This is a genomic window from Burkholderia sp. MS389 (genome assembly GCF_016899425.1).
GTDB classification, from domain to species: Bacteria; Pseudomonadota; Gammaproteobacteria; order Burkholderiales; family Burkholderiaceae; genus Burkholderia; species Burkholderia sola.
Genome location: NZ_CP045995.1, coordinates 1,090,349 through 1,203,666, shown reverse-complemented (window position 1 = coordinate 1,203,666; position 113,318 = coordinate 1,090,349). Strand labels below are relative to the sequence as shown.

107 protein-coding genes and 4 pseudogenes (2 of these 111 running past the window's edge) are annotated in these 113,318 nt (G+C 66.4%); 63 read left to right on the top strand and 48 right to left on the bottom strand.

The features are described 5' to 3' along the window. The 3 genes from GJG85_RS21800 to GJG85_RS21790 form a co-directional block, all read right to left on the bottom strand. Positions 1–250 carry the beginning of an MFS transporter gene (locus GJG85_RS21800; protein WP_204384404.1) on the bottom strand. 956 nt of this gene lie to the left of the window's left edge, so only the first 250 of its 1,206 coding nucleotides appear in the window; it begins with the start codon at positions 248–250; the stop codon falls past the left edge of the window. A 175-nt stretch (positions 251–425) separates the two neighbouring features. After that, the gene (locus tag GJG85_RS21795) at positions 426–1,286 is read right to left on the bottom strand and encodes an N-acyl homoserine lactonase family protein (protein WP_124631588.1); all 861 of its coding nucleotides are present in this window, start codon (positions 1,284–1,286) and stop codon (positions 426–428) included. Between the two features lie 138 nt (positions 1,287–1,424). Beyond that, on the bottom strand, positions 1,425–1,973 hold the full coding sequence (locus tag GJG85_RS21790; RefSeq protein WP_050012438.1) for a TetR/AcrR family transcriptional regulator: 549 nt from the start codon (positions 1,971–1,973) through the stop codon (positions 1,425–1,427). A gap of 133 nt (positions 1,974–2,106) precedes the next feature. On the opposite strand from GJG85_RS21790, the gene GJG85_RS21785 reads away from it, so the two are divergent. Together GJG85_RS21785 and GJG85_RS21780 are read left to right on the top strand one after the other, a co-directional pair. Further along, the gene (locus tag GJG85_RS21785) at positions 2,107–2,334 is read left to right on the top strand and encodes a zinc ribbon domain-containing protein (protein ID WP_235356167.1); all 228 of its coding nucleotides are present in this window, start codon (positions 2,107–2,109) and stop codon (positions 2,332–2,334) included. 110 nt (positions 2,335–2,444) lie between these two features. Further along, positions 2,445–2,909: a hypothetical protein gene (locus GJG85_RS21780; protein ID WP_179233177.1), complete on the top strand. Its 465-nt coding sequence runs from the start codon at positions 2,445–2,447 to the stop codon at positions 2,907–2,909. A gap of 61 nt (positions 2,910–2,970) precedes the next feature. Here the strand turns inward: GJG85_RS21780 and GJG85_RS21775 are convergent, their stop codons facing one another. Beyond that, on the bottom strand, positions 2,971–3,174 hold the full coding sequence (locus GJG85_RS21775; protein WP_050018297.1) for a hypothetical protein: 204 nt from the start codon (positions 3,172–3,174) through the stop codon (positions 2,971–2,973). A 680-nt stretch (positions 3,175–3,854) separates the two neighbouring features. On the opposite strand from GJG85_RS21775, the gene GJG85_RS21770 reads away from it, so the two are divergent. From GJG85_RS21770 to GJG85_RS21740, 7 genes and pseudogenes are all read left to right on the top strand, one after another. Next, on the top strand, positions 3,855–5,684 hold the full coding sequence (locus tag GJG85_RS21770) for a WD40 repeat domain-containing protein (protein WP_124631587.1): 1,830 nt from the start codon (positions 3,855–3,857) through the stop codon (positions 5,682–5,684). Between the two features lie 44 nt (positions 5,685–5,728). Continuing rightward, a complete protein-coding gene (locus GJG85_RS21765) occupies positions 5,729–7,042 on the top strand; it encodes an MFS transporter (RefSeq protein WP_143328909.1) in 1,314 nt (437 codons plus the stop codon). Beyond that, entirely contained in the window at positions 7,039–7,635 is a 597-nt protein-coding gene (locus GJG85_RS21760) for an NAD(P)H-dependent oxidoreductase (RefSeq protein ID WP_176016976.1), read from the top strand. Before GJG85_RS21765 ends, GJG85_RS21760 begins: the two co-directional genes overlap by 4 nt. Positions 7,636–7,785: 150 nt before the next feature. Then, entirely contained in the window at positions 7,786–8,385 is a 600-nt protein-coding gene (gene ribA / locus GJG85_RS21755; RefSeq protein ID WP_239468995.1) for a GTP cyclohydrolase II RibA, read from the top strand. Next, positions 8,382–10,108, top strand: a pseudogene (locus GJG85_RS35310) (WD40 repeat domain-containing protein). Before ribA ends, GJG85_RS35310 begins: the two are co-directional and overlap by 4 nt. Further along, positions 10,086–11,051, top strand: coding sequence for an SUMF1/EgtB/PvdO family nonheme iron enzyme (locus GJG85_RS21745; RefSeq protein WP_124631583.1), 966 nt, complete (start codon positions 10,086–10,088; stop codon positions 11,049–11,051). The pseudogene GJG85_RS35310 and the gene GJG85_RS21745 overlap by 23 nt, the downstream one beginning before the upstream one ends. A gap of 71 nt (positions 11,052–11,122) precedes the next feature. Next, positions 11,123–12,210, top strand: a protein-coding gene (locus GJG85_RS21740) for an IS3 family transposase (RefSeq protein ID WP_204384402.1) whose coding sequence is annotated in 2 segments (ribosomal slippage) — positions 11,123–11,384 and positions 11,384–12,210 — 1,089 coding nt in all. Because the reading frame shifts where the segments join, the coding sequence is not laid out codon by codon here. Between the two features lie 571 nt (positions 12,211–12,781). Here the strand turns inward: GJG85_RS21740 and GJG85_RS21735 are convergent. Further along, a pseudogene (locus tag GJG85_RS21735) lies at positions 12,782–13,075 on the bottom strand (glutaminase); the annotation flags it as partial. A gap of 221 nt (positions 13,076–13,296) precedes the next feature. Here GJG85_RS21735 and GJG85_RS21730 point away from each other — a divergent pair. Beyond that, entirely contained in the window at positions 13,297–14,007 is a 711-nt protein-coding gene (locus GJG85_RS21730; RefSeq protein ID WP_006498855.1) for a response regulator, read from the top strand. Positions 14,008–14,071: 64 nt separating this feature from the next. Next, entirely contained in the window at positions 14,072–15,202 is a 1,131-nt protein-coding gene (locus tag GJG85_RS21725; protein ID WP_050018221.1) for an ATP-binding protein, read from the top strand. Between the two features lie 111 nt (positions 15,203–15,313). Here GJG85_RS21725 and GJG85_RS21720 read toward each other — a convergent pair whose 3' ends face one another. Then, the gene (locus GJG85_RS21720) at positions 15,314–17,725 is read right to left on the bottom strand and encodes a patatin-like phospholipase family protein (protein WP_204384401.1); all 2,412 of its coding nucleotides are present in this window, start codon (positions 17,723–17,725) and stop codon (positions 15,314–15,316) included. Positions 17,726–17,996: 271 nt separating this feature from the next. Between GJG85_RS21720 and GJG85_RS21715 the strand changes: the two genes are divergently transcribed. Continuing rightward, positions 17,997–19,031 (top strand): rod shape-determining protein, encoded by a 1,035-nt coding sequence (locus GJG85_RS21715; protein ID WP_050018222.1) that lies wholly within the window; start codon positions 17,997–17,999, stop codon positions 19,029–19,031. Positions 19,032–19,218: 187 nt separating this feature from the next. After that, positions 19,219–19,878 (top strand): YdcF family protein, encoded by a 660-nt coding sequence (locus tag GJG85_RS21710; protein ID WP_050018223.1) that lies wholly within the window; start codon positions 19,219–19,221, stop codon positions 19,876–19,878. Between the two features lie 585 nt (positions 19,879–20,463). Here the strand turns inward: GJG85_RS21710 and GJG85_RS35250 are convergent. Further along, on the bottom strand, positions 20,464–20,592 hold the full coding sequence (locus GJG85_RS35250; protein ID WP_256975824.1) for a hypothetical protein: 129 nt from the start codon (positions 20,590–20,592) through the stop codon (positions 20,464–20,466). On the opposite strand from GJG85_RS35250, the gene GJG85_RS21705 reads away from it, so the two are divergent. The 3 genes from GJG85_RS21705 to GJG85_RS21695 all read left to right on the top strand — a co-directional run bounded on the left by GJG85_RS21705 (position 20,591) and on the right by GJG85_RS21695 (position 30,417). Next, positions 20,591–27,691, top strand: a complete 7,101-nt coding sequence (locus GJG85_RS21705; protein WP_239468987.1) for an autotransporter-associated beta strand repeat-containing protein — start codon at positions 20,591–20,593, stop codon at positions 27,689–27,691. The two genes, GJG85_RS35250 and GJG85_RS21705, sit on opposite strands and share 2 nt — an antisense overlap. A gap of 155 nt (positions 27,692–27,846) precedes the next feature. After that, entirely contained in the window at positions 27,847–30,069 is a 2,223-nt protein-coding gene (locus GJG85_RS21700; protein ID WP_089489574.1) for an amylo-alpha-1,6-glucosidase, read from the top strand. 96 nt (positions 30,070–30,165) lie between these two features. Beyond that, positions 30,166–30,417, top strand: a complete 252-nt coding sequence (locus GJG85_RS21695; RefSeq protein WP_006482135.1) for a hypothetical protein — start codon at positions 30,166–30,168, stop codon at positions 30,415–30,417. A gap of 483 nt (positions 30,418–30,900) precedes the next feature. Here GJG85_RS21695 and penR read toward each other — a convergent pair whose 3' ends face one another. Beyond that, the gene (penR, locus tag GJG85_RS21690; RefSeq protein ID WP_050018225.1) at positions 30,901–31,791 is read right to left on the bottom strand and encodes a beta-lactamase transcriptional regulator PenR; all 891 of its coding nucleotides are present in this window, start codon (positions 31,789–31,791) and stop codon (positions 30,901–30,903) included. 136 nt (positions 31,792–31,927) lie between these two features. Here penR and blaPEN-B point away from each other — a divergent pair, with 136 nt between their 5' ends. Further along, positions 31,928–32,866, top strand: a complete 939-nt coding sequence (gene blaPEN-B / locus GJG85_RS21685; RefSeq protein ID WP_089489573.1) for a PEN-B family class A beta-lactamase — start codon at positions 31,928–31,930, stop codon at positions 32,864–32,866. Between the two features lie 475 nt (positions 32,867–33,341). Here blaPEN-B and GJG85_RS21680 read toward each other — a convergent pair whose 3' ends face one another. Both GJG85_RS21680 and GJG85_RS21675 read right to left on the bottom strand, forming a co-directional pair. Beyond that, positions 33,342–33,542: a hypothetical protein gene (locus GJG85_RS21680; RefSeq protein ID WP_089489572.1), complete on the bottom strand. Its 201-nt coding sequence runs from the start codon at positions 33,540–33,542 to the stop codon at positions 33,342–33,344. 641 nt (positions 33,543–34,183) lie between these two features. Beyond that, positions 34,184–34,492 (bottom strand): annotated as a pseudogene (locus GJG85_RS21675) (integrase core domain-containing protein); the annotation flags it as partial. A gap of 416 nt (positions 34,493–34,908) precedes the next feature. Between GJG85_RS21675 and GJG85_RS21670 the strand changes: the two are divergent. The 7 genes from GJG85_RS21670 to GJG85_RS21640 all read left to right on the top strand — a co-directional run bounded on the left by GJG85_RS21670 (position 34,909) and on the right by GJG85_RS21640 (position 43,800). Then, complete coding sequence (locus GJG85_RS21670) at positions 34,909–35,592, top strand: TagK domain-containing protein (protein ID WP_050018228.1); 684 nt, start codon at positions 34,909–34,911, stop codon at positions 35,590–35,592. Between the two features lie 63 nt (positions 35,593–35,655). Next, on the top strand, positions 35,656–37,878 hold the full coding sequence (tssI, locus tag GJG85_RS21665) for a type VI secretion system tip protein TssI/VgrG (protein ID WP_239468986.1): 2,223 nt from the start codon (positions 35,656–35,658) through the stop codon (positions 37,876–37,878). Between the two features lie 35 nt (positions 37,879–37,913). Further along, positions 37,914–40,463, top strand: a complete 2,550-nt coding sequence (locus GJG85_RS21660; RefSeq protein ID WP_204384400.1) for a hypothetical protein — start codon at positions 37,914–37,916, stop codon at positions 40,461–40,463. A gap of 124 nt (positions 40,464–40,587) precedes the next feature. Continuing rightward, positions 40,588–41,421 carry a hypothetical protein gene (locus GJG85_RS21655; RefSeq protein ID WP_239468985.1) on the top strand — a complete coding sequence of 278 codons (834 nt, stop codon included), beginning with the start codon at positions 40,588–40,590 and terminating at the stop codon, positions 41,419–41,421. 79 nt (positions 41,422–41,500) lie between these two features. Then, complete coding sequence (locus GJG85_RS21650; RefSeq protein WP_239468984.1) at positions 41,501–42,469, top strand: hypothetical protein; 969 nt, start codon at positions 41,501–41,503, stop codon at positions 42,467–42,469. Between the two features lie 211 nt (positions 42,470–42,680). Next, positions 42,681–43,514, top strand: coding sequence for a hypothetical protein (locus tag GJG85_RS21645; protein ID WP_239468983.1), 834 nt, complete (start codon positions 42,681–42,683; stop codon positions 43,512–43,514). Between the two features lie 31 nt (positions 43,515–43,545). Beyond that, positions 43,546–43,800, top strand: coding sequence for a PAAR domain-containing protein (locus GJG85_RS21640; RefSeq protein WP_080334425.1), 255 nt, complete (start codon positions 43,546–43,548; stop codon positions 43,798–43,800). Positions 43,801–44,202: 402 nt separating this feature from the next. Here GJG85_RS21640 and GJG85_RS35030 read toward each other — a convergent pair whose 3' ends face one another. From GJG85_RS35030 to GJG85_RS21620, 3 genes are all read right to left on the bottom strand, one after another. Continuing rightward, on the bottom strand, positions 44,203–44,550 hold the full coding sequence (locus GJG85_RS35030; protein WP_239468994.1) for a MarR family winged helix-turn-helix transcriptional regulator: 348 nt from the start codon (positions 44,548–44,550) through the stop codon (positions 44,203–44,205). Between the two features lie 125 nt (positions 44,551–44,675). After that, the gene (locus GJG85_RS21625; protein ID WP_124630657.1) at positions 44,676–46,052 is read right to left on the bottom strand and encodes an ATP-binding protein; all 1,377 of its coding nucleotides are present in this window, start codon (positions 46,050–46,052) and stop codon (positions 44,676–44,678) included. Continuing rightward, positions 46,049–46,711, bottom strand: a complete 663-nt coding sequence (locus GJG85_RS21620) for a response regulator (protein WP_050018128.1) — start codon at positions 46,709–46,711, stop codon at positions 46,049–46,051. The genes GJG85_RS21625 and GJG85_RS21620 overlap by 4 nt, the downstream gene beginning before the upstream one ends. A gap of 233 nt (positions 46,712–46,944) precedes the next feature. Between GJG85_RS21620 and GJG85_RS21615 the strand changes: the two genes are divergently transcribed. From GJG85_RS21615 to GJG85_RS21585, 7 genes are all read left to right on the top strand, one after another. Then, positions 46,945–47,298: a NirD/YgiW/YdeI family stress tolerance protein gene (locus GJG85_RS21615; protein WP_050018129.1), complete on the top strand. Its 354-nt coding sequence runs from the start codon at positions 46,945–46,947 to the stop codon at positions 47,296–47,298. A 55-nt stretch (positions 47,299–47,353) separates the two neighbouring features. Next, entirely contained in the window at positions 47,354–48,214 is an 861-nt protein-coding gene (locus GJG85_RS21610; protein ID WP_050018130.1) for a MurR/RpiR family transcriptional regulator, read from the top strand. A gap of 57 nt (positions 48,215–48,271) precedes the next feature. Continuing rightward, positions 48,272–48,697 (top strand): GNAT family N-acetyltransferase, encoded by a 426-nt coding sequence (locus GJG85_RS21605; RefSeq protein WP_124595525.1) that lies wholly within the window; start codon positions 48,272–48,274, stop codon positions 48,695–48,697. 182 nt (positions 48,698–48,879) lie between these two features. Continuing rightward, on the top strand, positions 48,880–50,547 hold the full coding sequence (locus GJG85_RS21600; RefSeq protein WP_050018132.1) for an ankyrin repeat domain-containing protein: 1,668 nt from the start codon (positions 48,880–48,882) through the stop codon (positions 50,545–50,547). Between the two features lie 140 nt (positions 50,548–50,687). Continuing rightward, the gene (locus tag GJG85_RS21595; protein ID WP_050018133.1) at positions 50,688–51,548 is read left to right on the top strand and encodes an isocitrate lyase/phosphoenolpyruvate mutase family protein; all 861 of its coding nucleotides are present in this window, start codon (positions 50,688–50,690) and stop codon (positions 51,546–51,548) included. Positions 51,549–51,892: 344 nt separating this feature from the next. Beyond that, positions 51,893–52,159 carry a YodC family protein gene (locus GJG85_RS21590; RefSeq protein ID WP_050018134.1) on the top strand — a complete coding sequence of 89 codons (267 nt, stop codon included), beginning with the start codon at positions 51,893–51,895 and terminating at the stop codon, positions 52,157–52,159. A 104-nt stretch (positions 52,160–52,263) separates the two neighbouring features. Next, positions 52,264–53,424 (top strand): cytochrome P450, encoded by a 1,161-nt coding sequence (locus GJG85_RS21585; protein WP_050018135.1) that lies wholly within the window; start codon positions 52,264–52,266, stop codon positions 53,422–53,424. 15 nt (positions 53,425–53,439) lie between these two features. Here the strand turns inward: GJG85_RS21585 and GJG85_RS21580 are convergent, their stop codons facing one another. After that, positions 53,440–53,766: a superinfection immunity protein gene (locus GJG85_RS21580; RefSeq protein WP_050018136.1), complete on the bottom strand. Its 327-nt coding sequence runs from the start codon at positions 53,764–53,766 to the stop codon at positions 53,440–53,442. Positions 53,767–53,856: 90 nt separating this feature from the next. Beyond that, the gene (locus tag GJG85_RS21575) at positions 53,857–54,276 is read right to left on the bottom strand and encodes a rhodanese-like domain-containing protein (RefSeq protein ID WP_089489774.1); all 420 of its coding nucleotides are present in this window, start codon (positions 54,274–54,276) and stop codon (positions 53,857–53,859) included. 130 nt (positions 54,277–54,406) lie between these two features. Here GJG85_RS21575 and ftrA point away from each other — a divergent pair, with 130 nt between their 5' ends. The 6 genes from ftrA to GJG85_RS21545 all read left to right on the top strand — a co-directional run bounded on the left by ftrA (position 54,407) and on the right by GJG85_RS21545 (position 60,717). Continuing rightward, entirely contained in the window at positions 54,407–55,369 is a 963-nt protein-coding gene (gene ftrA, locus GJG85_RS21570) for a transcriptional regulator FtrA (RefSeq protein ID WP_011547242.1), read from the top strand. An 85-nt stretch (positions 55,370–55,454) separates the two neighbouring features. Beyond that, positions 55,455–56,525: a nitronate monooxygenase gene (locus GJG85_RS21565; protein WP_124630663.1), complete on the top strand. Its 1,071-nt coding sequence runs from the start codon at positions 55,455–55,457 to the stop codon at positions 56,523–56,525. A gap of 78 nt (positions 56,526–56,603) precedes the next feature. Beyond that, positions 56,604–58,058: a M20 family metallopeptidase gene (locus tag GJG85_RS21560; protein WP_006480804.1), complete on the top strand. Its 1,455-nt coding sequence runs from the start codon at positions 56,604–56,606 to the stop codon at positions 58,056–58,058. A 60-nt stretch (positions 58,059–58,118) separates the two neighbouring features. Beyond that, entirely contained in the window at positions 58,119–59,228 is a 1,110-nt protein-coding gene (locus GJG85_RS21555; RefSeq protein WP_124630665.1) for a malate/lactate/ureidoglycolate dehydrogenase, read from the top strand. After that, positions 59,225–59,836 (top strand): TfoX/Sxy family protein, encoded by a 612-nt coding sequence (locus GJG85_RS21550; protein WP_204384398.1) that lies wholly within the window; start codon positions 59,225–59,227, stop codon positions 59,834–59,836. The genes GJG85_RS21555 and GJG85_RS21550 overlap by 4 nt, the downstream gene beginning before the upstream one ends. A 302-nt stretch (positions 59,837–60,138) precedes the next feature. After that, on the top strand, positions 60,139–60,717 hold the full coding sequence (locus tag GJG85_RS21545) for an NnrU family protein (RefSeq protein WP_050018142.1): 579 nt from the start codon (positions 60,139–60,141) through the stop codon (positions 60,715–60,717). 48 nt (positions 60,718–60,765) lie between these two features. On the opposite strand, the gene GJG85_RS21540 is transcribed toward GJG85_RS21545, so the two are convergent. The 3 genes from GJG85_RS21540 to GJG85_RS21530 all read right to left on the bottom strand — a co-directional run bounded on the left by GJG85_RS21540 (position 60,766) and on the right by GJG85_RS21530 (position 62,432). Beyond that, positions 60,766–61,503, bottom strand: a complete 738-nt coding sequence (locus GJG85_RS21540; protein ID WP_050018143.1) for a sulfite exporter TauE/SafE family protein — start codon at positions 61,501–61,503, stop codon at positions 60,766–60,768. Between the two features lie 120 nt (positions 61,504–61,623). Beyond that, on the bottom strand, positions 61,624–62,208 hold the full coding sequence (locus GJG85_RS21535; RefSeq protein ID WP_204384397.1) for a DUF488 domain-containing protein: 585 nt from the start codon (positions 62,206–62,208) through the stop codon (positions 61,624–61,626). Beyond that, positions 62,205–62,432 (bottom strand): DUF2945 domain-containing protein, encoded by a 228-nt coding sequence (locus tag GJG85_RS21530; RefSeq protein ID WP_050018145.1) that lies wholly within the window; start codon positions 62,430–62,432, stop codon positions 62,205–62,207. Before GJG85_RS21530 ends, GJG85_RS21535 begins: the two co-directional genes overlap by 4 nt. An 890-nt stretch (positions 62,433–63,322) precedes the next feature. Here GJG85_RS21530 and GJG85_RS21525 point away from each other — a divergent pair. Together GJG85_RS21525 and GJG85_RS21520 are read left to right on the top strand one after the other, a co-directional pair. Next, positions 63,323–64,261, top strand: coding sequence for a LysR family transcriptional regulator (locus GJG85_RS21525; protein ID WP_050018146.1), 939 nt, complete (start codon positions 63,323–63,325; stop codon positions 64,259–64,261). A gap of 255 nt (positions 64,262–64,516) precedes the next feature. Further along, a complete protein-coding gene (locus GJG85_RS21520) occupies positions 64,517–64,768 on the top strand; it encodes a LuxR C-terminal-related transcriptional regulator (RefSeq protein WP_239468982.1) in 252 nt (83 codons plus the stop codon). Positions 64,769–64,808: 40 nt separating this feature from the next. Here the strand turns inward: GJG85_RS21520 and GJG85_RS21515 are convergent, their stop codons facing one another. Further along, the gene (locus GJG85_RS21515) at positions 64,809–65,249 is read right to left on the bottom strand and encodes a thioesterase family protein (protein ID WP_050018148.1); all 441 of its coding nucleotides are present in this window, start codon (positions 65,247–65,249) and stop codon (positions 64,809–64,811) included. A 206-nt stretch (positions 65,250–65,455) separates the two neighbouring features. On the opposite strand from GJG85_RS21515, the gene GJG85_RS21510 reads away from it, so the two are divergent. Genes GJG85_RS21510 through GJG85_RS21490 form a run of 5 tightly spaced genes read left to right on the top strand, consistent with a single transcriptional unit; the run spans position 65,456 to position 69,038 of the window. Next, positions 65,456–66,562 (top strand): 3-deoxy-7-phosphoheptulonate synthase, encoded by a 1,107-nt coding sequence (locus GJG85_RS21510; protein ID WP_204384396.1) that lies wholly within the window; start codon positions 65,456–65,458, stop codon positions 66,560–66,562. Between the two features lie 15 nt (positions 66,563–66,577). Next, complete coding sequence (locus GJG85_RS21505) at positions 66,578–67,837, top strand: Rieske 2Fe-2S domain-containing protein (RefSeq protein ID WP_050018149.1); 1,260 nt, start codon at positions 66,578–66,580, stop codon at positions 67,835–67,837. Beyond that, the gene (locus GJG85_RS21500) at positions 67,838–68,365 is read left to right on the top strand and encodes an aromatic-ring-hydroxylating dioxygenase subunit beta (protein WP_050018150.1); all 528 of its coding nucleotides are present in this window, start codon (positions 67,838–67,840) and stop codon (positions 68,363–68,365) included. Between the two features lie 14 nt (positions 68,366–68,379). Further along, positions 68,380–68,730 (top strand): non-heme iron oxygenase ferredoxin subunit, encoded by a 351-nt coding sequence (locus GJG85_RS21495; RefSeq protein ID WP_089489772.1) that lies wholly within the window; start codon positions 68,380–68,382, stop codon positions 68,728–68,730. Further along, positions 68,727–69,038: a DUF1330 domain-containing protein gene (locus GJG85_RS21490; protein WP_060011815.1), complete on the top strand. Its 312-nt coding sequence runs from the start codon at positions 68,727–68,729 to the stop codon at positions 69,036–69,038. Before GJG85_RS21495 ends, GJG85_RS21490 begins: the two co-directional genes overlap by 4 nt. On the opposite strand, the gene GJG85_RS21485 is transcribed toward GJG85_RS21490, so the two are convergent. The 11 genes from GJG85_RS21485 to GJG85_RS21435 all read right to left on the bottom strand — a co-directional run bounded on the left by GJG85_RS21485 (position 69,035) and on the right by GJG85_RS21435 (position 79,123). Further along, complete coding sequence (locus GJG85_RS21485; protein ID WP_204384394.1) at positions 69,035–69,175, bottom strand: hypothetical protein; 141 nt, start codon at positions 69,173–69,175, stop codon at positions 69,035–69,037. The genes GJG85_RS21490 and GJG85_RS21485 overlap by 4 nt on opposite strands. 151 nt (positions 69,176–69,326) lie before the next feature. After that, positions 69,327–70,865 carry a DHA2 family efflux MFS transporter permease subunit gene (locus GJG85_RS21480; protein WP_050014929.1) on the bottom strand — a complete coding sequence of 513 codons (1,539 nt, stop codon included), beginning with the start codon at positions 70,863–70,865 and terminating at the stop codon, positions 69,327–69,329. A 2-nt stretch (positions 70,866–70,867) separates the two neighbouring features. After that, positions 70,868–72,067, bottom strand: a complete 1,200-nt coding sequence (locus GJG85_RS21475; protein ID WP_050014931.1) for an efflux RND transporter periplasmic adaptor subunit — start codon at positions 72,065–72,067, stop codon at positions 70,868–70,870. Continuing rightward, the gene (locus GJG85_RS21470; RefSeq protein WP_050014933.1) at positions 72,064–73,509 is read right to left on the bottom strand and encodes an efflux transporter outer membrane subunit; all 1,446 of its coding nucleotides are present in this window, start codon (positions 73,507–73,509) and stop codon (positions 72,064–72,066) included. The genes GJG85_RS21475 and GJG85_RS21470 overlap by 4 nt, the downstream gene beginning before the upstream one ends. Positions 73,510–73,662: 153 nt before the next feature. After that, positions 73,663–74,187: a shikimate kinase gene (locus GJG85_RS21465; RefSeq protein ID WP_235356243.1), complete on the bottom strand. Its 525-nt coding sequence runs from the start codon at positions 74,185–74,187 to the stop codon at positions 73,663–73,665. Next, positions 74,184–74,855, bottom strand: coding sequence for a hypothetical protein (locus GJG85_RS21460; protein WP_050014935.1), 672 nt, complete (start codon positions 74,853–74,855; stop codon positions 74,184–74,186). Before GJG85_RS21460 ends, GJG85_RS21465 begins: the two co-directional genes overlap by 4 nt. Continuing rightward, entirely contained in the window at positions 74,852–75,994 is a 1,143-nt protein-coding gene (gene pheA, locus GJG85_RS21455; protein WP_050014937.1) for a prephenate dehydratase, read from the bottom strand. The genes GJG85_RS21460 and pheA overlap by 4 nt, the downstream gene beginning before the upstream one ends. Further along, positions 75,991–77,010 carry a nitronate monooxygenase family protein gene (locus GJG85_RS21450; protein WP_050014939.1) on the bottom strand — a complete coding sequence of 340 codons (1,020 nt, stop codon included), beginning with the start codon at positions 77,008–77,010 and terminating at the stop codon, positions 75,991–75,993. Before GJG85_RS21450 ends, pheA begins: the two co-directional genes overlap by 4 nt. 17 nt (positions 77,011–77,027) lie before the next feature. After that, on the bottom strand, positions 77,028–77,432 hold the full coding sequence (locus GJG85_RS21445) for a hotdog domain-containing protein (RefSeq protein ID WP_050014941.1): 405 nt from the start codon (positions 77,430–77,432) through the stop codon (positions 77,028–77,030). 36 nt (positions 77,433–77,468) lie between these two features. Then, positions 77,469–78,617, bottom strand: a complete 1,149-nt coding sequence (locus GJG85_RS21440; protein ID WP_204384393.1) for an acyl-CoA dehydrogenase family protein — start codon at positions 78,615–78,617, stop codon at positions 77,469–77,471. Between the two features lie 71 nt (positions 78,618–78,688). Further along, positions 78,689–79,123 carry a hypothetical protein gene (locus GJG85_RS21435; protein WP_176017009.1) on the bottom strand — a complete coding sequence of 145 codons (435 nt, stop codon included), beginning with the start codon at positions 79,121–79,123 and terminating at the stop codon, positions 78,689–78,691. A 76-nt stretch (positions 79,124–79,199) separates the two neighbouring features. Between GJG85_RS21435 and GJG85_RS21430 the strand changes: the two genes are divergently transcribed. The 3 genes from GJG85_RS21430 (at position 79,200) to GJG85_RS21420 (ending at position 82,568) form a co-directional block, all read left to right on the top strand. Beyond that, positions 79,200–80,489, top strand: coding sequence for an FAD-binding oxidoreductase (locus GJG85_RS21430; RefSeq protein WP_089489771.1), 1,290 nt, complete (start codon positions 79,200–79,202; stop codon positions 80,487–80,489). A 17-nt stretch (positions 80,490–80,506) separates the two neighbouring features. Beyond that, on the top strand, positions 80,507–81,064 hold the full coding sequence (locus GJG85_RS21425; RefSeq protein ID WP_050014949.1) for an XRE family transcriptional regulator: 558 nt from the start codon (positions 80,507–80,509) through the stop codon (positions 81,062–81,064). A gap of 157 nt (positions 81,065–81,221) precedes the next feature. Beyond that, on the top strand, positions 81,222–82,568 hold the full coding sequence (locus tag GJG85_RS21420; protein ID WP_050014950.1) for a glutamine synthetase family protein: 1,347 nt from the start codon (positions 81,222–81,224) through the stop codon (positions 82,566–82,568). A gap of 25 nt (positions 82,569–82,593) precedes the next feature. Here GJG85_RS21420 and GJG85_RS35305 read toward each other — a convergent pair. From GJG85_RS35305 to GJG85_RS21400, 5 genes and pseudogenes are all read right to left on the bottom strand, one after another. Beyond that, positions 82,594–82,692 (bottom strand): annotated as a pseudogene (locus GJG85_RS35305) (GNAT family N-acetyltransferase); the annotation flags it as partial. A gap of 114 nt (positions 82,693–82,806) precedes the next feature. Beyond that, positions 82,807–83,193 carry a lysozyme inhibitor LprI family protein gene (locus GJG85_RS21415; RefSeq protein WP_050014952.1) on the bottom strand — a complete coding sequence of 129 codons (387 nt, stop codon included), beginning with the start codon at positions 83,191–83,193 and terminating at the stop codon, positions 82,807–82,809. A gap of 54 nt (positions 83,194–83,247) precedes the next feature. Next, entirely contained in the window at positions 83,248–84,030 is a 783-nt protein-coding gene (locus GJG85_RS21410) for an N-acetylmuramoyl-L-alanine amidase (RefSeq protein WP_050014953.1), read from the bottom strand. Positions 84,031–84,154: 124 nt separating this feature from the next. Then, entirely contained in the window at positions 84,155–85,774 is a 1,620-nt protein-coding gene (locus GJG85_RS21405; RefSeq protein ID WP_204384392.1) for an NAD(P)/FAD-dependent oxidoreductase, read from the bottom strand. Further along, a complete protein-coding gene (locus GJG85_RS21400) occupies positions 85,774–87,288 on the bottom strand; it encodes a polyamine aminopropyltransferase (protein ID WP_204384391.1) in 1,515 nt (504 codons plus the stop codon). The genes GJG85_RS21405 and GJG85_RS21400 overlap by 1 nt, the downstream gene beginning before the upstream one ends. Positions 87,289–87,409: 121 nt before the next feature. Here GJG85_RS21400 and GJG85_RS21395 point away from each other — a divergent pair, with 121 nt between their 5' ends. From GJG85_RS21395 to speD, 5 genes are read left to right on the top strand one after another with little or no spacing between them, the layout of a single operon-like run. Then, positions 87,410–87,796: a DUF350 domain-containing protein gene (locus GJG85_RS21395; protein ID WP_006480820.1), complete on the top strand. Its 387-nt coding sequence runs from the start codon at positions 87,410–87,412 to the stop codon at positions 87,794–87,796. Positions 87,797–87,823: 27 nt separating this feature from the next. Further along, complete coding sequence (locus tag GJG85_RS21390) at positions 87,824–88,864, top strand: SPFH domain-containing protein (protein WP_050014959.1); 1,041 nt, start codon at positions 87,824–87,826, stop codon at positions 88,862–88,864. Between the two features lie 9 nt (positions 88,865–88,873). Then, entirely contained in the window at positions 88,874–90,388 is a 1,515-nt protein-coding gene (locus tag GJG85_RS21385; protein ID WP_204384390.1) for a DUF4178 domain-containing protein, read from the top strand. Continuing rightward, positions 90,385–90,534: a hypothetical protein gene (locus GJG85_RS21380; RefSeq protein ID WP_155291822.1), complete on the top strand. Its 150-nt coding sequence runs from the start codon at positions 90,385–90,387 to the stop codon at positions 90,532–90,534. The genes GJG85_RS21385 and GJG85_RS21380 overlap by 4 nt, the downstream gene beginning before the upstream one ends. Then, positions 90,531–90,947 (top strand): adenosylmethionine decarboxylase, encoded by a 417-nt coding sequence (gene speD, locus GJG85_RS21375; protein WP_204384389.1) that lies wholly within the window; start codon positions 90,531–90,533, stop codon positions 90,945–90,947. The genes GJG85_RS21380 and speD overlap by 4 nt, the downstream gene beginning before the upstream one ends. Here the strand turns inward: speD and GJG85_RS21370 are convergent. Next, positions 90,910–91,362: an SRPBCC family protein gene (locus GJG85_RS21370; RefSeq protein ID WP_089489557.1), complete on the bottom strand. Its 453-nt coding sequence runs from the start codon at positions 91,360–91,362 to the stop codon at positions 90,910–90,912. The genes speD and GJG85_RS21370 overlap by 38 nt on opposite strands. Positions 91,363–91,553: 191 nt before the next feature. Between GJG85_RS21370 and GJG85_RS21365 the strand changes: the two genes are divergently transcribed. After that, positions 91,554–92,594, top strand: coding sequence for a bifunctional nicotinamide-nucleotide adenylyltransferase/Nudix hydroxylase (locus tag GJG85_RS21365; protein ID WP_050014966.1), 1,041 nt, complete (start codon positions 91,554–91,556; stop codon positions 92,592–92,594). A 73-nt stretch (positions 92,595–92,667) separates the two neighbouring features. Then, complete coding sequence (locus GJG85_RS21360) at positions 92,668–94,101, top strand: nicotinate phosphoribosyltransferase (protein ID WP_050014968.1); 1,434 nt, start codon at positions 92,668–92,670, stop codon at positions 94,099–94,101. Between the two features lie 42 nt (positions 94,102–94,143). On the opposite strand, the gene GJG85_RS21355 is transcribed toward GJG85_RS21360, so the two are convergent. The 3 genes from GJG85_RS21355 to GJG85_RS21345 all read right to left on the bottom strand — a co-directional run bounded on the left by GJG85_RS21355 (position 94,144) and on the right by GJG85_RS21345 (position 96,958). Further along, positions 94,144–94,530 carry a hypothetical protein gene (locus tag GJG85_RS21355; protein WP_050014970.1) on the bottom strand — a complete coding sequence of 129 codons (387 nt, stop codon included), beginning with the start codon at positions 94,528–94,530 and terminating at the stop codon, positions 94,144–94,146. Between the two features lie 86 nt (positions 94,531–94,616). After that, positions 94,617–95,201, bottom strand: coding sequence for a M35 family metallo-endopeptidase (locus tag GJG85_RS21350; protein WP_239468981.1), 585 nt, complete (start codon positions 95,199–95,201; stop codon positions 94,617–94,619). A gap of 281 nt (positions 95,202–95,482) precedes the next feature. Further along, complete coding sequence (locus GJG85_RS21345; RefSeq protein WP_089489555.1) at positions 95,483–96,958, bottom strand: PLP-dependent aminotransferase family protein; 1,476 nt, start codon at positions 96,956–96,958, stop codon at positions 95,483–95,485. 124 nt (positions 96,959–97,082) lie between these two features. Between GJG85_RS21345 and GJG85_RS21340 the strand changes: the two genes are divergently transcribed. Further along, positions 97,083–97,970: a DMT family transporter gene (locus tag GJG85_RS21340; RefSeq protein ID WP_050014976.1), complete on the top strand. Its 888-nt coding sequence runs from the start codon at positions 97,083–97,085 to the stop codon at positions 97,968–97,970. Positions 97,971–98,114: 144 nt separating this feature from the next. Here the strand turns inward: GJG85_RS21340 and lysA are convergent, their stop codons facing one another. Next, positions 98,115–99,353, bottom strand: a complete 1,239-nt coding sequence (gene lysA, locus GJG85_RS21335; protein ID WP_050014978.1) for a diaminopimelate decarboxylase — start codon at positions 99,351–99,353, stop codon at positions 98,115–98,117. A gap of 108 nt (positions 99,354–99,461) precedes the next feature. Between lysA and GJG85_RS21330 the strand changes: the two genes are divergently transcribed. Beyond that, positions 99,462–100,376, top strand: coding sequence for a LysR family transcriptional regulator (locus GJG85_RS21330; RefSeq protein WP_050014980.1), 915 nt, complete (start codon positions 99,462–99,464; stop codon positions 100,374–100,376). Between the two features lie 59 nt (positions 100,377–100,435). After that, entirely contained in the window at positions 100,436–101,035 is a 600-nt protein-coding gene (locus GJG85_RS21325; protein ID WP_050014981.1) for a GNAT family protein, read from the top strand. A gap of 127 nt (positions 101,036–101,162) precedes the next feature. Here GJG85_RS21325 and GJG85_RS21320 read toward each other — a convergent pair whose 3' ends face one another. Beyond that, the gene (locus GJG85_RS21320) at positions 101,163–101,741 is read right to left on the bottom strand and encodes a DUF4142 domain-containing protein (RefSeq protein ID WP_089489553.1); all 579 of its coding nucleotides are present in this window, start codon (positions 101,739–101,741) and stop codon (positions 101,163–101,165) included. 404 nt (positions 101,742–102,145) lie between these two features. Continuing rightward, positions 102,146–102,769 carry an HAD hydrolase-like protein gene (locus GJG85_RS21315; RefSeq protein ID WP_050014984.1) on the bottom strand — a complete coding sequence of 208 codons (624 nt, stop codon included), beginning with the start codon at positions 102,767–102,769 and terminating at the stop codon, positions 102,146–102,148. Between the two features lie 161 nt (positions 102,770–102,930). Here GJG85_RS21315 and GJG85_RS21310 point away from each other — a divergent pair, with 161 nt between their 5' ends. Together GJG85_RS21310 and GJG85_RS21305 are read left to right on the top strand one after the other, a co-directional pair. Further along, positions 102,931–103,374 carry a GNAT family N-acetyltransferase gene (locus tag GJG85_RS21310; protein ID WP_050014986.1) on the top strand — a complete coding sequence of 148 codons (444 nt, stop codon included), beginning with the start codon at positions 102,931–102,933 and terminating at the stop codon, positions 103,372–103,374. A gap of 57 nt (positions 103,375–103,431) precedes the next feature. Next, positions 103,432–103,650, top strand: a complete 219-nt coding sequence (locus GJG85_RS21305) for a DUF1653 domain-containing protein (RefSeq protein WP_006480837.1) — start codon at positions 103,432–103,434, stop codon at positions 103,648–103,650. Positions 103,651–103,679: 29 nt separating this feature from the next. Here the strand turns inward: GJG85_RS21305 and atpC are convergent, their stop codons facing one another. Continuing rightward, complete coding sequence (atpC, locus tag GJG85_RS21300) at positions 103,680–104,138, bottom strand: ATP synthase F1 subunit epsilon (RefSeq protein ID WP_050014989.1); 459 nt, start codon at positions 104,136–104,138, stop codon at positions 103,680–103,682. A 10-nt stretch (positions 104,139–104,148) separates the two neighbouring features. After that, a complete protein-coding gene (atpG, locus tag GJG85_RS21295) occupies positions 104,149–105,030 on the bottom strand; it encodes an ATP synthase F1 subunit gamma (protein ID WP_089489552.1) in 882 nt (293 codons plus the stop codon). On the opposite strand from atpG, the gene GJG85_RS21290 reads away from it, so the two are divergent. The 4 genes from GJG85_RS21290 to fabI are packed head-to-tail and all read left to right on the top strand — an operon-like array spanning position 105,023 to position 109,283. After that, positions 105,023–106,147, top strand: a complete 1,125-nt coding sequence (locus GJG85_RS21290; protein ID WP_306427014.1) for a phosphate acetyltransferase — start codon at positions 105,023–105,025, stop codon at positions 106,145–106,147. The genes atpG and GJG85_RS21290 overlap by 8 nt on opposite strands. A 10-nt stretch (positions 106,148–106,157) precedes the next feature. Then, positions 106,158–107,366: an acetate/propionate family kinase gene (locus GJG85_RS21285; RefSeq protein ID WP_050014993.1), complete on the top strand. Its 1,209-nt coding sequence runs from the start codon at positions 106,158–106,160 to the stop codon at positions 107,364–107,366. Between the two features lie 8 nt (positions 107,367–107,374). Further along, positions 107,375–108,496, top strand: coding sequence for an alpha/beta fold hydrolase (locus tag GJG85_RS21280; protein WP_204384387.1), 1,122 nt, complete (start codon positions 107,375–107,377; stop codon positions 108,494–108,496). Positions 108,497–108,524: 28 nt separating this feature from the next. Continuing rightward, the gene (gene fabI / locus GJG85_RS21275; RefSeq protein WP_050014998.1) at positions 108,525–109,283 is read left to right on the top strand and encodes an enoyl-ACP reductase FabI; all 759 of its coding nucleotides are present in this window, start codon (positions 108,525–108,527) and stop codon (positions 109,281–109,283) included. Positions 109,284–109,304: 21 nt separating this feature from the next. Here fabI and GJG85_RS21270 read toward each other — a convergent pair whose 3' ends face one another. The 4 genes from GJG85_RS21270 to GJG85_RS21255 all read right to left on the bottom strand — a co-directional run. Next, positions 109,305–110,516 (bottom strand): crosslink repair DNA glycosylase YcaQ family protein, encoded by a 1,212-nt coding sequence (locus GJG85_RS21270; protein ID WP_050015000.1) that lies wholly within the window; start codon positions 110,514–110,516, stop codon positions 109,305–109,307. A gap of 335 nt (positions 110,517–110,851) precedes the next feature. Further along, positions 110,852–111,931 (bottom strand): terpene synthase, encoded by a 1,080-nt coding sequence (locus GJG85_RS21265; RefSeq protein WP_204384386.1) that lies wholly within the window; start codon positions 111,929–111,931, stop codon positions 110,852–110,854. 53 nt (positions 111,932–111,984) lie between these two features. After that, positions 111,985–112,755, bottom strand: coding sequence for a polyprenyl diphosphate synthase (uppS, locus tag GJG85_RS21260; protein WP_089489551.1), 771 nt, complete (start codon positions 112,753–112,755; stop codon positions 111,985–111,987). A gap of 392 nt (positions 112,756–113,147) precedes the next feature. Beyond that, a protein-coding gene (locus GJG85_RS21255) for an MFS transporter (RefSeq protein WP_204384385.1) crosses the window boundary here: on the bottom strand, positions 113,148–113,318 show its end. Its footprint extends 1,218 nt past the window's final position; the window shows 171 of its 1,389 coding nt (coding positions 1,219–1,389); its start codon lies beyond the right edge, outside the window; it ends in the stop codon at positions 113,148–113,150.

The window sequence follows — 113,318 nt, the reverse complement described above, 5'->3', positions numbered from 1 at the left end:
CCAGGCCGAGCAGTACCTGGCGCCGGCGCCGCAGATGGCCGAAACCGACTTGCAGCAGCGGAGCGGCGAAGGCGAACGTCACGCCGAACACGGTAACGAGGTAGACGCTTTGCGAATCCGCGAGTCCCCATTGACGGGATATCGCATCGAGGCTGCCGACGACGGACAGCGCGCCCGTCGCCTGGACGAAGTACGCGAGACTGAGGATGCGGAGCGCGCGCGCCGTGCGCGCGGAAAAGGGCGTAGCCATCAGGGTTCCTTTCGAGGCTCGAGAAGTACGCGCCCCGTTACGCTGCGACGGGCACGCACCGGGTCGCCAACTAAGTGCCGAGCGCGTGCCGAACCAGACCGGACATCGCGTGCAATGCGCCCGCGGCGATAATCAGAAGTCCGACGCTTCGACGCAGAAGGGCGCGCATGGCGGGTCAATGCTGCGTCAAGGGCGTGTAATTCGCCGCCTTCGTGACATCGGCGTGCGGATTCGAGATGGCGTTTTCCATCACGCCGACCACTTTGCCGCCGCTTACCAGCGCTGGCACGTCGTGACTGGGCAGCAGGAAGCGGCTCGTCGCGAGCGCGCGCTTGATCGCGCGCTTCTCGTCGAGCGTTGACATCGCGCGATTGGCGGTGATCGTCGGCTCGTGCGCAGCCTGATCGAGGATCGGATCGATCAACTGATCCTGCAGGTTGTAAGCGATGTCGCCGCTGATGTTCGCGATTCCCTCGTCGGTTTCAACGAGCACCGACAGCGACCCCGGCGTATGGCCGCCCGACAGGCGAACCGCGACGCCCGGAATGACTTCCTCTTCGAACGTGCCGTCGACGTCGAACAGCCGGATTGCTCCGCGCGTGTGCAGGCGGTCGATCAGATGCTTCGTGTCGGCCGCGGTATACATCAACGGGCCCATGATTCCGGAGGCCGCGAATTCCAGCTCGCGGCGCGAGATGCCGACCGTGGTCGTCATCGGAAACCGATCGGTCATGCCGACGTGATCGATATGCGCATGCGTATGCACGATGTGACGGATGTCGGCCATCTTCAGGCCATGTTGCGCAAGGTGATGCTCGATCGTCATTTCCGGGGTGACTTCGTACGGCAGGCCGAACGCCGCGTACTGCTCGACGCTGCGCGACCCCGTATCGACGAGCACGGGCTCGGTGCCGCCCGTGATCAGAAACCCGAGCACCGGTATCGTCACCTGCTTGCCCGGTTCGCGAAACAGGACGAGGCCGCTCGAATCCAGCGACATGTTGCCGAAGTTGATCGGGTGAATCTTCAAGCTCATGGCTGCTCTCCGCTGTGGATCGGCACGTTATTGAACCGATCGGTTCATTATGTGCGGATAAGTGATGTGGCGCCAATTAAAAAAACCAATCGGTTCAAAATGGTCGGCCTATCGATGGGCGGCCGCCCGGCCCGCGCGTCAGAGCAGCCGTAACGCCTGCATGAATGCGCCGACCGCGTCCTGTTCAGCGGCGGCGGGGAGGTTGCGTTCGATGCAGTAACCGGTAAAGAACACCGTCACGAGGGTGGCGATGGCCGCGGCGGGCAGTCGGTGTGCCTCCGCCTCGATGTTCTCGACGATGTGCGGCATCAGCCGGTGGTGATACGCGCCGACCACGTTGCGCACGCGTTCGGACAGCGACGGAAATTCGCGGATCGAATTGACGGAGAAGCAGCCTACGCAGCCGTCCTCTTGCGGATCGCCCAGCCGTAGAAAGCGCTCGATGTTGCCGTAGCCCTTCGGTTCCGCGGTGAGAATTTGCAGAGCACCGCGATGTTCGTAGTAGTAGACGAGGGTATGCAGGAACAGGTCTTCCTTGTCCTCGAACTCCGAATAGAGGCCGGACTTATTGACGCCGGTCGCTTGTTCCAGTTGCTGGAGCGACGTGCCGGCGAAGCCGTACTTCCAAAAGAGCGGGAGGGTCTTTTGCAGCACGCCTTCGCGACTGAATTTCTTGGGTCTGCCCATGTCCGTCACACCGTGTGATGATATCAACCATTTTAAACCGAACGGTTCTTTTGGGTGTTTTCGGTAGTACCGAGGACCGGGTAATCGTCCTTTTCGTGCACGTCTTTAAGACGGGTTCTGTTCAGGAGGCATCATGTCCGTGCTGTACGTGTATCGCTGCCGAGCCTGCGGCCAACGCGGCGAGGTTCATCACCCGGACGACAGCGACGACGGCGCGGCCGCTACCTGCGCGAAGTGCTACGAGCCGGTCACGCTGGAGTGGGACGGCGGTGTGACGCTCGAAGTCGCGCCGTACGACGGCGGGCCGACACCCGACGAGATCAAGGCGATGCGGCAGCGTGGCCGGCGCGCCCGGGCGTAGGCCGCCGCGCTGCTCGGCGTGAAGGAGCGCCAGGTCCAGCGCTGGGAGGCCGGCCATGACGTACTGTTTTGTTATGCTCTGGTGTGATCGCATGGAATCAGAGACGAACGATGCTCATTCGAGAACAAGGGCGCCTCATCAAGTTGCTTCGGGCCGCGCCGCCGAAGCGGCCTTCCATCAGGGCGCGGGCGCGCGAATGCGTCATCGGTACGTTTCGTGTCGATGAACCTGTCCCGACTGGGCTGCTTGACACTCTGTCCCGCGACGAGCGCAAGCTGCTCGAGCGATGGCTCGAAGCATATCGGGAAAGCAAGGCGCGCGATCAAGTGCGCCCCGTGCTGGCCGGCGCACCCGAACAGCTCGAGAGGCTCGTTGGTGCGCTCGAAGTGGCGGCCGACACTTTGTCGAGCGCCGAAGCAGATCAGATTTGGGTGCAGCTTCATGCGATTGCGCGCACGTTGAAGAGAGCGGGGCATCCGCGGCCGCGAGCAGCACGTCGGTCGCCGGCGGCACTGCCAGGGCAGCAGGACTTCTTTGGTGAATTCGACGAGCTCGAGCGGCTGGCCGAACAATGAACATGCGCCGCTTGATCTTCTCTATGCGAGGCGGACGGGCAGAGGTTGGCGCACCGGTCGTCTACAACAACGACATCTGGCTCGATGTGCTTTCGTCGATCGCCTGATCGGTTTCCTTCGCGGGCCGGTTCCGCCGAGCTGCGGATTGCGCATGCCCGTTTGGCACTTCAATTTCAGTGATCTGCTGATACTTACGTGCCCAGTCGGCCCCGAGTACATCGGCGGAGAACACGACACCCGGCGCAATCTGAACAAGCTGGCTCATCGGCAGGTCTTCCTAAGCGGACTGAACGTCGAAGTGCGCAGCGGCGTAGCGCGCGCTGCAGTTTCACACTTCGACGCCGTTACGGGTGGGGGTCAAGATTCGATGGAAATCAACACTGAACGCATTGCGGGGTTTATCTCTGGTTATTTCAGCATTCAAGCGAGACACTTACAAATCAATAACTTACTTATTATTAAACGATATATTACATTTCTCATAATGAGGGATCTGGCGTGCATCAAAACTTTTTTGATGCGGTCAAAAAATGTTGACGCGACGTTTTTTGTCTGGAAATATCGTGCGAACATTCGAAGCGAACCTAATGACAGAGACGGCTCTCCATTGATTCGCTTCGCGCAATAGGCAGAAGATTTTCAGTTTTTCAGGAATCGCCGTTCGATCAAGGTGACCCCACCTTTTCGATCCGGCAGTGGGTCACCTCGCCTCGGCGACGTGAAGGGCCATTTCGGCCAATAGTGCGCATGTGGTTTTTGCGTTCTTAAATTTACATTTAGGAATGCGAAAATGGAAAAGACGAGCACAACCCGCCCGGATCGTGCGGTTAAGATCTTCACGCAAAAGTAACGGCATCATCTGTAGGTCGTTCCGCATGGTTTGGCGTTACGCCATGCGGAACGACTCGTTCGGAGTCGATTGGAACGAATGCGCGACCATAAACCATGCACCATATCAATTCCCTGGCCTATTTCAGAGAGGATGGTCTTTTTGTTCTAGGTGACAAGAAAGGAAGTGTAGAACTGGTTAAGTCGGAGGACCTGAAAACTGTCTCTCTGACGAGCGTTGGCAGCACAACGATTCAGGCCATCTCGGTTTGCGACGCGCGTCATCTCGTGGCCACACTGAACAAGAATTTCACGATCACGATATTGAAGGTTTCATATGAAAATCTTGAAATCGTCACGTCGATCAACAGTCTCGAGTACATGGTTGAAGACGGTTATCAGATTGCCTTTTCGGAAAGTCAGGAAATAGCGTTCAGTCCTGGTGGTCATCGGATTGCGGTGAACGGTCCGACCGGGCAGACGCTGATCTTCGATCTGAACGATGCGATGCAGATCGTCGCGTGGCGCTCGTTGCGGCATGAAAGCCCGGCGGCACCGACCACCGCAGCATGGGCGTCCGATACCGTTCTGCTGGTTGGCCTGATTGATGGCAGCATTGTGCGTTATGACTATCAGAGCGAGCACCAGACGCTGACCCGCATCGAGGGCATCAACGAAACGATACACTGGTTCGAGCGCGAGCCGTCCGGCACATGGCTTGTCGCGACAGACGCACGGCGTCTAGTTCGGTTCGACGACCGGACGCTCGAATATGAGATCGGCCCTCCATTCGCGAACGACGATTTCGAGCACGTGACGCGCGAGCCGTCGACGGGCAAGATCTTCGCGTCGTCGTTCGATCGCAACGTGTACGAGATCGACCCGTTGTCGCTAGCACCGACGCGCGTCGCATTCAAGGCGCCGTTCAAGCTGCGCTGGATCCGGGCCGGCACGGAAGCGGGTGCGGTGAAGCTGTACCTGCAAGTCCGGAACGGCAGCTTCCTGAAAGTGGATTACGACACCGGGCACGTGGAGGCGGCGATTCATACGGCGCTTCCAGCTCTATGGAGCGCCGCCTATTTCGGCAACGATTTGGTGATCGGTGGCGAGGGGGGGCTGTTCCGCGCAGTAGGCGACACCGTCGCCGGCTGGCCCTCGCCGGGCGACGACGACATCGTCCCGGGCGGTCACTACATCAAGCGTCTGGTGTCGCATGGCAACAAGCTGGCTTGCGGGACGTCTGCGAAGACGATGGTCCTCGTCGATCCGGACGGTATCCGCCGCCGCGAAGTTGGCGCGGCAGTCCGCGATCTGGCCTTCGTCGACGCCGAGACGGTGCTGGCATGCTTGGAGGATGGCAGTCTGGTCGAGATCCCATGGCGACATTCCGACGCCTGCCGGACGGTCTTCAAGAGTGCCAGCGAGCCGCTCTGGTCGCTGGCGATCCACCCGGACAACCGAACAGTCGCGGTCGGCGAGCGGATGGGCCGAATCGTCATTCTGACGCGCGACGACGCAGGCGAGATGCAGGAAGTGATCGACACATCGTCGCGCATCCCCAAGCGGATGAAATGGCTGAATCAGGACGTCTTGCTCGCGGTGCACAGCTCCGCGATCGACAGGATTACGTGCGTCGCCGGCAAGTGGCGCCATGACGAGAATTTTTACAACGGCCAATCGAACACCGTCGAGGATTTCCTCGCGCTCGAGAACGGCAAGTTTCTGGTCGGCATCACATATAACAAACTGATCATGGTGTGGGACGTTGCTACGGGCGAACTTCTGAGTTCGAGCTACTGGGACTTCGACTACGCGAAGGGGATGATTCGAGTCCAAGACTCGGAGAGTGAATTCCTAGTCTACGGCCGCGACATGATCATGAAGCAGTTTTGCCTGCACGATGCGCAGGTGATCTGCATGAAGATATTCGAGAAGACGAAGCACTGAATCTTTCACGCAGCGTGACGCGGATGCCCGTTCCGGATGACACCATGATCAAGAATCCTATCTATTTTTCGTTGCCGCGGCAGTTCTATCTCTTCCAAGGCGGGATCATATTTGGGTATTTTGCATTGCGCCTGATGGTCCTGGGCACGTCGTGGTGGTGTCTTGCAAAAACGCACAGCACCGTGGCGCTCGGCTCGGTCATTTCCGCGTCCGTGCTACTCGAACTGCTCGCGGTTCCGCTCGCGGCGCCGCTCGGCGATCGCTTCGGCGCAAAGCTGATCAAAGTCACGTTCGCGATCCAAGCGCTGTGCCTGTTCATGCTCGCGTCGGCCGCGCTGTTTCTGAAGACGTTCAGCCTCGTCGCCGTCGTGCCTCTATTGGTGATCTCGCAACTCGCCGACGCCGCGCGGGATCCTCTCGCGGACTCATTGCTTCCGCAACTAATCGGTAACGACGCACTGGTCGACGGTGAGCGCGTGCGTCGGGCGCTTGGCACGCTGTCTCGAATCCTCGGGCCGGTTGTCGGGGGGGCGGTTACTGCGATGATGGGGCCGTCCATCACGCTGTATCTCGCCGCAGCGGCGCTGGTCGTCGGCGGTTACATGTGCATGGCATCCGACGCGGGACGCCCGCGCGCTCGTGCCCAAGTGGGTGCTACGTCGCGCAAGTCCAGCGGATGGGTCCGAGAATTGGCGCATGGTTTCCTCAGCGTGATCGCGATTCGGACCGAGCTGGCGATCGCGTTCGGCAACTCGTTCCTGACGGTCGCCGTAAGCACGTTCATGTTGATCGCGCTGCCCCAGCTCGCGCAGGAGACGCTCGGCGCATGGGTAATGGGCGCGGTCGACGGTGCGTTTGGATGCGGCGTCTTCGTGGCCGCGACCCTCGTCGTGAAACCGTTGAACGGACGATTCGGCCGTTACGGCACGGTGGTCCTCGGCTTGCTAATGCACGTTGCGGCGTTCGTCGTGCTGTTCGCGTGTGCGAGGGTCGTGCCCTTGGTGGTGGCCGGCGGCTTCGCGCTCGGCTTCGCGTCGGTGCTCGTCGCGACCAATCTCACCGCGCTGCGTCTTCAAGCGACGCCGCCCGACTATCGGACACGCGTGATCGCCAACACCATGTTCATCTCGTCTATCTTTCTGCCGGGCGCCTTGTACGTCGCCGGCTGGGTCGCTCGCGGGTGGGGAAGCGGTGCGCTGCTGGGCAGCCTCTTCACTTGTGCGCTAGTCGCGACGCTTATCATCCCGTTCGCGCCGCATCTGAGGAACCTGCTAGGAAAGGACAAGCAGGAAGGCGCATCCGATTATGCTGCATTGTTTCCGAAAGCCTTCGGCAATCGCTCGTGGAGTGAATCTTGAAAGCATTGATCGTCAGCGGTAGCCATCGAGCACAGTCGCAAAGCGGCCGGGTGGCGAAAACCCTGTGTCAGCATTTCCTGCCTGCACATTTCTCCAGCATCACCATCCACGATCTAAGCGAAATGGATCTTCCGTTCTGGGACGAGGCGGTATGGGACGACGCATCGCCGTGGGATGCGAAGCTCGAGCGGGTACGCCGCGACCAGCGCGAAGCCGACGCGCTGATCTTTGTTTGTCCCGAGTGGAACGGGATGGCTCCGCCGCGCTTGAAGAACTATTTCTTGTTCGGCGATACCGGCAGCCTTGAGGACAAGCCAGCCCTTATCGTGGCCATTAGCGCAGGGGTCGGCGGTGCGTACGTCGTATCGGAACTGCGGTCGAGCGGCTACAAGAACACGAAACTCTGCTACATCCCTGAGCACGTGATTATTCGGGACGTCGAGAACTCACTCACAACGGCGCCGCAGTTCGCCGGCGATCCGATCGCTGAGCGTTGCCGTTACGCGATCCGGAAGCTCGCGCGCTATGCGGACGCGTTGTCCGAGGTCAGGTCCCAAGGAAGCGAGCCCGGCGCTTACCCGTACGGCATGTAGTGAACTACGCGCAAGCGCTCCGGCCGCGCGGCATGCGCGAAGTACGACGGTAGCCAGCATGCCACGCGACGTGGCCATCGATTGTCGGCCGATTCTTGCCGACCTTGGAATGCACGGTGTCCTATGAAGAAATCCGCAACCATTAGGTCGATGGTGACGCTGCCGCTCGAGTTGCCGGGCGGCGGCGTCTCGTCCGGCAAGATCGTGAGCTTTTCGGGGCTCCACGATAGGCTCGAACATTTCGCATTGGTGCTGGGTTCGCCCGATCCGCTGTGCCCGCTGGTTCGCGTGCATTCAGAATGCGTGACCGGTGACGTGCTCCGATCGATCCGGTGCGACTGCGGCCCTCAACTGAATGAGGCGATCCAGTGTCTGCACGACGCGGGCGGCTACCTGTTGTATCTGAGGCAGGAAGGGCGGGGAATCGGCCTGTACCAGAAACTTGCCGCGTATCGTCTTCAGGACGACGGGCATGACACGTTCGAAGCGAACCGACTGCTCGGCTTTCGCGACGACGAACGCGAGTACGGGAGTGCGGCGGCGATGCTCGTGGCCCTGTCCGTGTCACGGATCCGCTTGTTGAGCAACAACCCCGACAAGCAGGCGCAGCTCGAGGCGGCGGGCATCATCGTCGCTGAGCGGATACCGACGGGTGTATTCGTCGCCGAGCACAATCGGCGCTATCTGGAAGCGAAGGTGCGGGTCGCGCACCACACAATAAGCATGGACAATCCGGAGGTGATCAGATGATCGCGCATCGCTCTCCCATCAGCGGCGTAGCCGCATTCGGCGGACGCTTCGTCGCGACGGCCGGCTACGACAACCAGGTGATCCTATGGGACGCGCTTACCCAGCGCGCGCTGGGCCGCGGGTTGCACGACCATTTGGCGAACCAGGTCGAGTTCAGTCCGGACGGCCGATATCTCGTTAGCGCGTCGAGCGACCACACCGCACGGGTATGGATGCTTCCCGATATGAAACTGCACGCGGTGCTGTCCGATCACGTCGACGACGTGGAGATGGCAGTGTTCCACCCGGATCGCGAACTAATCGCGACCGCATCGCGCGATCAGCGGATCATGGTCTACAACCTAACCGGCAATCTGGTGCGCTGCTTCAATGGCCATCGCGCCGACGTAATCTCGGTCGTGTGGTCGTCGTGCGGCGACTACCTGATTTCGTCGAGCGACGACGGCACCGTCAAACGCTGGTCGCTCGACACCGGCGAACTAGTGACCGACGTCGACGTGGGCGGCGTCGAAACAGACACGATCGCGATCGACGCAGCGGGCGGTATTTACGCGGGCAACGACGAGGGCAATATCGTAGTAATCCGCAGCGTCGCGTCGAGACGATCCGCGCACATGCGGCGGGTATCAAGCGTCTAGTGTACAACTCGCGTGCGAAGCTGCTCGTCAGTCTCAGCTATGACCGCACACTGTGTGTATGGCACGTCGGCGAGACGCTCGACAAGATCGCCACGGCGTTACTGCCCGCAGAGATCTGGGCCCGCTCGTGCGCGTTCATCGACCGCGCCACACTGGCATTCGCGACGTTTGGCAACTCCTATGCGGTGTATCACATCGACACCGGTAGCTGGGACCTAACCCGCGTCGGACCGACGGCTGGCGTTAACGCGGTCGCGCTGCACGACGGGCACCGGCTGACGGTCGGCGACAGCGGTGTGTTCGCGATCGATGGCCAACCGGTTACGCATCTCGGCAGCCTGTGCAACTTCATCACGCCAACCGATGGACACATCCTCACCGGCGGCCAATTGGGGCAGGTGATGAACGCGCTGACAGGCAGAGTGCTCTATCAGCATCATTCGCCACTCAATTGCGGCGTCGCGTTCACGCGCGACGGGCATGCGCATGCACTAATCGGGACCTATACCGGTGAAGGCCTCGTATTCAGGATGGCGCAGGACAGCGGGGCCGTGCTGGTCGGGATCCTGCGGCTCCATACGAACGCCGTCAAGTCTGTCGCGGTATCCGACGGTGTCATTTTCTCAGTGTGCGCCGACCGGGGCGCCGCGTGGTTCTCGGTCGATACCCTTGATGAGATTGGCCGGGTTGACGACGCACACGACCGGATCGCGAACGGCGCCGCGCCGTTGCCGGACCGTCGCTTCGTGAGTGTAAGCCGGGACCGAAAGATGCGCATCTGGCGGGAGCAGCACATGGAAACGCTTGATACGCCACATGAACATTCGATCAAGTGCGTGGCTACGTCGCGCGACGGGCGCTACATCGCGAGTGGTTCCTATTCCGGCGTCGTTGCGGTGTTCGATGTGATCGACGCGCGCTGGGTCGCGACGGTACGCCCGACGACATCTGGCATTTCGTCGATCTGCAACGGACCAGCGACCGGCACGTTCCTGATGAGTTCGTACGACGGACACGTATACGAATTGGATGTTGCTGCTGAAATTGTGCAGGGCGAGTCGCATGCGCAATCCGAACTTGCTTGATCCGCGGACCGCGATGGGTTTGCCCGGCCGATTCCACGACCGACTCGGCCGTAACCTGCTGTCTGCGCATGAGGATCTGGTCGAATGCGATGCGGTGCAACTGATCGAAGTGCTGGAGTCGATCTCGGCGGATCGCCAACGCCGCTTCGCAGCGGGGCTGATGCTCGGGCTGCGCGGCGATCCGCGCATATCGGTCGAACGACCACAGATGATCCGGCTGGCCGGCGGGCGGGTGACGCTCGGGTTGAGCCGGCACGAGGTCGAGCGGGTGGTGGCGCAATGGGCGCATCACGGCGTGCAGCGGGAATGGATCCTGAAGGAGTGTCCTGAGTATGAGTGCGACGTCGCGCCGTTTGCGCTGGCGCGGTTTCCGGTGACAAACGCCGAATATCGCGCGTTTCTCGAGGCGACGCACAGCGACCTTCTGCCGACTTCATGGCAGTTTGGCATGTATCCGGCGTGGTTCGCCAATCATCCCGTCTGGACTGTTCCGCCGGCCGCCGCCGACGCGTATGCGGCGTGGCTGAACGAGCGGACCGGGCGGCGGTTTCGGCTGCCAACCGAAGCTGAATGGGAGTACGCCGCGTCGGACGGCGGACGGCGCGAGTATCCGTGGGGCGACGAGTTTGATCCGGCGTGCGCGAATACTGCCGAGGACGGGCCGTTGTTCACAAGCCCGGTCGGCATGTATCCGCGAGGACGAAGCGCCGCTGGGATCGACGACATGGGCGGCAACGTAGAGGAATACACGGCCGACGACTACGCTGTCTATCCGGGTGGCGAAACGATTGATGACGATCTTCTGCGCATCTGCGGCACCTATCGCGTTGCGAGGGGCGGAAGCTTCACGCGGTTCGGCGACCTCGCGCGATGCCGGCGCCGGCACGGATGGTATCCGGGCGCGATCTATGCGATGGGATTTCGCTTGGCGGAAACGCTCTAGTAGGGTGGTAATCCCCCCGCAGAACCGGCGGGATCAGAAGTAGAATTTTCTCGTTGAGGGAGTTCTACAGAATGAAGAAGTCGAGATTCACGGACAGCCAGATCATGGATGCGCTCAAGCGCGTGGAGGCGGGGCTGGCGGTACCGGACCTGTGCCGGGAACTGGGCATCAGCACGGCGACGTTCTACAAATGGCGCTCGAAATATGGTGGCATGGATGTGTCGCTGATCGCACGGATGAAGGAACTGGAGGCTGAGAATGCCCGGCTGCGCAAGATGTACGTCGAGGAGAAGATCAAGGCAGAGATCGTCGCGGAGGCACTCGCAAAAAAGGGCTGAGGCCATCTCGCCGGCGCGAGATGGCCAAGCATGCGGTGTCCAGTCGAGGCGTGTCGATCCGGCTGGCATGTGAGGCGTTCGGGAACAGCCAGACTTGCTATCGGTACGCCAACGTGCGCGATGCCGAGAACGACGAGATTGCGAACTGGCTGCTGCGTCTGACCGACAACCACCGGAACTGGGGCTTCGGGTTGTGCTTCCTGTACCTGCGCAACGTGAAGAGCTTCGGCTGGAATCACAAGCGGGTGTACCGGATCTATCGCGAGGTGGAGTTGAACCTGCGGATCAAGCCGCGCAAGCGGCTGGTCAGACAGGTACCTGAGCCGCTGGCGGTACCGTCTGCCGTCAACCAGGTCTGGTCGATGGACTTCATGCACGACCAACTGGCCGATGGGCGCAGCATCCGGCTGTTCAACGTGATCGACGACTTCAACCGCGAAGCGCTCGGAATTGAGATCGACTTCTCCTTGCCGTCGGAGCGGGTGATCCGTGCGCTACGGCAGATCATCGGTTGGCGTGGCAGACCGAAAGCGATTCGGTGTGACAACGGCCCCGAGTACCTAAGTGCAGCGATCACCGAATGGGCCCGGCAGTACGACATCAAGCTCGACTACATCCAGCCGGGGAAGCCTCAGCAGAATGCGTATGTCGAGCGATTCAACCGGACCGTGCGATACGAATGGCTGTCGCAGTACCACTGGGAAGACTCGGACCATGTGCAGCGCTTCGCGACCGACTGGATGTGGACTTACAATCACGACCGCCCGAACATGGCCCTGGGCGGATTTACGCCGAAGCAGCGGCTGGCCATGGCCGCTTAGTTTCTACTTCTGAACCCCGTGGAAAACGGGGGGATTACCGGGGGACCTCATTTGGCTCGACGCTCATTGATTGCGTCTAGGCAAACCTTGACGGCATTAACGAAATTGCAACCTGTCAAGTGACGAACGAAGTCAATCGATCCGCCGCCACCTCGATCTACGGCGCCTTCAGGCAATAGCTGATTAACGAACTTTGGGCCGGTGAAAATGAAGATGAAATCTACCCCACCTGTACACGTTTACTTCGACGTCTCGGATCTAGCGGTGCATAAAGGTGATCGAGTTTATGGAACGCGCCGAGGTGTTCGAGGACTATTGAGAAAGGAACGGCGCGGGCTTCGTCGATTTGCTCTGGACTCCACGGACGATCAACCATGAAAGCACTCCCTGGGCGGCACTACTGCATTGAGATAGACAGCTTAGCCTTGGGGGTACTTATTGACACATTGCATCTGGTGCCCAATATGTCAACGATCCTAGTACGCTCGAAAAACATTGACAACAGTCGGTCTTGCCTGTTAGTTGGAGATCAGTCGCTTGTTATTTACAGTGATGATGCCGGTCATCTTAAGACCAGCGAATTGAACGCGGTGCCGGACGGCTCGCGGCCGACACGTTCCCACAGCTCGTCGCCCAGCAGTTGAAACGCGAGCGTGCACGCGAACAGCTTCGAGATGCTCTGGATCGAGAAGCGCTCGTGCGCATCGCCGACCGTGTAAACGTTTCCGTCGAGCGTCACGACGGCCATCCCGAACTTGTCGGCGGGCACTTTCGCGAGTTCGGGAATGTAGTCGGCGACCCGGCCCTGGCCGATCCAGGGGGCGAGTTCGGTGTGGATGCGTTCAAGAATCGTCTGGTAATTCATCACGTCAGGCAGGGTAGAAGCAGAGCCGGGATTCCGGCGAGCCCGTATGGAACCGTCCCGGCGTCGATTCGTCAAGCGCGGCCGGAATCCCGCCCTTATTTTCAAGACCGCCAAACAGGTGAGCGGCGGGCGCAGTATCATGCGGTACGTTTCGGCCGAGGGCCGGCGTCCGGCACCCGCCGGCGCCCCCCGCGGCTTCCTCGATGATCCGACCGCCGCCCATGTCTTTTCGCATCCTGCTCGTCGAAGACGACACCCGCTTGTCCACGCTGATCGCCGGCTACCTGCGCAAGAACGACTATGAAGTCGACACCGTGCTGCATGGTGACGCCGCGGTGCCGGCGATCCTGTCCATTCGTCCCGATCTCGTCATCCTCGACGTGAACCTGCCGGGCAAGGACGGTTTCGAAATCTGCCGCGAGGCGCGCAAGCAGTACGACGGCGTGATCATCATGGTGACGGCGCGCGACGAGCCCTTCGACGAGCTGCTCGGCCTCGAATTCGGCGCGGACGACTACGTGCACAAGCCGGTCGAGCCGCGCATCCTGCTCGCGCGGATCAAGGCACAACTGCGCCGCGCGCCCGCGCGCGCGGCCGAGAGCACCGCGCCGCAGCCGGAGCGCTACGCGTTCGGCAAGTTCTCGATCGACCGCACCGACCGCACCGTCGTGCTGCCCGACGGCAGCACGCCCGATCTGACGTCGGCCGAATTCGACCTGCTGTGGGCGCTCGTGTGTCATGCGGGCGAAGTCGTCAGCCGCGACGATCTGATGCTGCAGTTGCGCGGCGTCGAATTCGACGGCCTCGACCGCACGATCGACGGGCGCATCTCGAAGCTGCGCCGCAAGCTGCGCGACGACGCGAGCAACCCGCAGCGGATCAAGACGATCCGCAGCAAGGGTTATCAATTCAGCAAGCACGCGTGGGAATGACGCCGCGCTCGCGCGACGCCGTCACGTTCCGCGCGGGCATTCCGCCCGCCGGCCGGGAGCCGCGATGATTCGACGAACCCGTTCGCACCCCGATGCACCGCCGTTGCCGACGCTGCGCTACGTCAAATGGCGCTGGCTGCATTTCCGCCGCGCGTGGACCGACACGCGCGCCGACCGCATTCCGAGCTGGTCGCGCCTGTACGTGCGCACTTACCTGCATCTGCTCGGCCTCGTATTGCTCACCGCGCTGGTGCCCGCGCTCGCGCTGTGCGTCGTGTTGTCGCCGCAGGTCGTGTGGCACGCGTTCGACGCGTTGCCGGGCGACATCTGGATCGTGCTGGCGTTCGTGTTCACCGCGCCCGCGCTCGCCGCGTACCGGTGGATGCGGCCGGTCTGGTCGGATCTCGTGATGGTGCGCGAGCGTGCGATCGACTTCACCGGCGGGCGTTTCAACACGCGCGCCCGCGAATCGCACAGCGTGATCATCGGCCCGCTCGCGCGCACGCTGAATGCGCTCGCGATGCGCATGGAGCGGCTGATCGCCGCGCAGCGCGATCTGACGAACGGGATCTCGCATGAACTGCGCACGCCGCTCGCGCGCGTGCGCTTTGCACTCGAAATGCTGCGCGAACCCGGTTCGGCGGCCGAATACCAGGGTGCGCTCGAGAGCATCGCGCAGGACGTGACCGAGCTCGAGGAGCTGATCGACATGAGCTTGACGTACGCGCGGCTCGAATACAGCTCGCTGCAGTCGAACCTCGAGATGACCGCGCCGGTCGCGTGGTTCGAGCACCAGGTGAACGACGCGCAACTGCTGTATCCGGACCGTACGATCGAGGCCCGCGTCGCGATCGGATCGGATCTGCGCGTGAAGATGGACCGGCGGCTGATGTCGTATGCGATGCGCAACCTGCTGCGCAACGCGAGCAAGTACGCGAACGCGCGGATCGTCGTCGGGATCGCGCTCGTGCACGGCAACATCGGGATCTTCGTCGAGGACGACGGCCCGGGCGTGCCCGAAAGCGAGCGCGAACGGATCTTCGACGCGTTCGTGCGTCTCGACCGTCGCACCGGCGGCTACGGGCTCGGCCTGTCGATCACGCGGCAGGTGCTCCACGCGCACAACGGCCGGATCGCGGTCGTCGATCCGGTCGAGCTCGGCGGCGCGCGGTTCGAGATCAGCTGGCCGGTCTAGCGCGACGTCGCGCGATGCTCGGCACGCGGTAATCGTGAAGGCGCAGGCTGCCGGCGAGCGCGCAGGGCGCGACGCCGCCACGGACGCCGCCGAAGCGGCATCCGCGCAGGCTCAGTAGGTGCGGCCGAGCTGCAGGTAGAAGTTGCGTCGGCCGCCCGGCGCGAGCGCCACGCCGATATAGACGGGCCCGAACGCGGTCGACAGGCTCGTGAAGAACGTATAGCTCTGCTTGAGCGCGCCGCCGCCGATCTGCTGGCCGCTCGACCACACGTTGCCGACTTCCGCGCTGGCGCCCACCGACAGCGCCTTGATCGGCGACGCGTTGAACGTCATCAACTGGTTCATGTACGTGATCTGTCCGTACGCGAGCTCGTTGCCGTTGAGCTGATCGGCCGCATAGGCGGACAGATGCTGGAAGCCGCCGAGCGTGAAGTTGAACGCGTTGATCAGGTTGGTGCCGCCGATGCTCTTGCCGCCTTCGATCGTCGCGCTGACGCTGTGCCGGCCGAACTGCTGCGCGATCATCGCCTTGCCGTAGATCTCGGTATAGGGCGCGTTGCTGATCCCGTCGGCGAATTCCTGCGCCGAGCCGCCGTTGCGCGACACCAGCGAGCGGTCGACCCGCAGTTCGCCGAAATAACCCTTGCGCGGGAACATCGGATCGTCGAGCTGATCGATGACGAGCCGCGCCCGCGCGATCAGCGCCTGCGACGTGAAGCTCGGCCACAGCAGGCTCTGGCCGCTGCCGTCGTCGAACGGCAGGTTGTAGGTCGGCGAGCCGTGCCCGGTCACGTAACCGAGGCCGACGCGGAAATCGCCGAGCCGCGCGATCGGCAGGCCGAGGTCGATCCCGGCGCGCGCCGTCTGCATCAGGTACTGCGTGATCTTCACGTCGCCGGAGTCGTCGTACAGGTTCGCGTAGCGACGCTGGTATTCCGCGTACGGCGACAGGTACACGCCGTACGCGGTCGACAGCGGCTGGCGCAATTCGACGCGCGCCGACTGCAGGTCGCTGCCGATCGTCGTGTCCGCGCGGAATTCCAGCCCCGACTCCGTGAGCCACGGCCGCCGGTAGCCGACGTGCAGGCGGAAGCCGCCCTCGTCGGTCGAACTGCTCGACATGCCGAGCCCGAACAGCAGGAAGTTGGGCCCCCAGTACTTCTCGCGCGCGTCGATCTCGAGCACGTTGTCGTCGCCGCGGCTCACGATCTGCTGCGTGACGCTCTCGAAGTTGCCGCCCGTCGTGAGTCCGAGCAGATCCTGGCTGACGGTCTTCGGATCGTAGATGTCGCCGGGTTTCACGTGCAGCGCGTTGCTGACGACGCGCTTCGGCACGCCGCCGCTGGTCTTGATGTCGATGCGCGTGATGCGGATCGGCGGCGGCAGCGGCTGCGCGTGCGCGGACCGGTAGGCCGCGTACTGTTCCGGCGTGAGCGCGAAGCGCCGCAGCTTCGGCAGCGCCGCGGTCGCGGCGATCTCGCCGGCGGCGATCGCCTGCTTCGCGTTCTGGAAATCGGTGAACGCGAGCGCGCCGAGGTCCGGCGTGAGCAGCACGTCCTGCGCGTCGAGCTGCTTGCGCTGCGCGGTCACGTTCTGGCGGATCAGGATGCCGACCATCTGCTGCATCACGTCGGCCGGCGACGCGAGCGCGTCGAGCGGGCGCAGTTGCGAGCCGATGTCGACGGCGATCACGACGCTTGCGCCCATCTGCCGCGCGGTGTCGACGGGCAGGTTGCTGACGAGCCCGCCGTCCACGAGCGCGCGCCCGTTGATCTCGGCCGGCGCGAACAGGCCCGGCATCGCCATGCTCGCGCGAATCGCGAGCGGCAGCGAGCCGTGGTCGAGCACGACCATCTGGCCCGTCTGCAGGTCGGTCGCGACCGCGCGGTACGGGATCGGCAGCTGGTCGAACGGCTGGTTGGTCGGCACGGCGGCCGTCCAGTTCGCGAGCAGCGCCTGCAGCCGGTTGCCCTGTACGAGGCCGACCGGCGCCTTGACGCCTTTCTTGCCGAAGCCGAGCGTCAGCCCGTTGATGTACAGGCGTTCGTCTTCGCGGCTGGTTTGCGGCAGGTCCGCGCGGTCCGTCACGTCGAACGCGATATCCGCCAGGTTGACCTCCGACAGCCGCTTCTGCATCTCGTGGGCCGCCATCCCGCTCGCGTACAGGCCGCCGACCACGGCGCCCATGCTGGTGCCCGCGATGCAGTCGATCGGAATCCGGTTGTCCTCCAGTACTTTCAGGACACCGAGGTGTGCGTAGCCGCGCGCGCCCCCGCCGGACAGCACGAGGCCGATCGACGGCCGGCCGGCCGGGCCGCCGTCGGCCGCGCAGGTGTGCGCCGCCGCAGCGGGTGCGGCGGGCGCGGGCGCAGCCGGTGCGTTGACGGCAGCGGCAGCGGTCTGGGCGGCGGCGGGTTCGGCGGCCGGCAGCGGTTGCGCGGCGACCGTGCAGCACCAGAAGGCAACGAGCGTCGTGCAGAGCGGGCGCACCGGCGCCCAGCGGAAGGAAACGGTCGCTGTCATGGTGAACATACCTGGCGTGATCGTGCGTCTGAGGCCTGCCGGGAGCAGGCAAGACCGAGAGATTACCGTGTTTTACAGGCCCGACGCGAGCGGCCGTTGCGTGGCCGGACGTGCCCGAAACGCCCCATCCGGTCATTCCGTCGCGAAAAAATCATCGGAATTGCCTAAAGTATCGGAACGATTTGCCGCTAAGCTCGTGATGGGGCGGCATGGACGCGCGGCAAAATGTGCGGCGCGGCTGTCCCGGCCCGTTCCCTCACAAAGGTTTGATATGTCGACACCGCTGTTCGGAAAGTTGTTTGCGCAACCCGTTGCGATCGACCCGGGAACGGCGAGTACGCGAATCTATACGCACGAACGCGGCGTGGTGCTGAACCAGCCGTCGGTCGTCTGCTTCCGCAAGGGCGGCGCGAGCGACGCGCGGCCGACGCTCGAGGCCGTCGGCGAGCTCGCGAAGGCGCTGCTCGGCCGCGAACCGGGGCATCTCGAAGCCGTGCGGCCGATGCGGCACGGCGTGATCGCGGACGCGCACGCCGCCGAGCAGATGATCCGCAGCTTCATCGACATGTCGCGCACCCGCTCGCGCTTCAGCCGCCGGGTCGAGGTCACGTTGTGCGTGCCGTCCGACGCGACGGCCGTCGAGCGCCGCGCGATCCGCGAGGCCGCGTTCGCGGCCGGCGTATCGGAGGTCGAACTGATCGAGGAATCGCTGGCGGCCGCGCTCGGCGCGGGTTTGCCGGTGACCGAGCCGGTCGGCTCGATGGTCATCGACATCGGCGGCGGCACGACCGAAGTCGCGGTCGTCGCGCTCGGCGGCATCGTTTACCGCGAGGCGATCCGCGTCGGCGGCAGCCAGTTCGACGCGGCGATCGTCAACCACGTCCGCAACCTGTACGGCGTGCTGCTCGGCGAACAGACGGCCGAGCACGTGAAGAAGACGATCGGCTCGGCCACCAGCGCGGTGCCGCGCACGTCGACCCGCGCCGTCGGCCGCAGCATCGGCGACGGCCTGCCGCGCTCGGTCGAGCTGTCCAATCACGACGTCGCGGACGCGCTGGCCGCGCCGCTCAAGCAGGTGATCGGCGCGGTGAAGTCGGTGCTGGAAAACGCGCCGGCCGAACTCGTGACCGACATCGCGAATCGCGGCGTGGTGCTGACCGGCGGCGGCGCTTTGCTCGCCGATCTCGAACGCCTGCTGTACGACGAGACCGGGCTGGTCGCGCGGATCGCCGACGAGCCGGCCACCTGCGCGGTGCGCGGCGCCGGCGAGGCGATGGGGCGGCTCGCGATGTGCCCGGCCGATTGAGCCGGGCGGTGCTGCCGGCCGCGGCCCGGCGCACGCCTTCACATTCTTTCGATCTCCCAATGGCCGGCCTGCTCGGCCGGCATCGGTCCATCGCATGGACAGGCGCGGGCGCGCCGTGCTAGCGTGACGCGCCCGTTCGGGGCCGGGCCGGCCGACGCGCCCGACGACACCTGAGAGACCGAATACCTTGAAATATCGAACCAAACGGGGCTTCGCGGCCCGGGCCGGCCGCGTGCTGGCCGTCGTCGCGTGCGTCTGGGGCGCTGCGGCGGCCGCGATCGTCGTCCATGGCATGCGGATGCCGAGCGACCCGGCGGACGTCGCCGTGATCTTCGGCAACGCGCTCGACGCAACCGGCGCGCCGAAGCCCGTGCTCGCGGCCCGGCTCGATGTCGGCGTGCGTTGTTACCGCGCGGGGCAGTGCCCGGCGTTTCTGGTCAGCGGCGCGATCGACGGCCCCGGGCTGAACGAGGCGACGGCCATGCGCGACTACCTCGTCGCGCGCGGCGTGCCGGCGGACCGGATCGCCGTCGACGACCAGGGCGACAACACGCTCGCGACCGCGCAGCACACGCTGGCCTACCTGCGCGCACATCGCCTGTCGCGCGTGCTGATCGTCAGCCAGTATTACCACCTCGCGCGGGCGCGCCTCGCGTTCGAGCGCGTCGGCATTGCGCGGTCGAACATCTCCGCCGCGTATCCGCGCCGCTTCCAGTGGCGCGACGTCTATTCGAGCTGGCGCGAGGTGCCGGCCTACGCGGTGTATGCGGTGCGGTTGTGGATCAATCCCGATGCGCGGCCGGTGTCGTTTCGACCGATGCTTTATCTGATGAGCCTGTTTTCGTGACGGGGCGGCCCGGAAGCGCGCGCTCCCGGTGCGGGCGGTTTCGTCGTTACTCCGGTTTCCTGTCGTCTCGCGCCGGCCGCGCGAGTGTCACAGGCACCGAATAAATAATAACGATTCGCGTTTCAGATGCCTTGCGAGGCTGAAAATCAAAACAATTTCGCCGACAGTTCCATAATCCAGCTCCGATCGATTTATTAAGCGGATGTTGGTTATCTAAATGGATCATTCGTCGCGGTGAAAATATTGCACTGCAAAAATCCACGTGTATTGAATCAGGGCGATATATCGGTGTTTCCACCGATGCGGCACAACCGTTGTCTTTGCGAAAAATCAAGGAAAGTCGGTGAAGAGTGTGTCGCGTGTTATTCCTGCTCGTCTGTCAGAAAGTAAAAAAACTACATAATCGTCGGCCGTTGATCCGATGGGAAAATATCGACTGGAAAACGGTTTGACTTTGATATAGCCTAGTCTGACGAAAGCGCGTAGTAATCAAATCAAACAGAAAGTCGCTTCAGAAACCAGGGGCCGCCATCATGTCATTCGACTAGTTCCGCAGCTGCATTCCCGGGCCGATCAAAAAACTCATCACGAATAAACCGACAGCGCATCGCGATTGCCGGGGAGGACGCTTTTATCCGCGATTTTCTGCTGCGTGCCGGCCGTTGCGGCCGCAATACCAATACCAAAGCCGAAATCAATAAAGAGGGAAAGCATGAACCCTGTCCGTCCGAAAAAAGCGAGTGAGCCGTTTCCGAGACTGCTGTTGCCCACCGGCGTGTTTCTGGCGCTGTCGGGCGCGGGCATCGTCCCCGCCTATGCGACCTGCAGCACGGCGGGCACCACGGTGACCTGTTCCGGCGTCGCGAATCCGCTGGCGCCCAGTTATTCGAACAGCGCCAACAACGTGAACGCGACGGTCAATCCCGGTGCAAGCGTCGGCGTGCTGCTCGGTGTCGGCGGCACGGCGATGTCGTTGACCGGCAGTAACGTCACGCTGACCAACAACGGCACGATCGACCCGTCGGCGCTCGGCTCCGGGCTCGGCGTGCTGTCGAGCGGTACGGTGATCGGCAACGCGGCGGCGAGCACCACCACCGTGACCAACAACGGCACGATGATGGGCTCGACCGGCGTGGCGATCAGCGGCGTGACGGGCATGGCGCTGTCGGTTCAAAACGGCACGGGCGGCACGTCGACGATTACGAACACGGGTACGATCGGCTCCTCCCCGCTGGTCGGCGCGACCCTCGTCGGCGCCGATGCGCCGGTGGTCGCCGCGTACGGCGGCGGCACGGTCAACATGACGAACAGCGGGACGATCACCGGTCGCGTGTCGCTGGGTTCGAGCGGCACACCGGGACAGGGCAATACGTTCACCAACTCGGGCACGATCAACGGCGGCGTGTCGATGGGGGCGAACAGCACGAATACGTTCAATGCCGTGACGGGCTCGTCGGTCAATACGGCCGGCGGCACCGGCGGCGCGTTCAACATCACGGTCGGCCCGGTCACGCTCGGCGTGGCGGCAACCGGCGTCGTCGACGGCGGCGCGGGCGGCAACAATACGCTCAACCTGCAGCAAGGCGTCGCGGCGAACGGCACGATCGCGGTCAACAACTACATCAACTTCAATCACCTCGACGTCACGAGCGGCAACTGGACGATCAACGGCGCATCCACCGCGCAGGACGCGACGCTGGCGGGCGGCACCGCGATCATCAACGACAACGCGTCGCTCGGCACCGGCACCATCACGGCCACCGGCGGCGCACTGCAGGCAGGTACGGCCGGGCTCAACGTCAGCAACAACGTGGACCTCGGCGTGGGCGGCCTGACGGTGCAGGGCGCGACCGGGCTGACGCTGTCCGGCACGGTGTCGGGTGGCGGCGCGCTGACGAAGAACGACGGCGGCACGCTGACGCTGTCCGGCGCGAACAGCTACACGGGCGGCACGAACCTGAACGCCGGCGGCCTGGTGATCGGCAACAATTCGGCGCTCGGCACCGGCGTGCTGAACGTCAACGCGTCGGCGTCGCTCGACACGAGCACGAACGTGACGCTCGCCAACACGGTCAATCTCGCGACCGGCTCGACGCTGACGCTCGGCGGCAGCAACGATCTCGGGCTGACCGGCACGATCAGCGGAAGCGGCGGCCTCACGAAGAATGGCGCGGCAACCACGACGCTGACCGGCGCGAACACGTATACGGGCGACACGACCATCAACAGCGGCACGCTCGCGCTGAGCGGGGCCGGCAGTCTGTCGGCGACCGGCACGGTCAACCTGACCGGTGCGGGCGCAACGTTCGACCTGAGCACTGCGGCGGGCGGGCGGACGATCGGTGCGCTGGCCGGCGCGGCCGGCACGAACGTGGACCTCGGCGCCAATTCGCTGACGCTCGGCGGCAGCGTCAATGCGACCTATGCCGGCACGATCGGCGGGTCCGGCAGCTTGACGCTGTCGGGTACCGGCACGCAATCGCTGACGGGCGCGAACACGTACACGGGCGGCACGAACCTGAACGGCGGCAACCTCGTCGTCGGCAGCAATACGTCGCTCGGCCTCGGCGCGGTGAACGTCAACGGGTCGTCGACGCTCGATGCGACCACCAACGTGTCGCTCGCGAACGGCGTCAACATCGCGACGGGCACCACGCTGACGCTTGGCGGCAGCACCGATCTCGGCCTGGGTGGCGTGGTCGCGGGTGGCGGCGGTCTCGTGAAGAACGGCGCGGCGACCTTGACGCTGTCCGGCGCGAACACCTACGCCGGCGGCACGACGCTGAATGCAGGCGGGCTGGTGCTCGGCAACAATGCGGCGCTCGGCACGGGTGCGTTGACCGTCGGCGGCGCGGCAACGCTCGATACGAGCGCGAGCCTGTCGGTCAACAACGCGATCGGCCTCGCTACCGGTTCCGCGCTGACACTGGGCGGCAGCAACGCGCTGACGCTGAGCGGCGGCATCACCGGCGCGGGCAGTCTGGTGAAGGACGGCGCGGCGACGACGACGTTGACCGCCGCAAACACCTACACGGGCGGCACGACGATCAATGCCGGCACGCTGGCGATCGGCGGAGGCGGCAGCCTGTCGGCAACCGGCAGCGTGAACCTGGCAGGCGCGGGTGCGGTGCTCGACGTGAGCGGCGCGACCGGCGCGCAGTCGATCGGGGCGCTGTCGGGTGTCGCCGGGACGAACGTGACGCTGGGCGGCAACGCGCTCACGCTGGGCGGGACGGCGAGCGGCACGTTCAGCGGGGCGATCGGCGGCACCGGCAGCCTGACGCTGGCCGGCTCCGGCACGCAGACGCTGAACGGCGCGAGCACCTACTCGGGCGGCACGAACCTCAATAGCGGCAGCCTTGTGCTCGGCAACGGCGGCGCGCTCGGTTCCGGCGCGCTGACCGTCGGCGGCGCGGCGACGCTCGATACGAATGCCGCGTTGTCGGTCGGCAACGCGGTCAATCTCGGCACGGGCGCCGCGCTGACGCTGGGGGGCAGCAACAGCCTCACGCTGGGCGGGGCGATTTCCGGCGCGGGGAGTCTCGTGAAGGACGGGGCGGCGACCACGACGCTGACCGGCGCGAACACCTATACGGGCGGCACGACGATCAACGCTGGGACGCTGGCGCTCGGCGCGGGCGGCAGCCTTGCATCGACCGGCACGATGAACCTTGCCGGCGCGGGCGCGGCACTGGACCTGAGCGGTGCGACAGGCGGTCAAACGCTCGGCGCGCTGTCGGGCGGCGTGGGAACGAACGTCAACCTGGGCGGCAACGCACTGACGCTCGGCGGCACGGCCAGCGGCACGTTCGGCGGGGTGATCGGCGGCACGGGCAGTCTCACGTTGTCGGGCACCGGCACGCAGACGCTGACCGGCACAAATATCTACACCGGCGGCACGAACCTCAATAGCGGCAGCCTCGTGCTCGGCAACGGCGGCGCGCTCGGTTCCGGCGCGCTGACCGTCGGCGGCGCGGCGACGCTCGATACGAACGCCGCGTTGTCGGTCGGCAATGCGGTCAATCTCGGCACGGGCGCCGCGCTGACGCTGGGGGGCAGCAACAGCCTCACGCTGGGCGGTGCGATTTCCGGCGCGGGCAGCCTCGTGAAGGACGGGGCGGCGACCACGACGCTGACTGGCGCGAACACCTATACGGGCGGCACGACGATCAACGCGGGGACGCTGGCGCTCGGCGCGGGCGGCAGCCTGGCATCGACCGGCACGATGAACCTTGCCGGCGCGGGCGCGGCACTGGACCTGAGCGGCGCGACAGGCGGTCAAACGCTCGGCGCGCTGTCGGGCGTCGCGGGAACCAACGTCAACCTGGGCGGCAACGCACTGACGCTCGGCGGCACGGCCAGTGGCACGTTCGGCGGGGTGATCGGCGGCACCGGCAGTCTCGCGTTGTCGGGTACCGGCACGCAGACGCTGACCGGCGCGAACACCTATACGGGCGGCACGACGATCGGCGCCGGCAGCACGCTGGCGCTCGGCGCGGGCGGCAGCCTTGCGTCCGGCAGCACGCTGGACCTCGCGGGCGCGGGGGCGACGTTCGACTTGAGCGGCGCGACGGCCGCGCAGACGCTCGGCACGCTGACCGGCGCGGCCGGCACGAACGTGAACCTCGGCGGCAACGGGCTGACGCTGAACGGCAACGGCAGCAGCACGTTCGGCGGCGCGATCGGCGGCACCGGCGGCCTGACGCTGGCCGGCAGCGGCACGCAGACGCTGACGGGCGCGAACACCTATACGGGCGGCACGACGATCGGCGGCGGCGGCACGCTCGCAGTCGGCGCGGGCGGCAGCCTCGCATCGACCGGCGCGGTGGACCTCGCCAGCGCCGGTGCGACGCTCAATCTGAGCGGCGCGACCGGCACGCAGACGATCGGCACGCTGACCGGTGCGGCCGGCACGAACGTCGACCTCGGCACGAATGCGCTGACGCTGAATGGCGGCACCAACGGTACGTTCGGCGGCACGATCGGCGGGACGGGCGGTGTAACCGTCGCCGGCACGGGCACGCAAACGCTGACGGGCGCGAACACGTATTCCGGCGGCACGACGATCAACGGCGGCAGCACGCTCGCACTCGGCGCGGGCGGCAGCCTCGCGTCGGGCAGCGCGCTGAACCTCGCGGGCGCGGGCGCGACGTTCGACGTGAGCGGCGCGACGGCCGCGCAGACGCTCGGCACGCTGAGCGGCGCGGCCGGCACGAACGTGAATCTCGGCGCGAATGCGCTGACGATGAACGGCAGCGGCAACGGTACGTTCGGCGGCGCGATCGGCGGGACGGGCGGCGTGACGTTTGCTGGCACGGGCACGCAAACGCTGACGGGCGCGAACACGTACACAGGCGGCACGACGGTCAACGGCGGCAGCACGCTGGCGCTCGGCGCGGGCGGCAGCCTTGCATCGACCGGCGCGGTGAATCTCGCGGGCACGGGGGCGACGTTCGACGTGAGCGGCGCATCGGGCGCGCAGACGATCGGCGCACTGATCGGCGCGGCCGGCACGAACGTGAATCTCGGCGCGAATGCGCTGACGCTGAACGGCAGCGGCAACGACACGTTCGGCGGCGCGATCGGCGGGACGGGCGGCGTGACGTTTGCTGGCACGGGCACGCAGACGCTGACGGGCGCGAACACGTACACGGGCGGCACGACGATCAACGGCGGCAGCACGCTCGCACTCGGCGCGGGCGGCAGCCTCGCGTCGACGGGCGCGGTGAATCTCGCGGGCACGGGCGCGACGTTCGACGTGAGCGGTGCGACCGGCGCGCAAACGATCGGCGGGCTGTCGGGCGCGGCCGGCACGAACGTGAATCTCGGTGCGAACGCGCTGGCGCTGAACGGCAGCGGCAGCAGCACGTTCGGCGGCACGATCGGCGGCTCGGGCGGCGTGACGGTGGCGAGCGGCACGCAGGTGCTGACCGGCGGCAACACGTACACGGGCGGCACCACGATCGCAGCCGGCGGCACGCTGCAGCTCGGCAACGGCGGCACGTCGGGCAGCGTGGCCGGCGACGTCGTCGACAACGGTGCGCTGGTCGTCAATCAATCGGGCAACGTGACGATCGCGAGCGTGCTGTCCGGCACCGGCTCGCTGACGCAGGCCGGCAGCGGGCAACTGACGCTGACCGGCACGAGCACGCTGAGCGGCCCGACCACGGTCAGCGCGGGCACGCTTGCCGTCAACGGTTCGCTCGGCCAGTCGACCGTCACCGTGCAGAACGGCGCGACGGTGACGGGCACCGGCACGATCGGCGGCCTCGTGGTGCAGGGCGGCGCGACGGCGGCCGCCACGCAGCTGGGCGCGGCGCTGAACGTGGGCGGCAACGTCACGTTCCAGCCGGGTTCGACGTTCCAGGTCGCCGCCACGCCGCAGCAAAGCGGCAGCCTCGCGGCGAGCGGCACGGCGACGCTGAACGGCGGCACCGTGCAGGTGCTTGCGAACCAGAGCACCTATCAGCCGGGCACGACGTACACGATCCTCAGTGCGTCGTCGGGCGTGCAGGGCGCGTTCGCCCAGGTGAGCGCGAACTATGCGTTCCTGACGCCGACCCTCAGCTACGATCCGGGTCACGTGTATCTGCAACTGGCTCAGAACGGCACCGCGCTGCCCGACGTCGCGACGACGCCGAACCAGCGCTCGGTCGCGACCGCGGTGGCCGCGCTCGGCGCCGGCAATCCGCTGTACGACACGGTGCTGACGACCGACGCGCCGACCGCACGCCGCGCGTACGGGCTGCTCGGCGGCGAACTGCAGGCGAGCCTGAAGAGCATGCTGCTGCTCGACAGCCGCTATGTGCGCGACGCGGTGACCGATCGCGTCCGTCAGGGCCTCGCGCCCGGATCGGGCCCGCTCGCGGCCCTGTCGTCGGGCGGCGCCGCGCTGTGCGGCGACAACACGGCCGGCGTGGTCGATCCGACGCTGCCGCCGGAACGCCGGATCGGTTCGCGCGCCGGGTGCTACGGCGGGACGCCCTATCAGCCCGTCGTCTGGGGGCAGGCGTTCGGCGGCCGCAGCCGGCTCGGAGGCGACGGCAACGCATCGTCGATCAACCGCAGCATGACGGGCTTCATCGCCGGCGCCGACATGGCGCTCAACGACAAGTGGCGCGCGGGCCTGGCCGCGGGCGTCACGCACAGCTCGCTCGACAACGACCAGAGTTCGTCGGCGGCGGTGAACAGCTACTACGTGTCGCTGTACGGCGGCGCGCAGTATGGCGCGCTCGGCGTGCGCGGCGGCGCGTCGTACACGTGGTATCGAATCAACAGCGACCGCTATCCGGGCTTCGCGGGCTTCTCCGATCACGATTCGGCCGGCTACAACGCGCATTCGGCGCAGGTGTTCGGCGAAGTCGGCTACGCGCTGCCGGTCGGGCCGGTCGCGATCGAACCGTTCGCGGGCCTCGCGTATGTGAACCTGCATACCGACGGCTATACGGAAACCGGCGGCGCGGCCGCATTGCGCGCCGGCGGCGAGACGACCCACGTCGGCTTCTCGACGCTCGGCGTGCGTGCGGCGTCGCAGCTCGGCTCGATCGCGAGCGGCACGTTCACCGCGCGCGGGACGGTCGGCTGGCGGCATGCGTTCGGCAACGTGCGGCCGTCGTCGGCGTTCACGTTCGCGAACGGCGGCACGTCGTTCCAGGTGTCGGGCGTGCCGATTGCTCGCGACAGCGCGGTGCTCGAGGCCGGCATCGACGCGAACATCACGAAGCGCCTGACCCTCGGCCTCACGTACAGCGGCCAATACGGCAGCGGCGTGCGCGACAACGCGATCCTCGGCAACATCCTGTGGAAATTCTGACCGGCAACTGACGTGCCCGTACGCGGCGCGAGGCGACGAAGCAACGTCGCCTCGCGCCGCAGCCGTTTCGTCGCTGCGCACGTTCGCCGTTCTGGCCTATCCTGTGCGAAACACGCGACGCGCGCCGCGCGTTGCGCCTCGACACAGGAGCATCGATGCCGAATCACGCCGAAGCCACGACGACGCAGGCGCCGCAAGTCGCGCCGATTGCCCCGACCATCGCGTCGGGTCCCGCCTTCATCGCGCCCGAAGCCGATCAGCAGGTCCTCGCGCGCAACAACCAGTACGTGCTGAAATCCGGCGACGCGTTCGTGGTCAGCGATGCGCTCGGCGACATCGGCGGGCATGACGATGGCCTGTTCGTCGACGACATGCGCGTGCTGTCGAAATGGCGCCTGACGTTCGGCGGCCGCGCGCCGTCGCTGCTGTCGGGCGCGACGAGCGCCGACAACGCGTCGTTCACCGCGCACCTGACGAACCGCCCGCTGCCGCCGCTCGGCGGCAAGGAGACGCCCGAGGGCGTGATCCATATCGAGCGCACGCGCGTGCTGGCGGGCGACGTGCTGTACGAAGCGCTGACGCTGACGAACTACGGCGCGAGCGAAGCCGAGGTGCCGCTGTCGCTGTCGTTCGCGGCCGATTTCAAGGACATGTTCGAAGTGCGCGGCACGCAGCGGCCGAAGCGCGGCACGGTGGGTGCGCCGCGCGTCGACGCGGGCGCGGTGCGGCTGCGCTACGACGGCCTCGACAGCGTGGAGCGCAACGTGACCGTGCATTTCTCGCCGGCGCCCGACGCGCTGTCGGTCGATCGCGCCGACTACACGCTGACGATCGCCGCGCAGGCGTGCGTGTCGATCTACCTGACCGTCGATGCGACGCTCGGGCCCGCGCAGGCCGAAGGGCCCGGATGCGGCCGCGTCGCGCTGCGCACCGCGCTCGTCGGCGTGCATCGCGAGATGCGGGCACGGCGCGAGTCGATGGCGCGCGTGAACACCGGCAATCCGCTGTTCGACGCCTGGCTCGATCGTTCGCTCGCGGATCTCGGGCTGCTCACGACGCAGCTCGACACGGGGCCGTACCCGTATGCGGGCATTCCGTGGTTCTCGACGCCGTTCGGCCGCGACGCGATCATCACGTCGCTGCAGATGCTGTGGCTGCAGCCGTCGCTCGCGCGCGGCGTGCTGCGTTTTCTCGCCGAACATCAGGCGCGCGAGACCTCCGCGTTCCGCGACGCGGAGCCCGGCAAGATCATGCACGAGTTCCGCCGCAGCGAGATGGCCGCGACGGGCGAGGTGCCGTTCGCGCTGTACTACGGCGGCGTCGATACGACGCCGCTGTTCATCGTGCTCGCGGGCGCCTATCTCGAACGCACCGGCGACGATGCGCTGATCGACGAGCTGTGGCCCGCGCTCGAGCGCGCCGCGCAATGGGTGATCGACAAGTGCGACCGCAACCCGTACGGGCTGCTCGATTACCAGCGCACGTCGGAGCGCGGCCTCGCGAACCAGGGCTGGAAGGACAGCCACGATTCGGTGTTCCACGCGGATGGCCGTTTCCCGGACGGGCCGATCGCGCTCGTCGAAGTGCAGGCCTATGCGTGCGCGGCGCTCGACGCGATGTCGGCGTGCTCGCGTCGGCGCGGCCATGCGGCCGACGCGACGCGCTACGCGTTGCGCGCGAAGACGCTGCGCGACCAGGTCGATGCGCTGTTCTGGATGCCGGAAGGCGATTTCTACGGGATCGCGCTCGACGGTCATGGCGAGCTGTGCCGCGTGTTCGCGTCGAACGCGGGCCACCTGCTGGCGTTCGGGCTGCCCGACGCCGAGCGCGGCGCGGCGGTCGCCGGCGTGCTCGGCTCGGCGCTGTTCCAGACGGGCTGGGGCATCCGCACGCTGGCGGCCGGCCAGCCGCGCTTCAATCCGATGGCCTATCACAACGGGTCGGTGTGGCCGCACGACAATGCGCTGATCGCGCGCGGCCTGGCGCGCTACGGCGACAAGACGGCCGCGGTGAATCTGCTGCGTGCGCTGTTCGAGGCGGCGGTGAGCTTCGAGATGCGCCTGCCGGAGCTGTTCTGCGGGTTCCCGCGCCGGCGCGGCGAACCGCCGACCGCGTATCCGGTGGCCTGCCTGCCGCAGGCGTGGGCGGCCGGCGCGCCGTTCATGATGCTGCAGGCGTGCCTCGGCGTGAGCATCGACGCATCGCGCCACGAGGTGCGCGTCGAGCGCCCGGCCTTGCCGGAAGGCGTCGACTGGCTGCGGATCGATGCGCTGCGCGTCGGCGACGAAACCGTGTCGCTGACGTTCCGCCGCGTCGACGGCCAGGTCATCGCCGCGGCGGAGCAGCCGGGCCGCGTGCAGGTGGTCGCGGTGCTGTAGTGCGGTGTCGCGCGAACGTTGCGCGATGTCGCGCCACGTTCGCGCGCAGCGGCATAGAATCGTGACATGACCCTTGAACGATGGCGGAGGTAGACGATGACGACCGACAACCGGCCCGACGACGGCGAGCACAAGCTCGAGAATCTCGAAGCGGCGGTCGACCACCTGCACAAGTCGATCGAATCGCAGAGCATCGCGGTCGGCGCGGCGAAGGGCATCCTGTTCAGCCTGATCGAAACGCTCGGCGCGCTGATCGGCGATCCCGATCTGCCCGAGCATGCGCGTTCCGGCTACGAAGCGCTGCGCGACAAGGCGAGCGAATTGCGCGGCGGCCTCGACCGTCACTGATGCACGGGCGGCGCACGCGCTGCCCGATTCGGTGGACGCGGCACAAAACCCCGTGCGCTCAATCAGTTAGGTGCCCGATACGCAGGATATCCACAAGCTTGCCAACACAATCTGTGGAGAACCGCCCGGCCTTGGGCCGGGCGCGCCGCGCGTGCACGGCGTGCGGTTCGACAACCACTCCGGTGCCACACCATTGACCGGTCAAGGTCCGTGGATCGAATCCCCTTGTGCATCAAGATGTTACGCGTCCGATTGGATGGATATCCACAGGCTTGCCAACAAAATCTGTGGACAACTTGCAATCGATTGCGTCGCAATGGTTGACGATCCGGTCGGCAGGGGCTGCGTGCACGAAGCCCGCACGCAAAGGCCGCCCGCTCCATGTATCGGCACACTAATGCGTGCGCGATCAAGGGCTTAGGCCCCGGGTACCCAGGATATCCACATCCTTGCCAACACTTTCTGTGGACAAGCGAGGCCGCGTTACCCGGCCGGCGCCGTGCCGGCCGCTTCCGCGACGATCCAGTCGTGAAAGAGCGTCATCGCGGGCGTCAGCGGTTTCGATTTCAGCGACGTGAGCCAGTAGCCGCCCGCGCGCACGTCGATGTCGAGCGGCCGCGCGAGCTGGCCGAGCTGCAGTTCGCGCGCGAACATGCAGGCCGGCGCGAGTGCCACGCCCGCGCCCTGCATCGCGGCCTCGACCATCAGCCGCGACGAATCGAACACGGGACCGTTGACGGCCCACGGTTCGAGCTGCGCGGCGTCGAACCAGCCGAGCCACTCGTCGGTGCGGTACGAGCGCAGCAGCGTTTCGTTCGCGAGATCGGCCGGCTGCGCGATGCGCCGCGCAATGTCCGGCGCGCACAACGCGGTGAGCGGCGCATCGAGCAGCCGCTCGTTGCGCGTCGCCGGCCAGTTGCCTTCACCGAAGCGGATCGCGAAATCGAGGCCCTCGCCGGCGAGATCGACGACGTTGTTGTTGGTCCGCAGCCGCAGCTCGACGAACGGGTGCGTGTCGCCGAACTGCTTCAGCCGCGGCATTAGCCAGCCTAGGGCAAAGGTGCCGACGACGCCGAGCGTCAACACCTCGTGGAAGCGTCCGCCGTCGAACTGCTTGAGCACCGTCTCGATGCGGCTGAACGCGTCGCTCAGCACCGGCAGCAGCGCGCGGCCCTCGTCGGTCAGCCCGAGACCGCGCGGCAGCCGCGTGAACAGCGCGCAGCCGAGCCGCTCCTCGAGCGAGCGCACCTGCTGGCTGACGGCGGCCTGGGTCACGCTCAGCTCGAGGCCGGCGCGCGTGAAGTTCAGATGGCGCGCCGACGATTCGAACGCGCGCAACGCATTGAGCGGAAGATGAGGGCGGAGCTTCGTCATAAGAATTTCTTTTGTCAGCGCTCAATTATCGTTGCTTGTCAGGCAACCGTAAAGTCTCGATAGTGCTGTCTCGGCGGCTGGCCGTTTTCAACGCGTCAACCACGTTGCGCCGCCATTCCACCATGAGACAACCGACATGACCTACTCATCGAAACGTCGAACCCTGTTGCTGGCCGCCGCGACGGCGCCGCTCGTTCTTACCGTCACCGCGTGCGCGTCGCGACAGGCCGCCGCGCCGGACGAAGCCACGGCGGCAGCGGCGGCTGCCGCGGATGTGATTGCGCCGGCCGCGGCGGCGGCGACGCTTGCCGACCTCGAGCGCGACGCGGGCGGCCGTCTCGGCGTGTGCGCGATCGACACGGCGAGCGGCCGGGTCATCGAGCATCGCGCGGCCGAGCGCTTCCCGTTCTGCAGCACGTTCAAGGCGATGCTGAGCGCGGCGGTGCTCGCGCGGAGCGTCGAGCGTCCGGGCTTGCTGCAACAGCGCGTGACGTATACGAAGGCCGACCTCGTCAACTATTCGCCGGTGTCGGAGAAGCATGTCGGCGCGGGCATGACGGTCGCCGCGCTGTGCGAGGCCACGATCCAGTACAGCGACAACTCGGCCGCGAACCTGCTGATGAAGCTGATCGGCGGCCCGTCGGCGGTGACCGCCCACGCGCGCTCGATCGGCGACGACGCGTTCCGGCTCGATCGATGGGAGACCGAACTGAATACCGCGCTGCCGGGCGACCCGCGCGACACGACGACGCCTGCCGCGATGGCTGCCAGCTTGCGCGTGCTGACGCTCGGTGACGCATTGCCGGCCGCGCAGCGTGCGCAGCTCGTCGCGTGGCTGCGCGGCAACAAGGTCGGCGACAAGCGGATTCGTGCGGGCGTGCCGGCCGGCTGGACGGTCGGCGACAAGACCGGCACCGGCGATTACGGGACGACGAACGACGCGGGCGTCATCTGGCCGACGTCGCGCGCGCCGATCGTGCTGGCCGTGTACTACACGCAGGCTCGCGCCGATGCGCGGGCGAAGGACGACGTGATCGCGTCGGTCGCGCGGATCGTCGCGCAGACGTTCGGTTGAGCGGCACGGCACGGCGCGCGTGGCGAGATCCGCGGGCGCGCCGTGCCGCAGTCGTGACCCGCGCGCTCAAACGTTGTGCGATCAACGACTTAGGTCGCGCATGCTCAGGATATCCACATGCTTGCCAACAAAAATTGTGGACAAGCTCGCGCGCGGCGGCGTCCGGCGTGCCGTACGTCACCGTGCCGCGTTTGAAGCAGCACGCACAATGTCTTTCGGATCAAGCGCTTGGCCGCGGTATGCGCAGGCTATCCACACGCTTGCCAACAAAAATTGTGGACAAGCAGGGTAGCCGGCGTGGCAGGCGGCGCGTCACGTGCCGACGCGGTACACAACCGCGCTTGCGCGGCCGTGTGCCGCTTTCGAAGCAGCGCGAACAAAGTCTTTCGGATCAAGCGCTTGGTCGCGGTATGCGCAGGCTATCCACATGCTTGCCAACACAATCTGTGGACAAGCCCGGCCGTCGCCGCGACGGTCAGGGCTGCCGATCGTCGACCGTGGGCCAGCGCACGAATGCGAACACCCACAACATGACGAAGTTCAGGATCGGCACGAACATCGTCAGGATCCACCAGCCCGAATGCCCGGTGCGCCGAACGATGCGCACGTACGGATAGATGACGACGGCGACGAGCACGAGTGAGACGATCAACTGCCACGCGGTGAAGTGTTCCATGGTCTTCCTCGGATTGGAATGTCGTCATGCGGTGCCGACGCAATGGCCGGCCCGGGGCGCCGACGTGCGTCGCCGGCGATGCGCGGCCGCGTGCGGCTTGCGTGATCTTGATGCGCGACGGGCGCGGGCGTCAAGGCATCGGCGGCGCGCTGCGATCGCATTGAAGCGTCCGTGTTCGCGCAGGCCGAACCCGCGCGCTGCCGAAACGGTGACACGCGACACGAACCATAGGCCGATCAACGAGTTAGCGCAGGCTTGCGCAGGATATCCACAAGCTTGCCAACACAATCTGTGGGTAAGTAGCGCATCGTCGTGGCATCGTGATGCGAAGTGCGGCGAAGCGGTGTGCGCGACGGCCATGACGCGCGCCGCGTCTGCATCACGCGTGCCAAAGTCCATCGGATCAAGGGTTTAGCGTCGCGGTGCGCAGGATATCCACAAGCTTGCCAACATTTTCTGTGGACAACTTTGACGGTGGCAGCGAACCCTTGTCAGGCGGGCAAGATAGACGATGCGGCGAAACGGGGTGTGGCTGCTTCAGGCCATTCCCACACGATTCCCCATCCCGCATGACGAATTGACATGACACCCCGCTGGAGCTGCCCCTGTAATACCGGACGCGATATTAAACTTAGGATTACTGAATCGATCGAGCGCCGGAAATCGTGCGGCGAGCGATGTTTCAGCGCGCTATGCGAGTGCTTCTCGTTGCAATGCTCGAACGCGATGGCCATATTGCATGCAGCAGTCGCTGCGTCCGGCGTCGGCATGAAGGCGACGTAGTCGCGTTTCATCGCCTTCACGAAGCGCTCGGCCGTCCCGTTACTTTGCGGGCTGCACACCGGCGTGGTCAATGGCTTCAGGCCGATGGCCACTCCGAACCGGCGCGTGTCGTCAGCCGTGTAGCCCGAACCGTTGTCGCTCAGCCACTCGATTTCGGGTGGGGTATGTGTGTCTCGTTACCTCAAGAAGTCAGGATACCTATTGATACGGGTGGGATTTATCTCGACTTGTCGTGTGGTTGATGCGGTCTGCTGGTTGTTGTTCTGCTGGTGTGAATTTGCTTCGGCGGACGGCGCAAGCCATATGACGGACGAGCGTCCAGAAGGCTGCAATATGTCCGAGCCGCCCGATTGGGTTCGCGTGAGGCAGCAAGTCACTTGCCGTTGTCCGCTTGAGCCAGCCGCGGTTGTGCAGATGTTGTGTATGCAACTTATATGCGGGGCATGTCCATTGTCGCGACAAAAGAAATCACACCCTGTGATTTTTGCTAGGTTTTTGTCAATTTCGGACGTGTCTTATGTGATTTTCTCCGAGTGCTCGGTAAATTCGACGCAGGAGAAATTCCGTTCGATGGAGATGAAACGTGCAGGACGATACCTCAGGCAAGGATGTCGCTCGCTTTGGCGATTCAACGGATCACGACGGCACGGTCATTCACGTCGCGGACAACGTTATGCGCGGGGGATTTCGGGCGTTGTCGAGTGGTGATGAATGCGGCAGTGGGGCAGTATTTGGCCTGCTTGGATCATCAGCGTCCCTTCGTGGCAGCGAGGCCCTTCGCGAGCTCGATGACAATAACGTTGCTGTGGAGGACGAAAATATTATTGCGTCACTGTACAGTCAATACCTCAGATTTCTCGATGATCCGCTTTCATTGGCCGAGTGGGCAATCTCTTATACACCGGAAGCCACGCCATCTGCGTTGCCCGTGCAGGCTGAACCGGGATTGGGTTTGCTCACTATGGTGGAGTTGCCGCCGCAACCGGTTAAGCCGGTTGCCAAGCCCCAGGGGATCATGGAGCTACTCAGGCCGCCGGTCAAACTTGAACAGCTGTTCGGCGACCTCAGTGGGGTACCGGACCTCTGTGAACCGGAGCAACGGAACGACGTGCTGGGCCTGTTCGCGCCTGCCGAATTCCTCGCAGCCGCATCACGCCATGCTGCCCAGCGGCCACCCGAACTGACGCGACGCGAACATCATATGGTCGCAATGGATAGCCCCGTGTCCCTGCCGGTCGGGTTGTTGCCTGATAGCGAAACGTCCTGACGAGTCAGTCTGCATACGCTCGCCGAGTAGCCCGATACGATCCATCTTATTGTCGGAATCACCATGTCCAACGCGTTTGACGTTCAAAAGCTATATCCGGTCATGCAGAAATTCAGCCGGCCCCGAACGCTCTCTATCAGTGGGGCGGCCGTCCCGTTATCGCACAATGGCGAACCTGTATTGCAATTGGTTGCGATCGAAGGCGAGGAAGAACTTTCCAAAATCTACACCTACGATTTGGAGGTTAAAACCTCGCTCGATGCGGGATTGAGTGACGAAGAGGCGGCGAATCTCAATACGCTCGACATGATTGGGAAGGAACTGACCGTCACCATCCAGCTTGACGGGATGGGCACTTTTATCCCTGGAATGCCAGGGGCGACCGGTGCAGCAAACGTCGGACGCGGGTTACGCGAAATCAGCGGGATTATCACGGCAGTGAGTTTTGCCGGTCAGTCAAACCGACAGAGTAGATATCGACTCAAATTGCAACCGTGGATCGCGCTAGCTGAGAAACGCTCGGATTACAGGATTTTCCAGAATAAGTCTGTTATTGAAATCATTCACGAAGTGCTGAGCGAGCACTACCTCTACTCGTGGGACATGCGGCTAAGCGAGCCCTATCCGAAGCTGGTCTATCAGGTCCAGTATGGCGAAACCGACTTTCATTTTATCCAGCGTCTAATGGAAGAAAACGGGATTTACTGGTTTTTCGAGCATTCAGGTACCGTGCATCGCATGGTCCTGGTGGACCAGTTGGGGGCGCACAAGCCGGTTGACAGTGAAGCCTATCAGACGCTGTCGTACTATCCGCCAGGCCGCAGGGTTGATATGGAGCACATCGACAACTTCGATACGACTGCGCGTATCCAGTCAGGTCAGTGGACCACGAACGATTTCGACTTTACGCGGCCAAGGGCAAATCTGGAGGCGCAGATTCAGTTGCCGCAGGACACCTCGCACAATACGCTTGAACGCTACGAGTGGCCTGGCGACTACACCGAGCGGGAGGCCGGTGAGCAGTTTGCACGGATACGCATGCAGGAAATGCGTGCCCTGGGTGAGCGGGGCACTGGCGGTGGGCATGTGCGGAACGTTGTGTGCGGGACGACTTTTACGTTGGCGGGCTTTCCGCAAGCCGGTGCAAACCGCGAATACCTTGTTATCCGGGCTCGGCTGGATGCGGCTGAACTCGACGGGGCAACCGACACCGGCGAATACCGGATTCGGACACGGTTTGAAGTGCAGCCGGCCACGACCGTTTTCCGTCCACCGCGCACGGTCAGCAAGCCACGCACAACCGGCCCGCAGACGGCCATTGTCACGGGGGCCGACGGGAGCGAAATCTACACGGACCAGTACGGCCGGGTGAAGGTGAAGTTCCACTGGGACCGCTCGCCAGTACATGATCAGACATCATCCTGCTGGCTGCGGGTCTCCTATCCGTGGGCAGGCAACAACTACGGGACCATCAGCGTTCCGCGGGTCGGCTCGGAAGTGATAGTGGACTTCGAGAACGGCGACCCTGACCGGCCATTTGTGACGGGGCGGCACTACAACGCGCACAACATGCCGCCGTGGGAGTTGCCCGCCAATGCGACCCAGAGCGGCACGCTGACGCGCTCCACCGATGAAGGCGGCTACGAAACCGCCAACGCGCTGCGGTTCGAGGACAGGAAAGGCAGGGAGGAAATATGGCTCCACGCCGAAAGGGATATGCGAACCGAAGTTGAAAACGATGAATCGCATACGGTTGGGCATGATCGCGCGAAGACAGTCGGACATGATGAATCGGTGACGATTGACAACGATCGTACGGAAAAAGTCGGCCGCGGCGAACAGGTCGAGATTGGTGTAGATCGTCGTCACACCATTGGCCAGGATGCGTTCCTTTCGGTTGGGCGCGATCACCGCATCCAGATCGGCAAGGATCGAATCGAGGAAACGGGCAACAATCGCAAGGACACCATTGCGGCCAACTTCCTGGTCACGACTGGCGGCAACGCCGAACACAAGGTGCAGGGGCGTCACCAGATCGAGGCGGGGCAGGCTATTGAGCGCAAGACCCGTATCTACCAGCTACAGGCGGGCGACAAGGCTGAAATCATCGGCCCAGCCGGAAAGATCACGCTCGACGGTGAGGGCGTCACGATTGAAGGAGTCCGGATCAAGCTGAAGGGGCCGGTCCAGACCGAGACCGGCTGGGTCAAGAATGCCCTGGACATGCGCTCAGACGTGAACAAGGGCGATCCGTTCACACCGGACTACTTCCCGTTTTCAGGCTGACGCCTGCCGTTCATTCCATCAAGGAACCGTGTCTCGTGATTGTGACTTTCCCGTTTGAAGACGATCCTTATTACAGCGCCCCGCAGCCAGCGTCTTACCCGCAGTCAGCCAGTGCCGCGCTGAGTACGCCAGCGCTTGTCCGCAAATATATTGATCTCGCGAAGCACGTCGCGGGAGGTGTATTCCCGGTAGGGCGCAACCGCTTCTGGCACGGCGGCGTACACCTGAGCGGAAAAAAGCCGGTGCGCGCGGTCGCGGACGGCACCATCGTCGCGTTCCGACTGGATCGGGACTATATCGACAGCGAACTCGACCGGCAGATCAAGGCGGCCGCACCCGTGAAGGCGTCAGCGTCGAAAGCCAAGCCACAGCCGTCACCGCCCCGACGGTTCAGCAGTAGCTTTGTACTGATTCGGCACGAGTGCGAGGTCAATAGAGGCGGCGGTGAAATGCAGCCCGTGGAGGGCGTTTCGCAGGGTGTCAGCGCGAGCATTCCCAGATACATCGGGGCGCACTTCTACTCGCTCTACGCGAATCTGCTGCCGCAGAAGCAGTTGCAGAACAAGGCAGTCCTGCCGCCGTTTCTCACGACCACCAATACAATTGTTCCGGTTGCCGCGTTGCGCGGGGACGAAGTAACGGTAAGCGCGGTGATCGATGACGGGCACCACATGGTCAAGATCAGGATTACTGACATCAATACCCGCAACAGTGGCGAGGGATGGATCGAGCGCATGTATCTGGACGTGGAGCCAGGCGCTCCACTGAGGCCCGAGCAGAAAATCCGGCTGGGCTACCCCATTTCGTTCATGTATTGCTGCCATCCTACGGAAAAGCGGTGGATGCCGTTGGACTGCACTTTCTCATTGGAGTATCCGGTCAGGGCCGGACAGGTGATTGGTTACGCCGGGATAACGGACGGTGATCTTGGCTCGGTGGCGGACAGCTTTCACTTCGAAATTTTTACGGGCGAGAACAAGTTGGTGAAGCAGATGAAGCCGCTTGTTCCGCTGAACATTAGCGACCCAAGTTCGTCGTACCAGGAGTATGCGGATGGGCAGAAAAGCGATGGTATGGGGAAGGTGTGGTTGACGCGGAATGCAACGCTGGCAAAAGATGTTTTTTCAAGTGAGGGTGGATTATCCGCGTCAAGCATGCAAGTGTTTCCAGCCGGCTCCTGCTTTTTTGCAGCGATACCCTGCGGGTTGGATGGAACGAAGCCTGATTTGGTTAGCGACCTGATATGTTTCAAGCTATTTGGAATGAATGGAAGCACCTACTACGCGTACGCCGATCAAGCGAGGGCCGTAGCCGATGGACGGGAATTTGTCCGCGACGCGTGGGTGACGCTGACTACCGATAGCGACTGGGTAGCGCGGGGATGGCAGGCCTATGAGGATAGCGAACTGAATACGACAGACGACGGCTTCGTTGAGGACGACGATGCGGTCATGCAGAAAATCCTGTCCGCCGCACACAAGTCTTCTGCGAGCCTGAGTCTCGATGATCTTCATGCTGATGGCGTTGACGCGATCTTGCGCACCGCTGCTGTCCGGTTTCACACCGAATGGGACAGCAGTAACAACAGCAAGCGATACGACAAACTTCAGCAAGGCGGCCATCCGCCGCTTCCGCAATTATCCGACAGCCAGTTCAAGGCGTTCTTGCAGGATATTCAGCGTCAGCAGTTCTGGAGCGACGCGAAGGTACAGCAGGATGGTGTGAACAATGCCATGAAGCCGCTATCCACGCCGATGGATACGAAGAACTGGCATTTCCATCCAGTGGGCTTTCTGGCCCAGATGCGGGAATGTCTCGCAACGGACGCAACGCTGTCCGAGGAGGCGTTCGAACTGGAAATCCGGCAGAGCTGGATAACCTGCCTGAAGCTGATCGAGAAGCGCCTCAAACAACTCGAACCCTGGGCGGACGCCAACGCCGCCATGCCTGATGCGCCCTCGGCGCGGGCGCCAGTCGTCAGGGAATATGCGACTCTACAAACGATTCACAATGTTGCTCATCACGATCTCTGGTCGAACTTCGAATACTGGTTTGGCGTAACGCCCAATGACATCGCTGCCCCGGAAACGTTGCACGGACAGCTTGCAGCCAAGCCTGCCGGGCATCACGTCCACAACTACCTGAAAGGCATGCGGGAGTTCTTCCGCCATATATCCATGCAACGGGTGGTCAAGGGCGCACTGGGTTTTGAGGCAGGTGCCTATGTGCAGCCGGGGTTGTATCCAGTCAAGGCGCTCAAGCCCGCCCAATCAGGCTTCCGGATGGAATACGTCAATATCGCCTGCCAGTATGGTCCATTCTTCCGAAGCTTTAATAACAGGGATCCGGTCGATCAGAACCGTATGGAAATCCAGTTGCACGAGGTAGCGCATTTGCAGAATACCGCTCATGCCCAGGACCAGAAGATCGATGTTAACGGGGCACACGACCCTGACAGATACAACGGAAAGACCGCCTATGGGGCACGCGCGGCACGGGTACTCGCCGAATTCACGCCCAACAGGGCGTTAGCTAATGCCGAAAGTATTGCATTTTTTATCGAGAGCGCAAAGGATGAAACCTGACCGTCTGACAATGAACGGCGTTCGCACCATTATTTCGATTGGAGGGATGGTGGCACTGGTCGGCTGCTCGTCTCTTGCGGAACAGCAAGCGGCGCCGCCTTCGAACCAAACTACGAAAAGTTCTATGACCGACAAGCAAAGTGGAAACCAGACGGGTGTCGTGCCGAATGAGCGGGTAACCTGGGTCAAGAATCCGTTAATCACCCAGATTAGGTTCCATGACTCGATCGTACGTGACGATAGCGTTAAAATTCGGTACTACCTTTCTTATATCAATCCAAGTAAACGGGACGTTAAGTGGACCGGTAAACCGACACCTGATGGTCCTGCAATGCGGCTGTATTTGGGGGGCAAGGAGATTAAGCCTGCCCCGCCCAAGTACAGTGGTATTGAGCCTTATGTTGCGGCTCCCCGGGACGAAGATATAAAGCGATCTACCCATGTGGTGAAGGCAAAGGAGAGATGGGTAGGCGAAATTGCAGACGAATTTGTGATCTTGAATACCCAGTTCCTTCCTGGCACGCACGTCTACGAGATGGTCTACTGGCATACGCAACTCGACTGGATCGACGTGCGCGAGGTTCTGGACCGTACCGATACGGGCAAGGGCAGGATGATGTATCCGATCACGGATAACGCGCCGTCGAACCGCCTCTATTTCAGGGTCTACAAGCCGACCGATGAAGAAGCGCGTGAGGGGCGGCACATTGAATTCCTCGGCGAAGTGGATGCCCGTACGCAGGTCCCCGCGCTGCCATACGCCCGTCCGGGTGACTACGCGCCAAAGACCGGCTATTGGGCCGCGACGGGCAAGAGCATCGAACGGCTCGGCGGCTATTACGAAGTGTTCGTCAAGGAAGGGGATTCACTGCCGAACCTGCCGGGGGACAGGGGCGTGGACCCCTTCAGCTTCCAGTGGAAGTACGTGGGCGAACAGAGTGCCGCCGCTGGAAAGTAACGGGTACTCGCCGAGTTCACGCCCAACAGGGCGTTAGCGAATGCCGAAAGTATTGCATTTTTTATCGAGAGCGCAAAGGATGAAACCTGACCGTCTGACAATGAACGGCGTCCGCACCATTATTTCGATTGGAGGGATGGTGGCGCTGCTCGGCTGCTCGTCCCTTGCGGAACAGCACGCGGCGCCGCCTTCGAACCAAACTACGAAAAGTTCTATGACCGACAAGCAAAGTGGAAACCAGACGGGCGTCGTGCCGAATGAGCGGGTAACTTGGGTCAAGAACCCGCTGATCACGCAGATCAGGTTTCATGACGGAAAGCTTGGCAGCAACTATGTCGAAATACGGTACTACACCACATACATAAATCCGAGCGATGGGGACGTTAAGACAACGGGCAAGCCCACGCCGGATGGTCCTGCAATGCGGTTGTATTCGGGAGGCAAGGAGATTAAGCCTGCCCCGCCTAAGTACAGTGGTATTGAGCCTTATGTCGCGGCTCCCCGGGACGAAGATATAAAGCGATCTACCTATGTGATGAAGGCAAAGGAGAAATGGGTAGGCGAGGTTGCAGACGAATTTGTGATCTTGAATACCCAGTTTCTTACTGGCACACACATTTATGAAGTCGTCTACTGGCATACGCAACTCGACTGGATTGACGTGCGCGAGGTTCTGGACCGTACCGATACGGGCAAGGGCAGGATGATGTATCCGATCACGGACAACGCGCCGTCGAACCGCCTCTATTTCAGGGTCTACAAGCCGACCGATGAAGAAGCGCGTGAGGGGCGGCACATTGAATTCCTCGGCGAAGTGGATGCCCGTACGCAGGTCCCGGCGCTGCCGTACGCCCGTCCGGGTGACTACGCGCCAAAGACCGGCTATTGGGCCGCGACGGGCAAGAGCATCGAACGGCTCGGCGGCTATTACGAAGTGTTCGTGAAGGAAGGGGATTCACTGCCGAACCTGCCGGGGGACCGGAGCGTGGACCCCTTCAGCTTCCAGTGGAAGTACGTGGGCGAACAGAGTGCCGCCGCTGGAAAGTAACGGGTACTCGCCGAGCTCATGCCCAACAGGGCGTTAGCGAATGCCGAAAGTATTGCATTTTTATCGAGAGCGAAGGATGAGGCCTGACCGTCTGACAATGAACGGCGTTCGCGCCATTATTTCGATTGGAGGAATGGTGGCGCTGCTCGGCTGCTCGTCCCTTGCGGAACAGCAAGCGGCGCCGCCTTCGAGCCAAACTACGAAAAGTTCTATGACCGACAAGCAAAGTGGAAACCAGACGGGTGTCGTGCCGAATGAGCGGGTAACCTGGGTCAAGAATCCGTTAATCACCCAGATTAGGTTCCATGACGCAATCGTACGTGACGACAGCATTAAAATACGGTACTACCTTTCCTATATCAATCCAAGTAAACGGGACGTTAAGTGGACCGGTAAACCGACACCGGATGGTCCTGCAATGCGGCTGTATTCGGAGGGCAAGGAGATTAAGCCTGCCCCGCCTAAGCATCGTGACATTGAACCTTATGTCGCCGCTCCCCGGGATGAGGAAATAAAACTGTACGCCAACAAAGTTAAGGCTGAAAGTAAATGGACTTCAGATGGCCCCGGTGAATTTGTGATTATGAACAGCCAGTTCCTTCCTGGCACGCACGTCTACGAGATGGTCTACTGGCATACGCAACTCGACTGGATCGACGTGCGCGAGGTTCTGGACCGTACCGATACGGGCAAGGGCAGGATGATGTACCCGATCACGGATAACGCGCCGTCGAACCGCCTCTATTTCAGGGTCTACAAGCCGACCGATGAAGAAGCGCGTGAGGGGCGGCACATTGAATTCCTCGGCGAAGTGGATGCCCGTACGCAGGTCCCGGCGCTGCCGTACGCCCGTCCGGGTGACTACGCGCCAAAGACCGGCTATTGGGCCGCGACGGGCAAGAGCATCGAACGGCTCGGCGGCTATTACGAAGTGTTCGTCAAGGAAGGGGATTCACTGCCGAACCTGCCGGGGGACCGGGGCGTGGACCCCTTCAGCTTCCAGTGGAAGTACGTGGGCGAACAGAGTGCCGCCGCTGGAAAGTAACGGCAGATCAATATCACCATCGGAGATTTTCATGCGACCCGTTGTGCTTGTCGGCCATCGCCATGTCTGTCCGTTGCACGGACCCGGAACTGTTATCAGCGGCACGGACGGCGTGACCGTCGGGGGGAGAAAAGCGGCCTGTGTCGGTGACTCTACGAGTTGCGGTGCTGTCATCGTCACCGGGGGCGTAACCACGTTTGGCGGCCGGGCGGTCGCCCGCGAGGGTGACACCACCAGCCACGGCGGCACGCTGGTCGAGGGCGATAACGGCTGGTTGCTTGATTGAGCGGAACAGGGAAAGCACGCCATGATTCAGCTTCCAGGCAGACATGCTCCGGGCGACGCATCGGCGTCCGCTGAGTCGCGGCAGCTTGTCGCTGTTCGCATGAATCTCAATAGTAGACAGGACGGGGTGGCTACCGTTTGTGTGGCGGCAGGCAAAGTTCTTCGCGCTTTCGCGTCTTACTTTGACGCGACGATCAGAGCAACGCACTTGGCTACGCCGAACAGCCGCATCGGTGTTTGGGGGTAGGGCATTTGCCGCCGGGGACGATCCAGCCACCCAACCGGGATGGCTGCAACGTGCTTCTGCAATCGGGTTGGGCCGCCCGCCAGGGACGATTGATTACTGGACCGGACAACCAGCCGCCAGGATGTTTTCTTGAACTTCGCCGGGCAGGTCATGCCCTCACGCCGTGCAGATACCGGCCACGCCGACTTTCTGGAACAGGTGCGGGCTCGCGACGGCGGACGACGGATAGGCCGGCAGCACGCGGATCGCTGCATCCAGGTCAGCCGAACTGAAGTCGCCGGCGATGTCGCGGACATGCTGTTGCCACCGCCCGACCACGGCCTGATAGGACGCCTCGCCGAGAGACGTCGGCGCGTGCAAAGGGGAACGCTTGTGTGCCGGATCGGGTAGCGGCCCAATCAGCCCTTCGCCGGTCAGCACGTCGATCTGTTTCAGCACCGCCTGCCGACCGGCCTGCGGGTCGAGCGAATCGCCGACGACAACTGAGTCGGGTGCGTAGCTGATCTGCCGGGCGCATTTGCCGCGCACGCACGACAAACCCTTTTCGATCAATGGCTTGGTGCCGTTAATGGACGGTTGTCCACAAGCTTGCCAACACAATCTGTGGAAAAGCCCTGCGTCGCGCGGCGTCAGGCCGGCTGCGTAAAGCGCACCGTGACGGTCAGCCCGCGCCCGCCGCGCGTGGTGCCGAGCGCGACGGTCGCGCGATGCTGTTCGGCGATCCGCTTGACGATCGACAACCCGAGCCCGCTGCCAGACGACGTGACCGCCTGCGCGCCTTCACCGCGATAGAAGCGCTCCCACACGTCGGTGCGTTCGGCTTCCGGGATTCCGGGGCCGTCGTCGGCGACTTCGAGCACGGGCGTCTCGCCGTCGATGCGCGCCGACACGTCGACGCGCGCGCCTTCGCCCGCATAGCGGATCGCGTTGTCGACGAGGTTGTTCAGCAGCACGCGCAATGTGTCGGCGTTGCCCGATGCCATCACGGGGGCGTCGACGATCGCGCCGAGATCGATGCGGTGCGCATCGGCGACGCGCGCGCGGTCCGACACCACCGAGCGGCACAGCGCGGCGAGATCGACCGGCGCCAATGCGGCGGCGGCCGCCTGCGCATCGGGTTCGAGGCGCGCGAGCGTCAGCAACTGTTCGGCGAGGTGGCCGAGGCGCGTCGTGCCCGCATGGATTTGCGCGAGGATATGCTCGCGTTCCTCGGCCGTCGCTGCACGCCGCAGCAGTTCCGACTGGATCGACAACCCCATGATCGGCGTGCGCAGTTCGTGCGCGGCATCGGCGATGAAGTGCCGCTGCAGCGTGAACGAGCGGTCGAGGCGTGCGAGCAGATCGTTGATTGCTTCGGCAAGCGGGCGAACCTCGTTCGGCATCGATGCGACGTCGACCGGCTCGAGGTTGTTCGCATTCCTGCGTTTCAGGCCGGCCGCGATCGCGCGCAATGGCCGCAGCCCCGCGCCGATGCCGAACCACAGGCCGAGCGCGAGCAGCGGCAGCATCGAGAACACCGGCCACAGCAGGTGGACGGCGATGCCCGCGATCGCTTCCCATCGTGCGTGGCGTGCCTGCGCGAGCCGGATCGTCGTGCCGCCTCGCTCGGTCACATAGGTGCGCCAGGGCTGCCCATCGACGTCGATGCTCGCGATGCCTTTCTGCTCGGGCGGCGGCAGCTCCGAATCGCGGTCGGTCGAATACACCAGCGTGCCGTTGCGCCACACCTGCAGCAGCACCGCATCGGGGTCGCTCGCTTCGAAGCCGTGCTTGCCCTTGGCGTGGTTGCTGAACGACAGCTCGCCGTTCGGGCCGACGACGATCTGTTTCGACATGCTGCGCATCTGGTCGTCGAGCAGGTCGTCGAGTTCGCGCAGCGCGCCCCAGTAGGTGCCGGCGCTCGCGACCAGGCCGATCACGCACGCGGCCGGCAGCAGCCACGTCAGCAGGCGCCGCCGCAGCGACGCGTTGCGCCAGCGCGCGACCGCGCGTTGCATCCGCGTCACGTGCCGTCACCGATCCGGTAGCCGACGCCGCGCACCGTGCGGATCATGTCGTGGCCGAGTTTCTTGCGCAGGTTGTGGATATGCACCTGCACCGCGTTGCTCTCGATTTCCTCGCCCCAGCTGTACAGCCGTTCCTCGAACTGTTCGCGCGAAATCACCGCGCCCGGTTCGCGCATCAGCTCGTGCAGCAGCACGAATTCCTTCGGCGACAGCGGCACTTCGTCGTCGTCGAGCCAGACGAGGTGCTTGACGGGGTCGAGCCGCAGCGGGCCGATCGCGAGCGTCGTCTGCGCGCGGCCCGCATGGCGGCGGCTGACCGCGCGGATACGGGCGAGCAACTCGTCGAGCTCGAACGGCTTGACGAGATAGTCGTCCGCGCCGCTGTCGAGGCCCGCGATGCGGTCGGGCACGCCGTCGCGCGCGGTGATGATGATCGCGGGGAGGGTTTCGTCGCGGCGGCGCAGCGCGGCGAGCACCGACAAACCGTCGCGGTTCGGCAGCCCGAGATCGAGCAGCAGCAGCCCGTAGCTGGTCGCACGCAGCGCGAGCGACGCGGCGTCGCCGTCCTTCACCCAGTCGACCGCGAAGCCTTCCTGTTTGAGGCCCTGTTCGAGCCCGCTGCCGATCAGCGGATCGTCCTCGACGAGCAGTACGCGCATGGATTGGTGTCTCTCCAACGGGGGCGCGGCAGCGCCCGAGGTTCTCATGATAAGCGCACGCGTCTTAGGCGGAGCTTAAATGCGGGCGGCGTGCGGCGGGCTTTCGTACTCGTCCTATGCGGCAGCGTGTCACTTGGGCGCGACCTTCAGGTTTGCTTAATCTTACGGTCCGTAATCTGGCGCCGTCGCGTTCAACGGAGCGCGGCGCCACATCGAAGAAGAGGACCGAGATCATGAAACACCTGGCCAGAATCCTGGCGGTCGCGCTCGTCGCGTTGCCTGCTGCCGTCCATGCGCAATACACGGGGCCGTCCGCGCTGACCACGACGACCGTGAAGGAACTGCTCGCCAACGGCAAGGACGACCAGCACGTGCAGTTGCAGGGGCGCATCGTCAAGCACGTCGGCGGCGAGGATTACGAGTTCGCCGACGCCACCGGCACGATCCACGTCGAGATCGACCGCAAGCTGTGGGCGGCGGGCCAGCCCGTCAGCGACAAGAACGAAGTGAAGCTGACCGGCGAATTCGAGCGCAAATGGTCGGGCCGCGTGAAGGTCGACGCCGATCACGTCGAAGTGCTGCGCTGACCGGTGGGCGCGGGGCCGGTGATACCATGGACGACCGGTTCCCGTTCCCACCAAGATGGCCGCCAATTTCGACGAACTCGCGTCCCGGATCCGGGCGCAATTTTCCGAGCTGAGCCCGCAATTCCAGGCGGGCGCCGCCTTCCTGCTCGATCATCCCGACGAAGTCGCCACGTCGTCGATGCGCAAGGTCGCGCAGCGCGCGCAGGTGCAGCCTGCGTCGCTCGTGCGGCTCGCGCAGCAATTCGGCTTTCCCGGCTGGAACGAGCTGCGCGACCTGTGCGTCGCGCGCGTGCGCACGCGTCCCGAGCCGCTCACCCAGCGTGCGCGCTCGCTCGTGCGGCCCGACGCGAAGGCGTCGCTCGCGCACGATCTGCTCGCCGCGCAGCAGCACAACCTGTCGGCGACCGCCGCCCAGAACGAGCACACGCTCGCGGATGCGGCGAAGCTGATCCGCAAGGCGTCGCACGTGCACGTGGCGGGGTTTCGTTCGTGCTATCCGGTTGCGTTCGGTTTCGTCTACGGCTATCGGCTGTTCCGGCCGACCGTGTCGCTGCTCAACGGCGTCGCCGGCTCGCTCGAAATGGAGCTGAGGACGATCGCGAAGCAGAGCGTGACCGTCATCGTCAGCTTCGCACCGTATTCGGCCGAAGCGACGCGTGTCGCGCAGGCCGCGAAGGCGCAGGGCAGCCGGATCGTCGCGATCACCGACAGCGCCGTGTCGCCGATCGCGCTGCACGCGGACGCGCAACTGATCTTCACGCACGACAGCCCGTCGTTCTTTCCGTCGCTGGTGGCCGCGCACGCGATGGCCGAGGCGCTCGTCGCGCAGTTGCTGGCGCTCGAAGGCAGCGATGCGATCGCGGCGCTCGAACGGACCGAAGCGGAACTGCACGCGAAGGGCGCGTACGTCGTTTGACGCGCGCGGCGGTATGGATGGTTTCAGCCAACTCTCATTCACGACCCGACGTAACCGATGACGTTGACCTACGCAGTGACCGACGCGGCCGACGCGGACGTGCGCAAGCAGATCGTCGCGCCGCTGATCCGCTTCAACGAAAGCCACGCCGGCCCGGTCGATTTCCGGCCGCTGGCCGTGATCGCGACCGACGCCGCCGGCGCGGTGGTCGGCGGCCTGTGGGGCGGCACGGCGTTCGGCTGGCTGCATGTCGACCTGCTCGTGGTGCCCGAGGCCGCGCGCGGCCAGGGCGCCGGCACGCGCATCATGGATCTGGCCGAACGAGAGGCCGTCGCGCGCGGCTGCCACAGCGCGTGGCTCGATACGTTCGACTTCCAGGCGCGGCCGTTCTACGAGAAGCGCGGCTATGTGCGCTTTGGCGAGCTGCCCGATTACCCGGTCGGGCACACGCGCATCTTCCTGACGAAGCAACTCGCGGGCTGAACGGCGCGGCCCGGCCCGGTTGACGATGCGGTCAGCCGTCGCCTACGATACCGGGCAGCGATGCAGGTCGCTTCCGGGTCCGCGGAAAGGGTTCAACCCACCTGTCGCAGTCAATCCAGTCTTCCCCATCCTTCGTGCTGGCGGTGTTGCGGACCTTCGGCCATCCATGCACAAGGATCCGCATGAAAAAGCTGCCTCCCGACGCTCATCCCGATCATCTGAAAAAGCAGGCCAAGACATTGTTGCGCCTGTACCGGCAGGGCGACGCCGATGCCGTCGCGCGCTTCGTCGCATCCCTGCCCGCCGCCGCGCATCGCACGCACGACGAAACGCTCGCGCTCGGGCTGCGCCTGCACGACGCGCAGTCCTGCATCGCACGCGAGTACGGCTTTGCTTCGTGGGCCGATCTCGGCGTGTTCGTCGAAACGCACGCACTCACGCGGCAACCGCGATCGCTGCTGATCCGGCGCTGGCTCGATCTCGCGTACGGCGCCGACGTGACCGGCGGTTTCGACGCGGCCCGGCCGCGCGTCGCCGCGCAATTGCTGCTCGATCGTCCCGATCTCGTGTCGGCGGACCCGACCATCGCATGCGCGGCGGGCGATCTCGACGCGGTGAAGGCGGCGCTGGCCGCCGATCCCGGCTGGATCGCGCGCGCCGGCGGGGCGCTGAAGCTGCCGCCGCTCGTCGCCGTCACGCATTCGCGGCTCGCGCAGCTTCCCGAATTCGCGGCCGGGTTGCGTGCGTGCGCGCGTCATCTGCTCGAGGCGGGCGCCGATCCGAACCAGCGGATCGGGAACCGGTATCCGCCGGCCTCGCTTGCCGAGCCCGACGAGTCGGAATCGTTGTCGGCGCTGTATGGCGCCGCCGGCGTCAATCGCGATCCGGCGCTCACCGCGATGCTGCTGGAAGCCGGCGCCGATCCGAACGACGGCGAATCGCTGTATCACTCGGTGGAGAACCCGGCGTGCACGCGTCTGCTGCTCGAGCACGGCGCACGGGTGGGCGGCACGAATGCGTTGCGGCGCGCCCTCGACGTGCCGGACGCGGCCGCGCTCGAGCTGTTGCTCGCGCATGGCGGCGACCCGAACGAGCCGGCCGGCGAGGGGCCGACGAGGATGTGGGGCGCGCCGTTGTTGCGCGCGATCGCCGTGCGTTGCCCGGCACGCCATGTCGCCGCGCTGCTGGCGGCCGGCGCCGATCCCCGCGCGCGGACCGCCGCGGGTGTCAGCGCGTACCGGCTCGCGATGCAGACGGGGTTGTCCGACGTCGCGGCGCTGTTGCGCGCGGCCGGCGCGGAGGAGGCGCTCGATGCGCAAGACGCGTTCATGGCGGCCTGCGCGCGCGCCGATGCCGACGACGCGCGGCGCATTCAGGCGGAACACCCCGAACTGCCCTGTGCGCTGTCCGACGATCGGCTGCGGTTGCTACCGGACGCCGCTGCATGGGGTTCGCGCGACGCGGTGAAGGTGATGGTCGAGTTGGGCTGGCCGATCGCCGCGCGCGGCGGCGACTGGGACGCGAGCGCGCTGAATCACGCGGTGTTCCGCGGCGATGCCGAACTGCTGGCGTTCCTGCTTGCACACGGCGCGAGCTGGCGCGACCTGCACGGGTTCGGCAGCGATGCGCTCGGTACGTTGTCGTGGGCGTCCGTCAACGAGCCGGACGGCGTCGACGATCCCGACTGGGAGGCGTGCGCGCGCGTGCTGCTCGCGTACGGCGTGCCGCCCGCGGTGCGCGATCCGTCGAATCCGGACGGCGTGCTGATCGACGGCCGCGCGATGCGGTTCTCCGACGCCGTCACCGACGTGTTGCTCGGCGTCGACGTCGGGCGGCCCGCATCGACGTGACCGACGCGGGCCGTTGAACGTGGCGGCCCGCATCCGGCCGGCCCGGGTGTTTCCGTTGCGCGACGACATTTCGGCAAACGCTGAAACGTCGCGTGCACGACCGGCGTAAGCTCACCGTCAACACCTTCCCGGAGTTCGTCATGACCCGTTCCGACCAGCAAGCCCGCCACGCCGAAGCTTTCCGTGCACTGCACACGCGCCCCGGCGCGTTCATCATCCCGAACCCGTGGGACGCCGGCACCGCGCGCCTGCTCGCGATGGCCGGCTTCGAAGCGCTCGCCACGACGAGCGCCGGGTACGCGTTTTCGAAAGGGCAGCCCGACAACGCGATCGACCGCGACGCGATGCTCGATCACATCGCCGAGCTCGTCGCCGCGGGCGGCCTGCCCGTCAGCGCCGATCTCGAGAACGGCTTCGGCGACGCGCCCGACACGGTGGCCGAAACGATCCGGCTGGCGGCCGAGGCGGGCGCGGTCGGCGGCTCGATCGAGGATGCGACCGGCCGCGCCGATACACCGATCTATGCGCGCGACGCGTCGGTCGAACGCATCGCGGCGGCCGTCGACGCGGCGCGCGCGCTGCCGTTTCCGTTCACGCTGACCGCGCGCTGCGAGAACTACCTGCACGGCCGCCGCGACCTCGACGACACGATCGCGCGGCTCGTCGCGTATCGCGACGCCGGCGCCGACGTGCTGTATGCGCCCGGCATCACCGACGCCGACGAGATCGCGGCCGTGACCCGGGCGGTCGGCGCGCCCGTCAATGTCGTCATGGGGCTGCAGGGCGGGTTGCTGAGCCTCGACGAACTGGCGGCGCTCGGCGTGAAGCGCGTCAGCGTCGGCGGCGCGCTGGCGCGGGCCGCGCTCGGCGCGTTCCTGCACGCGGCGACGGAAATGCGGCGCGACGGCACGTTCACCTTTACGCGGGCAGCCGTGCCGGGGCGCGATATCAACCGCTGGTTCGCGGCGCCGGATAATTCGCCGATTTTGTTCGGCGAATGAGCCCCAATAAAATCCGGAATCGTTTCCACTTAAGCATTGATTGACAATAATCAATCGGTTTCGCGCCTGCATTAATCGTCGGCGCTGACGCGAAAATCGTCGTTTATTCTCCGCATTCCGCCTGGTCGGCTGCCGCCGGCGCGCAAACCGCACCGGATCTGAGGCTTGGCGGGCTGTCATACGCGACGATGTCGTGCATTGTTGCAGGTTCTCGTTCAGAACGTTTCAGTGCGCGGCAGTTGCCGGATGATTTTTTGATTGATAATCTGCGTCACGTTCGAATGACCGGCGAGTGGGCTGCCGGGAATATCAATATATTCAATATATTAAAAGCTGAGAGAGCGATGACGATCCGAGAAAATCATCGAGTGAGGTTTCGCGTGGGCGATGTCGTGACGCTGAAAACGGGCGGGCCGCGCATGACCGTCACGTATGCCGGGCCGGTCGTGTTCGACGACGGCGATTGGCTGATCTGCCAGTGGTTCGACGAAAACGGCGAGTTCCGGCAGGAAATGTTTCATCACGACACGGTGGCGCCCGAGCCGCGTGCGATTTCGGCCGGGCGGGTCCGACTGCGCATGCAGTCGCACCGCTACCGGTCGGCGGCCTGACGCCGGCCGCCGCGATGCCGCGACGCGCGGCGCGCGGCGTCCGTGCAACGACACTTCACGCTATTCCGAAACATGCGGCGGCGCGCTGCGCCGATACTGAACGCATGAACCCGACCGATCCCATTGCCGCGGTCACGCACCGCGATCCCTATCCCTATTACGCCGCGCTCGTCGACGGGCCGCCGCTTGCGTTCGACGCCACGCTCGGCCTGTGGGTCGCGAGCCGCGCGGCGACCGTGACGGCCGTGCTCGGCCATCCGGCCTGCCGCGTACGCCCGCTCGACGCGCCGGTGCCGCCCGCGTTGCGCGGTACGACGGCCGGTGCGCTGTTCGGCGAGCTGGTGCGCATGAACGATGGCCCGTCGCGACACGACATGCCGAAGCAGGCGTTGCGCGCGGCGTTCGCGCCGATCGACACGGATGCGCTGCGCGCTCGCGCCGACGCGCTTGCCGCGCGGCGATTGCCGACGCCCGGCGATGCCGATGCGCTGAATGCGTGGTGCATGACGGTGCCGGTGTGTGCGGTTGCCGATCTGCTCGGCTTCGACGAAGCGCAACTCGACGACATCGCCGAGCGGGTCGTCGAGTTCGTCGCCGCGCTGTCGCCGCTGTCGGATGCCGCGGCGCTGGCGCGCGCGAGCGACGCGGCGCGGCAACTGCTCGACCGGATGACGGAACGGGTTGCGCAGTCGCATGCGCGCGACGGCACGCTGGTCGCCGCGGTGCAGCAGGCGGCCCGCGCGTCCGGCTGGCACGCGAGCGGCGCGCTGGTCGCGAATCTCGTCGGGTTGCTGTCGCAGACGTGCGAGGCGACGGCCGCCTGGCTCGGCAATGCACTCGTGGCATGGGACGGCGAAGCCGGCGTGGCGCCGGACGCGGCCGCGCTCGACGCATTCGTTGCCGAAGTCGCGCGTTTCGATGCGCCGGTGCAGAACACGCGCCGGTTCGTCGCGGCGCGCACGTCGATCGAAGGCGTGAGCGTCGAAGCCGGCGACGCGATCCTCGTCGTGCTCGCGGCGGCGAACCGCGATCCGGCCGTGCATCGCGAGCCGCATCGGCTGATGCCCGGCCGCGCGGCGGGGCCGAATTTCGGCTTCGGCACGGGGCCGCATGGGTGTCCGGGCGAGCGGATCGCACGGGCGGTGACGGCGGGGGCGTTCGCGGCGCGGTTGCGCGCGGGCGGCTGGCCGCCGCGCGACGTACTGAAGTGGGATTACCGCGCGTCGACCAACGTCAGGATGCCGAAGTTCGACGCGACGCGGTGAAGCGGAAAGAGGGACTTAACGGCAGCCTTGTTTTTCCGCCCATTGCTCCTGGGCGGCGACGCGGCGCTGCACGCGTTCGACGAGGCCGGTCGAGAAGGTGCGCATGCTGACGCCGCGGCGCTTAGCGAGGATCGTCTGCGCGACGTCGGTGCGCGGATTCGGCTGGCACGCCCAGTACAGCGTCATCAGCCAGCCGATGCCCGTCCACGCGAACAGCGCGTTGAACATCGCGATCGTCAGCTTGTCGTGCCGGCCGCGCCGGTCGGCAATGACGGCCGGCAGGAAATAGAGCGCGATCGCCGCGACTGAACCGGCCAGTTGAATCAGGACTTCATCATGCATGGTGCTGCTCCGTCCGAACTGCAATGAGGCTGATTGTCGCGCTTTTTCCGTTCGTGTGCAGGCAATTGATTGTTGCGCTTTTGGTGACGATCAGCCAGCTTCGGCGTCCGCCGGCTGCACGTCGTTGCTCAGCGCGAAACCTTCGTCGAGCCAGCCCGTCACGCCGCCGATCATCAGCTTGACCGGCCGGCCGAGGCGCGCGAGCCGGATCGCCGCGCGCGCGGCGCCGTTGCAGTGCGGCCCCGCGCAGTAGACGACGAACAGCGTGCCGGCCGGATAACCGGCGAGCTTGCTTTCGATGATCTTGCGGTGCGGCAGGTTGCGCGCGCCGGGCACGTGGCCGGCGGCGAACGGGTCGGCGCCGCGCACGTCGAGCAGCACGAAATCGGGCGTGCCGGACGCGAGTGCGTCGTGCACGTCCCAGCAATCGGTCTCGAAGCGCAGCGATGCCTCGAAATGCGCGAGCGCGGCGCGGCTGTCGGCGGCGGGGACGTCGGTGACATAGGACATGGTCGGGCTCTCCTGGTTGAGCGGGTACGGAACCGAGCGGGCACGGAACGCGCCGCAATGAAGGGCAGTATCGCGGTTCGGCTCGCTTCGCGGCAGTGGCGCGATCGACAAGTTCCGGTAACATCGCGCCATGCATAATCATCTCGTCGTCGCGCTCGCCTACGATCGTCTCTGCACGTTCGAATTCGGCTGCGTGGTCGAACTGTTCGCGCTCGAGCGCCCCGAACTCGGCGTCGACTGGTATCGCTTCGCGGTATGCGCGAGCGAGCCGGGGCCCGTGCGCGCGGCGGGCGGCATCACCGTTGCCGCGCCGTACCGGCTCGCGACGCTCGATCGCGCGGACACCATCGTGATTCCCGGCTGGCGCGATCCGGACGAACTGCCGCCCGAGCCGTTGCTGAAGAAACTGCGGGCCGCGCATCGGCGCGGCGCGCGGCTCTGCTCGATCTGTTCGGGCGTGTTCGTGCTGGCGGCGGCAGGCGTGCTCGACGGTCTCACCGTGACGACGCACTGGCGATATGCGGAGCGCTTGCAGGCGCGTTATCCGGCGCTGCGCGTGAATCCCGATGCGCTGTACGTCGACGAAGGACAGATCGTCACGTCGGCCGGTTCGGCGGCGGGGCTCGACATGCTGCTGCATCTGGTGCGCCGCGATCACGGCGGCGCGATCGCGAACCGCGTCGCGCAGCGCCTCGTGCTGCCGCCGCACCGCGACGGCGGGCAGGCGCAGTTCGTGCCGCGTCCGGTCGCACCGGGCGGCACCGACCGGCTCGCGAAGCTGATCGACTGGATGCGCGCGCATGCGGCCGAGCCGCACACGCTCGCGTCGCTCGCCGCGCAGGCCGCGATGAGCACGCGCACGCTGCAGCGTCAGTTCGCGGATGCGACCGGGATGTCGCCGCTCGCATGGCTGATCCGCGAACGCGTGAACGTCGCGAAGGACATGCTCGAAGCGCAGCCCGCGTTGTCGCTTGCGCAGGTCGCGGCGCGCGCGGGGTTCGGTTCCGAGGAATCGCTGCGCCGGCATTTCCGGCGCGTCGCGGCGACGAGCCCGGCCGCGTACCGGCGCGGGATGGATCGCGGTGGCACGTAGCCGGCGCCGGGCGGCATCGCTCGGGCGCGACGAAGAAAAGAACCACTGGTGTGGCGACGGCCACTCATTCCGAACAAGGATGCCGATGACGATGCTGCCTTCCCGTTTGCCGCTGATCCAGGCCCCGATGGTGGGCTCGCTGAGCCCGCTCGCGATCGCCGTGTGCGAAGCCGGCGGGCTCGGTTCGCTCGCGTGCGCGGCGCTCGGCCCGCAGCAGTTGCGCGACGAGATCGCGGCGATCCGTGCGCGCACGGCCGCGCCGTTCAATGTGAATTTCTTCTGCCATGCGTTGCCCGCGCCCGATGCCGAGGTCGACGCGCGCTGGCGCGCGGCGCTCGCCGGCTACTACGCGGAAGCCGGGCTCGACCCGGCCGACGTGAAAGGCGGCCCCGGCCGCGCGCCGTTCGACGATGCGATGTGCGCGGTCGTCGAGGAACTGCGGCCGGCCGTCGTGAGCTTCCATTTCGGACTGCCGGACGACGCGCTGCTCGACCGCGTGCGTCGCACGGGCGCGCAGGTGGTGTCGTCCGCGACGACCGTCGAGGAGGCGCGCTGGCTCGATGCGCGCGGCGTCGACGCGATCGTCGCGCAGGGCGCGGAGGCCGGCGGCCATCGCGGAATGTTCCTGACCGACGATATCCACGCGCAACCGGGCCTGTTCGCGTTGCTGCCGCAGATCGTCGATGCAGTACGCGCGCCGGTGATCGCAGCCGGTGCGATCGCCGACGGGCGCGGCATCGCGGCCGCGTTCGCGCTCGGCGCCCGCGCGGTGCAGATCGGCACCGGCTACCTGCTGACGCCGCAGGCCGGCCGCTCGGCGCAACATCGCGCGGCCGTGCGCGCCGCCCGCGACGACGGCACACGCATCACGAACCTGTACACGGGCCGCCCCGCACGCGGGCTGCTGACGCGCTTCATGCGCGAACAGGGGCCGATGAGTGCGCTCGCGCCGGCGTTTCCGCTCGCGACGGCCGCGGTCGATCCGCTGCGCGGCGCGTTCGAGCGGCAGGGCCGCGACGATTTCTCGCTGCTGTGGTCGGGCGAGGCCGCGGCGCTCGCGCGCGAAGAGGATGCCGGTGAATTGACGCAGCGCCTGTGGCGCGACGCACTCGCGTGCGCGGCCGGGCTGCGCGACGCGTTTCCGACGGCTGGCTGAACGGCCAGGAGGGGCGCCGGCGGGGGAGCATCGGCGTATGATCTGGATTTTCGTCAGCCCGATCCAGGCACCCCCACCATGACTTCCGTCGACACTACCCCCGTCCTCGACCATGACAAGCTCGTTACCTTCATCGAGCGCAAGTGGAACGATGAAATCCTCCACGCACTGACCGACTACATCGCGATTCCCGCGAAGAGTCCCGCATTCGACCCCGACTGGGCGAAGCGCGGATATCTCGAACGCGTCGTCACCGACGCCGCGCAGTGGGCCGAACGCCAGCCGGTGAAGGGCCTGAAGCTCGAAATCGTGCGTCTGCCGGGCCGCACGCCGGTGATCTTCTTCGAGTCGCCGGCCACGCGTTCGGGCAGCACCGACACGATCCTGCTGTACGGCCACCTCGACAAGCAGCCCGAATTCGACGGCTGGCGCGCGGATCTCGGCCCGTGGACGCCGAAATTCGAGAACGGCAAGCTGTACGGCCGCGGCGGCGCGGACGACGGCTATGCGATCTACGCGAGCCTCGCGGCGCTCGGCGCGCTCGACGAGCAGGGCATCGAGCGGCCGCGCTGCGTCGGCCTGATCGAGACCTGCGAAGAGTCGGGCAGCTACGACCTGCTGCCGTACGTCGACGCATTGCGCGACCGGCTCGGCCAGGTATCGCTCGTCGTGTGCCTCGATTCGGGCGCCGGCAACTACGACCAGATGTGGCTCACCACGTCGCTGCGCGGCCTCGTGTCCGGCGACCTGCAGGTCGAGGTGCTGGAAGAAGGCATCCACTCGGGCGTGTACGGCGGCATCGCGCCGTCGAGCTTCCGCGTGATGCGCCAGTTGTTCGAACGCCTCGAAGACGCGAAGAACGGCAACCTGCTGCCGGGCGCGTTCCATTGCGAGATTCCGTCGAGCCGCGTGCGCGAAGCCGAAGCGGCCGCCGCGATTCTCGGCGACACGGTGTGGAAGGGGCTGCCCTGGGCGTGCGGCCAGGACGGCAAGCCCGTGCTGCCGACCACGACCGATCCGCGCGAGGCGCTGCTGAATTCGACGTGGCGTCCGTCGCTGTCGGTGACGGGCGCGGCCGGCATGCCGGCGCTCGCCGATGCGGGCAACGTGCTGCGTCCGCGCACCGCGTTCAAGCTGTCGCTGCGGCTGCCGCCGCTCGTCGACGCCGCGCAGGCCGTGCAGCAGTTGAAGGAACTGCTCGAACTCGATCCGCCGTACAACGCGAAGGTCACGTTCAAGCCGGACGCGGGCGCGGCGACGGGCTGGAGCGCGCCGGATCTCGCGCCGTGGCTCGCGTCGTCGCTCGACGCCGCGTCGCGCCGCCACTTCGGCGCCGACTGCGCGTACATGGGCCTCGGCGGCACGATCCCGCTGATGAACGTGCTGCAGGAAGGCTTCCCCGCCGCGCAATTCATGGTGTGCGGCGTGCTCGGGCCGAAGTCGAACGCGCACGGCCCGAACGAGTTCCTGCACGTGCCGTACGCGAAGAAGCTCACGGCGGCGGTGGCCGACGTGATCGCGACCGCGCGCTGAGCGTCGCAGCGTTCGACGAACCGATTGCCCGACCCGAACCGACTGGATGGAGTGTTGCCGATGACCGCACTGCCGACGCCCGATACCGAACCGCTGCGCATGCGCGCCGAACCGCTGCATGCATTCGTCGCGGCACTCTGGGAACGGGCCGGCAGCAATCCGCGCGAGGCGACGCTCGTCGCCGATCACCTGGTCGGCGCGAATCTCGCGGGCCACGATTCGCACGGGATCGGGATGATCCCGAATTACGTCGCGTCGTGGCGGGAAGGGCAGTTGCAGCTGAACGCGCACGCGTCGATCGTCCGCGACGGCGGCGCGGTGCTGACGATCGACGGCGGGCGCGGCTTCGGCCAGGTGATCGCGTTCGAGGCGATGGTCGAAGGGATCGAACGCGCACGGCGCATGGGCATCTGCGCGATCGGGCTGCGCGACGTCCATCACCTCGGCCGTATCGGGCACTGGGCCGAGCAGTGCGCGCGCTCGGGGCTCGTGTCGTTCCATTTCGTCAACGTGCCGGGCGACCTGCTGGTCGCACCGCTGCACGGCACCGATCCGCGTTTCGGCACGAACCCGTTCTGCGCCGCGTATCCGCGTGCGGGCAAGCCGCCGCTGCTGCTCGATTTCGCGACGAGCGCGATCGCGTACGGCAAGACGCGGGTCGCGTACAACCAGCGCAAGCGCGTGCCGGCCGGGTCGCTGATCGACCATCGCGGCGAGCCGACCGACGATCCGGCCGTGATGCACGAGCAGCCGTTCGGCGCGCTGCTGCCGTTCGGGCTGCACAAGGGATATGCGCTTGCGGCGATGTGCGAGATTTTCGGTGGCGCGCTCGTGGGCGGGCATACGACGTACGGCGATACGCTGCAGAAGACGAGCGCGATCGTCAACGGGATGCTGTCGGTGCTGATCGATCCGAAAGCGTTCGACGCGGCCGATGCCGAACGCGAAGCCGATGCGTTCGTCGCGTGGGCGAAGGCGTCGCCGCAGGCCGGCGATACGCCGGTGCAGATGCCGGGCGAACCTGAAGAGGCGAGCCGCGCCGCACGCGGCACGACCGGCATTCCGGTCGACCGCGCGACGTGGCGGCAGATTCGCGAGAGCGCGGCGGCCGTCGGTGTCGACGCGGCCGAGCTCGATGCATGGACGCAGCGCTGCGAGGTGCCCGCATGAGCTGGCAGTCGGAGAAGGCGCACGGCGAGGAAATCGCGTATCAGCTTGCGCCGCTCGGCACGGTCGCCGTTGTACGGTTCTTCAGCGGTGCGGCGTTGCGGCTCGACGGCGTGATGTTCGGCTTCATGTCGCGCGGGTCGCTGTTCCTGCGGGTGGACGACGTGAACCGCCCGGCGTTCGTCGCGGCGGGGATGGGGCCGTTCTCGTATGCGAGGCCCACGCGCACCGTCTCGCTCGAGGGCTATTACGAAACGCCGGCCGACGTGCTCGAGGATGCGGGCACGCTGTTCGACTGGTGCCGCGGCGCGTATCGCGCGGCGCTGCTGGCCGGGACCCCGAAGCGCAAGGCGAAGGCGGCGTCGGAGACTGTGTCCAGAGCGGGCGCGAAGGCTGCACCGAAAGCGGCATCGAAGGTCGCGTCGAAACGTGCAGCGAAACCGGTGGCGAAGCCTGCGACGAAATCGGTAACGAAACCCGCGTCGGCACGGAAAACGAAGCCCGCGGCGAAAGCAGCAGCGAAACCGGCGTCGGCGCAGACAGCAAAACCGGCATCGAAATCGTCGCCCGCGCCGGCACCGAAACCCGCGGCGAAGCGCAAGCAGGCGTAGTCCCGATCACGAGAAGCGACCGCCTCGCGATTTTCGCTTTCCTTACTTTCAGGCGCGCCCGTCGCGGCCGACCAGCACGCTGCGCGGCCTATGTGCCCGCACGATCCGGCGCACGCATGCATCGAGCTTGACGCACCGCACGTCCTGCATGCTTCACAACGGCGGCCCCGGCGTTTATGATCGGCGCGGGTTGTGCCCATGCGTCGCGCGACCCGCGCCGGCCTCGCCGCCGGCCTCGCGAACGGCGCACCCGACGCCGCGCGGAACGCTTCCCCACTCATCATTCCAGACGGAGACAGCCGATGCTCGTCCTGATTCTCGGTTTAGCGATCTTCCTCGGTGTGCATTCGATCCGGATCGTCGCCGACGGCTGGCGGTCCGCGACGATCGAGCGGATCGGCGAGAAGGGCTGGAAGGGCGGTTACGCGATCGCGTCGATCGTCGGCTTCGCGCTGATCGTCTGGGGGTACGGGCTCGCGCGCGCGGGCGCGACGCTGCTGTGGGTGTCGCCGGTCGGCGTGCGTCACCTGACGGGCATGCTGACCGCGGTCGCGTTCGTGCTGATCGCCGCGTCGTACGTGCCGCGCAACCGGATCAAGACGCTCGTCGGGCATCCGATGCTGGCCGGCGTGATGGTCTGGGCGGTCGCGCACCTCCTCGTGAACGGCACCGTGCACGCGGTCGTGCTGTTCGGCGCGTTCTTCGTGTGGTCGATCGTCGATTTTGTCGTGTCGCGTGCGCGGGATCGCCGCGACGGTGTCCGCTATCCGGCCGGCGCACTGGCCGGCGACGTCGCGGCCGTGGCGGCCGGCCTCGTCGCGTGGGCTGTGTTCGCGCGATTCCTGCACGGCCCGCTGATCGGCGTGCGGCCGTTCGGCTGAACGTGCACGCCGGGCCGGACCGGCTGCCGCGGCAACGGCGTGCGTGCGTCAGATCGGCTTGACGAACAACCCGACGGTCAGCAGCGCGCCGATGCAGACGATCGCGATGCGCAGCACGCGTTCGTTCACGCGATGCAGCGCCCATGCGCCGAGCAGGCCGCCGACGATGGCGCCGGCGCCGAGCGCGATCGCCTCACGCCAGTGCAGGTGTGGCGACGTGACGAACAGCACGACGGCCGATGCGTTCATCACGCCCGCGAGCGCATTCTTCGTCGACATCGCGTGACGCGGCGGCAGGCCGGCCATCGTCAGCGCGGCCATCATCAGGAACCCGATGCCGCCGCCGAAGTAGCCGCCGTAGATCGCGATCAGGAACTGCGCGACCCCGGCCGCGACGGGGCCGAGATGTTGCACGCCGGCGCCCGGTTTGCGAAAGAAACTGCCCCACGCGAACACGACCGTCGCGAACAGCACGAGCCACGGCACCAGGTGCGAGAAGATCGACGACGGCGTTTTCAGCAGCAGCAGGCCGCCGAGCGCGCCGCCGGCCACGCTGATCGCGAACAGTGCGCGAAACGGCAGCTTGCCCACGCCGCTCACCATGTTTCGGCTCGCCCAGCCCGTCGTGACCTGGCCGGGGAACAGCGCGACCGTCGACGTGATGTTGGCTGCGAGCGGCGACATGCCCGACACGATCAGCGCGGGCAGCGTGACGAACGAACCGCCGCCCGCGAGGGCGTTCTGCAGGCCGGCCCAGAGGCCGGCGACGATGATGAGAGCGAGCATCGGTGCGCAACGGAAGAGGTGGCGGGGGGGGCCCGCTGCCGGAGAAGCGCGGGCGGGGTGCCCGCACGATGGTAATGCAGGATGGCGGCCGCCGGAAGCCGGCGCGGGGCGCGCGCGATGTCACGCGTCCGGTGGGGCGTCTTTCGCTCGCGCGGCGCTGCCGTGGTCGTCGTCGACATTTGGGTAGACGATCGTGCCGTCGGGCCGGACGACTGCGCCGGCCGTGAGCCGCGCGGGTTCCACGCGGTTGCGCCCCATGATGTGCAGTACCGTTTCGCCGCGCGCGATCAGGTAGTCGGACACGATGCGTCGATGACAGCGCCACCACACGGCTTCCGAACACATGATCGCGCAGCGCTGCTCGTGCCCCTGGGCGATCAGTCGGTCGAGGCCCGCGTGAAATTCGGGCGACAGCGCGTAATCCGCGTAGCGGTGAAAGCTGCGGTTCGTCCAGAAGTCGTTGACGTCGTCGGGTATGCCGCGCGACTTGCTGCGCAGGCCGCCGAGTTCGGCGATGTGTTCGTACGCGATGTCGGCGGCGGCGAGCGTATCGGGCAGCGTCGCTTCGTTGAACTGCGGGTTGGTGCGCGAACGCGTCATCTTGCGGATATCGGCGAGCAGCGTGATCTCGACCGCATCGAGCAGGCCGACGAATTCGTCGAGCGTGCGGTTCGAATGGCCGATCGTGTAGAACGGGAGCGTCATGCGCGGTCCTTGCCGGCGATCCGTTCGAGCACGCGGCCGCGATGCGCGGCGACATGGTCGGTCCGGTCGCTCTTGACCTCGTACTGCGGATCGTCGGGCGACGCGTGATGGCGATGGCCCTTGTAGTCGAAGTCGGCGGTGTGGATCGCGATGATCGTGCCGGTCACGTAGCCGGCCTCGGAATTCCAGCGGACGTGGTCGCCCAGCTTGAATGGGGTGGTCATGCAGCGGGTCCTCCTGGCGCGGTTGCCGTGTGCGTCGATCCTGGCGGTGTGTGTCGTCATGCCGGGACGAACGGCGTGCCCATTATCGGCCACGACCGTTCGCGGCGAAAGACACAGACGGCCGCGCGGCGCTGCGTTGCCTGCACGACGAGACCGACGAACCAATGTCGCGCGATTTTCTCTCTGGCCGAAATTTTTACAAGGATAAAGACTCGGGCAGCGCGGATCGGACCAAACGTCACCGGACAAGTGAAATATCGATCGAATCGCAAAAGGGGCAGGCCACACAATCCGACGGGTTTATCTCATATCGCGGGAAGACCTGCGCGAATCGGCCGATCGAATGGGTTTCATAAACGTATGCGAGCCAGCGCGGAATATCGGTGTGAAAGTCAATAGAAGCGTCTAAATGTTCTGACATTCGATCGCGATGCGCGGGAGTGTGCGGTGCTTTGCGCGGAAGCCGTGCCGGCCGGGCATGCAGCACCTGGTGGCGCCCGCACTGGCTTTGCCGTTGCGGGCCCTGCTTCACCGGCCGGCTTGCGTGTGCGATGCGCGGATCGACGCAATCGAAATCGGTTTTATTTTATTGTTCATTCGCGCGCATCGTTTCATTTAAACCCGATACGCATCGCGTCCGGTTGCGATTTATTGCAGCGCGGTGCACAATCGTTCACAAGTGCAATAAATCCGCAGCGGATTTTCTCAGTGGCACGAATACTCCCCGCCATTCGCTGCCCGCCATTTCGGCGGACGCACGATCGTGCGTCAGGCTCGGCGGCGCGATTGCCGATTTCCGGTCTATCGCGAATCACGGAGCACATGCGCCCGAGGCACGATGCCGTCGGCCCATCGGCCGGCCGGTCCCGACAGTACAGCAAGAGCGCAACATGGCGACTTCCATCGACCTCAATCTTCTCGTCGTTCTGGACGCGTTGCTGTCCGAGAACAGCGTCGTGGGCGCGGCCAACGCGCTCGGCCTCAGTCCGTCCGCCCTCAGCCGCTCGCTCGCGCGCTTGCGGGTGATGACGGGCGACCCGTTGCTGGTGCGGGCAGGGCGCGATCTCGTCCCGACTCCGCGCGCGCTCGAGTTGCGCGACAGGGTGCATGCGCTCGTCGTGGAGGCGCATTCGGTCATGTGCCCGTGCGAACGGGTCGACATGAGTACGCTCAAGCGCACGTTCTCGATTCGCGCGAACGAGGCATTCGTCGAGACCTTCGCGCCGGCGCTGCTCGAACACGCGTCGCGCGCCGCGCCCGACGTGCGGCTGCGCTTCGCGCCGAAACCCAACAAGCATGTCGATGCGCTGCGCAATGGCGACATCGATCTCGAGGTTGGCGTGATCGGCCAGGCCGGCCCGGAGCTGCGCGTGCAGGCGCTGTTTCGCGACCGCTTCATCGGCGTGGTCCGCGCGGATCATCCGCTGGCGACCGGCGAAATCACGCCGCAGCGCTTCGCGTCGTTTCCGCAAGTGAGCGTGTCGCGCCGCGGGCAGTTCAACGGCCCGATCGATACGTTGCTCGATTCGCTCGGCATCGCGCGCTCGGTGACGACCGTCGTGTCGAGCTTTCCGACCGCGCTGTCGCTCGCGCGCAGCTCGGACTTCGTCGCCAGCGTGCCGGAGCGGCAGACCGAGCGGTCCCGCGTCGGCATGTACAGCTTCACGCTGCCGTTGCCGATCGCGGACCTGACCGTCTCGCAGATCTGGCACCCGCGTTTCGACCGCGACCCCGCGCATCGCTGGCTGCGCGATTGCGTGCGCGGTATCTGCGCGCCGCGCGTGGCCGAGGCGATCGCACCTGCTTGTCATGCGGCCGCTTCGATGTGACGCATCATGCAACTCTGGTGGCGTGCGTCAACGTCATTGATACATTGCGTCTCGTGCATCTTCCGCAGCGTAAATCGATTCGGTATGCTCGATTCCATTGTGACAACGCCGGAGATAATGCGTGGGACGATCGTTGCTTGTGAATTCGCCGAATATTCGTGACGCCTTTAAATAATAAACATCCAATCCGAGGGGTATGTGAATTGAGGTGAACGCTGGAAATAACGAATCTGAAACATTGGCGTCTTATTCTGGATGGAGAAACGAATGATTCAGTGTGCGGCGAATATAGCGGCGCCCGCGGATGTCGCGCTGAGCATGCGCGAATGCGAGGTGTTGCGATGGGCGGCGGAAGGGAAGACCGCCTATGAGATCGGCATCATTCTCGGCCTGACCGAGCGGACGATCAACTTCCACATTTCGAGATCGATCGTCAAGCTCAACGCGTCCAACAAGACCAATGCGGTCGTGAAAGCCGTGTTGATGGGCCTGATCGTGTTTGCGTGAACGGTACCGGGGCGTCCGTCGTGGACCCCCGGTTGCCGCATCAGATCGCGCCCTGGAACGACAGCACGCGCGTCCTGAACTCTTCCGGCACCGGCACCGTGGTCTTGCTGCCGTAGTCGAACATCACGTGCGTGGACACGGCCCGCGCCACCACCGCCGGATCGTCGGCCGAATCCTCGGTGCCCGCCTGCCCGTCGCGCACCATCAGGTATTCCAGTTCGAAGCTCTTCGAGCCGAAGCGCGTGACGCTGCTGCGGACCGTGATCGTATCGCCGTACTGCGCGGGCTTCAGATATTCGCACGCGGTCTTGACCATGATGTGCGGCAGCTTTTCCGAATACGGCAGCTCGAGCAGGTCGTGCATGTAGGTCAGGTACGCGTGCTGCAGATAGTCGTAATAGACGGGGCTGCTCACATGGCCCATCGCGTCCGTTTCCCGATACTTCACGTCGATTCGGGTTTCAAAATACTTTCTTGTCATTGCGAGGCTCCTTGGCAGAACGGCGGGTGAGAACGTTTTTGGCAGGAGTTAAGTTAGACGTGAACCGCATATCGGAATACTGTCGGAAATCACAGATATTCACTATGTGAAATGCTTCTGAGATAAATGACAGTATCACCGGGGATTTGACCGCGCTCTAATTGCCTCCGTAAATCGGCATCCGATCAGCGAGAGTGGAGCGTTAAATGGAAAAATCCGTTGAGGCAGCGTTGACGCAAGGCGTGGCGGTGATCAGTGCGCAGCGGTTGCGCGCCGAGTTGCCCTGCGATCCCGGCCTGGCACGGTCGATCGGCGATGCGCGGCGCGCATTGGCGCGCATCATCGCGGGCGAGGACGACCGGCTTGCGCTGATCGTCGGCCCGTGCTCGATCCATGATGCGGACGCCGCGCTGGCGTTCGCGCGCCGCCTCGCGCCGCTGCGCGAGCGGTACGCCGATGTGCTCGAGATCGTGATGCGCGTCTATTTCGAAAAGCCGCGCACCACGGTCGGCTGGAAAGGGCTGCTGAACGACCCGTATCTCGACGGCAGTTTCCGGATCGAGGACGGCCTGCGCGTCGCGCGCAAGGTGCTGCTCCGCATCAATGCGCTGGGCTTGCCGGCCGCGACCGAATTTCTCGATCCGATGACCGCGCCGTATCTCGACGATCTCGTGTCGTGGGGCGCGATCGGCGCGCGCACGACCGAATCGCAGATCCATCGCCAGGCCGCGTCGGGGCTCGACCTGCCGGTCGGCTTCAAGAACGGCACCGACGGCAACGTGAAGGTCGCGATCGACGCGATCCGCGCGTCGCGGGCGTCGCATAGCTACCTGAGGTCGTCCGTGTCCGGCGGCGTGGAAATCGCGACCACGCGCGGCAATCCCGACACGCATGTCGTCCTGCGCGGCGGCAAGACCCCGAACTACGACGCCGCCAGCGTCGCGGCCGCCTGCGCCGCGCTGCGCGACGCCCATCTTCCCCCGTATGTCGTGATCGACGCGAGCCATGGCAACAGCGGCAAGCAGACCCGCGCGCAGATCGACGTGTGCGGCAACGTCGCCGCGCAACTGCATCGCGGCGAGCGCGCGATCGTGGGCGTGATGATCGAGTCGTTCCTCGTCGAGGGGCGGCAGGACCTGGTGCCGGGCACGCCGCCGGTATTCGGCCAAAGCATCACCGACGCATGTCTCGGCTGGGATCACACGGCCGAACTCGTCGAGCAGTTGGCTGCCGCGGCGGTTGCGCGGCGGCGTTCGCCAGCCGGCTTCATCGCGCACGGCGCCGCCGTCGCGATGCAGGCCGTTTCTTACTGAATGAAAGGAGCTCTCTTGAACTCACCCATCGACATCGCCCGCGCGCTCGACTGGAAAGGCGACGGCGCCAGCCGCACACCCTACGAGGCGTATACGAGTGAAGCGCTGTACCAGCGGGAACTCGAGCGCCTGTTCTATGCGAATCACTGGTGCTACATCGGCCTCGAAGCCGAAGTGCCGTCTCCCGGCGATTTCCAGCGCACGGAAGTCGGCGAGCGATCCGTCGTGATGACGCGCACGGAGGACGGCGAGATCGTCGTCTTCGAAAACGCGTGCGCGCACCGCGGCATGCAGTTCTGCCGCGAGCGCTCGGGGAAGGCGAAGGATTTCCACTGCCCGTATCACCAGTGGAACTACGACCTGAAGGGCAACCTGATCGGCGTGCCGTTCCGGCGCGGCGTGCGTCAGGGCGGCACGATCAACGGCGGCATGCCGGCGGATTTCGAGCCGGGCAAGCATGCGCTGCGGCGCCTGCGCGTGTCGACGCGCGGCGGCGCCGTGTTCGCGTCGTTCGACGAGAACGTCGAATCGTTCGAGGACTTCCTCGGCCCGCGCATCCTGCCTTACTACGATCGTCTGTTCCACGGCCCGAAGCTGACCGTGCTCGGCTACACGCGGCAGCGCGTGCCGAGCAACTGGAAACTGATGGTCGAGAACATCAAGGATCCGTATCACGCCGGGCTGCTGCATACCTGGTTCGTCAACTTCGGCCTGTGGCGCGCGGACAATCCCGCCCGGCTCGTGACCGATGCGCATCACCGGCATGGCGCGATGGTGTCGATCCGCAGCGGCGGCGGCGGCGGCGAGGTGACCCACAACGTGACGAGCTTCAAGGAGCGCATGACGCTGCACGACGACCGCTTCCTCGACGTCGTGCACGAACCGTGGTGGGGCGATCCGACCGTCGTGATGCTCACGCTGATGCCGAGCGTCATCATCCAGCAGCAGGTCAATGCGTTGTCGACGCGTCGCATCCGGCCGATCGGCCCGGGCGTGTTCGACTACGTGTGGACGCATTTCGGTTTCGAGACCGACACGGAAGAGATGACGCGGCGCCGTCTGCGTCAGGCCAATCTGTTCGGGCCGGCCGGCTTCGTGTCGGCGGACGACGGCGAGGTCATCGAATGCGTGCAGCAGAGCTTCGAGCAGATCCAGCACGGCAACGTCTACAACGAGCTCGGCGGCCGGCAGATCGACGAGCAGACCGAACATATGGTCAGCGAAACGCTGGTGCGCGGCATGTACCAGTACTGGCGCCAAGTGATGGAGGCCTGAATGAGCACGATCACGACACGAACGGACCGACCGTCCGCCGAGCCGCACGCGGGCGGCGCGAATTTCGAGGATTTCTATTCGCTCGTCCAGCTCAATGCGAGATATGCGGCCGTGCTCGACGGCGGCGACTGGGACGCGTGGCCGGAATTCTTCATCGAGCAATGCCGGTACACGGTGGTGCCGCGCGAGAACCACGAGCGCAACCTGCCCCTCGCGGTGATGGACTTCGAGAGCAAGGGCATGCTGAAGGATCGCGTCTACGGGATCAAGGAGACGCTGTTCTTCGATCCGTACTACCAGCGCCACGTGATCGGGCTGCCGTTCATCACGTATCTCGACGACGCGGTGATCGAGGCGGAGACGAACTACGCGGTGCTGCGCACGAAGACCGAGCAGATGAGCGATGTGTACAACACCGGGCGCTACCTGGACCGGATCGTGCGTACGCCGCACGGGCTGCGTTTCGAGTCGCGCATCTGCGTGTACGACAGCGAGATGATTCCGAACTCGCTGATTTACCCGATCTGAACGAGGTGCCGAACGTGACTACGGAATGGATCGATGCAGTCGCGCCGGAAACGGTGCGCGCCGACGGAATACTCGGCGTCTGGGTGGGGGGCCGCGACATCGCGCTGTATGCGGTCGGCGACGAGATCTTCGCGACCGAGAACCAGTGCACGCATGGCGACGCGCGATTGAGCGACGGCTTCCTGCTCGACGACGAGATCGAATGCCCGTTGCATCAGGGGCGCTTCAGCGTGCGGACCGGCATGGCGCTGTGCGCACCGCTGACGACGTGCGTGCACACCTATCCGGTGAAGATCGAGAACGGCCGCGTGTTCGTGCAGCTCGCGCCGGCCGATGCGGCGGCGCCAGCGGAGGCGCGATCATGAGCGCGTACGTGGTGTTCGATATCGATGTGCACGACGTCGACGCTTACCAGGCGTACCGCCGGCTCGGTGCGCCGACGGTGGCGGAGTACGGTGGGCGCTTCCTGGTGCGCGGCGCCGAAGTCGAGACGCTGGAAGGAGACTGGGCGCCGAAGCGCGTCGTCGTGCTCGAATTCGAGTCGGCGGAGCGCGCCCGCGAGTGGTATCGGTCGGAGGGCTATCAGGCGGCCAAGCGCCTGCGCGAGCCGGCCGCGCGGACGATCGGTATCCTTGCCGACGGCTACGTGCCGGCGCCCGGCGATCCGCGTTAAGCGAAGTAGAAGTAGAAGTAGAAGTAGAAGTAGAAGTAGAAGTAGAAGTAGAAGGGGCTCCGCGCCGTGTCGTTCGGCGCGGAGCCCCCTTTTTCATTCGGGGCGCCGCCGAACGCGGCCCTGCGCAGTCGATTCATCGGTGAGGCGGCGATGCGATCCGGCAGAGACTTCCGCCGCCCGCCGCCCGCCGCCCGCCGCCCGCCGCCCGCCGCCCGCCGCCCGCCGCCCGGTTACCCGGTCGATCGCTCCGCCGGCCGACACGGCTTCCGGCGGTTTCCCCTCACGACGTCACGCATGACGATAGCGGATCGACCAGACCGCCAGCAGCGTCGCGCCGAACAGCAGCAGGCAGCCGAACGAGAAATCGTTCAGCGCGAGCATGTGCGCTTCGACGTCGATCGCATGCGAGACCGACGCGAGCGCGCCGGACGGCGACAGCCCCGCGTGATCGAGCCGCGCGAACCAGTCGGCGGACGCGAAATCGTACGGCGTGATGTGGTCGACGAGATAGGTGTTGTGCACGCGGGAACGACGCTCGAAGTAAGTCGGCGCGACCGAGGTCGCGACGCTGGTGCCGATCCGGCGCAGCGCGTTCTGCAGCCCGGATGCCGCGGGCAGCCGCTCGCGGGCCAGCCCGGCGAGCGACAGCGACACGAGCGGCGTGATGAAGAACGCGGTGGCGGCGCCCATCAGCAGCGAATTGGCGGCGATGTCGCCGAGGGTCACGTCGCTGTTGAAATGCATGCGCCAGAACGACGCGGCGCCCCAGCCGACGAGCGCGACGGTCGCGAGCAGGCGCGGGTCGGTGCGGCCCTGGAAGCGGCCGAGCAGCGGCGCGATCACGATCCCCGCGACGCCGAGCGGTGCGGTGGCGATGCCGGCCCAGGTGGCCGTGTAGCCCTGCTGGGTCTGCAGCCACAGCGGCACGAGCACCAGCGCGCCGAAGTAGAGCCCGAAGCCGACCGTGATCGCGAGCGTGCTCGTCGTGAAGTTGCGGTCCGCGAACAGCCGCAGGTCGACGATCGGATGGTCGTCGGTCAATTCCCAGAGGATCAGCGCGACGAACGACACGATGCTCACGACCGCCAGCATGCGAATTTCGTCGGAGGCGAACCAGTCGAGGTTCTGGCCGCGATCGAGCAGCAACTGGAACGAACCGAATGCGGCGGTGAGCAGCAGCAGCCCGACGACGTCGACCGGCAGCCGCCGCGTCGCGTTGTCGCGTCCCTTCAGCAGCCGCGCGAGTACACCCAGCACGAGCAGGCCCGGCGGTACGTTCACGTAGAAGATGTACGGCCAGCTCAGGTTGTCGGTAATCCAGCCGCCGGCGATCGGCCCGAGCACCGGTGCAACGAACGTCGTGGTCTGCCACACGGCCAGCGCGACGTGGCGGCGCGTCGACGGGAACACCGCCATCAGCAGCGCCTGCGACAGCGCGGTGATCGGGCCCGACGCGGCGCCCTGAAGCGCGCGAAACAGCAGCAGCGACTCGAAGTTCGGCGCCATCCCGCACAGGACCGACGTCAGCACGAACAGCAGCACCGACACGCGGAACAGCCGCACCTGGCCGAAGCGCTGCGTGAGCCAGCCGGTGAGCGGCAGCGTGATCGCGAGCGGCGTCGCGAACGAGGTCAGCATCCACGTGCCCATGTCCGGGGCGACGCCGAGATCGCCCGCGATGGTCGGGACGGCGACGTTCGCGATCGTCAGGTCGAGCGTCTGCATGAAATTCGCGACGCTGACCGCGATCGCGACGAGCGCCAGCGGCATGCCGGCGAGCGGCTCCAGCGGCAGTTTCGGCGCCGCGTTCCGGGTGAAGAAGCGCATCGTCAGGCTCCCGGTGCGAGCGGGCGTGCGCCGCTGTTCGCGCGAATCGTCTCGGTGACGAGCGCCTCGCCCGCTTCATCGTCGTCGCGATAGATCGACGTGGCGTCGATCGACCGGCGCGCTTCGGGCGGACGGGCGGGCGGCGACGCCGACGCGGTGCCGGGGCCGTGATCGACCGGTACCGATGCCGTCATCGACAGGCCGATACGCAGCGGGTGCGCGCGCAGCTCGGCGGGATCGAGCGCGATCCGGACCGGCACGCGCTGGACGACCTTGATCCAGTTGCCGGTCGCGTTCTGCGCGGGCACGGCCGCGAACGCGGCGCCGGTGCCGGCTTCGAGCCCGACGACGCGCCCGTGGAACACCACGTCGCTGCCGTACAGGTCCGAGAACAGCTCGACCGGCTGCCCGGCGCGCATGCCGCGCAGTTGCGACTCCTTGAAGTTGGCCTCGACCCACACGTGATCGAGCGGCACGAGCGCCATCGACGGCGTGCCGGGCGACACGTGCTGGCCGACCTGCACGACCCGGCGCGTGACGAGCCCGCCGAGCGGCGCGTGTATTTCGGTGCGGCGCAGCGCGAGCGCCGCGCTGCGGACCCGGGCGGCCGCCGCGCGCACGAGCGGATTCGTGTCGATCGACGTGCCGTCGGTGCGCGCGAGCGTCGCGTCGTAGGCGGCCTGCTGCGCGTTCAGCGCGGCGGCCGCGCCGTCCATCGCATCCCGCGCATGGCGCAGGTCCTCGCGCGACACGCCGCCGTCTTGCGCGAGGCTCAGGCGGCGCTGCAGGTCGTCGTTCGCCTTCGCCCATTCGGTGCGCCGCACCCGGATCTGCGCTTCGTCGCGCACCGCGTCCGCATGCGCGGTGCGGTATTGGCGCACCGCATGCGCGAGTTGCGCGACCGCTTCGTCCAGCGCGAGCCGGGCGTCGGTCTTGTCGACGCTGAACAGCAGGTCGCCGGGACGGACCCAGTCGGCGTTCTGCACGCGCACGGCGTCGACGGTGCCGCCGATCTGAGGCGAGATCTGCACGACGTCGCCGGAGACGTACGCGTCGTCGGTCGTCTCGGTGCCTCGGGTGGTGGCCCACGCGACGGCGGCGAGGCCGGCCGCGCCGGCGAGCGCGATGAAGAACCAGCGGAAGTAGCGCCGGCGCGCGCGTTGCAGCGCGGGCTCGGCGGCGGGGGATTCGGGACGGTTCATTGGGTGACTCCAGTGGAAGTGGCGCCGCCGAGCGCGGCGATCAGGCGGGCATGCTCGATCGCGAATGACGCGTCCGCGCGGGCGACCGATGCGCGGTCGTCGAGCAGCCGGCCTTCGGCGAGCAGGACGTCGAGATAGCCGGAAATGCCTTTCCGGTAGCGCTGCGTTTCGATGGTGTAGGCCTGTTGCGCGCGCGACAGCGCCTCGCGCTGAAGCGCGCGCTGCCGGCCGAGCGTGTCGATCTGGACGAGGGTGTCGCTGACCTGCGCGAGCGCGTTGACGACCGTGTCGTCGTACGTCGCGACGGCCGCGTTGTACGCGGCGGTTTGCGCGCGCAGGCCGGCACGCAGGCGCCCGCCCTCGAAAATCGGCAGCGTGATCGCGGGGCCCGCGCCGAGCGTGCCGCTGTTGCCGTGGAACAGCGCGCGGAAGCCGAAGCTCTGCACGCCGGCGAAGGCCAGCAGGTTGACGTCCGGATAGAACGCGGCGCGCGCCGCGTCGATGTTCGCCGCTTCGGCTTCGACCCGGTAGCGCGCGGCCAGGACGTCGGGCCGGCGGCCGATCAGCGCCGCGGGCAGGACGGCCGGCATCGGCAGCGCCGCGGCCGGCGGCGCGGCGGGCGTCAGCGCATCGGCGTAACCGGGCCCCCGGCCGACGAGCGCGGCGAGCCGGTGGCGCAGCCGGGCCGACGCGGCCGCATGCGTGTCGATGTCGGCCTGCGCGTGCGGAATCGGTTCGCTCGCCCTGAGCACGGCGACCTGCATGTCGAGGCCGGCGTCCGCGCGTTGCGACGTGAGGCGCAGCAGATAGCTGTGCTGCTGCAGCGTATCGCGCGCGATCGCGAGCAGTCGCTGTTCGAGCGCGAGTTGCAGATACGTTTCGACGATCGCCGCCTGCAACGACACGGCGGCCGCGCGTTCGAGCGCGCGCTGCTGGTCCGCGCGCAGTGCGGCGGCGCGCGCCAGCGCGTGCTGCCGGCCGGCGATGTCGAGATCCCACGACGCGCCGAGCAGCGCCTGCGCGTCGACCTGCCAGTGCCCGGCCGCGGGCGGCGGCGTCCGGTAGCTGCCGGGCAGGCGCGTCGGCACCGCGCTCGCCGTCGCGCCGAGCTGCGGCAGCAGCGCGGCATTTTCGACGTCGGCGTCGGCCAGCGCCTGCGCGACCCGTTCGCGCTGCGCCTGCAGCGTCGGTGCGCCGGCCAGCGCATCGTCGACGAGGCGATCCAGCTGCGCATCGCCGAACGCGGTCCACCAGCGTTCGGCGACCGTCGGCGAGCCGGCGCTGGCCGCGCCGATCGCGGCGCCCGCATCGAGCTGCTCGACGGGCGTGATCCGGGCCGCCGGGCGTTGCGGGCCGAACGGCGCGCAGCCGGCGATCGCGAGCGCGGCGAGCGCGGGAACCAGGCGGCGGGCGCCGCGCGCGCGGTCGATGAGGAGGGGCATGGTCGGTTTCCTGTCGCGTGAAGGCAAACGATCTGTATCTAAAAATATATCTTTAGATATTATTTGACGATCGGCAACTGGTAGAAATGGCAGTCGGCCGCACCGGACGGCATCGTCGAAACAGCGGAAGGGGGGCAGACAGGGGCGCGCGGGTTACGCGATGGCGAGTGCGTCGAGCGCTGCCGCGAGCGTTTGTGCGACGGACTGGCCCGAGGTGTCGATGCGGCAGTGCGCGCAGGCGCGGTACAGCGATTCGCGCGCGTCGTGCAGCACGGCGAGCGCCGCGCGCGGGTCGGCGACGTTCAGCAGCGGGCGGGACGCGTCGCCGCGCGTGCGGTGCCACAGGGTGTCGAGATCGGTCGCGAGATGGATCACGAAACAGCGCTGGCCGAGCCGCGCGCGCGTGTCGTCGCGCAGCACGGCGCCGCCGCCGGTCGCGAGCACGAGCGCCGGCCCGCGCGTCAGCGCGTCGATCACGTCGGCTTCGCGTGCGCGGAAGTCGCCCGCATGGAATTGCACGGCGACGGGCGCGCCGAAGCGGCGTTCGAGTTCGCGGTCGGCGTCGACGAACGGCAACGCGAGCGCGCGGGCCAGTGCGCTGCCGATCGTCGTCTTGCCGGCGCCGGGCATGCCGACGAGCGCGATGCGCGTCGGGCCGGCCTGCGGGCGCGGGTTCACAGGCGGCTCCGCAGCGACGGCGCGCGGCGCGTCACGGCGGCGATGCGCTGCATCCGGACGTAGTTCGCGAGCGGGTCCAGCGCATCGGTGATGAAGGTGTGCGGCGCGCCGGCGGCCGTGTCCAGCGCAATGCCGGCGACTACGAGCGTGCCGTCGCACAGTGCGTCGGCGAGCGCGCCGATGCGCGCGCCAAGCGCCGGCGACGCAGCGCCGAGATCCGCAATGACGCGGCGCGAGCGCGGCCAGTCGACCGGCTCGGCCGCGCGTACCGGCCAGCGCGCCAGCAGACCGCCGGGCAGCGGCGTCGCGGCCCGTGCAGCGGACGTTTCGAGCACCCGCCAGGTCAGCGGCGCTGCGGGCAGGCACGCGCGCCAGCGGCCATAGGCGGTCGCCGCGGTGTCGCCGATCGCCACCGCCGGAAGCCGCAGACGCTCGCAGCGCCGCAGCAGGCACGCGATGCCGGCGGCGTCGGGCGTGCCGCGCACGAACGGCAGCAGCTCCAGTTCGTCGTCGTATTCGGCGCGCAGCGCGCGCAGCCATCGTCCGGCGGCAAGCGGCAGGCAGTCCGCCGCGGCGATGCCGCACAGCACGAGCAGGCGATCGTCGCGACCGTCGCGAATCGCGAGCAGCCGGGCCGCGACGCGGGACGAAGCGGGCGCCGTCGTCATGATGCGGCGGGGCCGTCGGCGTGCCGGTCGGTACCGCCCGCGGCACGCGGATAGGCGCCGAGCACGCGCAGCTCGGAAGCGGCGAACGCAATCTCGTCGAGCGCCGCGCGCACGTTCGGATCGAGCGGATGCCCGCCGAAGTCGATGCAGTACCGATATGCATGGCCCGCGTCCCGTGCCGGGCGCACGCCGACCCAGAGCAGCGGCGCGCGGTGGTGGGCGAGCGCGTCGAACACGCGCGCCAGCGCGTCGGGCGCATCGGTCGGCCGCAGCACGATGCTCGTGCGGTCGTAGCCGGTCGGCGCCGGCGTCTGGCCGCCGACGATCACGAAGCGCGTGCGGTTGTCCGGGTGATCCTGGATCGCGCTGGCGACGATTCGCAGTCCGTAAAGCGCGGCCGCGGGTTCGCCGGCGATCGCCGCGCAGTCATACAGGTGCGCGGCCTCGCGCGCGGCCACCGCGTTGCTGGACACCGGGATGCGGCGCAGGCCGGGCGCATGCGCGTCGAGCCACGCGCGGCATTGCGCGAGCGCCTGCGGATGGCCGACCACGCTGTCGACGCCGGTGAGCGAGCCGCTGGCGCTCAGCAGGCAGTGCGCGACCGGCAGTTCGATCTCGCCGGTGACGGGCGCCGCTTGCGCGATCAGCAGGTCGAGCGTGCGGGTCACGGTGCCTTCGGACGAATTCTCGACCGGCACGACCGCGCATTCCGCGTCGCCGCGCGCAAGCGCGTCGAATACGGCGTCGATCGTCTCGTGCGCCTGCCCGCGGGCGAATTCGCCGAAGTGACGCAGCATCGCGGTTTCGGTGTAGGTGCCCGACGGGCCGAGGAACGCGACGGACGGCAGCGATTGCGCGTCACGGCTCGCGCTGAACAGCGTCTGCCAGATGGCGCGCAGGTCGCGGTCGCGTAGCCCCCACGGCGCGCGCGTGCACAGCTCGGCGACGATCGACGCTTCGCGGGCGGGCTGCCGCACCGCGAGCCCCGCATTTCGCTTGAGATGACCGATCTCGGTTGCGTGAGCGATGCGCTGGCCGATCAGCTCGAGAAGCTGGTCGTCGATCACGTCGATCTGCGCGCGGCGGCGTGCGATCGCATCGTCGACGGACGACGGGGCGGCAAGTTCGGTCGGCGTCATCGCGTATCGGTCCGTGAAGTCGCGGAAACGGCCGGCCGGTGCGGGGCGACGTGCGTCGCCGCGCCCGGCTGCATGCGGGCGACGGCGCGCGCGTATTCGGCCGCGAGCCGTTCGACGATTTCGGCGACGCTGAGCACCGCGTCCATCGCGCCGACGCCCTGGCCGGCCCCCCAGATGTCGCGCCACTGCTTCGCGCCGCCGTCCGGCGAGAAATCGAGCTGCGCGCCGTCGACCCGGGCGAGTCGCCGCGCGTCGAGCCCGGCCGCCTCGATGCTCTGGCGCAGGTAGTTGCCGTGGACGCCGGTGAATGCGTCGGTGTAGATGATGTCGGCCGCGCTGGCTTCGACGATCGTGTCCTTGTAGCGCTGCACCACGTTGGCTTCGTGCGACGCCAGGAAGCGCGTTCCGATGTACGCGAAATCGGCGCCGAGCGCGCGCGCGGCGGCGATCGCGTCGCCCGTCGCGATCGCACCGGACAGCGCGATGAAGCCGTCGTAGAAGCGCCGCACTTCGGTGACCAGCGCGAACGGCGACAGCGTGCCGGCGTGGCCGCCCGCCCCCGCCGCGACGAGGACGAGGCCGTCGACGCCGGCTTCCAGCGCCTTCTGCGCATGTCGCACCGTCGTGACGTCGTGCAGCACGATCCCGCCGTACGCATGGATCGCATCGACGACGTCGCGCGACGGTGCGCGCAGGCTCGTGATCATCAGCGGCACGCGTCGGTCGATGCAGATGCGCAGGTCCTGTTCGACGCGCGGATTCGACGGATGGCAGATATGGTTGACCGCGTACGGGCCGACCGGCGCATCGGGATGGGCGTCCCGGTACGCGCGCAGCGTGCCGTCGATCGTGTCGATCCAGTCGCCGAGCTGCGCGCTGAGCCGCGCGTTGAGCGCCGGAAATGCGCCGACGATCCCGCTCCTGCACTGGGCGAGCACCATCTCGGGATAGCTCGCGATCAGCATCGGAGACGCAATCACCGGCAGCCGGAGACCCTGCAGCGGAAGCGGAATCATGGTCGGGCTCCGGCTCGTTAGCGGGCGAGCGCCGCGCTGTCGCGCCGCTCTTCCAGGCGGCGGTGGAAGCCGTCGCGGCTCACGGCGCAGCGCGTATGCACGCCTTCGCCGACGACGCCCACCGCGTCGCGCACCTCGACCCGGTACGTCATCATGCGGCCGTCGACCTCGATCAGTTCGGCATCGACCGTCACTTCCCATTCGGGCGGCGTCGGTGCGAGATGCTTGATCTCGAAGTTGTAGCCGACCGTCATCTGCCCGGCCGGCAGCAGATGGTCGGTCGCCTGCATGCAGGTCTGTTCGATGAAGATGATCATGATCGGGCTCGCGAGCGCGTGCGCTTCGCCGCCCCATTGATCGGCGAGCGAAATCGTGTCGACGCGGTGGGTGGCGCGGGCACGCAGGCCAGTCTGGATAGTCAAGGGCAACTCCTGAACGGGTGAGGGAAGGGTGTGCGGTCACGCCGCGCGCGCCGTGGCGGCCGCGCGGCGTTGCATCTGGCTGAAGATGTTGCGGTAGTGCATTTCCTCGGTGCCGCCGGCCGAGCCCATCGCGAGCGCGTCGGCGACGAAGGTGGCGAGCGGCCCGCGCCGGTAGCCGTCGCTGCCGTGAATCGCGAGCAGGTGCAGCGCGGCCTGCGCGAGATCGCGCGCGCCCGCGAGCTTCGCGATCGAGCAGTTCGCGAGCGCCTCGGGACGCTGCGCGACGAGCAGGTCGAGCGCCGCGCGCGCCGTCCAGCGGGTGCGTTCGATGCCGACCTGGACGTCGACCAGCCGGCGCTGCACGTGTTGATGCGCGTCCAGCGCGACGCCGAGCGTTTTGCGGGCGCTGACGTGCGCGAGCGCGTCGGCGAGAAACGGCTGGGTGACGTTCGCGCACAGCAGGCCGAACAGCGCGCGATTCATCGACGCGATGTCCATCAGCAGGCGCAGCCCGTCGCCGGGCGTGCCGAGCAGTTCGTCGGCATCGACGCGCACGCCGGACAGCGCGACGTCGCCGATCGGAAGATCCGCGACGCCGAACGTCGCCTGTGGGGCGCTGCGCTGCACGCCCGCGCGTTCGGGATCGATCAGCACCAGCGCGGTGGCCGGCTTGCCGTCGCCGGTCAGGGTCGCGACGATCATCATCAGGCGCGCTTCGGGCGCGTGGCTGATGTTGTACTTGTGGCCGTCGAGCCGGTAGTGGTCGCCGTCGCGAACGAGGCACGTTTCGAGCGCGCGCACTTCGGTGCCGGTACCTTTCTCCGAGATCGCCGTGGCGCCGATCGCGCCGGACAGCAGCGACGGCAGATGCTGCGTGCGCTGCGCGTCGGAACCGTATGCGACGATCGCGCGAATCAGCGTCGCCTGATTCGCGAGCGCCATCGCGAAGCCGACGGAGCGCAGCGCCGCGGCGACCGCTTCGAAGGCATCGACGAAGTCGTGCCACGTGCCGCCCGCGCCGCCGAGTTCGCGCGGGACCGGCACGCGCCACAGTCCCGCGTCGGACAAGGCATCCCATGCATCGCGATGGAAGGCGCCGCAAGGGGCGGACCGCGCATGGCGTTCGGCGATGTCCCGGTATGCGGCGGTCGTCGTGTGCTGTGCTTCGCAGGCGGTGAGAGTCATGTCGGGGCGCGAGACTTTGCATGGATCGTGTCGCCAATCTAATGAAAAGCCCCCGGGCGAGAAACTGTCAGTTATTGCACTTCGACGCGGCGTGCGGCGGCGGATGATTCGAGTGCAAGCGGGGTTGCGATGGGCGGCGGAGCGCGATTGCCGGACGCGGACGTGATCGTGATGCCCGTCGCGCGCATCGGCGCGAGCGATGGCAGTCCAGCCATGTCGTCGTCGGCGGTATCGCGGCGCTTCGATGACGGAAGACGATCGCGTGTCGGTGGTGGGGCGACACGCGGTGGGATTGCCAATGCTTCGTCGTTCAGGTCGATTCGATTGAATTCGCAGTCCATATCATTAGGATGGCGGGGAATGCGTTCGTGTCGAATTCCCGATGCTCGTTTCGTTGCCGTCACACCTGCCGGGCGGCGGGCAGGCGTCGGTGGAGCGCGCGACAAATAAACCGTCAGACGATCCGAAAGGCCCGACCCCGTCGCGCCGACGATCGGTGAAATCATGCCCGGCCTTGCTTCCGTGAAATTGTCATGCTAGTTTTTCATGAAATTTACCGGTGTAATTTTCACGGAAATCCGCATGTTCATGCAGTCCGACCGTCACGTCGCAAGCTATTACGCCGGCACCTACCCGACGCCGATCCCGCATCGGCCGGCGCTGGACGAACGCATCGATGCCGACGTGCTGGTCGTCGGCGCGGGCTTCAGCGGGCTGCATACGGCGCTGCGGCTCGCGCTTGCCGGCAAGCGCGTCGTCATGCTCGAAGCGAGCCGCGTCGCATGGGCCGCATCGGGCCGCAACGGCGGACAGGCGCTGCTCGGCTGGTCGTGCGATATGCAGCCGCTCGAGGATGCGCTCGGCCGCGACGGCGCGCGGCTGCTGTGGGACAGCATGCGCTGGGCGGCGGCCGAGGTGCGCGAACTGCCGGCCCGGCATGGTTTCGACATCGACTACCGGCCCGGCAGCCTGTGGGCCGCGGTGCGGCCGCGGCGCGTCGCGATGCTGGCGCAGGCGCGCGACGAGGCCGCCGAGCGGTGGGGCTACGACCGGCTGCGCGTGATCGGCCGCGACGAGATGCCCGAATGGATCGGTGGCACGCGCTATCTCGCCGCGCTTCACGATCCCGAGGCCGGCCACCTGAACCCGCTGAAGCTCGCGCTCGGCCTCGCGCAGACGATCGAGTGCGCGGGCGGCCGCATCTTCGAACAGAGCCGCGTGCTCGACTGCCGCGAGACGGCCGGCGGCCACGTCGCGCGCACGGCGCACGGCGAAGTGCGGGCGGACGTGCTGGTGCTCGCGTGCAATGCGTACGTCGACCGGCTCGATCGCGACCTCGCGCGCCGGCTGCTGCCGGTCGGCACGTACCAGGTCGCAACGGCGCCGCTCGCGCCCGACGTCGCGCATGCGCTGTTGCCGCGCAACAGTTGCGTGATCGACAACCAGTTCGTGCCCGACTATTTCCGCCTGAGCCCCGACAACCGGCTGCTGTTCGGCGGCGGCTGCACGTATCTCGGCGGCATTCCGGCCGATATCGCGGCGGCGACGCGCCCGCATCTCGAACGCGTGTTTCCGCAACTGGCCGGCGTGCCGCTCGACTACGCGTGGGGCGGTCACATCGACATCAGCATGCGTCGCACGCCGGACATCGGTCGCCACGGGCAGCGCTTCTGGCTGCAGGGCTTTTCGGGGCACGGCGTGCTGCCGACGCTCGCCGGTGCGCGCGCGGTGGCCGACGCCGTGCTCGGCGACGCACACCTGCTCGCGCAGTACCAGCGCATCCGCAACCCGCGCTTTCCCGGCGGCGACCGGCTGGCCGCGCCGCTGGAGGCGATCGGCAAGGCCTGGTACCGCCTGCGCGATACCGTTTGATTGCACCGGAATCCATCATGAACGAACAGGAAGAGATAGAAAGTCTGGCGATCCTGATCCGCGACCTGCGCAAGCATCGCAAGGTCACGCTGAACGATCTCGCCGAACGGATCGGCCGCTCGGTCGGCTTTCTGTCGCAGGTCGAGCGCGGGCTGTCGCGTCCGACGGTCGCGGATCTCACCGCGATCGGCGAGGCGCTCGGCGTGCCGACCACGTATTTCTACAGCCTCAGCAAACCGCGCAGCGTGCCGTGGGTCACGCGGCCCGGCGAGCGGCGCACCGTGTATTACGCGAATGGTATTACCGACATCCTCGTGTCGCCGAACATGCGGTCGCGCTTCTCGATCCTCGAAAGCCATCTCGGGCCGGGCGCGAGCAGCGGCGAGCGCCCGGTCGACGACAGCGACGAGCAGGGCGGCTTCGTGCTCGAAGGAGAACTGACGATCTGGCTCGACGGCGACGACACGCACGTCACGCTTGGCCCGAACGATGCGTTTCAGCTTCCCGCGCACAAGCGCTTCCGGTATGCGAACCTGACCGACGCGCCGACGCGCGTGATCTGGGTATTCACCTGAGCCGAGTGGTCGGCGGGGCGGGCGGCGTCGGAGGCCGCCGCGCCGTGCAGTCTGTTTGCATTACTGAGTGATTTGCGGCTTGCGCTGCGCCGTGTGCCGCATGAATCCGGTTCGCCGCGTTGCGGCACCGCCCTACAAGACATGGAAAGGATGAGACATGGCTGACGTCGTTCCCGCGCTGGTCAGTGAAGTCCGCGCGTTCCGGCAGGCGCACCCCGAGATCCGTTATGTCGACCTGATCTGCCTCGACCTGCCCGGGCATTTCTACGGCAAGCGCTATCCGATCGACGCGCTCGAAAAAGTCGCGTCGGGCTCGCTGCTGAAGCTGCCGCAGAACTGCGTGCTGCTCGGCACGCAGGGCGGCCTCTACAAGATCGGCGATTACTGCTTCAACGACGGCGATCCCGATGCGCCGCGCCGCCTGATCCCCGGCACGCTGAAGCCCGTGCGCTGGGAACGGCAGCCGCTCGCGCAGATGCTGATCAGCTCCGACGGCACCGATTCGCCGATCGAATTCGAGCCGCGCGAGGTGCTCGCGCGCGTGCTGCGGCGGTTCACGGCGCGCGGCATCCGGCCGGTCGTCGCATTCGAGCTCGAGTTCTACCTGTTCGCCGCGCAGCTCGAGCAAGGCATGCCGCAGTATCCGCGCGATCGCCTGAGCGATGACCGCGACGATCAGCCGAACATGCATATCGAGCGCCTGTCGCGATTCTCCGACGTGCTGCACGAGATGGTCGACGCCGCGTGCGAACAGGGCGTCGATGCGACGGTGATCACCGCGGAACTCGGGCCCGGCCAGTTCGAGATCAATTTCGGGCATACCGACGACGCGCTGCGCGCGGCCGACTGGTCGGCGCTGTTCTGTCGCAGCACGCGCGGCGTCGCGTTGCGGCATGGCTATCGCGCGAGCTTCATGGGCAAGCCGTACCTGCATGCGCCGGGCAGCGGGATGCACGTGCACGTGAGCCTGTACGACGACGCGGGGCGCAACGTGCTTGCGGCCGACGGGCAGCGGCCGTTGCGGCACGCGGTGGCCGGCTGCCTCGCGCTGCTGCCGCACTGCATGCCGGTGTTTGCGCCGAACCACAATGCGTTCCGGCGCTACGGGTCGATGGTGAACGCGGCGAGCCGCGCGAGCTGGGGCTTCGAGGATCGCGACGCGTGCATCCGGATTCCGGAATCGGACGCACGCAACCTGCGGATCGAGCACCGGCTCGCGAGCGCGGATGCGAACCCGTACCTGGTGCTGGCGGCGATCCTGAGCGGGATGGAGCACGGGCTCGATGCGCGGCTCGAGCCGATTGCGCCGCTCAACGACGATCGCGGCAGCGGCATCGATTTTCCGCAGGAGATGCTGTCGGCGGTCGCCGCGATGCAGGATCATCCGGCCGTGCGCGAAGGGCTCGGCAGCGAGTTCGTGATGGTGTATTGCGAGAACAAGCGGCAGGAGGAACTGGATTTTCGCAACGAAATCGGCGCGCGGGAGTATCGGTGGTTTCTGTGATGGCCGCGCGCGTCGACGCAGCCGGCTACGGGAGTGCGCGCCAGTAGTGCACTTCCTCGATCGGCGTACCGTCGATCTCGAAGGTCTTGATGTCGCGTTCGGCGACGAAACCTTCGCGTTCGTAGATAACGTTTCAGCGGCAGAAGATCGCCGATGAAAAAGTAGTCGATCGGGTCATCGAAGACTTCGGAGAACGCATGCCGCGAAGCGGCTTCGCGGCATGGCATGCTCGACGCCCTTACTCCCCGAGCTTCGACGTCACGCACCCGGTGCTCGAGCATTCGCGCTCACGCTCGCGCAGGAACGACAGCCGCGACTGCGTCATGTCGTTCGCGCACTGGATATCGACGAGGTAGCTGCTGCCGCGGGTCTCGCTGCACTGCGCGTCGCGTTGTTTCAGCCAAGCGAGCTGGCCGGACTTCAGCGCTGCCTGCTGGTCGCCGCTCAGTTGCTTGCGCAGCCGGCCGTATTCGTCGTTGAGATCTCGGTCGGACTGCGAGAACTGCGTGCTCGTGCAATACACCTGGTCGAACGCGCTGCGCGGCTTCCCGCAGCCGGCCGCATGCGCGGCGAACGGAACGGCAAGCGCGAGCAGCGCACAGGATGCGAGCAGATTCTTCTTCATGGTGAGTCTCCTGACGGGGTGAAAACCGGTGAATCCGACGGGCGATACCGTCGTTTATCGGGGTGTCGTACACGCGTCGATGCCGCCCGCGATCGCGGCGGACAGGCGTTGGATCGTCTCGCGCCGCGCGAGCCGCGCTTCCTCGTCCGGATTGACGATCACGCCGGCTTCGACGAGCACGGCCGGAACCGGCGCGGTGCGCAGCACGACGAGATCGTCGAAGCGATGGATGCCGAGTGGCGGGTCGATCAGCGGGCGGTTCTCGCCCTTGATCGGCTGCGCGTGATACAGCGACGGCCGTTCGCCGGCCGCGACCAGCCGCTCGGCGATCGCCTTCGCGCAACGCAGGCTTTCCGCATAGTGCGGATTGCGTTCCGACACGAACACCGAGAAGCCGCGGAATTCGCGCTGCCGGCCCGCGTCGATGAACTGTTGCTGCATCGAGTCGTGATGGATCGACACGAACAGGTTCGCGTCGGGCGCCTGCGTCGAACGCCGATCGAGCGCGATCTCGCGGCCGTCCGCCGACGTGCGCAGCACGCGGTCGCCGTGCGCGGCGAGTGTGTCGGCGACCGCGCCGGACAGGTCGAGGTTGTACAGGTATTCGACGCGGCCGCTCGCGCCGGTGGAGCCCGGACGCGCGGGCGTATGGCCGGTGTCGACGACGATGTAGCGCCCGCTCGCGGGCTCGGTTACGGAGGTCCCGGAAGCGCCGCGGACAACGGCGGCATCGGCCGCGTGCAGCGCCAGCGGTGCGCCGAGCAGCGGGGCGCACGCGAGCACGCGCGCGGCGGCGCGCACCAGCGGGCGAAGGCGTCGGAAGGTTCGGTTCGTCATTGTTGTTGTCGAGAAGGGCGGTCGGCGCGTCGAACGGCGCGCCACCGTCGGCCTGCTCTATGCAGTCGGAATGTCGCGCGATTATAGCGGGTGGCGGCGACGCCGCAATGACGAACGGCGGTTGTCAGGCCAGCACGCGCCGGGCCGCCAGCATGCCCCAGTACGACGCTTCCTCGAACAGCGACAGCCCGGACAGGTCGGCATGCGCGAATACGACGGGGCCGTCGGCATCGCGCAGCGCGAGCAGCCCCGGTCGGCTCAGGAAGCCGACGTCGGGTGTCGCCATCGCATGGCCGCGCACGGTGATCTCGAGTGCGGTCGCATGCTTCCACAGCTCGCGTCCGTACACGGCCTGCAGGTCGATTGCCGCCTGCTCGCGCAACGCGTCGGGCTTCGCCTGCGCGAGCCAGCGGCGCGTATCGTCCGGCGTTTGCGTGCTCAATGCCTGATAGGCGGAGAAGACGGAGCGCGTCGGCGGCGACATCCGGATCAACTGATGCGTCGACACGACATAGCCGAGCCCCGCGCCGCCGTAGACGACGTTGTCCCACGCGAGCGGTACGCCGGCTTCCTCGGCCGGCATGCCGTCGAGCAGGAAATTGGCCACGAGCCACGGCGCGCGCGGCGGCAGATCGTGCGCGGGATCGAAGCCGTATGCGTGTATCTGAGGAAACACGCGCGCCGCGACGAACAGCGGCATCGCGGAAACGACCCGGCGCGCCTTCAGCATGAACGTCGACAGCGCGCCGTCGCGGCCGACGCGGGCGCACAGCACGTCGACGCTGCCCGCACGTTCGGTCGCGCGTACCGCGAAGCCGTCCCGCGACCATGCGTTCGAGCCGGTGCGCGCGGCGATCGAATCGCCCAGCTTCGTCACCATCGTGTGCAGCCCGTCGGGCCAGGTCAGCACCGCGCCGTCGCCCGCGTCGCCCGCATGGCCGCCGCGCGACGAGAAATAGTGCAGCCCGGCCCATGCGGAGACGTGCTCGTAACCGGCGCCGTAGTCGTCGCGGCAGCAATAGTCAAGATACCAGTGCAGCGCCTTCGCGGTGTAGCCCTCGTCGCGCAGCCACTGGCGAAACGAGCGCCGGTCGAGTGCGCGCCAGCGCGGGTCGCGCGACGATTCCGCGATCGGGATGCAGAACACCTTGCGGCCGTCGGCGCCGCGCGCGGTGCGCAGCCCGTCCGTGTACGCGAAGAAGCGCGCCTGCTGCGCGAGTGCGTCGGCGTCGAGGCCGGCGGTCGGCACGATGCCGTCCTGCCACTGCCCGCCGATGAACAGGCGTTCGTCCGGTGCGTGGACGAGGGCACGCTCGTCGTACACGGGGCGCGCGGAGAACGGGGCGGATTCGATCACGCCGAGATCGGCGAGCATGTCGCGCAGATGCACGGATTCGAGCGACGGCAGCGGCAGGTAGTGCGCGCCCTTCGGATAGCCGAGCGTGCCGAAGCGCCCGCCGGCCGCGTTGCCGCCGAATTCGGGGCCGGCGAGCACCGTGAAGCGCGTATGGCCGGCGCGCGCGAGCTGCCATGCGCACGACAGCCCGGCCGCGCCGGCGCCGAGAATCGCGACGTCCGTCTCGATCGTGCCGGACGGCGGCGGCAGCGTGGCATGGTCGCGCAGCGCGTGGCCTTCGCGCATGCCGGGGTAGTCGATGCGCGGCGTCGTCTCGATCCAGCCGGTGCGGCCGCAGGCGGCGAGCGACGCGGCCGCCGACGCGACGAGGAACGTGCGACGGTCCATCAGCGCAGTACGTGCTTCCAGTCGTCGTCGAAGCGGCGCACGAGCGGCTGGTCGTTGAGTTCGTTCGGCGACATCGGCAGCGCCGGCATGTCGGCCGGAAAGTGGAACATCTCGGCGGCCGTTTGCGGATCGAGCCAGCGCGTCGGCACCGAGTAGTGCGTCGGCACCGTGAAATCGCGGCGCTTGCCGGCGATCACGAAGCCCCAGTCGCCGAACGACGGCACGTAGCAGTGGTACGGCCACGTGTTGAACCCGGCTTCGCGCAGCGTCGCGATGATGGTCCAGTACGCATGCGGCGCGAAATACGGCGACGTCGACTGGATCACCGTGTAGCCGTTCTCCGACAGGTGCCGCGCGAGCAGCCGGAATACGGGCACCGAATACAGGCGGCCGAGCCCGAAGTTGGTCGGATCGGGGAAGTCGACGACGATCGCGTCATACACGTCGGCATTCGATTCGAGCCAGCGCACCGCGTCGTCGTTGATCACCTGCACGCGCGGGTCGTTCAGCGCGCCCTGGTTCAGCTTGACGAGCGGCGCGGACGTCGAGAACAGCTTCGTCATCGCGGGATCGAGATCGACGAGCGTGATCCGTTCGAGATGGCGGTGCTTGAGCAGTTCGCGCACCGCGAGGCCGTCGCCGCCGCCCAGCACGAGCACGCGCTTCGCCCACGGCAGCGCTTCGATGGCCGGATGGATCAGCGCTTCGTGATAGCGGTGCTCGTCGCGCGACGAGAATTGCAGGTTGTCGTTCAGGTACAGCCGCATGTCGTCGTGCCACTGCGTGAGCACGATGCGCTGGTACGGCGTCGTTTCCGAATAGATCGTCTCGTCACCGTATACGCCGTGCTCGGCCCAGTGCGTGATGCGCTCCGACAGCGCGAACCCGGCGATCAGCAGCCCGATCACGAGCGACGCGCGCATCAGCTTGCCGCGCACGTTGCGGATTTCGTCGCGGAACAGGTGCGTCGTCCACAACGCGACGAATGCGTTCAGGAGACCGAACAGGAAGCTCGTGCGCAGCAGGCCGAGACGCGGCGCGAGCACGAGCGGGAAGATCAGCGACACGGCGAGCGAGCCGAGATAGTCGAAGGTCAGCACCTCGCTGACGGTATGGCGGAACGCCTGGCGGCGCTGCTGGAACGCGCGCATCACGAGCGGAATCTCCATCCCGATCAGCAGGCCGAGCGCGAGCACCAGTGCGTAAAGCGCCGCGCGAAACGGTGCGGCGAGCCAGGCGAACACGACGAACAGCAGCGCGGCCGATACGCCGCCGAGCAGGCCGACGAGCAGCTCGATGTCGACGAAGCGGTCGAGCACGTCGTCGTCCTCGACGAACTTCGCGAGCCACGAGCCGATCCCCATCGCGAACAGGTAGCAGCCGATCACCGACGAGAACTGCAGGATCGAATCGCCGAGCAGGTAGCTCGACAGCGCGCTGCTGATCAGTTCGTAGCCGAGCCCGCACGACGCGAGCACGAGAATCGACAGGACGAGCGCACGCTTATGCAGCATCGCGCATCCGTTGTGCAGTGTTCGGCAATGTGGATATACTGGCGCGGATTTTCGTCTGGCGGCCCCGTGCGGGCCGACCGGCGACGGGGCGGCGAACCGAGCACAAAATCCGAGGAAAAGAATGAATAGTGCCTATCTTTATGCGGTTCATTTACTGTCGGCGTTCGTGCTGCTTCTTGTGTTCGCGGCAGTGTACCTGAAGGTCACCCCGTTCGACGAACTCGCGCTGATCCGCGACGGCAACGCGGCCGCGACGCTGTCGTTCGGCGGCGCGCTGATCGGTTTCTGCCTGACGCTCGCGTCCAGCATCGCGCACAATTCCACGCTCGGCGAAGTCGTGATCTGGGCCGTCGGCGCGATGATCGTGCAACTGATCACCTATGCGGTGCTGACGCGCGTGATGCCCGGCATGAATCATGCGATCGAGGATCGCAACGTCGCGATGGGCGGCCTGATGGGCACCGCGTCGCTCGTCGTCGGCATTATCAATGCCGCCTGCCTGACCTGACGCGCCACGCGTTTCGAGGAGACCGACATGAGTCTGGGTTCATTCATCCGCAAGCAGTTCATCGACGTCCTGCAATGGACGGAAGACACCGACGGCGTACTGGCCTGGCGCTATCCGATGGAAGACCAGGAAATCCAGTACGGCGGCAAGCTGACCGTGCGCGAAACGCAGGTCGCGATCTTCGTCAACGAGGGTAAGGTCGCCGACGTGTTCCAGCCTGGGCTCTATACGCTGGAAACGCGCACGCTGCCGGTGCTCACGAACCTGAAGAACTGGGATAAATTCTTTCAGTCGCCTTTCAAGTCGGACGTCTACTTCTTCAGCACGCGGCTGCAGCTGGGCCGGCGTTGGGGCACCGCGCAGCCGGTGACGATCCGCGATCGCGAATTCGGCTTCGTGCAACTGCGCGCGTTCGGCATCTACTCGTACCGGATCGTCGATGCGGCCGCATTCCATCGCGAGGTCAGCGGCACGCGCGCGGCCTATACGGTCGACGATCTCGAGCAGCAACTGCGCAACCTGGTCGTCACCGCGATGAGCACGACGTTCGGCTCGGCCGACGTGCCGTTCGTCGACATGGCCGCGAACCAGTCGCTGCTGTCGCAGCGTGTGGCCGACGCGCTGGTGCCGGTGTTCACGCGCTACGGGCTTGCGCTCGACGCGTTCGCGGTCGAGAGCGTGTCGCTGCCGGCCGAGCTGCAAAAGGCGCTTGACCTGCGGATCGGAGCGGGGATGGCCGGCGATCTCGCGCGCGCCACGCAATACCAGACCGCGCAGGCGATTCCGCTCGCCGCGCAAAACCCGGGCGGCATCGCCGGGGTCGGCGCGGGGCTCGCTGCCGGGGCGGCAATCGGGCAGGCGATGGCCGGCCAGATCGCGGGCGCCGCACAACCGGCGCAGGCTGCGCCGCCCGCGCCCGTTGCGGCGCCGATCGCCGCGGGAGCGGCCGAGGGCACCGATTACGTGCAGCGGCTCGAGCAGTTGAAGGCGCTGCTCGACAAGGGCCTCGTGACCGAAGACGACTATTCGCGCGCGAAGGCCGAGATCCTCGCGAAGCTCACGCGGTAAGCGTCGCGCATGTTCCGTACCTCGTGCCCCCAATGCGGCGCGCCGGTCGAGTTTCGCTCGGCCGCGGCGGTGATGGCCGTCTGCGCGTTCTGCCGCAGCACGCTGCTCAAGCGCGGCGCCGACGTCGAGCGCATCGGCGAACTGGCCACGGTGCTCGACGATGCGTCGCCGATCCAGATCGGCACGGCCGGGCGCTACGACACGCGCGCGTTCACGGTGCTCGGGCGCATCCAGATGACCTACGATGCCGGCGCGTGGAGCGAATGGTACGTCGTGTTCGACGACGGCGCGTTCGGATGGCTGTCGGATGCGTCGGGCCAGTACGCGATCACGGTGCGCGAACCCGACGATGCGGCAGGCGCCGCGTGGCCCGCATTCGGCACGCTCGAACCGGGCATGCGGATCGACCACGGCGGCCGCGCGTATCTGGTGTCCGACGTGCGTACCGCACGCTGCACGGGCGGCGACGGCGAGCTGCCGTTCCGCGTCGATGCCGGGTGGGAAGCGCGCGTCGTCGACCTGCGCACCGGCAATGCATTCGCGACCTACGACTATTCCGACGCCGAATCGAACGGCGGCATCCCGGCCGTTTATTCCGGCGAGGCGCTGGAATTCGATGCGCTCGGGTTCACGGGCTTGCGCGATACCGAAAACGATACGCGCGAGAAACGCGGCGCGGAGATGGTGCCGTTCGCGTGCCCGAGCTGCGGTGCGCCACTGTCCTATGCGCCGAACGTGGCCGACTACGTCGTGTGCGGCAACTGCCATGCGGGCGTGCAGTGCACGGCCGAGCAGCAGACCGTGTTCGCGGCGCAGCGCAAGCTCGAATCGGTGAAGGGCGCGCTCGAACTCGGCGCGATCGGCACGTTCGACGGTGTGAAGTACACGGTGATCGGCATGATGCGCTGCCGCGTGCCGGGCGACGCCGAGACATGGGACGAATACCTGCTGCTGAACCCGAAGCGCGGCTTCCTGTGGCTGGTGCAAAGCGAAGGGCGCTGGGAGCGCGTGCAGGTGCTCGACCATTGGCCGACGATCGGCGGCGAATCCAGCGTGACCGATGGCGGCAAGACCTATCGTTTGCGCGAGGAATACGAATCGGAGGTCGTCTACGTGGTCGGGGCATTCAACTGGCGCGTGCAGGCGGGCGACCGCACGTCGATCATCGATTACGGCTGGCAGAAGGACAAGCTCACGCGCGAGCGCAGTGACGCGGAGATCGTCTGGTCGCGTGCGCGGCCGCTGACGGGCAGCGCGCTCGCCGAGCGTTTCGGCACGCCGGCGCTGGCGACGGCCACCGCCGCCGCCGCGGGCGCCACCGAATCGATGGGCCTGTTCGGCAGGAAGGGGCCGCACAGTTTTGCGCCGCTGCCGTTCATGTTCAGCGCGTTGCTCGTGGTCTTCAACCTGGGTTCGCTGTTCTCGTTCACCGGACGCTCCGTCTACGTGCTGGTCGGCCTGCTGGTGCTGTGGCTGCCGGAATGGCTGTGGGCGCGTTTTGCGTCGGACGGGGGCAACGCGTGATCCGGTACATCCTTTACGGCATCTACGGCCTGATCGTCGTCACGCTGTTCAGCTGCGCATCGATCGGCGGCAGCGGGTCGGGCGGTAGCGGCTGGGGCAGTTCGTCGGCGCGCAGCGGCTACTCGTCGTACGGGTCGCACAAATGACCGCGCGCGACGGGATCGCGCCGCCCTGCGCGGTGCTCGGCTTGCACGTGCTGGCCGATCTGGCCGGCATCGACGCGGCGCTGCTGCGTGACCCCGCTCGGCTCGAGTCGATTCTCACCGAAGCAGCGCTGCGGGCCGGCGCACGCGTGATCGGCGCGCATTTCCATCATTTCGGCGGCGAACATGGCGTGACGGGCGTCGTGCTGCTCGCCGAATCGCACATCACGATCCATACGTGGCCCGAGCATCGTTTCGCGGCCGTCGACGCGTTCATGTGCGGCGCGGCGCGCGCGGCCGACGCGGTCGATGCGATCGCCGCGGCGCTCGGCACGCAGGCGCAGGTACGGCAGCAGGTTGCGCGCGGCGGCGCGCCGCTCAGCGCGGCAGCGCTTCCGCTTCGGCCCAGCGCTTGAACGAATCGAGACGCCGGCGCGTGTGCACGAGGTAGAACGCGCCGATCAGCGGTTCGAGCAGCCAGCGCAGCCAGGCAGGCTGGGCGCGGAAGTGGTACGTGAATTTCACTTCGGTCATGCCGGGCGTGTGCTCGGTGAAGTTCCAGCTGCCGCTGAAGCGTTGGAGCACTTTCGGCCCGTCGACCATTTCGACGGCGGCGACCTGCGGCGGGCGGTACGAGATGTAGCGCGACACCATCGTCGCGCCCGACTGGCTGCGGCAGAACGCATCGACGCCGACATGGGCGGTCGTTCCGTCGAGCAGATAGGCATCGATGAGGAAGCTATCCCACACGAGCCGCCGCGCGTAATCCTGCGACCACGTGAAGAGGCGTCTGCGATCGACGCCGACGGTCCGGCTGACTGAGATCCTCATGAGCGCGCGCGCCAGGGTTCGGATTGGAATGCAATCGAGTGTACCGCGCCAATAACCTGTGTTTCGTCAGACATCGTCAAGTCGAGCGTGGGCTCGAATGGGATCGATTGACGCACTTCGGGAATTCCCCTAGGATTTATCCCAACCCTTCGGGACAGACCCGGAGCGTTTCAATCTCTTGAGGGAGCCTCATGAGTACGCAACAAAACCGGCGCTTCGACGCGCTCGTTTTCATCGGTCGTTTCCAGCCTCCGCATCGTGGTCACCTGAACGTGCTGAAGTCGGCACTGAGCCGGGCCGAGCGCGTGTGCGTGCTGATTGGATCGACCGACAAGCCCCGCACCATCAAGGATCCGTTCTCGTTCGACGAGCGCCGCCAGATGCTGGCTTCGCTGCTCGACGCGTCCGAGCGCGACCGCGTGACGATCGCCCCGCTGCAGGATTCGACCTACAACGACGGCGACTGGGTGCGCTGGGTGCAGGATGCGGTGGCCGGCGCGCTCGGCGACGTCGCGCAGCGCAAGGTCGGGCTGATCGGCCACGAGAAGGACGCCACGTCGTATTACCTGCGGATGTTCCCGCAATGGGCGCTCGTCGACGTCGACGCGACGGAAGACATTTCCGCTACCGAGATCCGCGACCAGTATTTCGCCGAACGGACCAACAGCTTCGTGCAGTGGGCCGTGCCCGAACCCGTGTTCGGCTGGCTCGAGCGGTTCCGCACGCAGCCGGAATTCGCGCAACTGAAGTCGGAAGCCGAATTCATCGCCGCGTATCGCAAGGCGTGGGCGGCCGCGCCGTATCCGGTCACGTTCGTGACGGTCGACGCGGTGGTCGTGCACTCGGGGCATATCCTGCTCGTGCGCCGTCGCAGCGAACCGGGCCGCGGCCTGTGGGCGTTGCCGGGCGGCTTCGTGAACCAGGACGAGCGGCTCGATGCGGCGTGCATTCGCGAACTGCGCGAGGAAACCGGCCTCAAGCTGCCGGAGCCCGTGCTGCGCGGCTCGATCAAGGATCGCCAGGTGTTCGATCACCCGACGCGTTCGCTGCGCGGCCGCACGATCACGCATGCGTGCCTGTTCAACTTTCCGACCGGCGAGCTGCCGCGCGTGAAGGGCAGCGACGACGCCGACAAGGCGCGCTGGGTTCCGCTCAACGAATTCGCGCAGATGCGCAACGTGATGTTCGAGGATCACTTCGACATCGCGTATCACTTCCTGGGGAAGCTGTGACGCGCTGATTCCCCGCATTCGGTCCGCCGCGACAGACGCGGCGGCACTTCAACGGCCTAGAGGAGCTCTAGCCATGCAAAACGATCCCGGCGGCTTTGCCGCGGTTCTCGCCAATCCGATTCTCAACACGGATTCGTACAAGGCTTCCCACTTCCTGCAATATCCGCCGGACGCATCGGCGATGTTCTCGTACGTCGAATCGCGCGGCGGCCGCTATGACCGCACGCTGTTCTTCGGCCTTCAGATGCTGCTGAAGGAGTACCTGTGCAAGCCGGTCACGCACGCGATGATCGACGACGCGCGCGATTTCTTCGCCGTGCACGGCGAGCCGTTCAACGAAGCCGGATGGCGCCATATCGTCGAGCACTACGACGGCTACCTGCCGGTGAAGATCCGTGCGGTGCCGGAAGGCTCGATCGTGCCGGTGCACAACGTGCTGATGACGGTCGAATGCGACGATCCGCAGGTGTTCTGGCTCGCGTCGTATCTCGAGACGATGTTGTTGCGCATCTGGTATCCGGTGACGGTGGCGACCCGCAGCTGGCACCTGCGGCAAACGATCCGCCGCTTCCTCGAAAGGACCGACGACGATCTCGCGCAACTGCCGTTCAAGCTGCACGACTTCGGCGCGCGCGGCGTGTCGAGCGCGGAATCGGCCGCGATCGGCGGCGCCGCGCATCTCGTAAGCTTCATGGGCTCGGATACCGTGCTCGGCGTGCTGGCCGCGAACCGCTTCTATCGCGAGCCGATGGCCGCCTACTCGGTGCCGGCGGCCGAGCACAGCACGATCACGTCGTGGGGGCGCGAAGGCGAGGCCGACGCGTACCGCAACATGATCAACCGCTTCGGTTTGCCGGGCGCGATCGTATCGGTCGTATCGGACTCCTATGATCTGTTCGCCGCGCTCGATCTGTGGGGCGGCGAACTTCGGCAGGCGGTGATCGATTCGGGCGCGACGCTCGTCGTGCGTCCCGATTCCGGCGACCCGGTGACGATCGTGCTGCAAACGGTGCGAGCGCTCGACGTGTCGTTCGGCTCGACCGTGAACGGCAAGGGGCGGCGCGTGCTGAATCACGTGCGCGTGATCCAGGGCGACGGCGTCGACGAGCAGTCGATCGAAGCGATCCTCGCCGCGCTCGACGAGGCAGGCTACGCGGCCGGCAACGTGGTGTTCGGCATGGGCGGTGCGCTGTTGCAGCGGGTGAATCGCGATACGCAGCGCTTCGCGATGAAGTGCTCGGCCATCCGGCGCGGCGGCGTATGGCACGACGTCCGCAAGGATCCGGTCACCGATCAGGGCAAGCGCTCGAAGCGAGGACGGCTGACGCTGCTGCGCAATTGGCGCACCGGCGAGTATCGGACGGCGACGCTGCCGGTTGCGTGGGACGATCGGGCGCGGGAAGGCGAATGGGACGAGGCGCTCGAGACGGTGTTCGACACCGGGCGTCTGCTCGTCGATACGTCGTTTGCGGAGGTCAGGGCAAGGGCGCACGCGGGGGAGGTGTGACGCGGGTGAGGCCCTGAGACAGGTTTGCGTTACTTTGGCATCTTAACGGAGTGCCCTGGATGTCGGCGCGACGCGCGGGTCACCGCACAGATGCTGACATCCACCGTTGCATATGGGGACCAGCGTCACTCCAATCTGAAGATAGCCTTCGTAACCCGCACTGTCTTTCGGATAGGGCTTCGAAATCATGTGGGTGTCCGACCATATGTTTTCGCGCTTGACTCCTAGTTGAACCAGATAGTCTGTCAAGTGCATCGATCTTTGCCGCGCGAGTGCCTGCGGATTCGTTTCGCCAATGTAGGCGCCGGCCGTGACGATGCCTCGAATTTCGGCGTCAGGCCACTCGCGCGCACGGATGACCATCTCCGCTATTCTGACGCGATCCTTGTTGGGAATGGCATCGGAATTGAGCGGGACGCTGTCGAGCATGTCTTCGGAAACGGTACATGCAGTGGACGAAATCGGGAACGACAGGCAAGTACAGATTGCCATGCTGATCATGCGAGCGGGAGATATCACCACAGGGTCCGGTCGTCGAAAAATGAAATATAACAAGCGAGGCTGTCTGCATTGTCGATTGCTACATCCGCGTGTGTCTGAGCCCAATATTTCAGGCCGGTGCCGAATCCATAGATTTCGTCGTTTGAATCGAAGGTGTCGATATAGTGCGTGCACTCGTGAATCAGCACTTTCAGCTTGCAGTTCGTAGAAAGCCGAGCATCGGGAAGCGTGCAGAAGTGCGGATAAATTGCAATCATTCGTTTGTGTGAGTCGGGTTTGCATACTGCTGCATCCGTAATCCAATTGTCGGGAAATACGGTGCACGTTATGTTCCTCTGCGTTTGCTCGTCCCATCTGATGACGTTCTCGGGTTCGAGTTGCTGCATGACGCTCAGAAGCTTGGGTAACCCGATGCCCAAACGTTGCCGGACTGTTTCGTCAGATCGCCCGAACCACGTCCGGACGCGGCTTTGTTCTTCCTGATCCCAAGCGGCGAGCGCCTCCATCCGCTCGCGAATCAGGACGACTGCAGCGTCACGCAGACGTGCAATTAACCGCCTGAACGTCTTGTTCGACATGTTCTCGCAGATTTGCGTCATGTCGAGTTCGATAGCGTGAATGGAACCGGGTATTGTGTTGGTACAGGTGGTCCCGACGCAAATCCACTCTTCGTCTTCTTCTTGGCGTGTGGTGTCGTGTGAGTTGAAAGTTAGGCCCATGGACTCGATAGTTATCCGGAATGAGGGGGCTACTATCGATTTAAGAAGGTATGCCCGTCTATGAGACAGGTACGATTTTCGATGGGTGAATCACGGCATCTTGACCGATGCAACTCGGGCGTTGCGGATCTGTTCGGCAAGAAGAATGTTGCCGGCCTCGATCATTCATCAGCCAGCACGCCCCGGCCTGCATCGGCTTGCGCGCCGCCGCGCTCTCCCACCCGCACCGCGTCCATCGCCCGCGCGAGCGCATCGAACACCGCCGGCCCCTTGCAGCGCGACACGTTGAAGCGCATGTACGACGACGCGCTGCGCGACACGCTGAATACGTCGCCCGGCGCGAGCACCACGTCGTGGTCCAGCGCATGACGTGCGACGCGCGCCGCGTCGAGCCCGTCCGGCAATTGCGCCCACACGAACAACCCGCCGCGCGGCTCCGTCCAGATCCCGAGCCCGGCTCGCGCGAGGCGCCGGATCGTCTCGCCCATCGCATCCGCGAGCCGCGCGCGCAGGCTGTCGAGATGGCGCCGGTACGTGCCGTCGATCAGCAGCCGATGCACGACGTTGGCGCCGATCTGCGCGTTGCCGAACGACGTCGCGAGCTTCAGGTCGACGAGCGCGTCGATCCATTCCGGCCGCGCGGCGACATAGCCGCAGCGGATCGCGGCCGACAGCGTCTTCGAGAAGCTGCCGATCGACACGACGCGCGACAGCCCGTCGAACGCCGCGAGGCGCGGCGCGGGCGTGCTCTCGAAATCCGCGAAGATGTCGTCCTCGACGATCAGCAGGCCGTGCTCGGCCGCGAGCGTCAGCAGCCGGTGCGCGACGGGCGGCGCGAGCGTCGCGCCCGTCGGGTTGTGCAGCGCGGCGTTGGTGATGTACAGGCGCGGTCGATGCTCGGCGAGTGCTTGCTCGAAGCGCACGAGATCGGGGCCGTTCGGCGTGAACGGCACGCTGACGATCCGCGCACGGTGCGCGCGCAGCAGCGCCTGGAAGTTGAAGTAGCACGGATCGTCGAGCACGACGGTGTCGCCCGGCTCCAGCAGCAGGCGGCACACGAGGTCGAGCGCGTGCGTGCCGCCGTCGGTCAGCATGATCTGCGCGGGTTCCGCGTGGACGCCGTGCTGCGCGAGCCGCCATGCAAGCTGCTGGCGCAGCGCGGGCAGGCCGAGCGGCGTCGCATAGTCGGTCAGCGCATCGGCTTCGTCGCGCGACACGGCGCGCAGCGCGCGACGCAGGCTTTCGTCGGGCAGCCACGACGACGGCAGCCACCCGCAACCGGGCTTCACCGACGTCGGCGCCGCTTCGAGCGACTGGCGCGACAGCCACAGCGGATCGAGCTCGCGATCGAGGCGCGGGCCCAGCTCGGCGAGCGCGAGCGGCGGTGCGTGGCCCGACACATAGAAGCCCGAACCGCGCCGTGCGACGAGCACGCCTTCGCTCGCGAGCCGCTCGTACGCATCGACGACCGTCGATTTCGATACGTCGAGCGCGTCGGCCATCATCCGGATCGACGGCACGCGCGCACCGGGCATCAGCGCGCGGCTCGCGATCCGCGCGCGCAGGGTGTCCATGACGGTTTCCACGCGCGTGCGCGACGGTGCGGGCGGAGCGGGAATCGGGGCGGAAGGGCGCATGGCGGACGATGAACTGTACGGCCGGTTGTCCAGTACAGTTTGTCTGAATTGTATTGGGCTGTAGCTTACGCCGTTTTCGCCGGCGGCGGATCATCGGTCATCCACTTTCCATTCAGGATTGACCGTGCAAAAGACGACCGACGGATGGCTCAGCGGCATGCTGGGCGTCATCATCTTCAGTGGCTCGCTGCCCGCGACACGGGTCGCGGTGCAAGGGCTCGACCCGTTGTTTCTCACGTTCGCCCGCGCGACGATCGCCGGCGCGCTCGGCCTGCTGCTGCTCGTCGTGCTGAAGCAGAAGCGGCCGTCGCGCACCGAGGCCGTGTCGCTGGCCGTCGTCGCGCTCGGCGTCGTGGTCGGTTTTCCGTTGCTGACGGCGCTTGCGCTGAAGCACGTGACGTCCGCGCATGCGATCGTGTTCGTCGGGCTGCTGCCGCTCGCGACCGCGCTGTTCGGCGTGTGGCGCGGCGGCGAGCGGCCGCGGCTGCCGTTCTGGATCTTTTCGATCGTCGGCAGCGGCGCGGTGGCCGCGTTCGCGCTGCGCAACGGCGGGCACGCGTCGGTGGTCGGCGATGCGCTGATGCTGGCCGCGATCGTCGCGTGCGGGCTCGGTTATGCGGAAGGCGCGCGCCTGTCGCGCCAGCTCGGCGGCTGGCAGGTGATCTCGTGGGCGCTCGTACTGTCGCTGCCGCTGATGCTGCCGCTCACGTGGCTGACGTGGCCCGCGTCGTTCGACGGCGTCGATGCCGCCGCGCTGTGGGGGCTCGCGTACGTGTCGCTGTTCAGCATGTTGATCGGCTTCGTGTTCTGGTATCGCGGGCTGGCGCTCGGCGGGATTGCAGGCGTCGGCCAGTTGCAGCTGCTGCAGCCGTTCTTCGGCTTCCTGCTCGCGGCCGGGCTGCTGCACGAGACGGTGCCGCCGTCGATGGTCGTCGTGACGGTAATCGTGGTCGGCTGCGTGGCGGGCGCGAAGTACTTCTCGAAGATGGCGCCCGTGCAGCGCGTGGGGTGATGCAGGCGCCGCGGCTGGCGGCAAGCCCGTTGCTGCCGAACGCACGATAGCGATCCTGCGCCCGGCAGCAAGACCCCAGGCAAAACGGCCAGGCTACCGGTAGCGGCAAGCCTGGCCGTTGGCGTTCGTCACGCCGCGCGCGGGTTACTCGAACGTTTCGAGCGCGAGCAATTCGCCGATCGTCTGCCGGCGGCGGATGAGCCGCGGCGTGCCGCGATCGACGAGCACTTCCGGCGCGAGCGGCCGGCTGTTGTAGTTCGAGGACATCGACGCGCCGTACGCGCCGGCGTCGTGCAGGAACAGCAGGTCGCCGATCTGCGGCTGCGCGAGCTTGCGGTGCGTGACCACGCCGCCTGCGTCCTGCGTGAACACGTCCCCCGATTCGCACAGCGGCCCGGCGATCGCGAGGTCGACGAGCGGCCGGCCGGCGGGCAACGCGCCATCGTGCGCGTGCACCGACACCGCGTGATAGCTGCCGTACATCGACGGGCGCATCAGGTCGTTGAAGCCCGCGTCGATCAGCACGAAATCGTGCTTCGGCCGGCGGTTGACGGCCTGCACCTCGGTGACGAGCGTGCCGGCTTCGGCAACCAGAAAGCGGCCCGGTTCGATCTCGATGCGCACCGGATGGCCGAGATGCCGTTCGATGCGCTTGCGCGCGGCGTCCCACTGGCTGAAGTAGTGTCCGACGTCGACGCGCGGCTCGCCGTCGCGATACGGAATCGACAGGCCGCCGCCGGCCGAGATCGCGTCGATGTCGTGGCCGAGCGACGTGACGAGATCGACCATCGCATCGCACACCTGCGACAGGTGGCCGTAGTCGACGCCCGACCCGATGTGCATGTGGATGCCGACCAGCTTCAGCCCGTACTGGCGCACGATCTCGATCGCACGCGGCACGTCGTCGATCCAGATGCCGTGCTTGCTCTGCGGGCCGCCGGTGTTGGTCTTGTTGCTGTGGCCGTGGCCGAACCCGGGGTTGACGCGCAGCCACACGCGGTGGCCGGGCGCCTGCTCGCCGATGCGCGCGAGCATGTCGAGCGAGCCGGCGTTCACGGTCACGCCGTGCTTCAGCACCGCCGCGAGCGTCGGGCGGTCGATCAGGTCGGCCGTGAATACGACGCCTTCCGGCTCGCCGCCCGGGCTGAACCCGGCCGCGAGGCTGCGCTCGATCTCGCCGAGCGACACGGCGTCGACGCATGCGCCTTCGTCGCGCATCAGCTTCAGGATATGGACGTTCGAATTTGCCTTCTGCGCATAGCGGATCACGTCGAACTGGCGCAGTTGGGCGATGCGGTCGCGAATGACGTCGGCGTCGTACACCCACAGCGGGGTGCCGTATTGCTGCGCGAGCGTCGCGAGCTGGCGGGAATCGAGGGACATGGCGGATGAATCGGATCGAATGAACGGATAGCCGGATGATGCGCCTGAAAAGCTATACGGTAAAATGCCTGTTTATCTTCATTCGATTCATTTCTGATATATACGGCCATGCTGACGCACCGTCATATCGAGGTTTTCCGCGCGCTGATGGTCACCGGCAGCACGACGCGCGCGGCCGAGATGCTGTACACGTCGCAGCCGACGATCAGCCGCGAACTGGCGCGGATGGAGCAGGTCGTCGGCTTTGCGCTGTTCGAACGCGCGCACGGCCGGCTGCGCCCGACGATGGCCGCGCTCACGCTGTTCGACGATGTGCGGCTCGCGTATGCGGGGCTCGAACGCATCGCGGCGACGGCCGCGCGCCTGCGCGAGTTTCGCGACGGGCAACTGTCGGTAATCGCGTTGCCGGCGTTCTCGCACGCGATCCTGCCCGGTGCATGCCGGCGCTTTCACGACGCGCATGCGGGCGTCAGCGTATCGGTCGCGACGCAGGAGTCGCCGGTGCTCGAGGAGTGGCTCACCGCGCAGCGTTACGATTTGGGGCTGACCGAGCGCGATGTCGCGCCGGCCGGCACGGTGCTCACGCCGCTGCTCGAAGTGGATGAAGTGTGCGTGCTGCCCGGCGGCCATCCGCTGCTCGCGCAGGACGCGATCGACCTGCTGGATCTCGCCGATCGCCCGTTCGTGAGCCTGTCGCTGAACGATCCGTATCGCATCCTGATCGACGAGGCGTTCGCGCAACTCGGCATCGCGCCGCGCTCGGTGGTCGACACGCCGTCGGCCGTGTCGGTGTGTGCGTTCGTGCGGCAGGGGCTCGGCGCCGCGATCGTCAACCCGCTCACCGCGCTCGATTTCGTCGGCCGCGACCTGCACGTGCGGCCGCTGACGCGGTCGTTTCCGTACCGGGTCAGCGTGATCGTGCCCGAGCACCGGCCGAAGAACCTGCTCGTCGACGCGTTCGCCGATGCGCTGCGCGCCGAAGCGAAGGCGATCCGCCGCCGGCTGGCCGCCCACCTCGGCTAGCGGCACCGCCGTATGATGGGCGTTTCGCCGCCATCGCCGTCATTTTCCGGAATCCCGTCATGACCGACGCATCGTCTTTCCTCGAACAACCGACCCTCACCGGCGCACGTGTCGTCCTGCGTCCGCTCGACACATCCGACCGGCAGGCGCTGCTGGATGCCGCGGCTGACGGCGCGTTGTGGAACCTGAAGGTCACGGTCGTGCCCGGCGCGCAGACGGTCGACGCCTACATCGACACGGCGTTGCAGGGGCGGGCGGCCGGCACCGTGATGCCGTTCGTGATCGTCGATCGCGCGTCGGGCCGCGCCATCGGCAGCACGCGCTTCTGGAAGATCGACCGCAAGAATCGCAAGCTCGAGATCGGTCATACGTGGCTGAGCGAATCGGCGCAGCGTACGCGCGCGAATACCGAAGCGAAACGGTTGCTGCTGGGCTATGCGTTCGACACGCTGCGATGCGTGCGCGTGCAGTTCACGACGGACGAGCTGAACGAGAAATCGCGCGCGGCGATCCTGCGGCTCGGTGCGAAACAGGAGGGCATCGTGCGTCACGAACGGATCATGCCGGATGGCCGCAAGCGCAACTCGGTGCGCTTCAGCATCATCGACGACGAATGGCCGGAAGTGCGGGCGCGACTCGACGCGAAGCTGGCGACGTAACGCGTGACGTGCGAGGCGGAGCGCTCGATGCTCGAGACGTGCGTCGCGCCGCCGGCAGGGGAGGCGGCGGCGCGACGGCGGGGGAAACGGTGCGCCGCGCGCGATGCGCGGCGCTGCATCGGATGAATTACTGCGCCGATGCGAGGTGATGACGCTGCGCGAGCTTCTGTGCATCCGCGTAGTGCGCCTGCAGGATCGGTAGCGCCTGGCGGGCGACTTCCTTCAGCTTGGTGTCGCGGCCCGATGCGATTTCGGCCTGGAACGCCGAGATCGCCTTCTGCTGGCCGGCGAGCGCGACCTGTTCGATATACGCCTTGTCGAACTCGGCGCCGCGCAGGCTCTTGATGCCGTTCAGCACGGTCGTGTCGGGGTCGTTGGCCGGCACGTCGACGCCGCGCGGGCTGGCCGCGCGCATCGCCTGGATGATCTTCGCATCGTCGGTCGACACGCGTTGCGCGAACGCCTTGACCTGGCTGTCCGACGTGCGCGCATCGGCGATGCGCGCGGCGTCGTGCTGGGTCGACACGGTCTTCGTGCCGTCGTTGATGAAGGTCTGGTCGGCTTCGTGGATGCGCGTCGCGGTCGCGGCCGGCGCAGCCGATGCGCCGGGTGCCGGTTGCGCGGTTTGCGCGGTCGCCGTCACGGCGACGAGAAGCAGGCCAGCGGCAGACAAGGCAAGGCGCGAAAGGTGGGGAAAGCGGTTCATGGGACCTCCTCGATCGGGGCTCTGGTTGAAAAACGGATCGTACGATCCGTCGCTGTGCGAGAGACCGGGCGCGCCCGGGCCGGGTTCGACTGCCGCTCTGCCGCGGCGGCGTTCGAAGTGTTTTCCGGCCCGACTGATTCTAGGAGAGCGGCCGGGTAGCAGGTGCAACCGTGCTGTGGCTTGTGTAACGGTTGGTAAGACGAAACGATGAGCACGCGCGCAGCCCGGTAGGGCGTACCTGATACGCATGTGGCGGCGGCAATTTTTGCGTGCGCGTGGCGCATGCAATGGATGAGATGCGTGCGCGTGTCATCGGCATTTCAGCGGTGCGATGTCGTCGCGGCAGTTGTCGTCGCGGCGCGTCGTGCGAGGGACGGGGTGCGTGCGTGGCGTGCGTGAAAGCGTCACACGCGATCGAGCAGCGCATCGAGGCGCGGCAGCAACGGCGTCGCGCAATGCGCCTGCAACGCGTCGGGCGCGGTGTAGCCCCACGCGACGCCCTGAAATGCAATATGTGCACGCCGAGCCGCGTCGGCATCGCGGATTTCGTCGCCGACGTACAGCACTTCGTCTGCGCGCACTCCGGCCTCGCGAACGAGCGCGCGCAGACGGCGCGCCTTGCCGAACAGCGGAATGCCGCACGCGAAATGGTCGACGCGTGCGCCGGCGCGCGGGCCAAGCCGGTCACGCACGATCTCCTCGGTATTCGACGTGGCGATCGCGATGCGGATGCCGCGCGCGGCGAGCGCGTCGAACGTTTCGGCGACGCCGGGGAACAGTTGCACGTGCGCGACGCGCGGCCGCATCAGGCGGCGCATGTCGATCGTCACGCGCGGCACTTTCCACATTGGCACGCCGAGCGCGCGAACGATGTCGCGCGCCGACATCCCGCGCAGCGCCGGGCGCAGTTCGGGCGTGGCGTCGCGAAAGCCGTGCAGGCGCGAGGCTTCCGTCAGCGCGGCGAGAAAACTGTCGAGCGAATCGGCGAGCGTGCCGTCGAAGTCGAAGGCGATGAGGCGGAAGGTCATGAAGCGGCGTCTCGGGTTTATCGGCGGGTGCCATTGTCGCCGAATCGAGGGTGGCAGTGCGGCTGTTCGTCCACGGCGGACTCCAGTGCCCCTTGTCCCGCCCCCCCACGGCGCGGTATCGTCGATGCTGCGCCTTCCGCCCCTCGAACCGGAGAACAGACGTGCCCGCAGCCACCCCCGCCACGCTGAGAATTTCCACCGACAAGCGCGAACTCGACATCGACGCGATCTTCGATTTCCTGCATCGCGACGCGTATTGGTCGCAGGGCATTCCGCGCGACGTAGTCGAGCGGGCGATCGAGGGCTCGCTGTGCTTCGGCGCGTATGTCGGCGACCGGCTCGTCGGGTTTGCGCGGCTCGTCACCGATCACGCGACGTTCGCGTATCTGTGCGACGTGTTCGTGCTGCCGGCCGAACGCGGCAACGGCTACGGCCGCGCACTGATCGACCATATCTTCGCGCAGCAGATGGTGCAGCGGCTGCGCCGCATCATGCTCGCGACGACCGACGCGCACGCGCTGTACCGGCCGGTCGGTTTCGGTCCGCCCGCGAATCCCGAGCGGCTGATGGAGATCCGCCGGCCCGACATCTACACGAAACGCTGACGCGCGCCGCAGCGCATACAATACGCGCTTTCCGTTTTTGCCGAAGAAAAGCACACCATGACCGAACAGGAAGCCGAACAGCTCGCGACGCACCGCCACTACAAGGGCGGCCTGTACCGCTACATCGGCGTTGCGCGCCATTCCGAAACCGAGGAATCGGTGGTCGTCTACGAGCATCTGTGGCCGCATGCGCGCGGGCTGTGGGTGCGGCCGGAAGCGATGTTCAACGGCAACCTCGAAGACGGCACGCCGCGGTTTCGCAAGCTGCGCGACTGAGCGGGCGGCACCGAGGCCGGCGCCGGTGTCTAGCCCGCGCTGCCCGGCTTGTCGTGCGGCGCCTGTTGCCGCAGCGCCATCGCAAAGAAGCGTCGAATTTCATCCATCAATTCCGTGCGGGCCGACGCGAAATCGAACGCGCGCCGGTTTTCGTGCGCGTAGCGCTGGCGCCAGTCGTCGGCCGCATGCCGCGCTTCGCGTGCGCGCAGATCGTCGAGTTCGGGCGTGCGCAACGCGTGATCGGCGATCAGCGTCACGCCGTCGCGGCTGACCTCCAGCACGCCGCCCGCGACGAGCAGGCGGCGATGCTCGCCGGTCGGCGCATCGACGAGCATCACGACGCCCGGCCGGATCCGCGTGAGCAGCGGCGCGTGGTGCGGGTAGATCCCCAGTTCTCCGCTTTCCCCCGGAACGACGACGAAATGCGCGTCGCCGGCATACAGCACCGCTTCCACGCTTACGATGTCGAGCCTCATCGACGTCTTCATGCATGCTCCTTCAGACCGCCGCCGCACCGGCGACGATTTCGCACAGCTCGGTGGTGATCTGCGCCTGTCGCGTCTTCTGGTACAGGTGCCGCAGTTCGCGCAACACGCGGTCGGCGTTGTCTGTCGCGGTCTGCATGCTGAACATCCGCGCGCATTGCTCGCACGCGTAGTTCTCGACGACGGCCTGATAGAGCGTCGCCTCGACGTAGCGCAGCAGCAACGTGTCGACGACCGGTTTGGGCGCGGGCTCGTACAGATAGTCGGACGCGGGTGCGGACACGGGCGCGCCGTCGGTCGGCGCGCCCGTGTCGAGCCCCACGATCGGCAGCATCGCATCGATGCGCGGCTCGTACGCGAGCGGGCTCGTCAGCCGGTTGTATGCGACGTGTACTTCGTCGAGCTCGCCGTTGACGAACGCGGTCAGCGGCACGAGCAGCGCACCGAGCAACTGCTCGAAGTGCGGCTCGGCGGCCAGGCCGCTCGCACGCGCGGCGATGGTCGCACCGTGGCGCAGCAGCGGCGCGAGGCCGCGCGCACCGATCACGCTCAACTCGCATGCGACACCGGCACGGTCCCAGCGTTCGAGCGCATCCACGCATTCGACGAGCAGCCGCGCATTGAGCGGGCCGCACAGCCCGCGATCGGTGCTGACGACGATCAGGCCGACGCGGCGCACGGTATCGCGTCGCGCCATCAGCGCCGATACGTGGTCGGGACGGTCTCGCAGCACGCGTTCCGCCATCGCGGCGATGCGCGCCGCATACGGGCGGAACTCGCGCGCGCGTCGCTGCGCGCTCGCCATCTTGGTGCGCGCCATCATTTCCATCGCCTTCGTGATCTTGCGCGTGGACGAGGTACTGGCGATCTTCGAGCGGATTTCGCGTATGTGCATGTCAGGGGGGCGTTGCGGCCGTCCGGATGTCATCGTGCGGATTCATGCTATCGGGACTTCACCTGAAACGATTGACGGAAATCAAACGACTTCGCCCGGTCCCGCACCAGAATCCGTTCACGTGATCCTTGCGAAGGGGCAGTCGATGACCGAATTGCACACGCATCAGAAATACGACGCGCTGATTGCGCGTTGCCACGCGTTGCGGCCTGTGACGGTCGCGGTCGCGCATCCCTGCGACGAGGTATCGCTGCACGCGGCGGCCGCCGCCGCCCGGGCCGGGATCATCGTGCCCGTGCTGGTCGGCCCGGTGGCGCGAATCACGATGCTCGCCGCGACGCTCGGTGTGGACCTGTCCGGCTATCGTCTCGTGGATGCGCCGCACAGTCATGCGTCGGCGGCGCGCGCCGTCGAGCTGGTGCGCGCGGGCGACGCGCAGGCGCTGATGAAGGGCAGCCTGCACACCGACGAGTTGCTGGCGGAGGTGGTGCGCGCCGACACGGGGCTGCGCACCGGGCGGCGCCTGAGCCACGTGTTCATCATGGACGTGCCGACTTACCCCAAGCCGCTGTTCATCACCGACGCCGCCGTCAATATCCGTCCGACGCTCGAACAGAAGGCCGACATCGCGCAGAACGCGATCGATCTCGCGCATGCGCTCGGCATCGCCCGGCCGAAGGTGGCGATCCTGTCGGCGGTCGAGACGGTCAGCTCGAAGCTGCCGTCGACGCTCGACGCGGCCGCGCTGTGCAAGATGGCCGAGCGCGGCCAGATCACCGGCGCGCTGCTCGACGGGCCGCTCGCGTTCGACAACGCGATCAGCCCGGAGGCCGCGCGGCTCAAGCATCTCGGTTCCGCGGTCGCGGGCGATGCGGACATCCTGCTCGTGCCCGATCTCGAGGCCGGCAACATGCTCGCGAAGGAGCTGACGTTCCTCGCGAATGCCGATGCGGCCGGCATCGTGCTCGGTGCGCGCGTGCCGGTGATCCTGACGAGTCGCGCCGACAGCGAACGCACGCGCCTGGCGAGCTGCGCGGTCGCAGCGCTCGTCGCGGCGGCGGCGCGCGCCACGGCGGCGCCCATGGACGCGCCGGCGATTGCGGCCGACGCACACTGACGAGGCCGCGATGCGACATCCCGTCCTGGTGCTCAACGCCGGCTCGTCGAGCCTCAAGTTCTCGGTCTACGACACGCGCGACGATCGTTCGCTCGATGCGGGCCTGCACGGGCAGGTTGAGAACCTGCATGGCGCACCGCATCTGTTCGTGGCCGATGCGCACGGCGCGACGCTCGCCGACAGCCCGGTCGCGCGACCGGGGCATCAAGGCGCGATCGAGGCGCTGCACGCGTGGTTCGTCGCGCACGTCGGGCGGGAGGCCGGGTTCGACGGCGTCGGGCACCGGGTCGTGCATGGCGGCCCGTATTTCACCGCGCCGGTGCGGATCGACGCGCACGTGCTCGATGCGATCGCGTCGCTTTCGCCGCTCGCGCCGCTGCACCAGCCGCATCATGTCGACGCGATTCGCGCGGTGGCCGCGGTTGCGCCGAACCTGCCGCAGGTCGCGTGTTTCGATACCGCGTTCCATTCGACGGTGCCGGCGCTCGAACGGGAGTTCGCGTTGCCGCGCGCGCTGACCGAGCAGGGCATCGTGCGCTACGGGTTTCACGGGCTGTCGTACGAGTACATCGCGACGGCGCTCGCGGCCCTCGATCCGTCGTGGGTGCAGCACCGGACGGTGGTCGCGCACCTCGGCAACGGCGCGAGCCTGTGTGCGCTCGAGAACGGCCGCAGCGTCGCGACGACGATGGGGTTCACGGCCGTCGACGGGCTGCCGATGGGCACGCGCACGGGCGCGCTGGACCCGGGCGTGATCCTGTATCTGCAGCGTCACGCGGGCCGGTCGCTCGACGAGGTCGAGCATCTGATCTATGCCGAATCCGGCTTGCTCGGCGTATCCGGCGTGTCGAGCGACATGCGCACGCTGCTCGCGAGCGACGCACCGTCGGCCGCGCATGCGGTCGAGCTGTTCGCCTATCGCGCGGCCCGCGAGCTCGCCGCGCTGGCCGGCGTGCTCGGCGGTCTCGACACGCTCGTGTTCACGGCGGGCATCGGCGAGCACGCGCCGCACGTGCGTGAACGGATCTGCAATCGCGCCGCGTGGCTCGGCATCGTGCTCGACGACGCGGCGAACGCGGCCGGCTTGCCGGTGATTTCGAGCGACGCGTCGCGCGTGACGGTGCGCGTGATTCCGACCGACGAGAACCTGATGATCGCGCGCCACACGCGCCGCGTGCTGGACGACGCGATCCCTTCCACGCCGTATCCGACCCGGTGAGACCTCCGATGACAGCACGCGACACGCCTTCCCCTGCCGTCAGCGCCCCCGCGCTGCCGATTTTCTGGCCGATGGCCGCCGCCACGGCGATGTTTGCCGCCGGCTCCGAGATCACGGCGCGCAATCTCCGCTTCCTCGCGGAAGAGGAGAAGCTCCATTTCGAAGCGCATCCGGTGCTCGCATCGGCGAACCGGCCGTTGCTGGAACTGCGGACGATGACGTTCCGCGATTATTCGGTCGCGCCGGCGCACGGGCTGCCGACGATCGTCGATGCGCCGTACGCGGGGCACAGCGCGATGATCGCCGACTACCAGCCGGGGCAGAGCCTGATGCAGACGCTGCGCGAGCACGGCGTGACGCGTCTGTACCTGACCGACTGGCGCTCGGCCACCGAGGACATGAAGGACCTCGAGATCGACCAGTATCTGGCCGAGCTGAACGTGTGCGTCGACGAACTCGGTGGCCGCGTGAATCTCGTCGGCCTGTGTCAGGGCGGCTGGATGTCCGCGATGTATGCGGCGCGTTTCCCGCACAAGGTCGCGAGCCTCGTGCTGGCCGGCTCGCCGATCGACACCGACGCGGGCGACGGCCCGATCAAGCGGATGGTGCACACGTATCCGACGTCGTTCTACGAGGAACTCGTCGCGATGGGCGGCGGGCTGATGCGCGGGCGCTTCATGCTGCGCGGCTGGAAGAACATGCATCCGGACCAGCACTATCTCGCCGAGCACGTCGACCTGTACGAGCATCTCGACGATCCCGAATACCTGCGCGAGCGCGAGGTGTTCGCGAACTGGTACGAAAGCCCGATCGACCTGCCGGGGCGCTGGTACCTGCAGGCGATCGTGCAGATCTTCAAGGAGAACCGGCTCGCGAAGGGCACGTTCGTCGCGCTCGGGCGCACGCTCGACCTGAAGGACGTCGCGTGCCCGGCCTATCTGCTGGGTGGCGAGGCCGACGACATCACGACGCCGGAGCAGGTGTTCGGTGCGCACGATCTTCTCGGGACGCCCGCGTCGCGGATCGAGAGCCGGCTCGTGCCGGGCGGCCATATCGGTCTGTTCATGGGGACGCGCACGCTGACGACGGTGTGGCCCGACATCGCGCGATGGATCGCCGCGCAGCGCTAGGCCGGCGCGGATCGGCAAGGGAGGCGGCATGACGTTGCGACACAAGCGGGGGCTCGTCGTCGGCATTGCGAACGAACAGAGCATCGCGTGGGGATGCGCGCGTGCGTTTTGCCGGGCCGGCGCGACGCTCGCGGTGACCTGGCAGTCGGACAAGACCTTGCCGCACGTCGAGCCGCTGTTCGCGCAACTCGACGCGCCGATCCGGATGCCGCTCGACGTCGGGCGGCCCGACCAGATGGCGGCGGTGTTCGATGCAATCGCGGCCCAATGGGGCGAAATCGACTTCGTGCTGCATTCGGTTGCGTATGCACCGAAGGCCGATCTGCACGGCCGCGTGGTCGACAGTTCGCCGGAAGGCTTCGCGTTGGCGATGGATACCTCGTGCCATTCGTTCATCCGGATGGCGCGGCTCGCCGAGCCTCTGATGACGCGCGGCGGGAGCCTGATGGCGATGAGCTATCTCGGCGCGGAGCAGGTCGTCGCGAACTACGGGGTGATGGGGCCGGTCAAGGCCGCGCTCGAAGCGAGCGTGCGGTACCTGGCGGCCGAACTCGGCGGCGCGGGCATTCGCGTCAACGCGATTTCGCCGGGCGTGCTGCCGACGCGCGCGGCGTCGGGCCTGCCGGACTTCGGCCGGCTGCTCGACGACACCGCGCGCCGGGCGCCGCTGCATCACGCGCTGGACATCGACGACGTCGGCGCGTTTTGCGCGTTTCTCGCCAGCGACGGCGCACGGGCGATCACGGGCGGCACGCACTATGTCGACGCCGGCATGCACATGCTCTAGCGCGCCGGCGGCGCGCGGCGTTCAGGTCCGCGCGAATGCCTGCACGAGGGCCGGCGGCGCGTGGGCGACCGTGACCTCCGGCGTGCCGTGCCACGCCGCGAGTTTCTTCACGGCCTTCGCGACGTCGGCTGCGAGCCCGGCGCCGAACCGCACGCCCGGCTCGACATGCACGGCTTTCAGCTCGAACGTGCCGAGCGTGCGATGCGCTTTCGCATCGACGCGGCCCACCAGCCGGCCGCGATGCAGCACGGGCAGGCAGAAATAGCCGTAGCGCCGCTTGTGCTCGGGCGTATAGCACTCGATCGTGTAATCGAAACCGAACAGCGTCGACGCGCGCCGCCGGTCCCACACGACCGGGTCGAACGGCGACAGCAGCGTCGTGACCGTCGAGCGCAGCGTGTCGGCAGCGGCCGCCGGCAGCAGCGCATCGAGCGAGCGATGCACGTAGGCCGGTTCCTTCCAGTCGTCGATCTGCACCGGAATCAGGTCACCGGCCTCGGCGAGCCGCTCCAGTTCCGCGCGGTACGAACGGCGCGGCAGCCGATAGTAGTCGGCCACCCAGTCCGCGCGCACGACGCCGAGCGCGCGGCACGTGTAGTCGAGCAGCGCAGGCAGCACCGCATCGCGCGGCGGCAGGTCGCGCGTATCGTCCCAGTCGGGCAGCACGCGTTCGCGCACGTCGTACACGCGCTGGAAATTGCGGCGCTCCGACACCATCAGGTCGCCCGTCGTGAACAGCACTTCCAGGTGACGCTTCTCGGGCTTGCGATCCCACCAGCCGTTGCCTTTCACGCCGTCCTCGCGCGCGAAATCGGCCGACCGCACCGGGCCTTCGTCGCGAATCCGCGCGAGCAGCCGTTCGATCTCCGGACGATTCTGCTCGTGCCATTCGGCCGCATATTTCCAGCCCATCCCCGACGGATCGAGCATCTTGTAGCGCATCAGCCCGAACTGCTCGATCGGCAGGAAACACGCTTCGTGCGACCAGTATTCGAACAGGCGCGCCTCGGCGAGATGTTCGTCGAGCCAGCGCGGCGGGAAATCGCCGAGACGGCTGAACAGCACGAGATACGGGCTGCGTGCGACGACGTGGATGGTGTCGATCTGCAACTGCGCCATCCGGCGGATCGTGTCGAGCACGTCGGACTTGGTCGCCTTGCGGCGCGGCGGGGTGAGCAGGCCCTGTGCGGCGAGATGGAGCGCGCGGGCGGCGGCGGGCGAAAGCGTGAGCATCGGCGGGACGGTCGAGGGTGGCGATCGGGAACCACTTTAGCGCGAAAGCGGCGCGCGCGTGCGACGTGCGGCTGCAACACGTCTGACAATGGTTGACAGATGCGTTTCGCAAGTTTCCCTATAGTGCAGTTCATGGCGCGACGATCAATGCGCGCAACGATTCCGCTTCCGACGCACATATGTCCATGGCACGCAGGAAGCGAATCCGGGATTCCCGACCCCCATCGGGAGACCCGGAGCCCTGAGCGGACATCCATGCGGCTGTGCACCGGCCCCGTGTGGATGTCCGCTGATTTTTTTGTTTTTCCGGTTTTCACCCATTGCCGCGCGACGGGTCATGCCGCGGCGCTCGTCTGTCCGGGCCGCAGCGCGCGGGACAGGTCGTAGTGTTTCGCCGCGCCGTAACGCGGCGAACCGAAGTGCCAGTCGTAATTGCCGCGAATGTACGTCCGGGCCTCGTCGAGCAGGCGCAGCGACGCGCGGTCGTCGGTGCGCGCACGTACCTGTTTTTCCAGATCGAGATAACGCGCGAGATAGCCGTTGTGGATGTCCGCCGCCGTGTCGAGCGCGGCTTGCGGCGCGAGCCCGCGTTCGTGCATCAGGACGCAGACGAGATTGCTGCTCGATTCGCCAGCTTCTTTCGGATACGAAAAGATGTCGTTGCACAGGCAGAGGATCAGGCCGGACAGCTTGCGCAGGCGCTCGACTCCTTCGTCGGCGTAGAACGCGGCGGGCGCTTCGTAGCCAGCGGCGATATCGATCAGCGCGAACGCGCCTTCGCCGCAGCCGTTATAGGTGCGACCGGAAAGGTACTCGGCCGTGTCGGGCACGACGTCGGTCGCGAACCGGCCGGCTTCCCACAGCGTCGAGAACAGGAACGTCATCATCCCCGCGACCCAGCGTGCGTACTGCACGCGCGTGGACGTCGCGGCGATACGCGCGCACACATCTTGAGTCGCCCGTTGCAGGGCGGGCAGGAACGCGGCCAGGTGCGGCAGGCGCGCCGCCAGCGCGGCGCGCAGCGGTGCCGGATCGTGGCCGGTCGGATCGGCAATCATTTCGTACAGCCACAGGTAGAGCGCGCCGAGCTCGCCGGGCGTGCGCGCGACGCCGTGCAGGCTGCACAGGCCGTCGTCGATCGCGAAGATCCAGCCGTACGCGCGGGTCGTCGTGCACAGGCCGTCGAAGGTGGCGTGCGCATAGACGCGCGAGCAGTATTCGCCGACCTTGCCGTGACGGATGCCGTTGGCCCAGCGCGGATCGTCGAGCAGGCCATGGCCGTTCATCCACGCGAGCAGGTCGGCTTCGGCGCGGTCGGCGTCGGGATGCACCGGCGTTTCGAACGGGTGGAGCAGGTGCGGCAGCACGAGCGTGGGCGCGGCGGCTTCGGCGGCAACGGTTTCGGCGGTGGACATGGCGTACCTCGCGGATGGCGGGTGGCAACAGGTGTCGTGAAGGGGGGGGCGGCCTACATGCCGAACCGGCGCGCGCGCTTGCCGTATGCATCGATCGCCTGTTCGAAATCGTCGCGTCCGAAATCGGGCCAGCACGTCGGCGTGAAATAGAACTCCGAGAAAGCGGTTTGCCACAGCATGAAATTCGACAGGCGTTGCTCGCCGGACGTGCGGATCACGAGGTCCGGCTCCGGCTGGCCGGCCGTATAGAGCCGGCTCGCGATCAGCTCCGGGCTGAGCTGCGCGAGCAACTGATCGACGGTGCCGGCCGCGACGTGCTCCGCGATCAGCGAGCGGACTGCGTGCAGCAGGTCGAGGCGGCCGCTGTACGCGACCGCGATGTTCACATCGAGCCCGCACGCGTGGGCCGTGCGTTGTTGCGCGGCACCGATGCGCTCGGCTGTCGCGGGCGGCAACTTCGTCAGGTCGCCGATCACGTGCAGGCGCCAGCGGCCGCCGGCGGCGAGCTCGTCGATGACGTCGGCGATGACCGCGAGCAGACCGCGCAATTGAGCGGCGTCGCGATTGAGATTTTCGGTGGACAGCGGCCACAGCGTCACGAACGGGATCCCGGCTTCCTCGCACCACGACAGCAGCGCATGCACGTTGCGCCCGCCGGCCCGATAGCCGTCGACGGCCGGCAGGCCGAGACGGTCCGCCCAACGCCGGTTGCCATCGAGAATGACGGCAAGATGCGTCGGCAACGGCGGCCGGGCCGTCTCTGATGCGGCAGGCGAGTCGATGGCGAACGTTGCCGGCGCGCGCAGAATCAGCTCTTGAGTCATGGCGACTCCTTCGAGGCGAGGAAGCGATCGAAACGTGAAACAGCAGTGGGATCGTTATGGCGACTGCCGCATGCCGGCGTGGGAATTCTGTTCGCACCGATGCGAGCGATTATTATTGATCAATGAATTTCGGATTTTCAAGTCATTCGCATGCACCATTTCTCGGCGCGCCAGCGCAAGCGACCGAGCAGGCGTGGCGGGGTGCCGGCCGATATCGAAAGCGGTGATGCGCAGTCGATTTTCGAGCCGATGTTATTTCGACATGCGGATACGGCGAATGCTTTTTGCGTTTCGCGAGATTGAATAAATCGCGGAATTGGAAAATAAAGCGATGCAATACGCGGGCGACCGATTGCGGCGAAAACGTTTCCGCCGCGTCGGCCGTCGGGCGCTTATGCCCGCTTGCCGCGCGCGACTTCGTCGCCGGCGCCGGGCGGCAGCCGCCGCGTGATCGGAATCGACGCGAACGAGCACAGCCCGACCACGAGGAACGCGGGCCAGAAATCCGACCACATCATCGTCTGATGGCCCTGGAGCCAGTGCGACACGTGCAGCACGAGGCC

Coding starts and splice junctions, on each gene's coding strand:
- GJG85_RS21795 (WP_124631588.1), bottom strand. CDS start 1,286: ATGAGCTTGAAGATTCACCCGATCAACTTCGGCAACATGTCGCTGGAT.
- GJG85_RS21790 (WP_050012438.1), bottom strand. CDS start 1,973: ATGGGCAGACCCAAGAAATTCAGTCGCGAAGGCGTGCTGCAAAAGACC.
- GJG85_RS21785 (WP_235356167.1), top strand. CDS start 2,107: ATGTCCGTGCTGTACGTGTATCGCTGCCGAGCCTGCGGCCAACGCGGC.
- GJG85_RS21780 (WP_179233177.1), top strand. CDS start 2,445: ATGCTCATTCGAGAACAAGGGCGCCTCATCAAGTTGCTTCGGGCCGCG.
- GJG85_RS21775 (WP_050018297.1), bottom strand. CDS start 3,174: ATGAGCCAGCTTGTTCAGATTGCGCCGGGTGTCGTGTTCTCCGCCGAT.
- GJG85_RS21770 (WP_124631587.1), top strand. CDS start 3,855: ATGCACCATATCAATTCCCTGGCCTATTTCAGAGAGGATGGTCTTTTT.
- GJG85_RS21765 (WP_143328909.1), top strand. CDS start 5,729: ATGATCAAGAATCCTATCTATTTTTCGTTGCCGCGGCAGTTCTATCTC.
- ribA (WP_239468995.1), top strand. CDS start 7,786: ATGGTGACGCTGCCGCTCGAGTTGCCGGGCGGCGGCGTCTCGTCCGGC.
- GJG85_RS21745 (WP_124631583.1), top strand. CDS start 10,086: ATGCGCAATCCGAACTTGCTTGATCCGCGGACCGCGATGGGTTTGCCC.
- GJG85_RS21730 (WP_006498855.1), top strand. CDS start 13,297: ATGTCTTTTCGCATCCTGCTCGTCGAAGACGACACCCGCTTGTCCACG.
- GJG85_RS21725 (WP_050018221.1), top strand. CDS start 14,072: ATGATTCGACGAACCCGTTCGCACCCCGATGCACCGCCGTTGCCGACG.
- GJG85_RS21720 (WP_204384401.1), bottom strand. CDS start 17,725: ATGACAGCGACCGTTTCCTTCCGCTGGGCGCCGGTGCGCCCGCTCTGC.
- GJG85_RS21715 (WP_050018222.1), top strand. CDS start 17,997: ATGTCGACACCGCTGTTCGGAAAGTTGTTTGCGCAACCCGTTGCGATC.
- GJG85_RS21705 (WP_239468987.1), top strand. CDS start 20,591: ATGAACCCTGTCCGTCCGAAAAAAGCGAGTGAGCCGTTTCCGAGACTG.
- GJG85_RS35250 (WP_256975824.1), bottom strand. CDS start 20,592: ATGCTTTCCCTCTTTATTGATTTCGGCTTTGGTATTGGTATTGCGGCC.
- GJG85_RS21700 (WP_089489574.1), top strand. CDS start 27,847: ATGCCGAATCACGCCGAAGCCACGACGACGCAGGCGCCGCAAGTCGCG.
- GJG85_RS21695 (WP_006482135.1), top strand. CDS start 30,166: ATGACGACCGACAACCGGCCCGACGACGGCGAGCACAAGCTCGAGAAT.
- penR (WP_050018225.1), bottom strand. CDS start 31,791: ATGACGAAGCTCCGCCCTCATCTTCCGCTCAATGCGTTGCGCGCGTTC.
- blaPEN-B (WP_089489573.1), top strand. CDS start 31,928: ATGACCTACTCATCGAAACGTCGAACCCTGTTGCTGGCCGCCGCGACG.
- GJG85_RS21680 (WP_089489572.1), bottom strand. CDS start 33,542: ATGGAACACTTCACCGCGTGGCAGTTGATCGTCTCACTCGTGCTCGTC.
- tssI (WP_239468986.1), top strand. CDS start 35,656: ATGTCCAACGCGTTTGACGTTCAAAAGCTATATCCGGTCATGCAGAAA.
- GJG85_RS21655 (WP_239468985.1), top strand. CDS start 40,588: ATGACCGACAAGCAAAGTGGAAACCAGACGGGTGTCGTGCCGAATGAG.
- GJG85_RS21650 (WP_239468984.1), top strand. CDS start 41,501: ATGAAACCTGACCGTCTGACAATGAACGGCGTCCGCACCATTATTTCG.
- GJG85_RS21645 (WP_239468983.1), top strand. CDS start 42,681: ATGACCGACAAGCAAAGTGGAAACCAGACGGGTGTCGTGCCGAATGAG.
- GJG85_RS21640 (WP_080334425.1), top strand. CDS start 43,546: ATGCGACCCGTTGTGCTTGTCGGCCATCGCCATGTCTGTCCGTTGCAC.
- GJG85_RS21620 (WP_050018128.1), bottom strand. CDS start 46,711: ATGCGCGTACTGCTCGTCGAGGACGATCCGCTGATCGGCAGCGGGCTC.
- GJG85_RS21615 (WP_050018129.1), top strand. CDS start 46,945: ATGAAACACCTGGCCAGAATCCTGGCGGTCGCGCTCGTCGCGTTGCCT.
- GJG85_RS21610 (WP_050018130.1), top strand. CDS start 47,354: ATGGCCGCCAATTTCGACGAACTCGCGTCCCGGATCCGGGCGCAATTT.
- GJG85_RS21605 (WP_124595525.1), top strand. CDS start 48,272: ATGACGTTGACCTACGCAGTGACCGACGCGGCCGACGCGGACGTGCGC.
- GJG85_RS21600 (WP_050018132.1), top strand. CDS start 48,880: ATGAAAAAGCTGCCTCCCGACGCTCATCCCGATCATCTGAAAAAGCAG.
- GJG85_RS21595 (WP_050018133.1), top strand. CDS start 50,688: ATGACCCGTTCCGACCAGCAAGCCCGCCACGCCGAAGCTTTCCGTGCA.
- GJG85_RS21590 (WP_050018134.1), top strand. CDS start 51,893: ATGACGATCCGAGAAAATCATCGAGTGAGGTTTCGCGTGGGCGATGTC.
- GJG85_RS21585 (WP_050018135.1), top strand. CDS start 52,264: ATGAACCCGACCGATCCCATTGCCGCGGTCACGCACCGCGATCCCTAT.
- GJG85_RS21580 (WP_050018136.1), bottom strand. CDS start 53,766: ATGCATGATGAAGTCCTGATTCAACTGGCCGGTTCAGTCGCGGCGATC.
- GJG85_RS21575 (WP_089489774.1), bottom strand. CDS start 54,276: ATGTCCTATGTCACCGACGTCCCCGCCGCCGACAGCCGCGCCGCGCTC.
- ftrA (WP_011547242.1), top strand. CDS start 54,407: ATGCATAATCATCTCGTCGTCGCGCTCGCCTACGATCGTCTCTGCACG.
- GJG85_RS21565 (WP_124630663.1), top strand. CDS start 55,455: ATGACGATGCTGCCTTCCCGTTTGCCGCTGATCCAGGCCCCGATGGTG.
- GJG85_RS21560 (WP_006480804.1), top strand. CDS start 56,604: ATGACTTCCGTCGACACTACCCCCGTCCTCGACCATGACAAGCTCGTT.
- GJG85_RS21555 (WP_124630665.1), top strand. CDS start 58,119: ATGACCGCACTGCCGACGCCCGATACCGAACCGCTGCGCATGCGCGCC.
- GJG85_RS21550 (WP_204384398.1), top strand. CDS start 59,225: ATGAGCTGGCAGTCGGAGAAGGCGCACGGCGAGGAAATCGCGTATCAG.
- GJG85_RS21545 (WP_050018142.1), top strand. CDS start 60,139: ATGCTCGTCCTGATTCTCGGTTTAGCGATCTTCCTCGGTGTGCATTCG.
- GJG85_RS21540 (WP_050018143.1), bottom strand. CDS start 61,503: ATGCTCGCTCTCATCATCGTCGCCGGCCTCTGGGCCGGCCTGCAGAAC.
- GJG85_RS21535 (WP_204384397.1), bottom strand. CDS start 62,208: ATGACGCTCCCGTTCTACACGATCGGCCATTCGAACCGCACGCTCGAC.
- GJG85_RS21530 (WP_050018145.1), bottom strand. CDS start 62,432: ATGACCACCCCATTCAAGCTGGGCGACCACGTCCGCTGGAATTCCGAG.
- GJG85_RS21525 (WP_050018146.1), top strand. CDS start 63,323: ATGGCGACTTCCATCGACCTCAATCTTCTCGTCGTTCTGGACGCGTTG.
- GJG85_RS21520 (WP_239468982.1), top strand. CDS start 64,517: ATGGAGAAACGAATGATTCAGTGTGCGGCGAATATAGCGGCGCCCGCG.
- GJG85_RS21515 (WP_050018148.1), bottom strand. CDS start 65,249: ATGACAAGAAAGTATTTTGAAACCCGAATCGACGTGAAGTATCGGGAA.
- GJG85_RS21510 (WP_204384396.1), top strand. CDS start 65,456: ATGGAAAAATCCGTTGAGGCAGCGTTGACGCAAGGCGTGGCGGTGATC.
- GJG85_RS21500 (WP_050018150.1), top strand. CDS start 67,838: ATGAGCACGATCACGACACGAACGGACCGACCGTCCGCCGAGCCGCAC.
- GJG85_RS21490 (WP_060011815.1), top strand. CDS start 68,727: ATGAGCGCGTACGTGGTGTTCGATATCGATGTGCACGACGTCGACGCT.
- GJG85_RS21485 (WP_204384394.1), bottom strand. CDS start 69,175: ATGAATCGACTGCGCAGGGCCGCGTTCGGCGGCGCCCCGAATGAAAAA.
- GJG85_RS21480 (WP_050014929.1), bottom strand. CDS start 70,865: ATGCGCTTCTTCACCCGGAACGCGGCGCCGAAACTGCCGCTGGAGCCG.
- GJG85_RS21475 (WP_050014931.1), bottom strand. CDS start 72,067: ATGAACCGTCCCGAATCCCCCGCCGCCGAGCCCGCGCTGCAACGCGCG.
- GJG85_RS21470 (WP_050014933.1), bottom strand. CDS start 73,509: ATGCCCCTCCTCATCGACCGCGCGCGCGGCGCCCGCCGCCTGGTTCCC.
- GJG85_RS21460 (WP_050014935.1), bottom strand. CDS start 74,855: ATGACGACGGCGCCCGCTTCGTCCCGCGTCGCGGCCCGGCTGCTCGCG.
- pheA (WP_050014937.1), bottom strand. CDS start 75,994: ATGACGCCGACCGAACTTGCCGCCCCGTCGTCCGTCGACGATGCGATC.
- GJG85_RS21450 (WP_050014939.1), bottom strand. CDS start 77,010: ATGATTCCGCTTCCGCTGCAGGGTCTCCGGCTGCCGGTGATTGCGTCT.
- GJG85_RS21440 (WP_204384393.1), bottom strand. CDS start 78,617: ATGACTCTCACCGCCTGCGAAGCACAGCACACGACGACCGCCGCATAC.
- GJG85_RS21435 (WP_176017009.1), bottom strand. CDS start 79,123: ATGATTTCACCGATCGTCGGCGCGACGGGGTCGGGCCTTTCGGATCGT.
- GJG85_RS21430 (WP_089489771.1), top strand. CDS start 79,200: ATGTTCATGCAGTCCGACCGTCACGTCGCAAGCTATTACGCCGGCACC.
- GJG85_RS21425 (WP_050014949.1), top strand. CDS start 80,507: ATGAACGAACAGGAAGAGATAGAAAGTCTGGCGATCCTGATCCGCGAC.
- GJG85_RS21420 (WP_050014950.1), top strand. CDS start 81,222: ATGGCTGACGTCGTTCCCGCGCTGGTCAGTGAAGTCCGCGCGTTCCGG.
- GJG85_RS21415 (WP_050014952.1), bottom strand. CDS start 83,193: ATGAAGAAGAATCTGCTCGCATCCTGTGCGCTGCTCGCGCTTGCCGTT.
- GJG85_RS21410 (WP_050014953.1), bottom strand. CDS start 84,030: ATGACGAACCGAACCTTCCGACGCCTTCGCCCGCTGGTGCGCGCCGCC.
- GJG85_RS21405 (WP_204384392.1), bottom strand. CDS start 85,774: ATGGACCGTCGCACGTTCCTCGTCGCGTCGGCGGCCGCGTCGCTCGCC.
- GJG85_RS21400 (WP_204384391.1), bottom strand. CDS start 87,288: ATGCTGCATAAGCGTGCGCTCGTCCTGTCGATTCTCGTGCTCGCGTCG.
- GJG85_RS21395 (WP_006480820.1), top strand. CDS start 87,410: ATGAATAGTGCCTATCTTTATGCGGTTCATTTACTGTCGGCGTTCGTG.
- GJG85_RS21390 (WP_050014959.1), top strand. CDS start 87,824: ATGAGTCTGGGTTCATTCATCCGCAAGCAGTTCATCGACGTCCTGCAA.
- GJG85_RS21385 (WP_204384390.1), top strand. CDS start 88,874: ATGTTCCGTACCTCGTGCCCCCAATGCGGCGCGCCGGTCGAGTTTCGC.
- speD (WP_204384389.1), top strand. CDS start 90,531: ATGACCGCGCGCGACGGGATCGCGCCGCCCTGCGCGGTGCTCGGCTTG.
- GJG85_RS21370 (WP_089489557.1), bottom strand. CDS start 91,362: ATGAGGATCTCAGTCAGCCGGACCGTCGGCGTCGATCGCAGACGCCTC.
- GJG85_RS21365 (WP_050014966.1), top strand. CDS start 91,554: ATGAGTACGCAACAAAACCGGCGCTTCGACGCGCTCGTTTTCATCGGT.
- GJG85_RS21360 (WP_050014968.1), top strand. CDS start 92,668: ATGCAAAACGATCCCGGCGGCTTTGCCGCGGTTCTCGCCAATCCGATT.
- GJG85_RS21355 (WP_050014970.1), bottom strand. CDS start 94,530: ATGCTCGACAGCGTCCCGCTCAATTCCGATGCCATTCCCAACAAGGAT.
- GJG85_RS21350 (WP_239468981.1), bottom strand. CDS start 95,201: ATGACGCAAATCTGCGAGAACATGTCGAACAAGACGTTCAGGCGGTTA.
- GJG85_RS21345 (WP_089489555.1), bottom strand. CDS start 96,958: ATGCGCCCTTCCGCCCCGATTCCCGCTCCGCCCGCACCGTCGCGCACG.
- lysA (WP_050014978.1), bottom strand. CDS start 99,353: ATGTCCCTCGATTCCCGCCAGCTCGCGACGCTCGCGCAGCAATACGGC.
- GJG85_RS21330 (WP_050014980.1), top strand. CDS start 99,462: ATGCTGACGCACCGTCATATCGAGGTTTTCCGCGCGCTGATGGTCACC.
- GJG85_RS21325 (WP_050014981.1), top strand. CDS start 100,436: ATGACCGACGCATCGTCTTTCCTCGAACAACCGACCCTCACCGGCGCA.
- GJG85_RS21320 (WP_089489553.1), bottom strand. CDS start 101,741: ATGAACCGCTTTCCCCACCTTTCGCGCCTTGCCTTGTCTGCCGCTGGC.
- GJG85_RS21315 (WP_050014984.1), bottom strand. CDS start 102,769: ATGACCTTCCGCCTCATCGCCTTCGACTTCGACGGCACGCTCGCCGAT.
- GJG85_RS21305 (WP_006480837.1), top strand. CDS start 103,432: ATGACCGAACAGGAAGCCGAACAGCTCGCGACGCACCGCCACTACAAG.
- atpC (WP_050014989.1), bottom strand. CDS start 104,138: ATGAAGACGTCGATGAGGCTCGACATCGTAAGCGTGGAAGCGGTGCTG.
- GJG85_RS21290 (WP_306427014.1), top strand. CDS start 105,023: ATGTGCATGTCAGGGGGGCGTTGCGGCCGTCCGGATGTCATCGTGCGG.
- atpG (WP_089489552.1), bottom strand. CDS start 105,030: ATGCACATACGCGAAATCCGCTCGAAGATCGCCAGTACCTCGTCCACG.
- GJG85_RS21285 (WP_050014993.1), top strand. CDS start 106,158: ATGCGACATCCCGTCCTGGTGCTCAACGCCGGCTCGTCGAGCCTCAAG.
- GJG85_RS21280 (WP_204384387.1), top strand. CDS start 107,375: ATGACAGCACGCGACACGCCTTCCCCTGCCGTCAGCGCCCCCGCGCTG.
- fabI (WP_050014998.1), top strand. CDS start 108,525: ATGACGTTGCGACACAAGCGGGGGCTCGTCGTCGGCATTGCGAACGAA.
- GJG85_RS21270 (WP_050015000.1), bottom strand. CDS start 110,516: ATGCTCACGCTTTCGCCCGCCGCCGCCCGCGCGCTCCATCTCGCCGCA.
- GJG85_RS21265 (WP_204384386.1), bottom strand. CDS start 111,931: ATGTCCACCGCCGAAACCGTTGCCGCCGAAGCCGCCGCGCCCACGCTC.
- uppS (WP_089489551.1), bottom strand. CDS start 112,755: ATGACTCAAGAGCTGATTCTGCGCGCGCCGGCAACGTTCGCCATCGAC.